Origin of the sequence: Amycolatopsis sp. CB00013 (assembly GCF_001905755.1) — a bacterium.
Lineage (GTDB): Bacteria > Actinomycetota > Actinomycetes > Mycobacteriales > Pseudonocardiaceae > Amycolatopsis > Amycolatopsis japonica.
This window is the reverse complement of sequence record NZ_LIWC01000005.1, coordinates 227,841-343,183: the sequence shown is the minus strand read 5'-3', so window position 1 is coordinate 343,183 and position 115,343 is coordinate 227,841. Positions and strand designations below refer to the sequence as shown.

At 68.1% G+C, this 115,343-nt stretch carries 99 protein-coding genes, 1 tRNA gene and 1 pseudogene (2 of these 101 cut by a window edge); 60 read left to right on the top strand and 41 right to left on the bottom strand.

Annotated elements, in window-relative coordinates; all coding sequences use genetic code 11:
• Together AMK34_RS31800 and AMK34_RS31795 are read right to left on the bottom strand one after the other, a co-directional pair.
• On the bottom strand, positions 1-2,754 hold the 5' portion of the coding sequence (locus tag AMK34_RS31800) for an AfsR/SARP family transcriptional regulator (protein WP_073847808.1). It extends 234 nt beyond the left edge of the window; only the first 2,754 of its 2,988 coding nucleotides appear in the window; it begins with the start codon at positions 2,752-2,754; its stop codon lies beyond the left edge, outside the window.
• A 64-nt stretch (positions 2,755-2,818) separates the two neighbouring features.
• A complete protein-coding gene (locus AMK34_RS31795) occupies positions 2,819-3,259 on the bottom strand; it encodes a hypothetical protein (RefSeq protein WP_073847807.1) in 441 nt (146 codons plus the stop codon).
• 146 nt (positions 3,260-3,405) lie between these two features.
• Here AMK34_RS31795 and AMK34_RS31790 point away from each other — a divergent pair, with 146 nt between their 5' ends.
• Positions 3,406-4,173 carry a class I SAM-dependent methyltransferase gene (locus AMK34_RS31790; RefSeq protein WP_073847806.1) on the top strand — a complete coding sequence of 256 codons (768 nt, stop codon included), beginning with the start codon at positions 3,406-3,408 and terminating at the stop codon, positions 4,171-4,173.
• A 318-nt stretch (positions 4,174-4,491) separates the two neighbouring features.
• Positions 4,492-4,698 carry a heavy-metal-associated domain-containing protein gene (locus AMK34_RS31785; protein WP_073847805.1) on the top strand — a complete coding sequence of 69 codons (207 nt, stop codon included), beginning with the start codon at positions 4,492-4,494 and terminating at the stop codon, positions 4,696-4,698.
• Positions 4,699-4,882: 184 nt separating this feature from the next.
• Here AMK34_RS31785 and AMK34_RS31780 read toward each other — a convergent pair whose 3' ends face one another.
• Positions 4,883-5,164: a metal-sensitive transcriptional regulator gene (locus AMK34_RS31780; protein ID WP_143202676.1), complete on the bottom strand. Its 282-nt coding sequence runs from the start codon at positions 5,162-5,164 to the stop codon at positions 4,883-4,885.
• Between the two features lie 162 nt (positions 5,165-5,326).
• Between AMK34_RS31780 and AMK34_RS31775 the strand changes: the two genes are divergently transcribed.
• From AMK34_RS31775 to AMK34_RS31760, 4 genes are read left to right on the top strand one after another with little or no spacing between them, the layout of a single operon-like run.
• Positions 5,327-5,608: a metal-sensitive transcriptional regulator gene (locus AMK34_RS31775; RefSeq protein ID WP_037346488.1), complete on the top strand. Its 282-nt coding sequence runs from the start codon at positions 5,327-5,329 to the stop codon at positions 5,606-5,608.
• 31 nt (positions 5,609-5,639) lie between these two features.
• Positions 5,640-5,846 carry a heavy-metal-associated domain-containing protein gene (locus AMK34_RS31770; protein ID WP_037346490.1) on the top strand — a complete coding sequence of 69 codons (207 nt, stop codon included), beginning with the start codon at positions 5,640-5,642 and terminating at the stop codon, positions 5,844-5,846.
• Between the two features lie 51 nt (positions 5,847-5,897).
• A complete protein-coding gene (locus AMK34_RS31765) occupies positions 5,898-6,866 on the top strand; it encodes a hypothetical protein (RefSeq protein WP_073847804.1) in 969 nt (322 codons plus the stop codon).
• 26 nt (positions 6,867-6,892) lie between these two features.
• Positions 6,893-9,154 carry a heavy metal translocating P-type ATPase gene (locus AMK34_RS31760; RefSeq protein WP_073848008.1) on the top strand — a complete coding sequence of 754 codons (2,262 nt, stop codon included), beginning with the start codon at positions 6,893-6,895 and terminating at the stop codon, positions 9,152-9,154.
• A 139-nt stretch (positions 9,155-9,293) separates the two neighbouring features.
• Here AMK34_RS31760 and AMK34_RS31755 read toward each other — a convergent pair whose 3' ends face one another.
• On the bottom strand, positions 9,294-9,821 hold the full coding sequence (locus AMK34_RS31755) for a DUF4396 domain-containing protein (protein ID WP_038518116.1): 528 nt from the start codon (positions 9,819-9,821) through the stop codon (positions 9,294-9,296).
• Positions 9,811-10,368, bottom strand: a complete 558-nt coding sequence (locus AMK34_RS31750; RefSeq protein WP_073847803.1) for a carboxymuconolactone decarboxylase family protein — start codon at positions 10,366-10,368, stop codon at positions 9,811-9,813. The genes AMK34_RS31755 and AMK34_RS31750 overlap by 11 nt, the downstream gene beginning before the upstream one ends.
• A gap of 215 nt (positions 10,369-10,583) precedes the next feature.
• Here AMK34_RS31750 and AMK34_RS31745 point away from each other — a divergent pair, with 215 nt between their 5' ends.
• The gene (locus AMK34_RS31745; RefSeq protein ID WP_073847802.1) at positions 10,584-12,008 is read left to right on the top strand and encodes an MFS transporter; all 1,425 of its coding nucleotides are present in this window, start codon (positions 10,584-10,586) and stop codon (positions 12,006-12,008) included.
• 60 nt (positions 12,009-12,068) lie between these two features.
• On the opposite strand, the gene AMK34_RS31740 is transcribed toward AMK34_RS31745, so the two are convergent.
• From AMK34_RS31740 to AMK34_RS31725, 4 genes are all read right to left on the bottom strand, one after another.
• Positions 12,069-12,437, bottom strand: coding sequence for a YciI family protein (locus AMK34_RS31740; protein ID WP_038524230.1), 369 nt, complete (start codon positions 12,435-12,437; stop codon positions 12,069-12,071).
• Between the two features lie 61 nt (positions 12,438-12,498).
• A complete protein-coding gene (locus tag AMK34_RS31735) occupies positions 12,499-15,237 on the bottom strand; it encodes an ATP-binding protein (RefSeq protein ID WP_073847801.1) in 2,739 nt (912 codons plus the stop codon).
• A gap of 22 nt (positions 15,238-15,259) precedes the next feature.
• Positions 15,260-17,413: a putative bifunctional diguanylate cyclase/phosphodiesterase gene (locus AMK34_RS31730; protein WP_073847800.1), complete on the bottom strand. Its 2,154-nt coding sequence runs from the start codon at positions 17,411-17,413 to the stop codon at positions 15,260-15,262.
• 4 nt (positions 17,414-17,417) lie between these two features.
• The gene (locus AMK34_RS31725) at positions 17,418-18,233 is read right to left on the bottom strand and encodes an SAM-dependent methyltransferase (protein ID WP_073848007.1); all 816 of its coding nucleotides are present in this window, start codon (positions 18,231-18,233) and stop codon (positions 17,418-17,420) included.
• Between the two features lie 167 nt (positions 18,234-18,400).
• On the opposite strand from AMK34_RS31725, the gene AMK34_RS31720 reads away from it, so the two are divergent.
• The 4 genes from AMK34_RS31720 (at position 18,401) to AMK34_RS31705 (ending at position 24,355) form a co-directional block, all read left to right on the top strand.
• Positions 18,401-19,714, top strand: a complete 1,314-nt coding sequence (locus AMK34_RS31720; protein ID WP_073847799.1) for a cytochrome P450 — start codon at positions 18,401-18,403, stop codon at positions 19,712-19,714.
• Positions 19,715-19,734: 20 nt separating this feature from the next.
• Positions 19,735-20,784 (top strand): alpha/beta hydrolase, encoded by a 1,050-nt coding sequence (locus tag AMK34_RS31715; RefSeq protein WP_073847798.1) that lies wholly within the window; start codon positions 19,735-19,737, stop codon positions 20,782-20,784.
• A 171-nt stretch (positions 20,785-20,955) separates the two neighbouring features.
• Positions 20,956-23,352 carry an ABC transporter permease subunit gene (locus AMK34_RS43980; RefSeq protein WP_073847797.1) on the top strand — a complete coding sequence of 799 codons (2,397 nt, stop codon included), beginning with the start codon at positions 20,956-20,958 and terminating at the stop codon, positions 23,350-23,352.
• Between the two features lie 28 nt (positions 23,353-23,380).
• The gene (locus AMK34_RS31705) at positions 23,381-24,355 is read left to right on the top strand and encodes a glycine betaine ABC transporter substrate-binding protein (RefSeq protein WP_073847796.1); all 975 of its coding nucleotides are present in this window, start codon (positions 23,381-23,383) and stop codon (positions 24,353-24,355) included.
• A 17-nt stretch (positions 24,356-24,372) separates the two neighbouring features.
• On the opposite strand, the gene AMK34_RS31700 is transcribed toward AMK34_RS31705, so the two are convergent.
• A complete protein-coding gene (locus AMK34_RS31700) occupies positions 24,373-25,623 on the bottom strand; it encodes a hypothetical protein (protein ID WP_073847795.1) in 1,251 nt (416 codons plus the stop codon).
• Positions 25,620-26,204, bottom strand: a complete 585-nt coding sequence (locus AMK34_RS31695; RefSeq protein WP_073847794.1) for an RNA polymerase sigma factor — start codon at positions 26,202-26,204, stop codon at positions 25,620-25,622. The genes AMK34_RS31700 and AMK34_RS31695 overlap by 4 nt, the downstream gene beginning before the upstream one ends.
• 76 nt (positions 26,205-26,280) lie before the next feature.
• Between AMK34_RS31695 and AMK34_RS31690 the strand changes: the two genes are divergently transcribed.
• The 3 genes from AMK34_RS31690 to AMK34_RS43975 all read left to right on the top strand — a co-directional run bounded on the left by AMK34_RS31690 (position 26,281) and on the right by AMK34_RS43975 (position 29,737).
• Entirely contained in the window at positions 26,281-27,732 is a 1,452-nt protein-coding gene (locus AMK34_RS31690; RefSeq protein ID WP_241832906.1) for a hypothetical protein, read from the top strand.
• A gap of 159 nt (positions 27,733-27,891) precedes the next feature.
• Complete coding sequence (locus AMK34_RS31685) at positions 27,892-29,016, top strand: hypothetical protein (protein ID WP_143202675.1); 1,125 nt, start codon at positions 27,892-27,894, stop codon at positions 29,014-29,016.
• A gap of 316 nt (positions 29,017-29,332) precedes the next feature.
• A complete protein-coding gene (locus tag AMK34_RS43975) occupies positions 29,333-29,737 on the top strand; it encodes a helix-turn-helix domain-containing protein (RefSeq protein ID WP_073847791.1) in 405 nt (134 codons plus the stop codon).
• A gap of 24 nt (positions 29,738-29,761) precedes the next feature.
• Here the strand turns inward: AMK34_RS43975 and AMK34_RS31675 are convergent, their stop codons facing one another.
• The 3 genes from AMK34_RS31675 to AMK34_RS31665 all read right to left on the bottom strand — a co-directional run bounded on the left by AMK34_RS31675 (position 29,762) and on the right by AMK34_RS31665 (position 35,600).
• A complete protein-coding gene (locus tag AMK34_RS31675) occupies positions 29,762-31,717 on the bottom strand; it encodes a hypothetical protein (RefSeq protein WP_143202674.1) in 1,956 nt (651 codons plus the stop codon).
• Positions 31,718-32,169: 452 nt separating this feature from the next.
• On the bottom strand, positions 32,170-33,699 hold the full coding sequence (locus tag AMK34_RS31670) for a UvrD-helicase domain-containing protein (RefSeq protein WP_073847789.1): 1,530 nt from the start codon (positions 33,697-33,699) through the stop codon (positions 32,170-32,172).
• Entirely contained in the window at positions 33,696-35,600 is a 1,905-nt protein-coding gene (locus tag AMK34_RS31665; protein ID WP_083650060.1) for an ATP-dependent nuclease, read from the bottom strand. Before AMK34_RS31665 ends, AMK34_RS31670 begins: the two co-directional genes overlap by 4 nt.
• A 37-nt stretch (positions 35,601-35,637) precedes the next feature.
• Here AMK34_RS31665 and AMK34_RS42365 point away from each other — a divergent pair, with 37 nt between their 5' ends.
• Positions 35,638-35,934, top strand: coding sequence for a site-specific integrase (locus AMK34_RS42365; RefSeq protein ID WP_083650059.1), 297 nt, complete (start codon positions 35,638-35,640; stop codon positions 35,932-35,934).
• A 747-nt stretch (positions 35,935-36,681) separates the two neighbouring features.
• On the opposite strand, the gene AMK34_RS31650 is transcribed toward AMK34_RS42365, so the two are convergent.
• A complete protein-coding gene (locus tag AMK34_RS31650; protein WP_083650058.1) occupies positions 36,682-37,881 on the bottom strand; it encodes an amidase domain-containing protein in 1,200 nt (399 codons plus the stop codon).
• A 964-nt stretch (positions 37,882-38,845) separates the two neighbouring features.
• Between AMK34_RS31650 and AMK34_RS31645 the strand changes: the two genes are divergently transcribed.
• From AMK34_RS31645 to AMK34_RS31615, 8 genes and pseudogenes are all read left to right on the top strand, one after another.
• Entirely contained in the window at positions 38,846-39,409 is a 564-nt protein-coding gene (locus AMK34_RS31645; RefSeq protein ID WP_143202672.1) for a hypothetical protein, read from the top strand.
• Complete coding sequence (locus tag AMK34_RS31640) at positions 39,406-40,974, top strand: hypothetical protein (RefSeq protein ID WP_143202671.1); 1,569 nt, start codon at positions 39,406-39,408, stop codon at positions 40,972-40,974. Before AMK34_RS31645 ends, AMK34_RS31640 begins: the two co-directional genes overlap by 4 nt.
• Positions 40,971-41,921 carry a polyprenyl synthetase family protein gene (locus AMK34_RS31635; protein WP_073847783.1) on the top strand — a complete coding sequence of 317 codons (951 nt, stop codon included), beginning with the start codon at positions 40,971-40,973 and terminating at the stop codon, positions 41,919-41,921. Before AMK34_RS31640 ends, AMK34_RS31635 begins: the two co-directional genes overlap by 4 nt.
• A pseudogene (locus AMK34_RS43615) lies at positions 41,906-41,962 on the top strand (hypothetical protein); the annotation flags it as partial. The gene AMK34_RS31635 and the pseudogene AMK34_RS43615, both read left to right, overlap by 16 nt.
• A gap of 21 nt (positions 41,963-41,983) precedes the next feature.
• On the top strand, positions 41,984-43,786 hold the full coding sequence (locus tag AMK34_RS31630) for a hypothetical protein (RefSeq protein ID WP_241832922.1): 1,803 nt from the start codon (positions 41,984-41,986) through the stop codon (positions 43,784-43,786).
• A gap of 26 nt (positions 43,787-43,812) precedes the next feature.
• On the top strand, positions 43,813-44,709 hold the full coding sequence (locus tag AMK34_RS31625; protein ID WP_158073310.1) for a glycoside hydrolase family 6 protein: 897 nt from the start codon (positions 43,813-43,815) through the stop codon (positions 44,707-44,709).
• A 28-nt stretch (positions 44,710-44,737) separates the two neighbouring features.
• Positions 44,738-45,802: an FG-GAP repeat domain-containing protein gene (locus tag AMK34_RS31620; protein ID WP_143202669.1), complete on the top strand. Its 1,065-nt coding sequence runs from the start codon at positions 44,738-44,740 to the stop codon at positions 45,800-45,802.
• A gap of 538 nt (positions 45,803-46,340) precedes the next feature.
• A complete protein-coding gene (locus tag AMK34_RS31615; RefSeq protein ID WP_083650055.1) occupies positions 46,341-47,567 on the top strand; it encodes a tyrosine-type recombinase/integrase in 1,227 nt (408 codons plus the stop codon).
• Between the two features lie 253 nt (positions 47,568-47,820).
• Here the strand turns inward: AMK34_RS31615 and AMK34_RS31610 are convergent.
• A tRNA-Ala gene (locus tag AMK34_RS31610) sits at positions 47,821-47,893 on the bottom strand.
• Between the two features lie 268 nt (positions 47,894-48,161).
• Here AMK34_RS31610 and AMK34_RS31605 point away from each other — a divergent pair.
• Together AMK34_RS31605 and AMK34_RS31600 are read left to right on the top strand one after the other, a co-directional pair.
• Complete coding sequence (locus AMK34_RS31605; protein ID WP_073847778.1) at positions 48,162-50,315, top strand: RICIN domain-containing protein; 2,154 nt, start codon at positions 48,162-48,164, stop codon at positions 50,313-50,315.
• A gap of 102 nt (positions 50,316-50,417) precedes the next feature.
• Positions 50,418-50,972, top strand: coding sequence for an HdeD family acid-resistance protein (locus tag AMK34_RS31600; protein WP_038518076.1), 555 nt, complete (start codon positions 50,418-50,420; stop codon positions 50,970-50,972).
• Here the strand turns inward: AMK34_RS31600 and AMK34_RS31595 are convergent.
• Positions 50,959-51,429, bottom strand: coding sequence for a hypothetical protein (locus AMK34_RS31595; RefSeq protein ID WP_241832905.1), 471 nt, complete (start codon positions 51,427-51,429; stop codon positions 50,959-50,961). The two genes, AMK34_RS31600 and AMK34_RS31595, sit on opposite strands and share 14 nt — an antisense overlap.
• A gap of 128 nt (positions 51,430-51,557) precedes the next feature.
• Here AMK34_RS31595 and AMK34_RS31590 point away from each other — a divergent pair, with 128 nt between their 5' ends.
• The 7 genes from AMK34_RS31590 (at position 51,558) to AMK34_RS31560 (ending at position 60,441) form a co-directional block, all read left to right on the top strand.
• Positions 51,558-53,213: an FAD-dependent oxidoreductase gene (locus AMK34_RS31590; RefSeq protein ID WP_016331961.1), complete on the top strand. Its 1,656-nt coding sequence runs from the start codon at positions 51,558-51,560 to the stop codon at positions 53,211-53,213.
• The gene (locus AMK34_RS31585; RefSeq protein WP_073847777.1) at positions 53,210-54,631 is read left to right on the top strand and encodes an ATP-binding protein; all 1,422 of its coding nucleotides are present in this window, start codon (positions 53,210-53,212) and stop codon (positions 54,629-54,631) included. Before AMK34_RS31590 ends, AMK34_RS31585 begins: the two co-directional genes overlap by 4 nt.
• A gap of 139 nt (positions 54,632-54,770) precedes the next feature.
• The gene (locus AMK34_RS31580) at positions 54,771-55,859 is read left to right on the top strand and encodes a hypothetical protein (RefSeq protein WP_073847776.1); all 1,089 of its coding nucleotides are present in this window, start codon (positions 54,771-54,773) and stop codon (positions 55,857-55,859) included.
• Positions 55,859-57,013 carry a toxic anion resistance protein gene (locus AMK34_RS31575; RefSeq protein ID WP_073847775.1) on the top strand — a complete coding sequence of 385 codons (1,155 nt, stop codon included), beginning with the start codon at positions 55,859-55,861 and terminating at the stop codon, positions 57,011-57,013. The genes AMK34_RS31580 and AMK34_RS31575 overlap by 1 nt, the downstream gene beginning before the upstream one ends.
• The gene (locus AMK34_RS31570; RefSeq protein ID WP_073847774.1) at positions 57,010-58,632 is read left to right on the top strand and encodes a VWA domain-containing protein; all 1,623 of its coding nucleotides are present in this window, start codon (positions 57,010-57,012) and stop codon (positions 58,630-58,632) included. The genes AMK34_RS31575 and AMK34_RS31570 overlap by 4 nt, the downstream gene beginning before the upstream one ends.
• A complete protein-coding gene (locus tag AMK34_RS31565) occupies positions 58,629-59,204 on the top strand; it encodes a hypothetical protein (RefSeq protein ID WP_073847773.1) in 576 nt (191 codons plus the stop codon). Before AMK34_RS31570 ends, AMK34_RS31565 begins: the two co-directional genes overlap by 4 nt.
• A 130-nt stretch (positions 59,205-59,334) precedes the next feature.
• The gene (locus AMK34_RS31560) at positions 59,335-60,441 is read left to right on the top strand and encodes a peptidase inhibitor family I36 protein (RefSeq protein WP_073847772.1); all 1,107 of its coding nucleotides are present in this window, start codon (positions 59,335-59,337) and stop codon (positions 60,439-60,441) included.
• Positions 60,442-60,483: 42 nt separating this feature from the next.
• Here AMK34_RS31560 and AMK34_RS31555 read toward each other — a convergent pair whose 3' ends face one another.
• Together AMK34_RS31555 and AMK34_RS31550 are read right to left on the bottom strand one after the other, a co-directional pair.
• On the bottom strand, positions 60,484-61,278 hold the full coding sequence (locus AMK34_RS31555) for an LmeA family phospholipid-binding protein (RefSeq protein ID WP_038518057.1): 795 nt from the start codon (positions 61,276-61,278) through the stop codon (positions 60,484-60,486).
• Positions 61,279-61,323: 45 nt separating this feature from the next.
• Positions 61,324-61,578 carry a hypothetical protein gene (locus tag AMK34_RS31550; RefSeq protein ID WP_016331969.1) on the bottom strand — a complete coding sequence of 85 codons (255 nt, stop codon included), beginning with the start codon at positions 61,576-61,578 and terminating at the stop codon, positions 61,324-61,326.
• Between the two features lie 175 nt (positions 61,579-61,753).
• Here AMK34_RS31550 and AMK34_RS31545 point away from each other — a divergent pair, with 175 nt between their 5' ends.
• Positions 61,754-62,452, top strand: a complete 699-nt coding sequence (locus AMK34_RS31545) for a class I SAM-dependent methyltransferase (RefSeq protein WP_073847771.1) — start codon at positions 61,754-61,756, stop codon at positions 62,450-62,452.
• Here AMK34_RS31545 and AMK34_RS31540 read toward each other — a convergent pair.
• Positions 62,439-63,047: a hypothetical protein gene (locus AMK34_RS31540; protein WP_073847770.1), complete on the bottom strand. Its 609-nt coding sequence runs from the start codon at positions 63,045-63,047 to the stop codon at positions 62,439-62,441. The two genes, AMK34_RS31545 and AMK34_RS31540, sit on opposite strands and share 14 nt — an antisense overlap.
• A gap of 35 nt (positions 63,048-63,082) precedes the next feature.
• Positions 63,083-64,489, bottom strand: coding sequence for a M20/M25/M40 family metallo-hydrolase (locus tag AMK34_RS31535; RefSeq protein ID WP_073847769.1), 1,407 nt, complete (start codon positions 64,487-64,489; stop codon positions 63,083-63,085).
• 110 nt (positions 64,490-64,599) lie between these two features.
• Between AMK34_RS31535 and AMK34_RS31530 the strand changes: the two genes are divergently transcribed.
• Entirely contained in the window at positions 64,600-65,745 is a 1,146-nt protein-coding gene (locus AMK34_RS31530) for a HEAT repeat domain-containing protein (protein WP_143202668.1), read from the top strand.
• Here AMK34_RS31530 and AMK34_RS31525 read toward each other — a convergent pair.
• Complete coding sequence (locus AMK34_RS31525; protein ID WP_073848005.1) at positions 65,736-66,917, bottom strand: HNH endonuclease signature motif containing protein; 1,182 nt, start codon at positions 66,915-66,917, stop codon at positions 65,736-65,738. The two genes, AMK34_RS31530 and AMK34_RS31525, sit on opposite strands and share 10 nt — an antisense overlap.
• A 136-nt stretch (positions 66,918-67,053) precedes the next feature.
• On the opposite strand from AMK34_RS31525, the gene AMK34_RS31520 reads away from it, so the two are divergent.
• Complete coding sequence (locus AMK34_RS31520; protein WP_073847767.1) at positions 67,054-67,500, top strand: hypothetical protein; 447 nt, start codon at positions 67,054-67,056, stop codon at positions 67,498-67,500.
• 19 nt (positions 67,501-67,519) lie between these two features.
• Here the strand turns inward: AMK34_RS31520 and AMK34_RS31515 are convergent, their stop codons facing one another.
• Positions 67,520-67,936, bottom strand: a complete 417-nt coding sequence (locus tag AMK34_RS31515) for a DUF6228 family protein (protein WP_073847766.1) — start codon at positions 67,934-67,936, stop codon at positions 67,520-67,522.
• Positions 67,937-68,312: 376 nt separating this feature from the next.
• On the opposite strand from AMK34_RS31515, the gene AMK34_RS31510 reads away from it, so the two are divergent.
• The 3 genes from AMK34_RS31510 to AMK34_RS31500 all read left to right on the top strand — a co-directional run bounded on the left by AMK34_RS31510 (position 68,313) and on the right by AMK34_RS31500 (position 70,711).
• The gene (locus tag AMK34_RS31510) at positions 68,313-69,128 is read left to right on the top strand and encodes an alpha/beta fold hydrolase (protein WP_198941788.1); all 816 of its coding nucleotides are present in this window, start codon (positions 68,313-68,315) and stop codon (positions 69,126-69,128) included.
• A gap of 127 nt (positions 69,129-69,255) precedes the next feature.
• Positions 69,256-69,828, top strand: coding sequence for an RNA polymerase sigma factor (locus AMK34_RS31505; RefSeq protein ID WP_038518035.1), 573 nt, complete (start codon positions 69,256-69,258; stop codon positions 69,826-69,828).
• On the top strand, positions 69,821-70,711 hold the full coding sequence (locus AMK34_RS31500) for a CU044_5270 family protein (protein WP_073847764.1): 891 nt from the start codon (positions 69,821-69,823) through the stop codon (positions 70,709-70,711). The genes AMK34_RS31505 and AMK34_RS31500 overlap by 8 nt, the downstream gene beginning before the upstream one ends.
• 32 nt (positions 70,712-70,743) lie before the next feature.
• Here the strand turns inward: AMK34_RS31500 and AMK34_RS31495 are convergent, their stop codons facing one another.
• From AMK34_RS31495 to AMK34_RS31485, 3 genes are all read right to left on the bottom strand, one after another.
• A complete protein-coding gene (locus AMK34_RS31495; RefSeq protein ID WP_073847763.1) occupies positions 70,744-71,142 on the bottom strand; it encodes a hypothetical protein in 399 nt (132 codons plus the stop codon).
• A complete protein-coding gene (locus AMK34_RS31490) occupies positions 71,142-71,879 on the bottom strand; it encodes a hypothetical protein (RefSeq protein WP_073847762.1) in 738 nt (245 codons plus the stop codon). Before AMK34_RS31490 ends, AMK34_RS31495 begins: the two co-directional genes overlap by 1 nt.
• A gap of 114 nt (positions 71,880-71,993) precedes the next feature.
• Positions 71,994-72,470 carry a hypothetical protein gene (locus AMK34_RS31485; protein WP_143202667.1) on the bottom strand — a complete coding sequence of 159 codons (477 nt, stop codon included), beginning with the start codon at positions 72,468-72,470 and terminating at the stop codon, positions 71,994-71,996.
• A 134-nt stretch (positions 72,471-72,604) separates the two neighbouring features.
• Between AMK34_RS31485 and AMK34_RS31480 the strand changes: the two genes are divergently transcribed.
• A complete protein-coding gene (locus AMK34_RS31480; protein ID WP_073847760.1) occupies positions 72,605-73,840 on the top strand; it encodes an OmpA family protein in 1,236 nt (411 codons plus the stop codon).
• A 13-nt stretch (positions 73,841-73,853) separates the two neighbouring features.
• On the opposite strand, the gene AMK34_RS31475 is transcribed toward AMK34_RS31480, so the two are convergent.
• Positions 73,854-74,318 carry a VOC family protein gene (locus AMK34_RS31475; RefSeq protein ID WP_073847759.1) on the bottom strand — a complete coding sequence of 155 codons (465 nt, stop codon included), beginning with the start codon at positions 74,316-74,318 and terminating at the stop codon, positions 73,854-73,856.
• Positions 74,319-74,367: 49 nt separating this feature from the next.
• Here AMK34_RS31475 and AMK34_RS31470 point away from each other — a divergent pair, with 49 nt between their 5' ends.
• Entirely contained in the window at positions 74,368-75,384 is a 1,017-nt protein-coding gene (locus AMK34_RS31470; RefSeq protein ID WP_073847758.1) for an NAD-dependent epimerase/dehydratase family protein, read from the top strand.
• A gap of 20 nt (positions 75,385-75,404) precedes the next feature.
• Here AMK34_RS31470 and AMK34_RS31465 read toward each other — a convergent pair whose 3' ends face one another.
• Positions 75,405-77,756 (bottom strand): helix-turn-helix transcriptional regulator, encoded by a 2,352-nt coding sequence (locus tag AMK34_RS31465; protein WP_073847757.1) that lies wholly within the window; start codon positions 77,754-77,756, stop codon positions 75,405-75,407.
• Complete coding sequence (locus AMK34_RS31460) at positions 77,753-78,898, bottom strand: molecular chaperone DnaK (protein ID WP_073847756.1); 1,146 nt, start codon at positions 78,896-78,898, stop codon at positions 77,753-77,755. The genes AMK34_RS31465 and AMK34_RS31460 overlap by 4 nt, the downstream gene beginning before the upstream one ends.
• 295 nt (positions 78,899-79,193) lie before the next feature.
• Between AMK34_RS31460 and AMK34_RS31455 the strand changes: the two genes are divergently transcribed.
• The 5 genes from AMK34_RS31455 (at position 79,194) to AMK34_RS31435 (ending at position 85,562) form a co-directional block, all read left to right on the top strand.
• Positions 79,194-80,300, top strand: coding sequence for an IniB N-terminal domain-containing protein (locus AMK34_RS31455; RefSeq protein WP_073847755.1), 1,107 nt, complete (start codon positions 79,194-79,196; stop codon positions 80,298-80,300).
• 120 nt (positions 80,301-80,420) lie between these two features.
• Positions 80,421-82,187: a dynamin family protein gene (locus AMK34_RS31450; protein WP_073847754.1), complete on the top strand. Its 1,767-nt coding sequence runs from the start codon at positions 80,421-80,423 to the stop codon at positions 82,185-82,187.
• Positions 82,184-83,389 carry a GTPase gene (locus AMK34_RS31445; RefSeq protein WP_073847753.1) on the top strand — a complete coding sequence of 402 codons (1,206 nt, stop codon included), beginning with the start codon at positions 82,184-82,186 and terminating at the stop codon, positions 83,387-83,389. The genes AMK34_RS31450 and AMK34_RS31445 overlap by 4 nt, the downstream gene beginning before the upstream one ends.
• 68 nt (positions 83,390-83,457) lie before the next feature.
• A complete protein-coding gene (locus AMK34_RS31440) occupies positions 83,458-85,023 on the top strand; it encodes a long-chain-fatty-acid--CoA ligase (RefSeq protein WP_073847752.1) in 1,566 nt (521 codons plus the stop codon).
• On the top strand, positions 85,023-85,562 hold the full coding sequence (locus tag AMK34_RS31435; protein ID WP_073847751.1) for a TetR/AcrR family transcriptional regulator: 540 nt from the start codon (positions 85,023-85,025) through the stop codon (positions 85,560-85,562). The genes AMK34_RS31440 and AMK34_RS31435 overlap by 1 nt, the downstream gene beginning before the upstream one ends.
• Here AMK34_RS31435 and AMK34_RS31430 read toward each other — a convergent pair.
• On the bottom strand, positions 85,559-85,960 hold the full coding sequence (locus tag AMK34_RS31430) for a PPOX class F420-dependent oxidoreductase (RefSeq protein ID WP_073847750.1): 402 nt from the start codon (positions 85,958-85,960) through the stop codon (positions 85,559-85,561). The two genes, AMK34_RS31435 and AMK34_RS31430, sit on opposite strands and share 4 nt — an antisense overlap.
• Before the next feature lie 141 nt (positions 85,961-86,101).
• Between AMK34_RS31430 and AMK34_RS31425 the strand changes: the two genes are divergently transcribed.
• From AMK34_RS31425 to AMK34_RS31405, 5 genes are all read left to right on the top strand, one after another.
• On the top strand, positions 86,102-87,319 hold the full coding sequence (locus tag AMK34_RS31425) for a glycosyl hydrolase family 8 (protein ID WP_073848004.1): 1,218 nt from the start codon (positions 86,102-86,104) through the stop codon (positions 87,317-87,319).
• Between the two features lie 172 nt (positions 87,320-87,491).
• Positions 87,492-88,460 carry an ABC transporter substrate-binding protein gene (locus tag AMK34_RS31420; RefSeq protein WP_073847749.1) on the top strand — a complete coding sequence of 323 codons (969 nt, stop codon included), beginning with the start codon at positions 87,492-87,494 and terminating at the stop codon, positions 88,458-88,460.
• The gene (locus AMK34_RS31415; RefSeq protein WP_037346554.1) at positions 88,447-89,346 is read left to right on the top strand and encodes an amino acid ABC transporter permease; all 900 of its coding nucleotides are present in this window, start codon (positions 88,447-88,449) and stop codon (positions 89,344-89,346) included. Before AMK34_RS31420 ends, AMK34_RS31415 begins: the two co-directional genes overlap by 14 nt.
• Positions 89,339-90,106, top strand: coding sequence for an amino acid ABC transporter ATP-binding protein (locus AMK34_RS31410; RefSeq protein WP_037346556.1), 768 nt, complete (start codon positions 89,339-89,341; stop codon positions 90,104-90,106). The genes AMK34_RS31415 and AMK34_RS31410 overlap by 8 nt, the downstream gene beginning before the upstream one ends.
• Complete coding sequence (locus tag AMK34_RS31405) at positions 90,103-91,830, top strand: aminotransferase class V-fold PLP-dependent enzyme (protein WP_073847748.1); 1,728 nt, start codon at positions 90,103-90,105, stop codon at positions 91,828-91,830. The genes AMK34_RS31410 and AMK34_RS31405 overlap by 4 nt, the downstream gene beginning before the upstream one ends.
• A gap of 71 nt (positions 91,831-91,901) precedes the next feature.
• On the opposite strand, the gene AMK34_RS31400 is transcribed toward AMK34_RS31405, so the two are convergent.
• A complete protein-coding gene (locus tag AMK34_RS31400; RefSeq protein WP_073847747.1) occupies positions 91,902-93,074 on the bottom strand; it encodes a macrolide family glycosyltransferase in 1,173 nt (390 codons plus the stop codon).
• A 230-nt stretch (positions 93,075-93,304) separates the two neighbouring features.
• On the opposite strand from AMK34_RS31400, the gene AMK34_RS31395 reads away from it, so the two are divergent.
• The 6 genes from AMK34_RS31395 to AMK34_RS31370 all read left to right on the top strand — a co-directional run bounded on the left by AMK34_RS31395 (position 93,305) and on the right by AMK34_RS31370 (position 99,242).
• A complete protein-coding gene (locus AMK34_RS31395) occupies positions 93,305-94,873 on the top strand; it encodes an alpha/beta hydrolase (RefSeq protein ID WP_143202666.1) in 1,569 nt (522 codons plus the stop codon).
• Between the two features lie 465 nt (positions 94,874-95,338).
• Positions 95,339-96,241 (top strand): ABC transporter ATP-binding protein, encoded by a 903-nt coding sequence (locus AMK34_RS31390; RefSeq protein WP_073847746.1) that lies wholly within the window; start codon positions 95,339-95,341, stop codon positions 96,239-96,241.
• Positions 96,238-96,969 carry an ABC transporter permease gene (locus AMK34_RS31385; protein ID WP_073847745.1) on the top strand — a complete coding sequence of 244 codons (732 nt, stop codon included), beginning with the start codon at positions 96,238-96,240 and terminating at the stop codon, positions 96,967-96,969. Before AMK34_RS31390 ends, AMK34_RS31385 begins: the two co-directional genes overlap by 4 nt.
• Positions 96,970-96,989: 20 nt before the next feature.
• Positions 96,990-97,619, top strand: coding sequence for a hypothetical protein (locus AMK34_RS31380; protein WP_083650053.1), 630 nt, complete (start codon positions 96,990-96,992; stop codon positions 97,617-97,619).
• Positions 97,616-97,939, top strand: a complete 324-nt coding sequence (locus tag AMK34_RS31375) for a transcriptional regulator (RefSeq protein ID WP_016332004.1) — start codon at positions 97,616-97,618, stop codon at positions 97,937-97,939. Before AMK34_RS31380 ends, AMK34_RS31375 begins: the two co-directional genes overlap by 4 nt.
• Positions 97,926-99,242 (top strand): DNA polymerase IV, encoded by a 1,317-nt coding sequence (locus tag AMK34_RS31370; protein WP_073847744.1) that lies wholly within the window; start codon positions 97,926-97,928, stop codon positions 99,240-99,242. Before AMK34_RS31375 ends, AMK34_RS31370 begins: the two co-directional genes overlap by 14 nt.
• Here AMK34_RS31370 and AMK34_RS31365 read toward each other — a convergent pair whose 3' ends face one another.
• The 4 genes from AMK34_RS31365 to AMK34_RS31350 are packed head-to-tail and all read right to left on the bottom strand — an operon-like array spanning position 99,243 to position 103,424.
• Complete coding sequence (locus tag AMK34_RS31365; protein WP_073847743.1) at positions 99,243-99,905, bottom strand: FadR/GntR family transcriptional regulator; 663 nt, start codon at positions 99,903-99,905, stop codon at positions 99,243-99,245.
• Entirely contained in the window at positions 99,902-100,900 is a 999-nt protein-coding gene (locus tag AMK34_RS31360; RefSeq protein ID WP_073847742.1) for an ABC transporter permease, read from the bottom strand. Before AMK34_RS31360 ends, AMK34_RS31365 begins: the two co-directional genes overlap by 4 nt.
• Positions 100,897-102,429, bottom strand: coding sequence for a sugar ABC transporter ATP-binding protein (locus tag AMK34_RS31355; RefSeq protein WP_073847741.1), 1,533 nt, complete (start codon positions 102,427-102,429; stop codon positions 100,897-100,899). Before AMK34_RS31355 ends, AMK34_RS31360 begins: the two co-directional genes overlap by 4 nt.
• A gap of 20 nt (positions 102,430-102,449) precedes the next feature.
• On the bottom strand, positions 102,450-103,424 hold the full coding sequence (locus AMK34_RS31350; RefSeq protein WP_073847740.1) for a substrate-binding domain-containing protein: 975 nt from the start codon (positions 103,422-103,424) through the stop codon (positions 102,450-102,452).
• 295 nt (positions 103,425-103,719) lie between these two features.
• On the opposite strand from AMK34_RS31350, the gene AMK34_RS31345 reads away from it, so the two are divergent.
• On the top strand, positions 103,720-104,847 hold the full coding sequence (locus tag AMK34_RS31345; protein WP_038517978.1) for a CapA family protein: 1,128 nt from the start codon (positions 103,720-103,722) through the stop codon (positions 104,845-104,847).
• A 57-nt stretch (positions 104,848-104,904) separates the two neighbouring features.
• On the opposite strand, the gene AMK34_RS31340 is transcribed toward AMK34_RS31345, so the two are convergent.
• On the bottom strand, positions 104,905-105,930 hold the full coding sequence (locus AMK34_RS31340; protein WP_038517975.1) for a family 2 encapsulin nanocompartment cargo protein polyprenyl transferase: 1,026 nt from the start codon (positions 105,928-105,930) through the stop codon (positions 104,905-104,907).
• Between the two features lie 454 nt (positions 105,931-106,384).
• On the opposite strand from AMK34_RS31340, the gene AMK34_RS31335 reads away from it, so the two are divergent.
• Together AMK34_RS31335 and AMK34_RS31330 are read left to right on the top strand one after the other, a co-directional pair.
• Positions 106,385-107,149, top strand: a complete 765-nt coding sequence (locus AMK34_RS31335; protein ID WP_038517973.1) for a bestrophin-like domain — start codon at positions 106,385-106,387, stop codon at positions 107,147-107,149.
• 4 nt (positions 107,150-107,153) lie between these two features.
• Complete coding sequence (locus AMK34_RS31330; protein WP_073847739.1) at positions 107,154-108,422, top strand: DUF6923 family protein; 1,269 nt, start codon at positions 107,154-107,156, stop codon at positions 108,420-108,422.
• 1 nt (position 108,423) lies between these two features.
• On the opposite strand, the gene AMK34_RS31325 is transcribed toward AMK34_RS31330, so the two are convergent.
• Complete coding sequence (locus AMK34_RS31325; protein ID WP_038517967.1) at positions 108,424-109,446, bottom strand: autoinducer 2 ABC transporter substrate-binding protein; 1,023 nt, start codon at positions 109,444-109,446, stop codon at positions 108,424-108,426.
• A 253-nt stretch (positions 109,447-109,699) separates the two neighbouring features.
• Here AMK34_RS31325 and AMK34_RS31320 point away from each other — a divergent pair, with 253 nt between their 5' ends.
• A complete protein-coding gene (locus tag AMK34_RS31320; protein WP_198941802.1) occupies positions 109,700-110,128 on the top strand; it encodes a DUF4396 domain-containing protein in 429 nt (142 codons plus the stop codon).
• A gap of 309 nt (positions 110,129-110,437) precedes the next feature.
• Here the strand turns inward: AMK34_RS31320 and AMK34_RS31315 are convergent, their stop codons facing one another.
• The 4 genes from AMK34_RS31315 to AMK34_RS31300 form a co-directional block, all read right to left on the bottom strand.
• The gene (locus AMK34_RS31315) at positions 110,438-111,658 is read right to left on the bottom strand and encodes a glycoside hydrolase family 88 protein (protein WP_073848002.1); all 1,221 of its coding nucleotides are present in this window, start codon (positions 111,656-111,658) and stop codon (positions 110,438-110,440) included.
• A 93-nt stretch (positions 111,659-111,751) separates the two neighbouring features.
• On the bottom strand, positions 111,752-113,137 hold the full coding sequence (locus AMK34_RS31310; RefSeq protein ID WP_073847737.1) for an FAD-binding oxidoreductase: 1,386 nt from the start codon (positions 113,135-113,137) through the stop codon (positions 111,752-111,754).
• Positions 113,138-113,280: 143 nt separating this feature from the next.
• Entirely contained in the window at positions 113,281-114,504 is a 1,224-nt protein-coding gene (locus AMK34_RS31305; protein WP_073847736.1) for a hypothetical protein, read from the bottom strand.
• Positions 114,505-114,639: 135 nt separating this feature from the next.
• On the bottom strand, positions 114,640-115,343 hold the 3' end of the coding sequence (locus AMK34_RS31300) for a BTAD domain-containing putative transcriptional regulator (protein WP_143202665.1). Its footprint extends 2,248 nt past the window's final position; only the last 704 of its 2,952 coding nucleotides appear in the window; the start codon falls outside the window, past its right edge — the gene reads right to left on this strand; the stop codon is at positions 114,640-114,642.

Below are 115,343 nucleotides of genomic sequence, written 5' to 3'. Positions count from 1 at the left end.
TCCCGCGGCCGCGTGGGTGGCGCCGAGCGCGTTGAGGGCCTCGGTGATCAGTTCCGTGTCACCGATGGCACGAGCGAGTGTCGTCGCTTCCTCATGGTGGCGCAAGGCCTGTTCGCCGTCGCCCTGGCGCCGGTGCACCACTCCCAGAACCCTCAGGCAGTCGGCTTCCTGAGTGCGAAAACCAGCGGCCCTGGCGAGGGCCAAACCGCGCTGAGCGTGGTCGAAGGCATCGTCGTCGTGTCCGCTGTGGAGATACACCTTGGCCAGGAGGTTGACCGCGTTGCATTCGATGTGCTCATCGTGATTTTCCTGGCACAGGGCGAAAGCCACGTCGAGGTGTTGCTTGGCTTCTTCGGGAAGGCCGAGGCTCAGCAGGTTCTGCGAATGGTTGATCCTGACCGCGCAGTGCAGATACCAGCTTTCGTCCGGGTCGGTCAGCGAGAGTGCTCGCTCGAATCTGCGATGGGCCTCCTCCAGCTCACCCTTCTTCCCGTACACACAGCCGAGAAAGCTCAGCGTCGCGGCCTCGAACCCCTCGTCCCCGGTGCGCTGGAACGCGGCCATCGCCCACTCGAGATGGTCGATCGCTTCGCGGTCCCGGCCCCTGCGGGACATCGTGACACCGAGCGCGCGTCGCGCTTTCGCTTCCGCGCGTTCGTCTTCCAGCTCGCGGGCGGCGTCGACCGTACGAGTGTGCAGGGAATCGGCATCGTCGTAGAAGCCGCCGGTGTCAAGGTAACGCCACACGGTCTCCGACAGGTGGATCACCGACGCCGGTCCGCCGTGCCCGCAGACCTCCAGCAGGTTGGCCCGCTCGGCGTCGAGCCAGCGCCACGCGTGGTCGTAGGTCGAGAACGCCGGTGCTTCCCCGTGGGGTGCGGGCGCTTTCGGCCTCGGGGCGTAATCGTCTCGCGCGATGACGTCCATCGCGGCCGAGGCCGTGAACAGGTAGTGGTCGAGCAGCCTGCTCGACGCCGCTTGGCGTTCGTCCGCGCTGTCGGTGGATTCGGCGAGTTCGGCGGCGTACGCCCGCAGCAGGTCGTGGGAACGGTAGCGGCCGTCGGGGGACTGATCGACGAGATGGGCCCGCCGTAGCACGTCCAACGCGCGGCGCGTCTCCCGCGGCCCGGTACCGGCGAGGGCCGCCGCCGCGTGGTCGTCCGTGTCGTGTCCGGGGTGCAGGCCGAGCAGCCGGAACATCCTGGCCGCCACCGCGTCCAGTTTCCGGTACGACCACGAGAACACGGCGCGCACGGCGGTCTGCGGATCACCGTCGACGTCCAGCAGATCGAGAGCGTCCTGCTGACGGGAAAGCTCGTCGACGAATTCACCGAGGCCGCGCGCGGGCCGTGACCGGATCAGCTCGGCGGCGATCCGCAGGGCCAGGGGCAGCCGGGCGCACCGTTCCACCAGCGCGGCGGCGGCTTCGGGTTCGGCGTCCACCCGGTCGGTGAGCAGTTCGCGGAGCAGGACGCGGGCGTCCTCGCCCGGCAGCCGATCGAGATCGAGCCGGTGGGCGCCCTCGCGCGCGACGAGGCCGGCCAGCGCGTCGCGGCTGGTCGCCACCACGAAACAGGACGGGCTACCGGGCAACAAGGGGCGCACCTGCTCGACCGTGCGGGCGTTGTCCAGCACGATCAACATCCGGCGCCGGGCGACGAGGGTGCGGAACCGCGCGGCGCGCTCGGCGAGGTCCTGCGGAATCGCCGCACCGTCCAAATCCAGCGCGCGCAGGAAGCCCGCCAGCGCGTCTTCCGGCGAGACCGGCTGGTCGGGGCCGTAGCCACGCAGATCGACGTACAGCTGGCCGTCGGGGAACCGGTCCCGCACCCGGTGTGCCCAGCGCACGGCCAGCGCCGTCTTGCCCACTCCGGCGGTTCCGGCGACAGCCGAGACCACCGCGGTCTCCCCGGTGGCGAGGAGGCCGTCGAGCTCCGCGAGTTCGGCGTCCCTGCCCACGAAACCGCGCACATCCACCGGCAGCTGAGCGGGAACGCTCGCGAGCGGGGCCTTCTCGTCCGGCCCCAGCGACTCTCCCGCGAGGATGCGCTGGTGCAGTTCACGTAACTCCGGCCCCGGGTCCACGCCGAGTTCTTCGACGAGCGTGTCCCGTGCCGTGCGATACGCCTGCAACGCTTCGGCCTGCTGCCCGGCGCGGTAGAGGGCGGTCATGAGCAGGCCGTGCAGCCGCTCGCGAACCGGATACCGGCGCACCAGCTCCGTCAGTTCGCCGATGATCGCCGCGTTCAGCCCGCAGGCGAGTTCGGCCTGGTAGAGCGTCTCCAGCGCGACCGACCTGAGCTCGGCGAGCCGCTGCGCCCAGTCGGCGAGCAGCGGGACGTCCACGTCGCGGAACGGGTCGCCCTGCCACAGGCCCAGCGCCCCGCGCAGGACGTCGACCGTCCTTTGCGGATCCTCGTCCGCGACTTCGCGCGCTTCCTCGAACAGCGAGGCGAACCGCTCCGAGTCCAGCTCACCCGGCAGCACCCGCAGCCGATAGCCCGCCTCGCCGAACGACAGCCGCTCCGGCTCCGCGAGCAGCCCCCGGAGCCGATGAACATGCAGTTGCAGCCTCTGCGCGTGCCGAGGGTCTCGCCGGTCGCCCCACAACGCGCCGGTCAGCACGTCCACCGGCACCGGCTGGTTCGCCCGCGCGAGCAGCACCCCGAGCAGGACGCCCTGCAGCCTTCCCGCCGGCGCCTCGTCCCGCCCGTCGCGTCGGACCCGCAGGGGACCCAGCACCTGAAACTCCACCGCACCCTCCCCGCAGGCCGATCACCGTCACCAGTGTGGCGCACGGGGGCGGGCGAGGGCGGACCTACCCGTCGCGCCAGTGCCGCAGGGTTCCCATTTTGTATTCGCGGATACCGTCCCAGGCGAAGAAGATCACCGTTTTGAATCCGACGTATCCTTCGGGCCAATCGAAGTCGCACACCTTGGTGGTTCCACCGCCCGAATGGTTGTAACACGTCCAAAGCCGCGGGGTTCCGTTGACGGTCATCTGCACCCGGGCCATGACCGGATTCCCGTCGGCACAGTGGTCTCGCACCGTGACGCGGTCCCCGTTCAGCGTGACCCACGCGTCACCCACGGATTTGCGTTCATTCCAGCAGTTCATCGAGGTGGCCATGCTGACAGGTCCGACGTCGATGCTGTCGGCGCCCGCCGCCGCGGCACTGGCGTTCGTGGCGAGAACCTGCGACAAAAGAATCAGCGCTGTCGCCGCGACCGGCGTGACAAGGCGCGAAAAACGGGCCATGGTGTTCCCTTCGAATTCGGAAATCGCTTGCCCGACGGTAGATCGCGCCCGGCACTGGGCACAGGGGTCATTCGAACCACCGTTCGTGACCGCGGGATGCGGGCCCGCTACGGTTACCGTGCGGGGCCGACCTTCCAGGGGGACGAATGAGCGAGACGTTGGACGAGACCGTCGCGGGCATCATGGCCGGGGTCAGCACGACGATCGCCGAAGACGACAGCATGTTCGCGGGCAACAACACCGAGCACTACATGAGCGTGTCCAGGGACGCCTTGCGTGCGGTGCTCGCCGCATTGCAGGTCACGGGGCGGCCGGTACCGAAGCGGGTCTTGGACTTCGGGTGTGGTTACGGCCGGGTGATGCGTTCGCTGCGGGCCGCTTTCCCGGCGGCGGAGCTGATCGGGTGCGACATGGACCAGGCGGCGCTGGCCGGTTGCGCGGAGGCGTTCGGCGCGCGGGCGGTGATCGGCGCCCCTGATGTCGACGACATCGAGCAGGTGACCGATGTGGACCTGCTGTGGTGCGGTTCGGTGCTGACTCATCTCGATGCCCCGAACTGGGGTCCGCTGCTGCGCTACTTCTCGCGCGCGCTGGCTCCCGGCGGCGTCGCGGTGGTCACCACGCACGGCCGCCGGGTGGCGATGCGCGCCGAGGCGGGCAAGGACTACGGGCTGGACGCTCGTGCCACCGACCGCGTGCTCGCCGCGTACAAGGCGTGCGGGTTCGGCTACAACGACTACGCGGGCAACGACGGTTACGGCATCTCGCTCAGCTCGCCCGGCTGGGCGGTGCAGCGCGCCCTGGAGGCTCCCGGCCTGCGTCTCGCCGGGTACGACGAGGCGGCGTGGGATCGCCATCAGGACGTGATGGTGCTGGTGAAGGACGCCGACGAGCTCCTGAAGTCCGACCTGTAAACCCCTGCCCCGTATCAGCTGTCCGTGAAGGCCTCCTTGAGGGACGCCCGTTTTGCTTGCCCGCTGGTGTGGGTCGAGCTTGAGGGGTTCGGGACGTCGAACGTCCTGGCTCCTCCACGCTTGGATTCGTTGATGAAGGATTTGGGACAGTGAACGTCCCAATTCCTTCATCGACAACGCTCGCACCGGTCTGGAACGAAGCGATTCCTGCCCGCGCACGGGTCAGACGCAGATCAACGAATCACGGACTTTGCCGCGTCCGCACCCTGTGCGATACCCTACGGGGGTAAAGTAACTCGAACCGAAGGGTGAAGGCGGATGGACACCACCGTGTACACGGTCAAGGGCATGACCTGCTCGGGCTGTATGAACAAGGTGACGACGGCGGTGAACGGTCTGGCCGGGGTCAGCGACGTGGACGCGGACATCGCGACCGGTGAAGTGACCGTCGTGAGCGAGGGGCCGGTCGACGCGCAGCTGGTGCGATCCGCGGTCGAAGAGGCGGGCTACGAGGTGGTCGGCTGAAGGCGATGGCCGACAACGGAGCCGAACCGGCTGTCGCCATAAGGTCGTGGACAACGGGCCGTATCAAGTGAAGAAGTCGTTCTGCGACGGAGCCCATGTCCGGACCGGGTTCACGGCGACCAGGGCGGAATGAGAAGCGGGCGGGTGACGTGAGGTCACCCGCCCGCTCTTTTGTGCCGAAGGGTCAGGAGCGCACCAGGCGCGCGATCGCTTCGGAGGCTTCCCGGATCTTCCTGTCCGCCTCGGGGCCACCCTTCGCGGCGGCTTCGACGACGCAGCCCGCCATGTGCCGCTCGAGGAATTCGAGCGAGAACGATTGCAAGGCGCGGGTTGCCGCGGAGACCTGCGTGAGGACGTCGATGCAGTACTTGTCCTCCTCGACCATCTTCTGCAGCCCCCGGATCTGCCCCTCGACGCGTCGCAGGCGTTTGAGCTGGCGCTCCTTGTCGTCGCCGTGATCGGCCACGCTCACTCCTCGAGTCGGGATTCGCGGACGTCCCAATCATGCCCGCCCGGGGGTGGTGCGTCGAAGGCGGCTGCCGTGCGAGCGGGTGGTGACATACGCCACCGGGGTATGCGTATTGCCCTACCCCCCTAGGGTATGTAGAGTCCTCCTCGGGAGGTCGAGATGCACGGATACACGCAAGGCAAGGACGAATACCTGACCCGGCTACGGCGGATCGAAGGACAGATCCGGGGCCTGCAGCGAATGGTCGAAGAGGACAAGTACTGCATCGACATCCTCACGCAGGTGTCCGCGGCCACGAAGGCGTTGCAGTCGGTGTCGCTCGGGTTGATGGACGAGCACCTCAGGCACTGCGTGTCCGACGCCATCGCCAAGGGCGGCGACGAGGCCGACGAGAAGATCAAAGAGGCGACCGATGTCATCGCCCGCCTCGTGCGTTCCTGAAGCACCGCAACGAATCCGGAGGAGAACAGAAATGAGCGAGACCACCTACACCGTCACCGGCATGACCTGCGACCACTGCGTCCGTTCCGTCACCGAAGAGGTCGGCAAGATCGACGGCGTCACCGGCGTCCGCGTGGATCTGCCCACCGGCGCGGTGACCGTGACCGGCTCCCGGGAGCCCGCTGTCGCGGATGTGCGCGCCGCCGTCGAAGAAGCCGGATACGAGCTGACCGCCTGAGCCGCGGTTCGCTCCCGATCGCGGGCCACGGCCCGCACTAAGGACTTCACGATGAACACAGTTGCGAAGCTCTCCGCCTACGGTGTGGCGCTTGCCCTGGTCGCCGGTGGCGCCTGGGCCGCAGGCACCGCTGTCGGTCCTTTCGCCGGCGCGGCCGGCCTTCCCGGCGGCGAGGACGCCGGGCATGGGGACGCTCACAGCGGCACCGTCGCGGAGGCGGCGCCGACCGACGAGCCCGGCGGGCTCGCGTCGTCCAGGGGCGGCTACACCCTCACGCCCACCACCACGACGCTCACGCCGGGGACGAACCAGCCCTTCTCCTTCAGGATTCTCGGCCCCGACGGCGCACCGGTCACCGCGTACGACGTCGAACACGAAAAGCGGATGCACCTGATCGTCGTCCGTCGCGACACGGCGGGATTCCAGCACGTGCATCCCGAACTCGCGCCCGACGGCGTGTGGAGTGTCCCGCTGGCCCTGCCCGAGGCAGGCAGCTACCGCGTCTTCGCGGACTTCAAGCCGACGGGCGGCTCGGCCTCGACACTCGGTGTCGACGTCGCTGCCGCGGGTGAGTTCAAACCCGTCGAGCACCAGCCCTCACGTGTCGCGAACGTCGATGGCTACCAGGTCCGCCTGGACGGCGAGCTGGCGCCGGGCAAAGCGTCGAAGGTGACCTTGACGGTGACCAAGGACGGCCGTGACGTGACCGACCTGCAGCCGTATCTGGGCGCCTACGGGCATTTGGTGGCGTTGCGCGGTGGCGATCTCGCCTACCTGCACGTCCACCCGGACGGCGAGCCCGGAGACGGCCGCACGAAACCCGGCCCCACGGTGACCTTCTTCGCCGAAGTCCCCTCGGCCGGGACCTACCGGCTGTTCCTGGACTTCCAGCACCAGGGCAAGGTCCGCACCGCCGAATTCACCGTCGCCACCGCGGGCACACCCGCCCCGGCCGCTTCGGCGCCCCAGAACCAGACCCCACCCCCGGCGGCCGGCGACGGCCACGGCGGACACGGCTGAGGCCGAGCCGGAAAGGAGTGACCACGATGACTTCCGATCTGGACCAGGCCACCACGGCCGAGGTCGAACTCGCGATCACCGGGATGACCTGCGCGTCGTGCGCGATGCGCATCGAGAAGAAGCTGAACAAGCTGGACGGCGTCACCGCCACGGTCAACTACGCCACGGAGAAGGCGAAAGTCACCTACAGCGGGGACATCGAACCCCAGCGGCTGATCGAGCAGGTGGAGGCGGCCGGTTACGCGGCCGCCCTGCCCGCTCCGCCGAAGCAGGAGCAGCCGGACGGGCCCGCCGAGGAGGCCGACCCGATCGCGCCGTTGCGGCAGCGGCTGATCGGTTCCGCGGTGCTGTCGGTGCCGGTGATCCTGCTGGCGATGGTGCCGGCGTTCCAGTTCATCTACTGGCAGTGGATCTCGCTGACGCTGGCCGCGCCGGTGCTGGTGTGGGCGGCGTGGCCGTTCCACAAGGCTGCGTGGGCGAATCTGCGCCACGGCGCGGCCACCATGGACACCCTGATCTCGATGGGCACGCTCGCCGCGTTCCTGTGGTCGCTGTACGCGTTGCTGTTCGGCAGCGCGGGGACGCCGGGGATGACGCACGCCTTCGAGCTGACCGTCGAGCGGATGGCCGGGGACGGCAACATCTATCTCGAGGTCGCCGCCGGGGTGATGACGTTCATCCTCGCCGGACGGTACTTCGAGGCGCGGTCCAAGCGCCGGGCCGGTGCCGCGCTGCGCGCGTTGCTGGAGCTGGGCGCGAAGGACGTCGCCGTGCTCCGTGACGGCAAGGAAGAGCGGATCCCGGTCGACCGGCTCGTCGTCGGGGACCGGTTCGTGGTCCGGCCGGGGGAGAAGATCGCCACCGACGGCGTGATCGCCGAAGGCAGCTCCGCCGTCGACGCGAGCATGCTGACCGGTGAGAGCGTCCCCGTCGAGGTCGGGCCCGGCGACGCCGTGGTCGGCGCGACGGTCAACGCGGGCGGGCGGCTCGTCGTCCGTGCGACACGGGTCGGCGCGGACACGCAGCTGGCGCAGATGGCGAAACTGGTGGAGGACGCGCAGACCGGCAAGGCGCAGGTCCAGCGGCTGGCCGACCGGGTTTCGGGTGTGTTCGTGCCGATCGTGATCGCGCTCGCCGTCGGCACGCTGATGTTCTGGCTCGGGGCCGGTGGTTCGGTCGCGGCGGCGTTCACCGCGGCGGTGGCCGTGCTGATCATCGCCTGCCCGTGCGCGCTGGGGCTGGCGACGCCGACGGCGCTGCTGGTGGGCACCGGACGGGGCGCACAGCTCGGGATCCTGATCAAGGGCCCGGAAGTGCTGGAGTCCACACGCTCGGTCGACACGGTCGTGCTCGACAAGACCGGCACCGTGACCACCGGACAGATGTCGCTGGTGGCGGTCCACGTCGCCGAAGGTGTCGACGAGGAGACGACGCTGCGCTTGGCCGGTGCGCTGGAGAACGCTTCGGAGCACCCGATCGCGCAGGCCATCGCCCGTGCGGCGCGGGAGCGGGTGGGCGAGCTGCCCGCCGTCGAGGAGTTCACCAACGTCGAAGGCCTTGGCGTGCAAGGGATCGTCGACGGAAAGGCGGTGCTGGCCGGACGCAGCGCGCTGCTGGAGGAGTGGGCGCACCACCTGCCGCCGGACCTCGCGGAGAAGAAGGCGTCCGAGGAGAAGGACGGCCGCACCGCGATCGCCGTCGGCTGGGACGGGAAGGCTCGCGCCGTCCTCGTCGTCGCCGACACGGTGAAGCCGACCTCCGCCGAAGCCATCACGCAGCTGCGGGCGCTCGGTCTGACCCCGGTCCTGCTCACCGGGGACAACGAGGCCGTGGCCCGTGCGGTGGCCGCGGAGGTCGGGATCACCGAGGTGATCGCGGAGGTCCTGCCCAAGGACAAGGTCGACGTGGTCAAACGGCTGCAGGGCGAGGGCAAGGTGGTCGCGATGGTGGGCGACGGCGTCAACGACGCGGCCGCGCTGGCGCAGGCCGACCTCGGCCTGGCCATGGGCACCGGCACGGACGTCGCCATCGAGGCGTCGGATCTCACCCTCGTCCGCGGTGATCTGCGGGCGGCGGTGGACGCGATCCGGCTCTCGCGGCGGACGCTGCGCACCATCAAGGGCAACCTGTTCTGGGCCTTCGCCTACAACGTCGCGGCGCTGCCACTGGCCGCGGCGGGGCTGCTCAACCCGATGATCGCCGGCGCCGCGATGGCGTTCAGCTCGGTCTTCGTGGTGACGAACAGCCTGCGGCTCAAGGGATTCCGCAGCACGGCGAGCCTCCGCTGACGTTGCGAAAGCCACTTTCGCAACCTTCAACGTTGCGAAAGTGGCTTTCGCAACCGGCTCACCGTCGATCAGAACGTTGTGACGACAAAGGACCGCCCCCGGTGCGGAAGCACCAGGGGCGGCCTTTGTCCATCGTGAATCAGTGGTGGTAAGCGTGCACGACCGCGTGTCCGGCGCCGCGGCCGATGAGCCACTTGTTGACCGGCGTGGTGAGCAAGAAGGCGACGAACAGGGCGAAGGCGAGCGCGCCCCAGAACAGCCCGCTGGCGAGACCGGCCTCCATCGCGCCGGGGACGACGAGCATCACGCCGTTGTCGATGATCTCCATGACGATGATCGAGACGGTGTCGGCGGCGAGCGCGACCTTGAGGGCCTGCTTGAAGCCGACGCCCGCGCGCAGGACGCCGCGCATCGTCAGGGCATAGCCGAAGACGAACGCCAGCGCGACGGCGAGCACGATGGTGGCGAGGTTGCCCCAGCCCAGCGCGGTGCCGATCACCATGCCGAGCACTTCGCCGATGGCGCAGCCGGTGAGGCAGTGCAGGGTGGCCGACGCCGCCATACCCCAGGAGACCTTGCCCGGCCGGTGGTCTTCATGGCCCGCATGTCCACTGTGGTCACCGTGGTGCTGGTGCTCGTGGTGCGAGTGGTCGTGCTCAGCCGACATGATCGTGTTTCTCCTTTGTGGACTGCTCGGCAGGCGCGGGTTCGAGTCCTGCGACGAGATTGAACGAACCGGTGAGCAGGTTGAGGGACACCAGCCCCACCGTGTCGGCGATGTGCCGGTCGCTCCAGCCGTGTCGCCGCAATTCGGCGACGTCCTCGTCGCCGATCGACGACGGTTCGGCGAGGACTCGCACGGCATACGCGATCAGCGCGGCCTCGCGCCGATCGGTGGAGGTGCCCTGGCGGGCCAGCGCGATGTCGTTGTCGCCGAGCCCGGCGGCTCGTGCGGCCTGGGTGTGCGCCTGCAGGCACAGTGCGCAACCGATCCACTCCTGCAGGGCGAGTGAGATCTTCTCGCCGAGCGCCCGGGGAAGCTTGGCCCGCTTCATGGCGCGCGAGAAGTCGAGGTAGCCCTGAAGAAGGGCGGGGGAGTTGGCCATCGCGGAGACCATCGGGCCCACCGAGCCACGCCGTTCGATGATGTCGCCGAGCAATGCGGCGGACTTCGACGGCGCGTCGGCCGGATCGAGCGACTTGAGACGCTGCACGGCTCCTCCTCGTCTGTCGGTCGCCGGAACCTTATACCTGTAAGGGGTAACTGTCGACCTACTTGCTGCCGCGCAACGGTTTGCCACCAAGAAGCGGCTGTGACCACCGCTACATTAATACCCCCTAGGGGTACTTGTGCGACGACGTCGATCGGGTCTACCTTCAACTCCGCAATACCCCCTAGGGGTAACTGGATCCTGAAAGGACGGTCGTCATGGCGGAGACAACCCCGGACTCACGACGGTGGTGGGCGCTGGGACTCATCGCGTTGGCCCAGTTCATGGTCATCATGGACACCTCGATCATCGGCGTCGCCCTCCCGGCGATGCAGCAGGACCTCGGGTTCTCCCCGGGTGACCTGTCGTGGGTGTTCAACGCCTACGTCATCGCGCTCGCCGGGCTGCTTCTGCTCGGCGGACGTCTCTCGGACCTGTTCGGCGCGCGGAGGATGTTCACCGCCGGCTGGGTCGTCACCCTCGGCGGTTCCGTGGTCGCCGCGGTCGCGGGCACCGCCTGGGTCGAACTGCTCGGCCGGGTGCTGCAAGGCGCCGGAGCGGCACTGATCGCGCCGTCCGCGCTGACCCTGCTGATGATGCTGTTCGGCGCGCGTCCTCGCGAACTGACCAAGGCACTCGCGCTCTACGGCGCGGCGGCTCCCGCCGGCGGCACCGCGGGGGTGTTCCTCGGCGGCGTGATCACCGAATGGTTGTCGTGGCCGTGGATCTTCTGGCTCTATGTCCCGATCTCACTGGTCGCGATCGTGGCGACCGGCAAGCTGATGCCGTCCGCCCCGGCCCGGCGTGGCTCGGTCGACATCGCCGGCGCCATCGCGGCGACCGCGGGCCTCGGCCTGACCGTGTTCGGCGTCGTCCGCGCACCGGAAGCGGGCTGGGCCTCGGCGGGCACGTGGGGTGCGCTGGCCGGCGGTATCGCCCTGCTCGCGGTGTTCGTCGCGATCCAGCGGAAGCGCGAAGTCCCGTTGGTGCGGCTGGGGATCTTCCGGACGCCGAACCTCGGCGGCGCGAACCTGGCGCAGTTCCTGCTCGGCGCGGCGTGGATCCCGATGTGGTACTTCCTCAACCTGTACCTGCAGCAGGTACTGGGCTACGGCGCGTTCGCCAGCGGTGCGGCGCTGCTGCCGATGACGGTGCTGATCGTCGTGCTGATGGTCGCGGTCGCGCCGAAGCTGATCGGCCGGTTCGGGCCGAAGAAGATGATCATCGGTGGGCTGTGGGCGCTCGCCGCGGGACTGGTGTGGCTTTCGCTGGTCAGCCCGACGGGGAACTTCGTGGTCGACGTCCTGCCCGCGTCGCTGGTCGCGGCCCTGGGTCAGGCGCTGGCGTTCATCCCGTCACTCGGCACCGCGATCTCCAGCGCGAAACCGGAGGAAGGCGGCCTCGCGTCCGGGATCGTGAACACCTCGTACCAGATCGGGTCGGCGCTCGGCCTGGCCGCGATGACCGCGGTCGCCGTGTCGGCCGGTGCGGGACGGGTCGGCGACCCGGTCGCGCTGACCGGCGGCTACTCGGCCGCGTTCCTCGGCGCCGCCGGGATCGCGATCGCCGGTGGCTTCCTGGCCATGGCGACGCTGCGCGCTCCCAGTGAGGTCGGCGGAGGTGAACCGGCGGTCCGGCGATGACCGGCTGTATCCCCGTGTGGAGGGCGAGACCGATCCCCGGTCCGCCCTCCACACGGCGTTTCAGGCAGGGGGCTCCTCCTGGAGCGCACGGACCTCGACCCGGCTGCGCAACGCACGCGAGGCCTGCTTGGTCCATTCGATCGCGACGTCGTCGTTTTCGGCCTCGATGATCCAAAACCCGCCCAGGTATTCCTTAGCCTCGACGAACGGGCCCGGGGTCAGCACAGGGCTGTCGCCGGAATAGTCCACCGTGGTCGCGGTCGACGGCGGCTGCAGACCACCGGCGGTCACGAACGCGCCCGCCTCCTCGAGGGCGGTGTTGAACGCGCCGACCTCGGCCATGATCTTTTGCAGCTCGGCGGGGTCCATGTCCGCCATCGTCGGCTCTTCGGCGGCGTCGTGGGGGAGGCTCAGGAAGTACTTCGTCATGGTCGTCTCCTCGTCGTCGGTGCTGTGCCGCAAAGCTATGCGGGAGCCCCCGGTCGGCGAATCAGTCATCGTGACCGGTATCCGGCGACCGGACGATGCCTGCCAGCTCGGCACGACCGGTCACACCGAGCTTCGGATACGCCTTGTAGAGGTGGTGGCCGACGGTCCGCGGGCTGAGGAAGAGCTGCGCGGCGATCTCCTTGTTCGTGTGACCGGTGGCGGCCAGCCGGACGACCTGAAGCTCCTGCGGGGTCAACAGGGTGAGCGGGCCGCTGCGCCGGGGCTCGTCGCCTCGCTCGCCGAAAGCGGCCAGCTCGCCGCGAGCGCGCTCGGCCCAGAGCTCGGCGCCGAGGTCCTCGAACGCGGACACCGCCGCCGCGAGATGGGCGCGGGCCTCGGTCCGGCGGCGCTGACGACGCAACCACTCGCCGTAGACCAGCTCGGTGCGGGCGTGCTCGTACGGACCGCCGTGCCGCTCCTGGATCCGCAGCGCCTCGGCGTACAGCGCGTCGGCGTCTTCGGCGAGGAGGGCCTGGCAACGCAACGCGAGTCCGGCGGCGACCGGGCGGTCGACGTGTTCGGCCCAGCGCCGGAAGGCCGCCAACGGTTCGCGGGCGCGATCCGGCTCGCCACTGCGCACGGCGGCCTCCACCAGATCCGGCACCGCGCGCATCAGGAGATCGCGGCTCGCGGGTCCCTGGAACACCTTCTCGAGCCGGTCGGCCGCTTCCTTGAACCGCCGGGCGGAAAGGTCGAGCATGCCGAGACCCCAGTCCGCGATCTCGGCGTTGACCCGATGCCGGGCCCGGGCTCGCGGGAGCACTTCCTCGGCGAGCGCCCGGCAGCGCGGCTCGTCGCCCGAGACGGCGTGCAACCACACCTCGATCGACCGGTGCGCCAGGCGCTCGGTCGTGTTCCCGAGTTCGGCGGCCACGGACGCGCCTTCCGCCACACACGCGCGGGCGTCCGCGAACTCCCCGCGGAACAGCCGCGCGACGGCGAGCACGTTCAGGGTGTACGGGACCCAGCCCAACGCCCCGGTGGCCCGCACCTCGGCCAGCATGTCCTCGGTCCCGGCGACGACGCCGTCGTCGTCCGCGATCATGAGCCCGCCGAACCCGGCCGTGACGCGATGCATCAGGTCGTTCCCGCCGCCACCCGTGGTGGTGTACAGGTCGCGCATCGGACCGACGGCCGCTTCCGGGCGTCCGGCGAAGAGCTCCGCCCAGCCGAAAAGGGCGGTGACGACGGGTGCCCAGTGCTCCGGCGGGGTGAACCCGCGCATCAGCTCCGTCGCACGTCGCAGCAGGTCGTGCGCCGCTCCGTGCCGGGCGGCGTGCACGGCCTCGAAGAAGTTGAGCGCGGCGCGCTCCGGATCGGTGTCGCGCACCAGCTCCGCGGCTCCGATCGCCAGTTCCGCGTCGGCACGCGGGGAGGTGCGTTCGTACTCCACGGCGCCACGCGTGTAGATGGCGTCGGCCCGGATGCCGGGCTCAGTGGTGAGTGAGAGAGCTTCGGCCGCCAGGCGGGCGGCGCGGTCGGCCTTGCCCGCGTCGAACGCGGCCTGGCTGGCGCGGGCGATACGCCGGGCCTTCAGTTCGCGGTCGGCGCTGAGCCGGCCCGCACGGTCGTAGGCGACGGACACCGCCATCGCGCCGCCTCGGTGCCAGGCCCGCTCCGCCGCGCGTTCGAGTTCGGCGGCCACCGTCTCGTCGGGGCTCGTGGTGGCGGCGGCGAGATGCCACGCGCGGCGGTCCGCGTCGGCCTCCAGCGCGTCGGCGTACGCGCGATGTACCTCGATCCGCCGGTGCAGCGGCGCGTCCTGGTAGGCGGCCGCCCGGACCAGCGGGTGGCGGAACGTGATCCGGCTGTCGATCCGGAGCAGCCGGTCGCGTTCGGCGGGCGCCAGGTCGCCGGGGACGCCACCGAGCGCTTCGATCACCCGCAGGATCGTCGCGAGCGGCGCCGCCGTGTCCGCCGCCGCTGCCAACAGCGCGCGTTGGGTGGGTTCGGGAAGCTCGACGATCTGGCGGCGGAACGCCTCCTGAACGCGGCGGGTCACCGGCAACGGGCCGACCTGCTCGGCCGGATCGGGCTCGTCGACGTCGCGTGCGGCGAGCCGCGACGACCCGAGTTCGATGATCGCCAGTGGATTGCCGCCGGACTCCGCGAGGACCCGTGCCCGCACCGGTTCGACGAGGTCCGGCGCGTGGTCGTCCAGCAGCCGGGCGGCATCGGGCGTCGCGAGGCCCGACAGATCCACGACCTCGATGCCGGCCATCTCGAACGGCGCCGACGTCTCGCGCACCGCGAACAGCATCGCGATCCGGTCGGCCACGAAACGCCGGGCCGCGAACAACAGCGCCTCCACGGAACCCTGGTCGAGCCATTGCAGGTCGTCGACCACGCACAGCAGCGGGGCTTCCTCGGCCAGATCGGCGAGCAACGACAGGGTGCCGGCGGAGATCAGGAACCGGTTGGCCTCGTCTCCTTCGGCCAGGCCGAAAGCACACCGCAGTGCCGTGGCTTGAGGAGCGGGCAGGGCGTCCAACCGAGCCAAATGCGGGAACAGGAGTTGGTGCAGACCGCCATACGCCAGCTCGGAATCGGACTCGACCCCCGCCCCGCGGACCACGCGCACGCCCTCGGCTTCGGCGATCGACACCGCGTGGTCGACAAGGACCGATTTCCCGATGCCCGCCGCGCCCCGCAACGCCAGTACACCGCTCCGTCCGTCGCGCGCGTTCGCCAGCAGACCGTGCACCCGCGCCAGCTCGACGTCTCTTCCCACCAGCGACATGCGGTCACCCTAAAGGGGTTCGTCAATCGAGCTCGCCGAAGATGCCCGCCAGCTCGTCCGGACGGCACGCCTCGCCGTAGTGATCACCCACCGCCAGCTCGGCCCCGGCGGCCAGCCAGAATCGGGCCTGGTCGGCGGTGGTCAGACCGTCCACGATCACGTCCGCGCCCGCCCGGTGCGCCAGCTCCGGCAGGTCCCGCAGCAGGCCGGCCACCGGCGAGTCCGGCGCGGTCCCGTCCAGCAGCCCGCAATCCAGCCGCACGCCGTGCACCGGCAGCTCGGCCACCAGGGCCAGCGCGCCGTCGCCCAGCCCGCGGACGCTGATCACCGGCCGCACCCCGAGGTCGGCCAGTGCTCCCAGGTTGTCCCTCGTCTCGCCGAGGTCGGCGGCCAGGGCCAGCATGGGCAGCTCGACCAGCAGCCGCTCGGCCGGGAACCGCGTCGCCTCCAGCACGCCGACCAGCCGGGTGAGCAGGTCGGAGTCGGCGGCCTGGTGCGGGCTCAGACCGACCAGTAACCGCAGGTCGCGGTCCAGCCGCTGCCGCCACCAGCCCACCTGACGGCATCCGGTGCCCAGCAGCCATTCGCCCAGCGGCAGCATCAGCCCGGTGGTCTCGGCCAAGCGGCGGCACTGCTGATCGGACAGCGGGCCCACCCCCGGCGGATCCCAGCTGAGCTGCACTTCCACCCCGTGCACCGCGCCGTCGGCCAGCCGCACCAGCGGCCGGTACCGCGCCTCCACGTCCCCGTGTTCGAAAGCGCCCGGCATGATCGCGGCCAGCGCGTCGGTCTCGCGATCCCGCCGGTTCTGCTCGGGGTGGAACAACTCCCACTGCCCGTGCCCGTTGGCCTTCGCCCGGCGCAATGCCTGATGGGACTCGCGCAGCAGATCGGCGGCCTCGCGGTCCTGGGCGGGCCGGTTGACGACGCCGACACTGACCGAAAGCGCCAGCCCGTGCCCGTCCACGTAAGCAGGTTCGGTCAGTGCTTGACGCAGCTCGTGCACCAAGCGCACCGGGTCCGGCGTGCCCGGCCCGTTCTCCACCAGCACCGCGAACTCCGCGCCGTCGAAGCGGGCGAGGAGGGCTTTTTCCCTGGCCATCACGGACTTCAGCCGTTTCGCCACGGCGATCAGCAGCTGTTCGGCCGCGCGCTCGCCGAGGCCGTTGCGCACCACCGCGAAGGAGTCCAGCTCCAGCAGGAGGAGCGTCACGCCCAGCTCGGGATCGGCCCCGCCCAGCAGGTTCTCCATCCGCGTGCTGAAGCACTGCCGGTTGGGCAGGCCGGTGAGCACGTCGTGCAGTGCCTGCTTGCTGAGTTCGTTCTGCAGCAACGAAAGTTCGGTGCCGTCCTCGACGACGGTGACGAAATGGCTGGGCTCGTCACCGGCTCCGCGCAGCAGCGACGCGGTCAACGACACCGACACCGGCTCGCCGTCGCGGTGCAGCAGCCGTTGCGACTGCTTGATCCGCTCGGCCTCGCCCGTCAGCAGCGAGCGGTAATCCTCCCGCAGGACCAGCCTGTAGTCGGGGTGCACCAGTTCGAACAGGTCGCATCCGGTCAGCTCGTCGGGGGCGTGCCCGAGCATCACGCCCGCCGCGGCGTTCACGGTGACCAGCGTGCCGTCCAAGTCGGTGACCAGGATGCCGCTGGCGGAGGAGGTGGCGACCTCGTCGAACCGCGCCTGCGCGGTCCGCAGCTCGTATTTGGCGTCCCGTACCGCTTTGAGCATGGACAGCTTCAGGCTTTCCTGTTGTGCCAAGGTGGCGTTCTGCGCGGCCACCACCACACTCGCGGCCAGTGCGCCGAGCACACCCACCACGCGTTCGGCGAATTCCTCGGCGCGCTGGAACTCCGGCAGCGCGAGCAGCCCCTTGCCCAGGACGCCCATGGTGACGGTGATCGCCTGCCCGCTCGCGCAGTTCAGCTCGGCCAGCCGCGCGCCCGCGGCCTCCAGCGAACCGGTACTGCCCGGCGAATGCTCTTGCCCGCTCTCGTACACCTCGGCGCACAAGGCGTCCAGCAGCGCGGCCAGCTCGGCCTCGAAACTGGCGTGCACCAGCGGCACGTAACCGATCCCGCCGAGCAGGTAGGCCCACTTGCGCGCGAGAAGAGCGCGCTCGCGGCGCACGTTCTCGGACGGCTCCTGGAACGGCAGACTGCCGGGGTCGGTCATGGGTTCAGGACTTCCGTGCCACGCCCGCGTAGAGCAGCTCGTTCCAAATCGGGTCCTCGGCTATGTCGGTGGGCCCGGCCGGCCGCCAGCTTCCACAGCCCACCAGGCCTGGCTCGACCAGTGCCAGATCCCCGAGCAGGCCGAGGACCTGGTCATGGGAACGGGCCAGCGGTACCTCGCCGCGCCGCTCGGCCATCTGGTTGGTCACCGCGGTGAACAGCTCGTGGTGCACGTCGGACGTGACGTGGGTGAAGGCGAGCAGGCTGCCCGGGGCGAGGGGTTCCTGGTACGCGCGCACCAGCCCGGCCGGGTCGTCCTCGTCCGGGATCCAGTGCAGCAGCAGCATGCACAGCAGGCCGACCGGCTCGGAGAAGTCGATCAGCCGCCGTACCTCCGAGCTGCCCAGCACCCGCCCCACGTCCCGCACATCCGCGTGCAGGACCGCGGTGCGGTCGTCGCCCGCCAGCATCAGCTCGCCGTGCGCGACCGCCACTGCTTCCTTGTCGACGTAGACCACCCGGGCGTCGGGGACCTCCCGCTGGGCGATCTCGTGCACGTTGCCCACGGTGGGGATACCCGCGCCCAGGTCGAGGAATTGCCGGATGCCCTGCGCGACCATGAAACGCACCGCGCGTCCGAGGAAGGCCCGGTTGAGCCGCACCGATTGCCGGACCCACGGCAGGGTCCGCTCGAGATGGTCCGCCGTAGTGCGATCTTTTTCAAAATTGTGGTTTCCGCCGAGCCAATAGTCATAGATCCGGGCGACGTTCGGTGTGGCTGTATCGACTCCGGCCGGGACCCAGTCCCGTGTACCCGCCATCGCGCACCTCAATCGGTTCGGGAGACGGAACAGCATACCCACTCCAGGGAAATCGGCTTAATCCGTCTTTCGTGGCCGGGATACACCCGATCGGGCGCTGCCGTCGCGGCCGAGGGGCCCGTACCGTGGCGGCCTTCCGGATTTTCCGTCAATGCCAAGGAGTTCCCGTGTCCGTCCGGGTGGCACCCGGCCGGTGGCCCTTGCTGGGACACACACTCGCACTGGTCCGCCGTCCCGTCCGATTCACCGCCGGACTGCGGGAACACGGTGACGTGGTCAAGGTGTCGTTGGGGCCATTGCAAACGTATTTCCTCACGAATCCGGAATTAATTCACCGAGTACTGGTGACGAACGGATCGAGCTTCGGCACCGGGATCATGTTCCGCGAATTCCGTCCGTACGTGGGCAACGGCTTGGCCTTGTCCGACGGGCCTTTCCACCGACGGCAACGCAAGCTGATGTTGCCCGCCTTCGACCGGAAGCACCTGCGCCGCTACGCCGAGATCTGGGTCCGGGCGACCATCGCGCTGACCGAGTCCTGGCGGCCGGGCGAGGTACGGCGGATCGACGCGGACATGCAGGCGCTGGCCATGACCAACGTCGGCGAGACGCTGTTCGGCACTGAGCTGGGGGAGGCGGCGATCCGCGAGGCCCGTCGCTCGATCCCGCTGGTCATCCAGCTGGGTATGTACCGGGTGCTTTCCCCTGGCCTCGTGGAGAAACTGCCGCTTCCGTTCAACCGCCGCTTCGACGAGGCCATCACGCGGATGAAGGCCGTGGTGCACGAGCTGATGGCGGGCCGCGACGCCGACACCGATCACGGTGACCTGCTCTCCACGCTGCTGCTGGCCCGGGACGCCGAGACCGGGGAGCGGATGACCCGGGAGCAGGTGCACGACGAAGTGATGACCCTGCTCACCGCGGGCACCGAGACCACCGCGCTGATCCTGGCGTGGGCCTGCCACGAGCTGGGACGTCACCCCGGCGTCGCGGACCGGCTGCGGGCGGAGGTGGATCAGGTACTGGGCGGGCGCCCGGCGACCTTCGACGACCTGCCCGCGCTGGCCTACACCGGGCAGGTGGTCAGCGAGGTGCTGAGGATGTACTCGCTGTGGATCCTGATGCGCCGGACCGAGCAGGAGATCGACCTCGGCCCGGTGCGGCTGCGGCCCGGCGACGAAGTGATGTTCAGCCCGCTCGCCCTGCACACCGATCCCCGGTATTGGGACCACCCCGCCGTCTTCGATCCGGACCGCTGGTCCACCGACCGGGTGCGGTCGTTGCCGCCGGGCGTGTTCATCCCGTTCGGCAACGGGATCCGGCACTGCGTCGGCCGCCTGTTCGCCAGGGCCGAAGTGGTCATCGGCTTGGCCACGATCTTCGCCCGATGGCGCCTCGAACCCACCGGCCCGGTCCGGGTGCGCTACACGACCATCGCCTACCCGCGCGGCATGCCGATGACGGTGCGCCCGCGGGATTAGGCCCTGCAAAGGAGAATTCCGTGCGTTTTCGCTTGCGTCGCCTCGCCGCCGCGGTGGCCCTGCTGTGCGCGGGTGCGGTGCTCGTCCCCGTGCCGGCGTCCGCCGTCGAGGCGGCCTGCCAGGACTTGAACATCCCCGTTTCGCTGGTGGATGTGCCGCTGCTGGGACTCAAGGATCAGACCATGTACGGCAGGCTGTGCGTCCCGCCGGGCGGCAGCCGCACCCTTCAGGTGCTGGTGCCGGGTGGTACGTACAACTCGACCTATTACGACCCGCCCGGCCTGTCGGAGAGCCGATCGTTCCGCAAGCCGGTGAACGACGCCGGGTACGCGACCTTGGCGGTGGACCGGGTCGGCTCGGGGCGCAGCTCGAAACCGCTGAGCGGACTGCTGACCGCGAGCGCGCAGGCCAACGCGGTGCACCACGCCATCCAAGCGATGCGGACGGGCAAGCTGGGACCCAGGTTCGACAAGATCGTCCTCGTCGGGCACTCGCTGGGATCGGCCGCCACGATCATCGAGGCGGCCACCTTCCAGGACGTGGACGGCGTGGTGATCACCGGGTTCACCCACCGGATCGCCCCGCTGACGGTGGTGCCCACGGTGGCCGCGCTGAGCCCGGCGGCGCTGGACGAAAAGATGTCCAAGGTCGCCGGACCGGACCCGGGCTACCTGACCACGATGACGGGTACGCGGTACACCGCTTTCCACAATCCCGGGCTGTTCGACCAACAGGTCATCGACGTGGACGAGGCGACCAAGGACCTGATCGCGCCCGGCGAGATGGTGGACGCCGTCCTGATCGGTCTGGTGCTGCCGTACAGCAGGCGGATCAACGTCCCGGTGCTGGTCGCCATGGGGGAGAAGGACAGCGTGTTCTGCGGCCCGCTGGCCAGCGACTGCTCCGGCGCGGAAGGCCTGCGGCAAGGCGAGGCCGGGTACTACTCGCCCGAGGCGAGGCTGCGCACGTTCGTGCTGCCGGGCTACGGGCACTCGATCAACCTCGCGCCCAACGCGCCGCTGCTGCACGACGCGGTGACCGGCTGGATGAACGAGATGGTCGGCCGGTAGCGCGGTCCGTTCGGACCGAATCTTTACGTCGAGCTGTGGACAGGAGTGCCGCGGACATGTTGGGCTGAGACCGGGCCGAACCTGACGTGGTCGGCTTTTTTCTGACCTGCGACGTCGAGGAGCGGCGCCCTGAGCCTGTCGGAGTACCTCCGGGAGAACTGGATCGACGTCGTGAACGACGCGATCCTGCACGTGGATCTCACTCTGGCGGCGATGGCGCTGGCCGTGCTGATCGGGATGACGATCGGCCTGCTCACCTACCGGCGGCGGTGGCTCGGCGCGATGGCGACCACGACGACGGCGGCGTTCCTGACCATTCCGTCGATCGCGCTGCTGGGCATCCTGATCGGCCCGTTCGGGCTGGGGCTGACGAATGTCCTGTGCGCGCTGGTGCTCTACGCGCTTCTGCCGATCACGCGCAACACGATCGTCGGGCTCCGCGGCGTCGATCCGGCCGTGGTGGACGCGGCACGCGGGATGGGATTCGGCCGCGCGCGGCTGCTGTTCCGCGTGCGCCTGCCGCTCGCCTGGCCGGTGATCCTTTCCGGTATCCGGGTCTCCACGCAGATCACGATCGGGATCGCGGCCATCGGCGCGTACGTCAAAGGTCCCGGCCTCGGCAACGAGATCTTCGACGGGCTCGGCCGGTTCGGTTCGGTCAACTCGCTGAACCAGGTCCTCACCGGAACGCTCGGGATCATGGTGCTGGCGTTGCTGTTCGACCTGGCCTTCGTGCTGGTCGGGAAGCTGACCACACGACGACGTCCCCGTGTCCGCGGAACGGCGGCCCCGGTGACTTCGGGGGCGGCGGCCGGAATGGGCGGCGAGACGATCGAGCTGCGGGGCGTCGGCAAGCACTACCCCGGACGAGCGGTACCGGCGGTCGAAAACCTGACGATGCGCATCCCCGCGGGCGAAATCGTCGTGCTGACCGGCCCGTCGGGATGCGGCAAGACGACGACCATGCGGATGATCAACCGGCTCGTCGAGCCCACCTCGGGCGCCGTCACGATCGGCGGCACCGACGTGTCGGCGCTCGACGTCGACGAACACCGGCGCAACACCGGCTACGTCATCCAGCAGATCGGGCTCTTCCCGCACCTGCGCGTGGACGCCAACATCGGCGTCGTGCCGCGGATGCTCGGCTGGACCCGGCGACGCGTCGCCGACCGCGTGCGCGAGTTGCTCGACGTCGTCGGCCTGACCCGCGAGCACGGTATCCGTTACCCGCGTGAGCTTTCCGGCGGTCAGCAACAGCGCGTCGGGGTGGCGCGGGCGATGGCCGCGGATCCGCCGGTCCTGTTGATGGACGAGCCGTTCGGCTCCACCGACCCGATCACGCGCGCCCGGCTGCAGGACGAATTCCTTCGCCTGCAAAGGGAAGTGCGCAAGACGATCGTGTTCGTCACGCACGATTTCGACGAGGCGCTGAAGGTCGGCGACCGGATCGCCGTGCTGCGGCCGCGGTCGGTGATCGCTCAATACGACACGCCCCAGGCGATCCTCGCCGCGCCGGCGGACGACTACGTCGCGAGTTTCGCCGGCTCGAAACGGAACCTGAAGCGGCTCGCGCTGATCCGGGTGGCCGAGCTGGACCTCCGGCAGCCAGAAGGGCCGGACGGCTTGCCCTCGGTCCGGCCCGACGCCACCTTGCGGGACGTGCTCGACGTGATGGTGCGGACCGGCAGCACCGCCGTCGTGATCACCGAAGGCGACACCGCGCGGCCGCTGGGGGTGTGCGACGTGTCCATTCTGGTCGCGGCGCTGCGGTCCACCGACATGGCACCCGCGGTCCCGGATGTGGAGGAGGCGCCTCGGCCGGACACCACGGTGCCCGCGCGGCCTCGTCGACGTCGGCTCGGGCTGCTGATACGCCCGGTTCTGCTGACGCTCGCGTTGCTGGTGCTCTACATGATCGTGCGCGCGCATCCGATCGACTCGATCGAACAGCGTTTCCTCAACGCCGGCGCGATCTTCACCGAACTGGGCGAGCACTTGCGGCTCACCCTGATCTCGACGGCGTGCACCATCGCCATCGCCCTCCCGCTCGGCGTCCTGCTCACCCGCGCCGGTGCCCGCTGGGCGCGGCCCATCGGGCTGGGGCTGGGCAACCTCGGCCAGGCGATCCCGTCGATCGGGCTCGTCGTGCTGCTCGCGCTCTGGATGGGCACGGGCACCGCGACCGCGGTGACGGCGCTCGTCGTCTACGCGACTTTGCCGGTGCTGCGCAACACGATCGTCGGGCTCGACGGCGTCGACCCGACCCTCGTCGACGCCGCGCGGGGGATGGGCATGGGCAAGACGGCCATCCTGTGGCGGATCGAACTGCCGCTGGCCGTCCCGGTGATTCTCGCCGGGATCCGGACCGCGCTGGTGCTCACCGTCGCGAGCGCGACACTGGCGACGTTCATCGACGGCGGCGGTCTCGGCGGCGGGCTCGTCGCCGGGATCGGGCTGGACCGGCCGATCTTGAGCCTGACCTTCGGCATCATCGTCGCCGCTTTGGCGCTTTTCGCCGACTGGCTGGGGCTGGTCGCCGAGGAGGTCCTGCGTCCGCGCGGAATGTAGCTCGACCGACTTCAAGGAGGACTCACCCATGCGGATGCTCCGGCGCACGACCGCCGCCGTACTCGCGCTCGTCGCGTCAGCGTCGCTCGCGGCGGGCTGCACCATCGGCAAGGACGAGACCGGTGCCCCAGTGGGCGCGGGATCCATCAAGAAGATCGACGCGCTGAACGGCGCCCAGATCCGCGTCAGTTCCAAGGAGTTCGACGAACAACTGCTCCTCGGCCAGATCGCCATCGTCGCCTTGCAGGCGGCCGGGGCGAGCCCGGAGGACAAGACCAACATCACCGGTTCGAGCAACGTCCGCCAGGCGCTCACCAGCGGCGCGGTCGACCTGTACTGGGAATACACCGGCACCGCCTGGATCAGCTACCTCAACCAGACCAAGCCGATCAGCGACCCGCAGGCGCAATACGACGCGGTCAAACAGGCCGACGCCGCCAACGGCGTCACCTGGTGGGCACGCTCGCCTGCCAACGACACCTACGCCCTCGCCGGAAACCCGGCGACACTGGCGCGGACCGGCGTGAAGACACTGTCCGACTACGCGGCCCTGGTGAAACGGGACCCGGCCGCGGCCTCGACCTGTATGGGCCCGGAGTTCAAGAGCCGGGACGACGGGTTCCCCGGCCTGGCGAAGGCCTACGGGTTCAGCCTGCCCGACGCGCAGGTGCACCTGCTCAACGACGCCGTCGTTTACCCGAGCATCGGCAAGGGAGACCCGTGCGGCTTCGGCTCGGTCGCCTCCACCGACGGGCGCGTGGCCGCACAGCAGCTGACCGTGCTCGAAGACGACAAGCACTTCTTCCCGACGTACAACCCGGCCATCACGATCGCCACTCCGCTCGCCCGGAAATACCCGCAGCTGGAGCAGGTCTTCACCCCGATCGCCGCGAAGCTCGACACCGCGACGCTCACGGATTTGAACAAGAAGGTCAGTGTCGATGGGCAGAAGGCGGCTACGGTCGCCCGCGACTGGCTCAAGTCGGCGGGCTTCATCAGCTGAGCTGTTTGCGTGGTCGGCTACAGAGTCCCTTCGAATACGACCGTGCCGTTGGCATCGCGCGCTTGAAGGCGGACCCCTTGTGGGAACGGATCGTTCACCTCTTTCGGGACGAAGACCACGAAGGTCCCGTCGACCACATCGGTTGTCGAGGCGTGTCCGGCGCCGAAGTCGACGGTCACCGTCACCGCGGTCGACGGCAGCAGTGTCCCGGCGTACGGCGTCCGGGCATTGCCCCGGTCCCCGCCGTCTTCCACCCCGCCCAGGGGCTGCATCGGGATCGTCCGGGGCTGCGCCGGGGGAAGCTCGAAATGGTCTTGGTAGACACGCATCTTCATCCGGCCGGGACGCCGCGGGTCCGGAACGGTCGTGCACGCCAGGCTCCGGTCGCCCAACCGGCCGAGAACGACCTGATAGCCGTCCTCGGCCAGCAGCGCGCCCGGCCGGTAGCCCGCCGCGTCGGAGACGGCGTCCACCGCGCCGGACAGGCATTCGCCCAGCGCACGTCCCGTGGGTGAGGTCCGGTCGGCCGGGGCGATCGGGCGATCGACGGCCGAAAGCAGTGGCGCCGGAGCCGGCGGCAGGATCGTGGTCGTCGCTCCGACGGCTTCGTAGACGGACAGTCGCGTCTTCGCGGGGGCGGTCCAGGTGAACGAGGCGAACTGATGTGTCAGGGGCGAGGCTTCCACGGTGTCCCCGCCACCGGAATCCTCGGCCTGGAATGCGAGACCCGCACCCGGCCAGGCCGGATCGAGGACCCCGCCGATAAGTCCGGTCGAGCTCTGCAAGAGCAGTCCGGTGCGGGTGCCGGGCGCGTAGGCGGGGACGGCGTTCGGGTCGGACAAGGTCACGGTGGTCAGCGTCGTCTCGCAGAACATCGGCTTGCCCGCGGCCGTCGCGGCGACGACCGAAACGCCCAGCATGACATCCGTGAAGTGGGGAACCCATTCCTCGCGCGGGGCCACCCGGTCCGTCTTGCCCGCCGCCCGCACCGCGGCCCAGCAGCGGTCGAGCGACGACGTCGCCAGCCCGACGTCCAGGTTGAGCCCGCCGGTGGCCGGTGCCGGGCCGGGATCCGTGCCCGGCTGGCGAAGTGACTGAGCCACGGCGGCGACACCGGACGCGACGAGGACGACCGCCGCCGCGGCGGCGTACCAGACTCGTGCCGTCCGCCGCGGCTTCGCGATCCCTTCGCGGACGGCCGAGCGCATCCGGGCGCGGACGTCGTCCGGCATCGCCTGACGAGGCGGGTACACCGGTTCGCCGTTCATTTCTCCTCCAGCAACGTACGAAGCCGGGCTCGTCCCCGGGAAAGATGGGCGCGGACGGTGACCTCGGCGATGCCCAGCAACTCGGCGGCGTCCGCGATGCTCACTTCGGCGGCCAGACAGAGTTCGACGACCTCACGCTGCGATTTCGGCAGCGACCGGACGGCTTCGGCGACGTGCCCCAGCCGGCGCTGGCCGTCGACCTTCTCGGCCACCGAATCGGCGTGGTCGGATACAGGGGGTTGGGCGGGGATCTTCCCGAGCAGCCTCAGCCGGCGACGAGCACCGCGGTGCTCGTCACGGGCGACGTTGGCCGCGACCGTGTAGAGCCACGGCAGGGCGCTGTCCCGCACCAGGGTCACCTCTGCCCGCCGCCGCCAGGCGATGAGGAACGTCGTGGACGCCAGGTCTTCGGCGCTGCTCCACGAACCGGTCAGACGGTACGTGTAGTTCCACAGAGCCTCGGCGTGCCGCTCGAACAGCTCACCGAACGCCCCCTCGTCGCCGCCGGCCGCGCGGGCCCACAGTTCCCGGTCACCGGTCTGCTCCACCGGTACCCCCACCCCGATCGCAAGACTGCTCACACCCTGGTTGTGGCCGGGACCGGCCGAACGTTGCGCGCAACTTTCCGGGTCGGAGAAGCCATGTCAAGGCATGATCATGGAACAGGTCCGGACGACGGACAACCAGGCGAAGTCCTGGTGGATGCCCCTGTCCGTAGCGGTGCTCTCGGCGGTGGTGTTCCTGCTCGCCCGGCCGCATTTGATCGACGACACGTTCATCACGCTGGCGTATGCACGCAATGTCGCCTTCCACGGCCACTGGGGTCTGCTCGCCGACACGACGTCGAACACCGCGACGTCGCCGGCGAACGTGCTCATCCTGGCGGCCCTGACCGTTCTCGTCCGCGACGCCGTCTTCGCCGCCGGACTGCTGTTCGTGCTTTGCCAGGTCCTTCTCGCCCTCGGGCTGCGCAGGCTCGGCGCGGCGTGCGCGCTGCCGCCCCGGTTCCCCGCCCTTACGCTCTGCGCGCTGACCGCGAACCCGCTTCTTCTCTCATCGATCGGGCTCGAGGTCACTCTCGGCGCGGCGGTCCTGGGCTGGCTAACCTTGTTCGCCGTCGAAAAGAACTCCTTCGCCTTCGGGCTGACAGCCGGCCTGCTCGCCCTGGTCCGGCTGGACCTGATCGTGTTCGCGGTTGTGCTCTTCGTCGTCCTTCGTCCCGGCACCGGACGCGCGCTGCTCGGCGCCGGCCTGATCGCGCTGCCGTGGTTCGGCTTCAGCTGGGTCGTGCTCGGCGCGGCGGTACCGGACACGGTCGTGATCAAGACTCTCCAGGGCACGCAACATGCTTGGGGCGCTTGGAACTTCGGCAACGGTCCGCTGTTCTACGCGCGGAGTTCGCCGGTGATGGCCGCCCTGGCGTTCCTGCCCGCGGCCCTCGCCGTCCTCGCCGTGGTGACGTCGGCCGTCCGGCGGCGCGGGATCACCGCCGGGCTGCGGCCGTTCGTGGTGCTCGCCCTCGGCGGCCTGATTTACCACGTCGGCTACGTGCTGCTGGCGGTTCCGCCCTACCACTGGTACTACGGCCCCGGCCTCACCGCGGCGACCGTTTTCGTCTGTGCCGTAGCGGTTTCCCACCGGATAACGGCGTGCGGGGTGCTCGCTCTGGCTGTCGCCGGTCTGATCGCGTACGCGGCCGCCGGACTCCCCCGCACGTACGCGCCGCTCACGTCGAACTACACGTCGAGCGCGCAATACGCACGTATCGGAGCGGAAGTGGGTACGCTCGCCGGAGGCCGGGTCGTCGGAAGCGCGGGCGAAATCGGCGTCCTCGCCTACAGTTGCGACTGCCCGGTCGTCGACGTCTTCTCCGACCGTGGCCTGCTGCCGGCCGCGATCGAGGCGCGCGGCGAGGAGAACCGCTGGATTCGGGCGCTACTCCGCGTGAACTACGCCTTCTTCGACTTCGACGTCCGGCCTCGCCGTCCCGACCTCGTGCTGCGCCGGCTAGCGACCCCTCCGCCGAACGCTCTCGCGCACTGGACGCTCGACGCGCCGACTCTCGGAAAGCAGGAGCTGTACCTGGTGCCGAACGAGGAATGTATCTGACGGGATTTTCTGCCCTCACGACTGCCCTTTCGGACAGTGCGCGGCTGTGCGCCCTGCGGTTGCGTTGGGCGAATGCGCGCGAAACTAGACCGAATAGCCCGATTCGACTGCTCCGCACAGCCCGGTGCGCCAAGACCGCCGCACCACAATCTGCTGGCCTTGCAGCGAGCGGCAGGAAACCGCGCGGTCAATGCCGCCGTCCAGCGGCAGGTGACGTTCAAGTCGGGCGGGCAGCAGAAGCGCGCGATAGACGTACGTGCCGAAGACCTGCAAACCGCGTTCGCGGCGCGTGAGTTCCTGCACCCGGAGATCCCGCGACGGTGGGGAGAGCCCAGCGCGGTGCGACTCACTGCGCTGCGCGGCGCCCTGGCCGCGCTTGACGAGTCGGTGCACGACCACGGGCTCATTGATCTGGACGAAGAAGCAGAGGTCACCGCGCTCTGCCGGGCGTTGATCGCCATCGCTGGATCCGGTGAAAAGCCGGTGTCCGGGCTCCGCTACCCCAGGATGAACGCCGAGGTCATCACCCGCAAGACCCGCGCCGGGATCGAACTCACCCTGACGAAGTGGCACGACTATGCCAAAAAGTGGGTGGATGACGCGAGCGAAGAACACAGCGAGTGGACCGCCGCACGGAACAAGCTGGGAAACCAGTACTACGAGGACACCGCCCACGAAGATTTCCGCAAGCAGTACAAGGCCTTCATGACCACCTACGAGCACATGGACGGTGTCATCCGGGAGTGCTCGGTGCTGCTGGTAGGCCTGAAGCACGCGAGCAAGGAGGACCTTCGCAGGTTCCGCGCGGTGTACAAAGCGGAAGCACTCCAGGCGGTCGTCGAGTGGGAAGACGAGACCGCCGGTCACATCGAGAACATCGTATCCAATCCGCACAACCTGACGCCGGCGAACGAGCATCACCGCGTGCCCGGTGCCGCAGCCGCGGTACTCGCCCTCACTGTCCTGCGGAACCGGGCCCACCACGGGGGGTCGGGCCAGGACATCACCCTCATCACGCTCAACAACAAAGTCAAAGCGATCTACGACCGGTACTACTTCCGCGTGCGAACCGAGGAAAACAGGATCTACGAACGACCGAAACGTGGAGAGCGCAAACGGAAAGATGACGGCAGACTCAAGCCGGCCAAGACGCCATGGCACAAGGAAGACAGCATGGTGCTGACACCGACGATGGCGGATCGACTGTTGGGCGACGTCCAGCCAAACGAATGGCTGACCACGCCGACCGACCTCGACCGCGACCACGTGACAACAGAGAGCTGAGCACGCCACTTCGGATCTGAGTGGTTCTGAACGGTAACTGAAGTTCGCCGTGTCAATTCTTAAAGTGACGCGCAACGAAAAAACCGCCCTACCTTGGCGAATCTGCCAGGTGGGCGGTGTTTCGTGTTGTGGAGCTAAGGGGACTCGAACCCCTGACCCCCTCACTGCCAGTCAGGTTCGATCAAGGTGCTGACCTGCGGTTATCGAGAACCCGCTGGTCGGATGGTGCAGTTGTGGGCTGATCGCTGCAGTTAGGCTTTCGTTGGGTTCGCTTGTAGCCGACGTTCCGCTCCGGAATTGCTCCAGGAAAAATAGTGTGAGGGTTGGTGGCTGGCGTGACCGCAGCGGTAGAGGCGTCGGTTTCCTCGACCATTTCGGCGACACCAAAGTCGCGGCCGCGCAATTGTATTTGCACCTGAATGCATTCCGCTACCGCCTGCGACGTATCCGCGTGGTCAGCGGTTCGACCCGCGCGACACGCAGGCGCGTGTCCAGGCGGAGCTGCATCCGCGCCTGTGTGACCTGGACATGCATGACAAGCCGAGGCATTCACATTCTCCGAGAGCCCTCAAGAGGCTGTCATACCGCGGACATTCTGCTGATACACCTGCTGTCGCATCCTGCGATTTCGTCCTGGAGAATCTGGTGGCCTACGCGCGAGTACGTGGACGGAACGGGCTATCGGCGTGACGGGAATGCGACCTCCCGGCGAATGGGATGATACCTTCCGGCTGTTGGGAACGCCTCAGTCGTTCTCTGTCGCACTCGCGAGGTGGACTTGGACTCTGGCGTGTTGGAATCGGTAACTCATTCCCACCGTGCGCAGGATGCCCTGTTCGCGGGCCTTCTCGAGCTCTTCCTCGATGTCTGACGGTAGGCCGTGGCGGGCCAGACTGAGACGCCGTATCATCCACCGGCTCCAGGCTGTACCGGGGATTTGGTCGAAGACGACCGTCGACACGATAAGTGTCAGCGCCGCATTTTGCGGGAAAGTACTCAGTTGATGCTGAAGCGCCAGGAAGACGGCGGTACCGAGGAGTGGCGCTGGGAAGTGGGCGAGAAGAGCCCAGCCGTCCCAGCGGATCGCCGACAACGGATGCGGCGTTTCGCCTTCCGCTACGGGTTCAGTGAGGCTCCCCCATGCCATCGCTCCCACAACGGCGCTGATGAGGGCGAAGCCTGCGATGCCGACGAGGAGGGTCGCCACGTTGGTTTGCGGTGTGAGTGTTGAGCTCGTGCTCATGACTGCGAACACCGTCATGAATGCTGCGGAGACAGCTGCGACACCCAGTGTTCGCCTGGGGCGGGTTCGGAACCGGAACGGCGTAGCTGATTGAGTCTTACCTCGGGTAGCGAGCCGAACGAGCAGAAAGCAGATCATCAGGCCAGCCCACAACATGATCTCGAACAGAATTTCGATCAACGTGCCACTTGACTCGAGTCGCACGAACAGGGCCATCAACGCCAGGTAGCAGGTAAACACCAGGAAGGACAGCGCAAGACGGCGGAGTTTGGACCAAGTTGCCGGAATGAGAGGGCCACATAAGTCCAACTGGCGAACTTCCCGCCGGTCGAGGTAGCGCGCCAGAGGCGTCAACCAGGCGAAGGCTCCATCGTGAGGGTACACGCGGTCGAGCAGATGGCGTTCCAAGTTGTCGGCGTCGTCGAGTTCCAGGAGCTCGCTCGGGTTCGAGTCAATGCGGGTGTAGGCAACTCTGGCCAGGTTGCTCATCAGCGGTGTGGACAGCACGGCACGTAGAGATCCCGATATGCGCAATCGAGCCGCCACCGGCGCCCACCTCCGGTCCGCGTCTGCCCGGCCGGCGGTGAGATGGCTGACAATCTCCGAGACGGGCATGGGGAGCATGCGCACTACCAGAGCTCTGGCCACGGTTAGACCTGTGGCACGAACAGCTGTCTCGTACTCGGCGGTCTGACTGGTGAGTATGAATGGGCGGGTCCACTCGTGCATGGACTCGATCACCTGCATCATCAGATGATCAGGTAGCTCGTCGAGGCCGTCCAATATCGGGACTATCGCCTCGCGTTCGACTAGGCGGGAGGCTGCGGCGTGGGCATGTCTCATCGGCAAGGCCGCGGGGCGTGCAGCGGTGAGGCAAGCCGTGAGCCAGTCGTTCAGGGAGTAGCGCTCTGGGTCCCATCCGGCCATGTCGACCAGGAGGGACGCTTCGCCTTCGCGCACGATCTGTTGGGCGAGCAGAATCGCGGCTGAGGTCTTGCCTGATCCGGCCGCACCGGTGATTACGACTTGACGCGCGGGCAGGGCACCTACGATGTCTGCGAGTGTCATCACATCTCCATGCAGGCGCAGAGCCGTGCGCCGAACGCCGGGTAGGCGCCCAAGCACAACGTCGGGGCTCGCAGTGAAGGGGCCGTCGACAGATCGCCAAGGAACTCGAAGCGGCTCCGGGAATACCAGACCGCGGGTCGCCACTTCCTGCCGGAGCCGCTCACGCGTCCCGGCAGACAGCTCGCCGCAGGCGGCCTCCAACGCTTCGTCAACCAGACCGAAGCGTCTCGGTTCCAGCCAGGTGATGCACAGAGCAGCGAGCCCGACCAAGCAGCTGATCACGCTGGCGACCTGGTCACCGGTCTCGAGCACGCCAAACGCCAGTACACCGCCCAGTGTGACTGCCACCATTGCCATGAAGACCCACGGCCACCGATGCCCAAAACTCACGACTGCCCTCCCCGACAGTGCGAACAACTGGTTACACGAGACCGTGCAGTGTAGCGACAGCAATCACCCCAATTTCCTTAATCATCGGACGGCAGGGGCGACGATGACTCCTGCGCGGTCGAAACTCAAGGACCTGGACGGTTTTCCTCAGGTGGTGAACCGCCTAAGCAATATCCGCAGAAGCGCCCGATCGAGTTCGCTTCCGGGTGACTGGTCAGCCTGAGCCGGTCAGTGACTGCGGAACCGGGTAAGACACGACAACGGCCGCCATCCGACCGGGTGGGCGCCATTGATGGCTTGCATGGGATCGGTCCCCGTTGGTCTTAGGGCATGGGAGCCTCAATACGGTTCTCCCCTCAGATCTGGGGCCTCAGAGGCAGCGAGGGTTCAAGTTATGGCGAACACCAACCGGAGTACGTCAAAGGGCTACGTGCGCCGATCGCGGCCAGCCGCTACTCCGCAGTCTCGGTAGCTATCAGCACGGTGCACATCCGGGCACGGGTGCAGGCGACGTACAGCTTGCGGTCGGTGTCCTGCTCGTGGGTAAGTCCGCCTTGGAGCCGAGCTTGTTCGAGCCTCGACAGCACTACGCCTACGGCGTCCCACTCGCCGCCCTTGGCCTGATGGGTGGTCAAGCCGGGGATCAGCCGAGCGCGTTGTTCTAGGCGAGCCGCGATGAGCTTCAGGCGAATGGTGTGCGCAGCGTGTGCCCGTCGCAGTCGGCGTGGCGAGAAGGACGCGGTGATCTCTGCCAACTTGGCGTAAGCGGCTCTGACGGGATCCTTCTCCGAGCCCACGAGCGTCTCGACGACTTGGTGGAGTTCGTTGTTCAGCTGTTCGGCGGCGTCCGGGGCATTGATGGACAGCGTCATCAACGCGTCGGCGAGGTAGGTGGCGTTCTCGCCGAGCGCGGATCGCGTGACATGGTTGAGCAGGAGAGTCGCGGCTGCTTCCTCGATTCCTCCCTTGAAGGAGTGGAAGGCGAGGGGGAGGATGCCGTCACTGGCTTGCCAGAGCGGTTTCCACTCTGTCGCGAGGGCCACGTCGACTTTGCCTTCAAGCGCATCCGATGCCGTCAAGTCGAGCGTGACGCCATGACCCTCCCTGAGATTCGCAGCGAGCTTTCGTTGCATCGGGCCGCGCCAGCGGAACGACTCGGTAAGCGCCAGCGTTGTGATGCCGGTCCGAGCCAGCAGCGCGGGAATCGCATCGGGGCGGGCGCCCCGGAACATGTAGAGCGCCTGCCACGGATCGCCAACGAGCGTGACGGACAGTCCGGCTTGAGTGGCTAGCTCGATGATGGCGATGTCGAGATCATTGGCGTCGAAAACCTCGTCGACGATCAGTGCTTTTGCGCTTACCTTCAGGCGGTCACGGGAGTGCGCTGCCATGGTTTCGTTCTTCAAGGCGTTCTCAAGCGCGTCCCGGACATCCTGATGAGTGCAGATGCCCTCAGCGAGATGCTTGCCGATCTCTGTCAGCGGTACGCGCGCGCCACCTTCGAGATTCACTTTGACGAACTTCACGTCCGCAGCGTCGACATACACCTTGTAGGTTTTTTTGGTCCACTTCGTTTGCGCCAGCGCGCTCCAGCTGTCGATGACCGTGAGTTCGGTGTGCCCATTGGGCCATCGGAGGAGGCCAGCGCGAAGAAGGTCGTGCATGAGGTCGCACATGATCGTGTCGAGAGTGACGATTCGGTGCGGCCACGTCAGGGCGGCTGGGCCCCAGATACGTCTCACTCGCTGCTTCAGAGTCCACGTGGCTGCTCTGGTGAAACTCACGGCGATGATCGCGCGGTGGTCGGTTCTAGACTCTGGAGCGAAACGGAGAGCTCCGAAGCGTTGAGCCGCAACGGTTGTCTTGCCAGTGCCGGGACCCGCGTCGATGAACAACCGCCGTTCCAGGCTGCCGCTCGCGGCAGCCTGCTCATTCGTCAGGTTCTTGGGGCGGGTGTCGCTGGGCGACGCGATCGACGTCATGTCGGCTCGTTCGCAGGGCTTTCCGCAGGTTTCGCCTGGGCCGTGGGCCTATCCGTCGCGTAGAGGAATTCGAAGATCTCGGTGAAGTGGGTCGGCACCGCCGCGGTCAGAGACCCTGAGTGTCGCTGGTCCGACAGGCGTCCAGCCAGAGCGAGTGCGAACTCTCCCTTGCGTGATGCGGCAGGGCCGGCAGGCGTTGCGTCCCTTGTCTTGGTCTTCTTGCGGGCGCTGCGAAAGAGCAGATGCACGGCGGCGACATCGAGCGGTTTCGGGCGGTCGATCTCGAGATCCTCAAGTGCGGCAGCGATCAAGGCCTCGTTGCCGGTGGTGATGGACGGCTCCAGCGTGGGATGACTGTGCACAACTTTGACGACGTCTGGGTCGTGAGCCTGAGTTGTCAGCCAGCTTGGGACGGTTGGCGACTCTTCGAGCGGCTTGTCGCTATCGCGCAACACCGCTAGCCGACTGCATAGTTCGTGCCCGCGAGTGGCCAAAAGACGTACTGCCCACGAACCGACTTTCGTGCCCATGGGAACGATGCTCAAAGCGTCGATGAACGACTGTTTGTCGACATCCGCACCAGACCACACCCACCCGAACTCGCGGACGAGGGCGGCGTCAGTTACCCCTTCGACGAGCAGCAGTCGTTCGGCGAACAGCGCAGCCGACCGGCTCGCGTCGAGGTGCAGTCTCGTTTTCCGCATGACCTCCGCGCGGTCTGAGATGTCAAGTTCGGCGATGCCCCGGCTCACTCGGCGGCCGTCCTGCAGGCGACGCATTACGACGATGTCCTCGGGAGAACACGAGGTGATGATGTCAGTAGCGTGGCTGGAGAGGATGATCTGCAGCTCAGGACGCTCGCGCGCGATTCGCTGGAGATACCGGGCGAGGGAGTGCTGAAGCTGCGGATGTAGGTGGGCTTCCGGTTCTTCGATCAGAACAGTGACATGCAGCGGACGTGAGGGGAAGAACGAGTCTTCCTCACTGTCGCGCTCCGCGCGCGCCTGCAGCAGCCTTGCTTCCGCGTCTGCGGGATCGACTGACTCCTCCTCGGAGGTATCTCCCTCAGCGGGGGGCGCGAACACCAGTTGTTGATCTGGAATGGCCGCCAACGTGACTGCGATGTGCAGCAGGTTGACGTACCCCAGCCCGGAAACTTCGAGTGGCCTTGCGTGCTGACGCCCTTCGAGAACGGCGAGCATCAGCTCCAAGACCCTGGCGAGGTAGGTGTCATCGATGACCTGGCCGCGGACGTAAGGCCAGTTGCGGGAGACGCCCGCCGACAACGACTGGAGGTGTGCCGCGATCCGCTCCTCTACCGCCCCGATGAGGCTGTCTGCGGCGAGTTGTTCGAGAAGCGCTGAGGCGCGAACGCGTAGCCCGGCCAAGTTGCGTCCGTGACCGGCGTTCTGGTGCTGCGCTCGAAGCAGCTCGACCAGGACACGTGCTTCCCGGCGAGCTAGCTCGTCGACAGGGTTTCGCCATGCCAGCAGATAGACCAGACGGATCGAGTCCATCGCGTCGTGAGGGGCCAGCGTTCTGGTGGCCACTCTCCCGAGGTCGCGGCTCAACTCGCGTGTCCAGACTGCGGCTGTCGTACCAGGTGCTGTGATGCCAGCCTGAGCTTGAATGGCCTGACCCAGCATTCCTTCATCCTGCTCAGTGCGTGAGAAGGAGTACTCGACTTCTACCGAGCGTTCGCCCTCGCCCAGAACGGCCGCGGTTGGCGCGGGCAATCTGGGAAATACCTTGGTGTGTGCAAGCTGCAGTGCCTCGGCGACAGTGGTTTTGCCGGTGCTGTTGGCTCCGATCAGCACTGCGAAACGGCCAGGCAGACGGACTTCGAGATCGTGTTCTGCGCTTGCGCGCAGTCCTCGGATCATGAGCTTGCTCAGGTGCACCTTTGGACGTCGAGCCGGAACGATCTGTTGTTACACCGTGCCATCGCTATGGAGTGGTGTCGACGGTTGCCTCGCTAGCGGCCTGAGCGGTACCGCGACCGGCGGCTGGCACCTGCACGACCTACGCCACTTCCGCCTTACCCACGCCGGAGAAGACGGCGCCACCGAAGCCGATCTGATGAACCTCTCCGGTTACGAAGACCGCCGCACCCTCCAGCGATATTTGAAGCCCAGCAAGGAAGGAACCCACCGCAGGCTCGACGACCTCGACAACCGACGCGGCACCCGGACAGCTAGCGCCGACGACCTCGCCACGCGCATGGCCAGGACCTGACCGCCGCCGTCACGGCACCCGGCGGGGTTCGTCGCTGTCGAACGACGGCGAGCGGAACTAAGGGCCGCCCACTAGGTCATATGTCAGGTAGCAGTCCTTGGAAGCCTCGACGACGACTCCCGTCACGGTCCCTCCCTGTGGGAGGGCGCCAACGGTGAAAACCGGGTGCGAGGGTCCGAACATGGTGAAGACGTCATCGACCTTCACCATCCCCGTACCGCCGTTGCCTTCCTCCAGACCCAGTCCAGCACGAGGCGTGCAGTACGGCCTTGTTCGCTGTTCAGGGGTCTTCTCGTCTTCGCACCATTGCGCGCCAGCGCACGTCATGTGGCTGCGGTAGTCCCTGCCGTTGTACTTGACTTGGTACGGGAGGCCTTTCTCTCCCGGTAGTGCGTAGCCGAAGTGGTTCGCCGCCTTGGGGGTGAACGCGGCACCACATAATGCACCGAGAACGACCAGCACAGCGATTGACAGGATCACTACACGCCGGGGAACTCGGCGTCGGCGGCTCGTGGACCGGCCATCGACGCTTTTATCGTCGTGGTGCGGCGTGGGCACAGGTTCCCTGCCTGGCATGGTGGCCCCTTTCGGCATGGCGAAGTACTCCTCACCACGGTAGCGGCGGCATCAACTCGGCACGCCCCGCCTCGCGATGACGATGCGAGCGGCGAGTGCTGCCTAGCCGGGTTGGCCCCTCATTGCTGCGAGGGGCCAACCTGTCGTGTGTTACTTAGCCGCTGTTCGGCGCTATCCCGGAAGTCCCCGAGTATCGGTGAAGTACCAATTGGCACCTTGGCCGAGCTTGTCGGACACGACGTTAAGCGGGACGTTGTCCTGGTCGGTGCTGTGGTAGGTGACCTTGATCCTCGACCAGTCGTTGATGTTGCCAGCGGGGTTTTCGGTGATGATCATGGTGTGGTCGAGGTGGGCGTCGGGCACCCCGCCCCATGCCCAGTCCACGAAGATCAGGTCAGCGATCAGGGGAGTTTCGCCGGCATAGTGGCGTAGGCGCTTGCTGTGTAGGTAGCCGAAGAAAAAGAACTCGTGGGCGATGGCCCAGGTCCTGCTGTGAGAAACAACGTTGTACTGAAACCACTTATCGTCGCCGTCCGGCCCGGGGCGACCGACGTCGGGCCAGCCGCCGGCGCGCATGACCTGGGAGGCGAAGTTGGTGCAGTCGTTGCCGAAGCGCTCGTAGGCAGGGTTGTAGCTGAGGGCGAACGTGCGGGCGTAGCGGACCGCGGCCTGGCGGTCGATCGGCACACCCCCGTTGATGCTGGCAGGCGGAGCGCTGCTGTAGGGCTGGGCTCCGGGAGAGTTCGGCTTGACGTCCTTGGGGATCGAGGTTTCACGGGCCAGATCGCGCGGTGTGGCCGGCTGCAGCTTGACCGGATTCACGTAGGGGACGGGGTCGAGCGCGTCGGCCGGGACGTCTAGGGCGTCAGAGGCCAGGACCCAGCCGGCTCCGTGCCGCTGGAAATCGAGCACGTGCGGTACCTGGTAGTGGGTCGCGTCCGCCGAGTCCGGCGTATCACGTTTCGCGAACACCAGCCGGGTCTGCTCCTGCACCGAGACCCGGGCGGTGTCGCCGGTGACCGTCACCGTCGGGGACACCAAATCGACCTGGGCATTGCGGTACTGGGCGTAGGTACCGACGGTCCTGGCCCGCAGGCGATCCAGCGCGGGGATCTCCGTGGCCAGCCGGGCGGAGAAGGGACTGGTCGCCGCCACCGAAGTCAGCGCAGAGGAGGCCAGAGCAGCCGGCCGGGAATCGGTGACCCGACTGGCCCGGTCCTGCAAATACTGCTGGGTCAGCGCCAGCAGGTTCCCGGAGTCGTCGGCGGGCGCGGCCTGCGCGACCGCGGTCAGACAGAGCGGCGCTACCACCGCCGCCGTCGCGGTCAGTACCGCGACCCGGGGTCTGCTTCTTTTCCTGAAAAAGTGCACAAAGACCTCCCAGTGGAAATGCGAATTCCGTTAAATTGTGTGTCGCAAACTCAGCTCGGCGTGGCGGCGGAACTGAGCTACTGTCGATTCCGTTAAATCGACAGAACTTAAGAGCCCCTCGTTAGGTGGGGTTGAAAATGAGTGATATAGCTAGGCGGCCGGGAGCAGGTGTTCCGCTGTGCGGGAAGGTCGCGATCGAGCGGGGCGCACGCAGCCGGAACGGCACACGGCCATCAGGACCGCAGCCCCCGTCGACGCACGGCCTGCTCATGGGCTTTCTCTGCGGCCGCTCGCTGCAGAGAGGTGACGTCGAAGTTGAGTAAGTCAACCTGGAGTCCAGACGGTTCGGTCCGGCCTCGTCGGCCCAGGTGGATCTCCGCGATGCAATCCGCCAACGCGGCGGTAAACAATAAGTCCAGCAATGTCTATTCGTGAAAACTTGCGCGCAGTCCCCTCGCTTCCCTCCCAAACCTTATCGGCGATATTTCATCAAAGTCAAGTGTGTTCCGTTGCTTAGCGATGAATAGCCCGCCTGGCGGAGTCGGCGTGACCATATGCCTTATGGGATCGTATAAAACCACCTCTTAACGCCCCGTAGCGGTCACCGGCCACGAAGAGGTCTGAGCCTGGACCACGACGGCCTGCTCGCCGTCGCGGCCGAACTGCAGCTCACGCGCCTGGATCGGCTGAGCAACACCGAACTCCGATGTCGGGCGTAGCTGCGAACATCATCGCCCTGACGGCTCCAACAGCGTGCATGGCAAACGGAGACTCCCCGACTTTCGACTACGTGCTGGTCCGGCGATCAGCCGCCGGGGTCAGACTGGGTGATCACCCAGTCGGCGGGTCCCATCTCCGTACTCAAGTAGTTAGCGTGTTGAAAGGATTTCGCATCCGCCCAGGGGGGAACTGGGGAGTGTGCGCTCGGCGCATCGGAGGCGACGACGAAGTCCGAGGAGGAAGCATGGCGGACTGTCCCGTTGATTTTTTGTCTCCTGATGTCCGTTGGTCGTCTGACCGGCTCCCGCGGCGAACGGTGCTCGCAGGGACGGTCGCGGCCGCGGCGCTGGCAACGGTCGGTGCTCCGGTTGCGGCGGCGGTGCCCATGTCGGGTGATTCCGATGAAGATCTGCTGTTGCGTATCGCAGGCGCGATCGCTGTGATGCCGGTGCCCTTTCCAGGCTTCGACGAACGTGGACCCGCGATCGAGCGAGCCACGAGGAATCGGCTGCGGCTTGTGCTCGCCCGGATGAATCACGCCGATCGAGGCACGCTTTTCGACGGGCTCGATCGCGTCCGTCGGGTGATGTCGGTCCGGGACGACGATGAGATGGTCGTGCGGGCACTGGGCCGCGCGGCCACCGGTGCCGATTCAATCGCCGCTATCACGATAGTGGTTTCGACCGGTATTGCCACGATCTCTTCCCGTTTCGAACCGGGACAGCGGCCAGCGGCGGAGCTCTGGCTGGACTATGCCCGCAGGTTCGCGGCGCTGCCGTCGGCCGTGAAGGAGAGTGGCTTGAGATGACCTTCTCCAGGCAGACTCACAACCGGTTGCAGCAGGGGCGGGACGATCTGATCCGCGGGTTCTCGCAGCGCCGAGGTTTCAATGGTGCCGGTGTGGCGTACCGTGTTCGGGGTGGGGAGACCACTGACGAACCAGTTGTCGTCGCTTTTGTGACGAAGAAACGTTCGCCTGCGCTCCTGTTGCAAGAAGATCTGCTGCCGCGGCAGGTCAACGTCGATGGCGCGAATTACGGTGTCGACGTGGTCGAGGCTGGACCTTTCATGTTGGGTGGCACGACGACGTTCGACCCGAGTGTGGAAGCGACGATAACCGGCAAGTACAGGCCACTGCGCCAGGGTAGTCAGATCAGCAACATCGGTACGGCGGGTTATGGCACGCTTGGTGCGATCGTTCTAGATCTCAGGGACAACTGGCCGTGCATCCTGTCGAACAACCATGTGCTCGTGCAGAACAACTCGAGCACTTCGATCGGACAAGCCATCACCCAGCCTTTCACGGGTGATCCAACCGACATAATCGCGCACGTCACCCGATTCGTACCGTTCACCTTTGGCGTGACCCGGCCGAACATCACCGATGTCGGACTCGCGAGGCTGACCGATGCCGAGGGGGCGCAGGTCACCGACGCGGTCGCGGAAGATCTGATGGATCCATACGACATCGAGCATCCGTGTGTGGGGATCTTCTTCGCCGCGGATCCGACGAACTTCTACAGCGTCACGGCCAAGATCGACAATACGTTGTCCGAGATCGGGGCAGAGCTTCTCACCGAGGAAGCGATCTATCCGCCAGGCCCGCAGGATCTCAACGCGGCGGTCGAGAAAGTCGGGGCGAGAACCGGCTATGCGTCGTCTCGAATCCATGCCATCAACATGAAGTTCCCGGTCTTCATGGAAATCAACGGGGGTCTGCGCATTGCGTGGTTCACCGATCTCATCGGAGTTCCCCGATTCGGTTGGCCGGGTGACTCTGGTTCGACCGTCCGGCTCGGCGGCGACGGCAACACCCAGCTACCAATCGACGTGTCGTTGAGCAAGTGCGAAGCGACCAGTGCGGTCGCGTCGATGTACGACCTCCCGCTGGAGAACGACATCCCACTGGCGGACCGGATCCGCGACCAGTTCATGGCCTCGAGCACAACCGGTAACTTCCTGACCCAGCTGTTCTACCTGAACAACGGCGTGATCCTGGACCGAACGCAAGGCATTGAAGCGACACCGAGTGAGAAGGCCGGTGCCGCGAGTATGTACAACAAGTACCGGAACTTCATCGATTCGGCCCTGGCCAACCCAGACCAGCAGGGCCTGGTGGTGACCCGCGAGAACGTCGATGACGCCGCGATGGGGCTCGCGTCCCTGCAGGCAAGGATGACCACCGAGGAGAAGAACGCTACGAACGACATCTTCACGTCGCTGGTCCGCCAGACCGAGGGCATGAACCACCAGCAGCTGGTCGCGTTCATGAACCGGACGGACGTCTTCAACAAGGTCTGGGACACCACCGCGGCAGTACCCACGATCCGGGCGCTCGGATCCCTCTACGGGGCCGAGCATCGGCCACGGTGACGGCATTGTCCGGTACTTTCCCGCTGGAGCAGTTCCAGGCGTCTGTTCAAACGCGGCTCCTGCAACTCGCCGACGACCTGCCTCAGAGCTTGAGACCGGCTGTCCTGCCGTTCCTTCGGCGGCCAGGCAAGAGGCTAAGAGCCGCGCTGGTCGCCGCGGCAGCACAGGGCGGGGAAGCACGGCTCTCGGAATTGGTGCGGGTCGGCGCGATCGTCGAACTGCTCCACCTCGCGTCCCTGATCCATGACGACGTGGTGGACCGCGCCGCGACCAGACGAGGTTTGCCCAGCGCACACGAGCAGGTCGGATCCGACCTCGCCCTGCTGGCAGGCACCGCGTGTGTGGCACTGGTCGGGCAAGAGGCAGCGGACCTCGGGCCGAGGACGGCGGCAGCGGTCAGCAGGAGTACCGCCACCATCGCACTGGGGCAGATGATGGACGTAGAGCGTGCGTACGACACCGAGCTCACCGCCGATGGCTACCTCACCATGGTGATCAAGAAAACCAGCGAACTGTTCGTGCTCAGCTGTGTTCTCGGAGCTGGAAGCGCCGGGCGCGACGGCTCCTTCACCGCCGCTGTGGCGGCGTTCGCCACGGACATCGGAGTGTGCTTCCAAATCCAGGACGACTGCAAGGACTTCCTGCCAGAGGGCTCCGGGAAGCCATCCGGCACGGATCACAAGCTGGGGCTCTACGGTCTACCGACATTGCACGCGCTCGCCGTTCGGCCTGCCGAATTGGGGCCGCTTCTGCTCGCGGTGGAGATCAACGAGCAAGTCCTTGAACGGATACGGGACGTGATCATCGCGTCTGGAGGCTTGGACCACGCGATCGGAGAGGCACGTCGATATCGGGAACTGGCGGTCCAGGCACTCGTTCCCTACGCGCACGAGGCCGCCTACGCGGCGCTGATGGGGGTGACTGACGCGGTATGGACGTTCTCGTGAGAGGGGCGGGGCCGGCGGGATGCACTGCCGCGAGGCATCTCGCCGAGGCTGGGCTCAAAGTCGTGCTGGTCGACCGCCGACGACCGGCCGACGATCACCATGTGCTGATCGAGCGGACCGTCGCGCCGGTCTCCACCACAGCCGTCGCGCGGCTGACCCTGTCGTTCGGCGATGAGCCACCGCGACACTTCGACGATCCGGGAATCATGATCACGTCGTACCACTCGTTGGTCACAGCACTACGGGAATCGGCCGTCGCCGCAGGAGCAGACGTGACTCCTCACGCGCCCGATGACGTCATCCCCGGAGTAGTGCTCGACGCAAGCGGCGCACAGGCTGATTCGGCGGGACCAGGACGAGGCTGGGCGATTACGGCAAACTGGGGCAAGTGCGCCGTCGACGGCGAGGCCCTGACGTACCTGACCCAGCCCGACGCCGGGAATCCGCGCGCGGTTCCGGTTGTCGTCCGTGTTGTTCCGATCTCCGGTGTCACCGGGCTCGCGACGGTGACGGTGACGACCCTGTCATCCCGGCCTTTCGACCAGGACCGGCTTTCGGCGGTCATCCGAGCCGCTGACCCGCGTATGGCACGGGCAGTGGCGGTGAGCCCATTCACGATCTATCCGGTCAACGCCGGATTCTCGCCGGAGAGCACCGCCTCAGGTAACACGCTCCTGCTCGGCGAGGCGGCAGGTCTGACCAATCCCTTCACTGGAGACGGAATCTCCAACGCGATCCGTAGCGCGGAGATAGCCGCGCAAGCGGTCAAGGAACATCCGGACGACCCCACACGGATAGCCGACTCCTACCGAGCAGGCCTGCGATCGGCTTTCGTCGGCTACTTCCAGTCCTCCCGGCACGCGATCCGGCATTACCACCTTTCCTGGAGGGTGCTGTCGAGCTCAGCGACGTCGGATCACCCATTTTTCCGACAGAGTCACCGTGCTGCCCTGCTCGGTGGCTCGATCGCACACGAGAGCCTCAGGGCGGCGCGAAGCGCGACGGATCCCGTACGGCTTCATCTGGCGCCGTTCACCTTGGCCTGCAACGAGGTCGTCGTCCGCAGGATCAGCGCGGAATGGCCGTTACTCGCAACGCACACCCTTAGTGGACGTGCTGGAGTTCACCGAGGTATCCGGCCGTCCGCGTTGCTCGCGGGCGCGTTGATGTCGGCTGGCGCTGATCCTGAGCTGCGGCATGCATCGGTGGCGGCTGCGATCGAACTGGCCCTGCTGGGGGCTCTGGCGCACAGCGTTCCCGCATCCGAGGCTGGCTCCCCAGGTCGCGGGGTCGATTGGCGTTACGCCTCGTCAGTGATCGCGGCCGACTACCTGCTCGCAGCCGCGACCGACGTCTTGACGGCGGCGAGACCGGATCTGGCAGGTGCGTTCGCCGCATGGCTGGTCTCGTTGGTCACCCTGCGTGCGGAACACGCTGTGGAGTCCTTGTTCGAGAGCTTCTTCGAGTTCCCAGCGCGGATCGGCGCTCACCTCGCAGACGCTGATGACGCCACTGTCAGCGCAATGCGCGAGTTCGGACGCGCCTGCGGGCGGCTCTTTCTCCTCGCCGAGGACCGAGCGTTCCTGACCGGACGCGGAAGCAGGCTGGATACGAATCTCGCGGGCGCGCTGGCCGCTGGGCTGACCGGTCTGCCGGTCCGTTCGGGTCTGCGGACCGAGCAAGAGATCCACTATCGTCGGCATACGCTGATCGATGAGCTCGAGACCGCTGTGACGAGGCAGCTCCGCGCGGCCGACGAGATGCTCGCCGGAGTCTCCGCTGCCCGGTGCCAGCGAGTGCTGGAGTACTTCGCGCGGGCGTTGGCTGAACCGGGGATCGCACTAGATGAGGAGGAGATCCGGTGAAGCGTCTAGCGCCTCTGCTGTTGGCCGTGCTGCTGCTCGGCGGATGCGTCGGTCTGCCGGGTCGTACCGACCCACCGCCGGAGTTCCGACTGCTCGCCGGCAACCACCAACTGGCACGCGACCCGGAGAGCCCGGCCGCGGTGTGGACGCACGCGAACGTCGGCAGCAAGATAGCCGCCTTCGGCCCGATCGAACGGACCATCGCCTACACGCCCGTCGCCCACCGGTTCACCGCTGACGAGGCGGACCTCACTGGACACGTCCATGAGTACGTGGCTCACGCCGCGAAGCAGAACTGGATGCCGATGCTCATCGCGGCCTTCACCGCACCAGGGACTTGTCCGACGGTGACCGCGCCCACGTTCGATGGTCTCGCCAAGGGGCTGGGAACCAACAAGGCGATAGTCGTTCTGGAGCCACGTTTGCTGGGCGGTGCTTGCACGGACAGCGAACTGGTCACCCGGTACCTGACAGGCGCGGTGGACCGGCTCCGCGCGGACGCGCCCAACGCCTTCGTGTTCCTCGACGCTTCCGTCGGCGGGAGGTCGGATGAACAGGCGGCACGTTTGGTTGCCGCTGGGGTGGCACGAGCGGCTGGGGTCACCGTCAACGTGGGCGGCTACACGGGCATCGGCGAGCTGGAACCGGCAACTCGGAAGCTCTTTGACGCCCTGTCGGCCGCTACTGGCCGCACCGACTACTTCTTGCTTGCGGACAGCTCGCGCAACGGAGCCGCCGTCGGCGGCAGTTGCAATCCGATCGGCGCCAAGATCGGCACCGCGTCCATGTTCTCCGACCAACCCGGTGCGCTCCAGCAAGCCTGGTTGACCGTTCCTGGGCTCTCCGACGGCCCTTGCGGAGCCGCACCCACCTCCCGTACCGGCGAATTCGTCCCGGATCTGGCCCTCCAGATGACCGGGTAGTCATCCACGACACAAAGCAGGGGGAGCGATGAAAAACGCAATGGCAAGACCGACTCTGGCCGGCGTTCTGGTTGCGGGGCTACTGTGCTCCGCGCTGACGACACCAGCCAGTGCCGCGCAGGCGGCGCCGGAAACAATCACCACCCCGGCCCTCGGCGCAGCTTTGACCACGATGCTGAAGCAGGGCACGGTTCCGTCGACAGAGAGCCGCAAGGACCGCGCGAGCGTCGCGGCGTCGGCCAACGATCTCACCGGTGACGGTATCGACGATGTCATCGCACGTGACCGAGCCACTACTCGACTCGACATCTTCGCAGGAAGCGGAAGCCTCAACGGCACCGCGACCCTCTCCGGTCCCAGCCAGGTCCGGGCATCGACACCCAACCGGGCATGGTTCGGACAGGGTGACCTCAACGGTGACGGCCGCAACGACGTCGCGAGTATCGACAGTTTCGGTGTCATGTACGCCGCGTACAACCAGGGCACCGTCGCAGGGGTGCCGCAGCTCAGCACCGACACGTCAGTCCTGGCGGGCTTCACACCGAGTTCCCCGATCTGCCTGACCGACTTCGTCGGCAGCGACCCGAACAACCCACTCGAACCGGACGGACGCGCGGACATCATCATCAAGAACGCGAGCACGAAAGCCATCGACCTCTACGTCAACGACGGGATGGTCAACGGCAAACCCGCCTATAGCTACCGTGGCCAGCTTCTCACCGCCGCCGACTACGTCACCGGCATCCACCTTGCCGACCTGACCAGCGACTACTTCAAAGACATACTCGTCACCATGACCGACGGCTCCCTCTGGATGCTCGATCTCTTCGCCGATGTCGACTCCAGCGGCAAACCCGTCGCGAAGTGGTTCAAAGTCGTCGGATCCGGAATGAACACCGCCGACCACATCCTGTTCCCGGACTTCAACCGCGACGACTACCCCGACTTCGCGGCCCGGCTGACGGCGTCCGGCGAGCTCCGCGGCGTCCTGCACTCAGGCGCGTGGAACCCGGCCGCTCCGGACAAGGTGTTCAATCCCGCCACCGGTCAACTGGTCAAATCAGGTTGGTCGAACTACGACTGGGTCTTCTGACACCCCTGCGAGGTACGGACCGTGGGCGGGCACAGCCAGGAATACGAGCCCGCTCACGGTTACCTCCGTCGGCTACGGAGCGGAGAGACAGCTGCACGCCGTCTCCGATTGGGCTCCGTTGCCGAAGTAGAGCCCGACACAGCCCGGTACGGCCTGACACTCGGATGGGATCTGAGGCCTGCGTTGACCTGCGCAGATGGTCAAAATTGACCGTTCTCGACATCGGCTGGCACGATGGCGGAGCGGACTTGTAATCCGAGGGTATCTGCAGCTCATCGACGTGGACGGGAGCGCTGTGGGTTCCCGAGCGGAGTTATCCGGCCGGGTAAATAGAGTACCGGCCTGGCCGCACGCCATCATGGGCTCGAACCCGGAATCCGCTTTAGCGGACGTCTCAGCGCCGGGCGAAGCAGATAAGAGTGGCGTTGCGTTCCTTGCCTTCATCGCGTTTGCACTGGTAGTAGCCGAGTTGCGAACTGTCAGACGGTGGCGCATACCGGGTCTGTCCACTTTCGACGCTGGCGTCCGGGAGGTCAGTATGGCTTGGACAGAGAAGATCGGCCCGCGCTCGTGGCGTGTTCGCTATCCCACGGCTGATGGCAGGATAGGGTCGTGTTCTGGTTTCGGTACCAAGAAGTTGGCTGATGACTATGCCAATCAGATTGAGGCCGATCAGCGGCGTGGTATCTGGTTGGATCCGCAGGCGGCGAAGACCAACGTGTCCGCCTGGGTGGCCTTGTGGACCGAGACTCTCGACGTGGAGGTCCGCACTGAGGAGAACTATCGCGGCCGGATCCGTAACCAGATCGAGCCGCGGTGGGGGAGTACCGCGGTCGGCGATATCACCGCCTTGGCGGTGACGTTGTGGGTCAAGGAGTTGCGGCGCCGTTACGCCCGGTCGACGGTGGCCGGCATTGTCACGGTGTTCTCGATGATGCTTGACGACGCTGTCGATGAGCGGCTCATCGCCGTCAATCCTGTGCGTAGAAGGGCGCGACGTGGTCGGCGCCGCGAGCGGTCGCCCGTTCCCGCGGAACGGATCTGGGCCACGCCCGAGCAAGTCGTCCGGATCTCCGACAACGCGGAGTTGCTCGGCGGCCGCTGTTACGGGCTGTTGGTGGTGACCGCGGGCTGGACCGGGGCACGCTGGGGCGAACTGACCGGTCTGCGCCGCGTCAACACGCACCTCGACGACGGCTGCATCGTCATCGATCCGGACACCGGCTGCTTGCATGAAGGCAACCATCGGCTCTGGCTCGGACCGCCGAAGACTCCAGCGTCGGCACGCACCATCACGCTGCCACCGTTCCTGATCGATCTGTTGCGGGATCACCTGGACGGTCACGATAGCGACTTCATGTTCGCCAGTCCGCGTCGCTGCTGGTTGCGCCGCAGTGACTTCGATCGACGGGTCTTCCGCCCCGCGGTTGACGGAAACCTTCACCGTCCCGACGCCGCTGTGCCGATCGAACCGGCCCGGCCGGGCCTGACGTTCCACGGACTCCGGCACAGCCACAAGACATGGATGATCGCCGACGGTATCCCCGAGATCGCCCAAGCCCGACGGCTCGGGCACCGTCTCGACAACCGCATCGTCGAGACCTATAGCCACGTCGCCCCTGAAGTCGAGCGACGCTTGCTCCGCTGTCTCGAGCGGCGCTGGCAGAAAGCGCGCACGGTTGTGGGTCGACCGAACGCGCCACAGCCGGCCGGATCTACGGGAACGTTGGTTGACCCCCACCGCGCCACGGTGGTGGGAAAATAAGGGTGAGAGCCTGCAGCAGCTGAGAGTTCTCCTGCCTCGCTTCGCCGCGAGCCCTATGGACCCTCGCCCTGGCGCCTGTTGCTGATCATCAAGCAGGCGGAGCAGCAAGATCGATCCTCCAGAAATCCTCCAGCAGAGGCTCCTGAATCGATCCGCCGTGGATCTTCAGCTGATCACCGAAGATCCGCCGTCGAACGAGAAAACCCTCCCTGACCTGCGGAAGTTCCGCTGATTCGGGAGGGTTTTCGTACTGTGGAGCTAAGGGGACTCGAACCCCTGACCCCCTCACTGCCAGTGAGGTGCGCTACCAGCTGCGCCATAGCCCCGGAGCGGATTTGTACTCCGCATCTCGTGTGTCCATACATTACACCGCCCGCGGAGGCCGTTCACGCGGGGGTCACTCTATGCGCCCACGGGTCGGGCAAACGTCGATGACCTGCATCTTTGTGACTTATTTTTAGACGTGTATTGACTCCGCATGTGACCGCCGTTACGTTTCGGGCATCGTGACGCCGAGGTCCCCGCCCGCTACGCCGCGTCTCCACTGGGCTCCGCCTCAGCTCGCCCTGCCCGAATGACGCGGAGGAGACCCTGATGAGGGCCAGAGCAGCCCTGATAGCCCTGTTTTCCCTGGTCGGAGCACTGTTGGTGGTGGCTCCGGCAGCGCAGGCGGCCATCGTCCCCGACACCTGGTACACCGTGTCGACCACCGGCGGGAAATGCGTGGACGCGCGCGCCGCCGGGACGGCGAACGGGACGGTCGTCCAGCAGTACGCCTGCAACCAGACCTTTTCCCAGCAATGGCAGTTCCAGCCCACCTCGGGCGGCTACTACCGGGTCAACACGCGCAACGCCCCGGCGCAGGTGTGGGACGTCGCCGACGTGTCGACGGCCGACGGTGGGCTGATCCACCTGTGGGCCTACGGCGGCGGGAACAACCAGCAGTGGCAGCCCGTCGAGGAATCGGACGGGACGTATCACTTCGTGAGCCGCAACAGCGGCAGGTGCCTGGACATCCCGGGTCTCTCGACCCAGGACAGTACCCAGCTCCAGCAGTACGCCTGCAACGGCACCGGCGCCCAGTCCTTCCGGCTCACCCCGGTCTCCGGTACCGCGAATCCCGACCTCGGACCGAACGTACTCGTCTTCGATCCGGGGATGTCGCAGTCGGCGATCCAGTCCCAGGTGAACAGCGTGTTCTCGCAGCAGGAGACCAGCCAGTTCGGCTCGAACCGGAAGGCGTTGCTGTTCAAGCCGGGCTCGTACAACGTCGATGTGAACGTCGGGTTCTACACGCAGGTGCTGGGGCTCGGCCTCTCTCCCGACAACGTGACGATCAACGGCGCGGTGCACGCGGAGGCCGACTGGTTCCAGGGCAACGCGACGCAGAACTTCTGGCGTGGCGCGGAAAACCTGTCCGTCAACCCCAACGGCGGCACCGATCGGTGGGCCGTTTCGCAGGCCGCGCCGTACCGCCGCATGCATGTCCGCGGCAACCTGCAGCTCGACGACGGCGGCTGGTCCAGCGGCGGCTGGATGTCCGACGTGAAGGTCGACGGCCAGGTGCGGTCCGGCTCGCAGCAGCAGTGGATCTCACGCAACTCGCAGTTCGGGAGCTGGAGCGGCTCCAACTGGAACATGGTCTTCGCCGGCGTCGGCGGCGCACCGACGACCAGTTTCCCCAATCCGCCGTACACCACGGTGAACACGACACCGGTCGTGCGGGAGAAGCCGTTCCTCTACGTCGACGCCGCGGGTGCGTACCAGGTCTTCGTGCCTTCCAAGCGCACCAACGCCTCCGGCATCACGTGGGGCGCCGGCCAGCCGGGGTCCTCGCTGCCGATCAGCCGGTTCTTCATCGCGAAGCCCGGCACGACGGCGTCGCAGATCAACGCGGCCCTCGCGGAAGGCAAGGACCTCCTGATCACACCGGGCGTCTACCACCTCAACGAGACGCTGCGCGTCACCCGGCCGGACACCATCGTGCTGGGACTCGGCCTGGCGACGTTGATCCCGGACAACGGCATCACGGCGATGACGGTGGCCGACGTCGACGGCGTCAAGATCGCCGGCGTGCTGATCGACGCGGGCACCACGAACTCGAACACGCTGATGGAGGTCGGCCCGGCGAACTCCGCGCAGGACCACGCGGCCAACCCGACTTCGCTGCACGACGTGTTCTTCCGCATCGGCGGGGCGGGCGTCGGCAAGGCCACGAACAGCCTGGTGGTCAACAGCGACGACGTCATCGGCGACCACCTCTGGATCTGGCGCGCCGACCACGGCAGCGGGGTCGGGTGGAACACCAACACCGCCGACACGGGCCTGATCGTCAACGGTGACGACGTCACGATGTACGGCCTGTTCGTCGAGCATTACCAGAAGTACCAGACGATCTGGAACGGCGAACGCGGCCGGACGTACTTCTACCAGAACGAAATGCCTTACGACCCACCGAATCAGGCCGCCTGGATGAACGGCTCGACGCGGGGTTACGCGGCCTACAAGGTGGCGGATTCGGTGACGAACCACGAGGCCTACGGGCTGGGCAGCTACTGCTTCTTCAACGTGAATCCGAGTGTGGTGGCGGATCGCGCGATCGAGGTGCCGAACAACGCGAACGTCCGGTTCCGCAGCATGGTCGCCGTCTCCCTCGGCGGGAACGGGACCATCGCCCGGGTGATCAACGACCGCGGTGGACCGGCCGATTCGGGATCGAACGTGGCCAATCTGGTCGCTTATCCCTGATGACACCGGTGCGCGCCGTGATGGCGGTCGCGGCGCGCACCGGCCTCACCCCAACGGGTGGCGTGCCGCGCGCTCCCGCGCGGGCGCTCCGATACTCGGCACATGCCTCTCGTCGGTCTCACCGTCGTCGAACCCCGCCTGGCCTGGCCGCTCGCCGCCGTGCGCGGGGTTTTCGCCATCCTGTTCGGCATTCTCGCGTTGATCTGGCCGGGAACGACCGTGCTGGCCCTCGCGATCCTCTACGGCATTTACGCCATCTTCGACGGCATCGGCGGCATCATGCAGGCCTTCCGGCCGGGCGACGCCGCTCATCGCGCCGCCTACGGTGTCCTCGGCGCGTTCGGGATCATCGCCGGTGTCCTCGTCCTGATCTGGCCGGGGATCACGGTGCTGGTGCTGGCCCTCCTGGTCGGTTTCTGGGCGATCTTCACCGGCATCGTCGAGATCGTCGCGGCGATCCGGCTGCGCAAGCAGATCGAGGGCGAGGCGTTCCTCATCGCGGCGGGCGCGCTGTCCCTGATCGCGGGCATCGTGATCGTGTTCAACCCGATCGCCGGCGCGTACGGGATCGCCCTCCTGGTCGGGATCTACGCCCTGCTGTACGGCGTGATGCTGCTCGTCCTGGCCTTCCGGCTGCGGAAACTCACCCAAGCCTGAAGGCCCGCCGCGAGTGGACCCGGGCTCCGGCGCGGCGCAGATTCGACAGGCTCGGCGAGCCTTCCACCGCGGTCGCGACGGCGAATCGATGACCCTCGCGAGCGGCCGTCGCCAGGCCGTGGAGGAGCAGCCGAGCCTGCGCGCCCTTGCCGCGGTGGGCCCGTGGCGTGGCCGAGCCGCCGAGCAGGACGCCGGGTCCGTGCGCACTCAGGGCCGCGGCGGAGATCGGGACCCCGTCTTCGAGCAGCAGCGACCGGCGGATCCGCGGGTCGGCGTGCTCGGCGGCCATGAACGCCGTCACCGTGTCTCCGCTTTCGTATCCGTCGAGCAGGACGCGGAGGAAGACCTCGACGTCGGGAGAGTCGTCGACGTCCGATTCCGACTCCGCCAAGGTGAGCGGAAGTGTCGCGATCGGACGGACACCGGCGGGTACGAGACCGGTATCGCGGGGGATCAAGCCCTCCGGGAGCACGAGCGTTGCCGGGAAGCCCTGCGGCGGTGGCCGCCTCGCACGCGACGGCGGTACGGGCGTGAATCACTTTTTCGGCTTCGGTCGGCATGGGTCGAACGTAATAGGCTGATCCGGTGAGCCAGCCGATCCTGTTGACCGTCGACGACGATCCCGCCGTGTCCCGCTCGGTCGCCCGTGACCTGCGCCGAAGGTACGGAAAGGACTACCGGATCATCCGGGCCGATTCCGGCGCCGACGCCCTCGACGCGTTGCGCGAGATCAAGCTGCGCGGCGACGCCGTGGCCGCGATCCTCGCCGACTACCGGATGCCGCAGATGGACGGCATCGTCTTCCTCGAGAAGGCGATGGACCTGTTCCCGAACGCGCGCCGCGCGCTGCTGACCGCGTACGCCGACACCGACGCGGCGATCCAGGCGATCAACGTCGTCGACGTCGACCATTACCTGCTCAAGCCGTGGGACCCGCCGGAGGAGAAGCTCTATCCGGTCGTCGACGCGCTGGTGGAGACGTGGCGCGCGGTGGGGGAGCGGCCGGTCGACGAGATCAAGCTCATCGGCCACCGGTACTCCTCGCCGTCGTTCCACCTGCGCGACTTCCTGGCGCGTAACGCCGTGCCGTACCGCTGGTACTCCGTCGACGACGACGAGGGCCGCCGGATCCTCGAGGCGGCGGACGCGGCGCCGCACGACATCCCGGTGCTGGTCACCCCGGGTGGCACGGTGCTGCGCCAGCCGTCCGGTCCGGAACTCGCCGACGCCGTCGGCCTCTCCACCCGGCCCACCCAGGACTTCTACGACCTGATCGTGATCGGCGGCGGGCCCGCCGGGCTCGGAGCGGCCGTGTACGGCGCGTCGGAGGGCCTGCGGACCGTCATCGTCGAGCGCAAGGCGACCGGCGGGCAGGCGGGCACCAGCTCCCGCATCGAGAACTACCTCGGCTTCCCGGACGGCGTCTCGGGCGCGCAGCTCACCGACCGCGCGCGGCGGCAGGCGCTCAAGTTCGGCGCCGAAGTGCTCACCGCCCGCGACGTCGTGGGCCTGGAGGCACGCGGTTCCGCGCGCGTGGTCATGTTCGGCGACGGGACCGAGATCTCCGCGCATTCCGTGGTGCTGGCCAGCGGCGTCACCTACCGGGCGCTGGAGGCCCCCGGCGTCGCCGAGCTCGCCGGCCGCGGCGTGTACTACGGCTCGGCCGCGACCGAAGCGCCCGAGTGCAAGGGCGAGCACGTCTACATCGTCGGCGGCGCGAACTCGGCGGGGCAGGCGGCCGTGTTCTTCTCCAAACACGCCGCCGACGTCACCATCCTCGTCCGCGGCCAGTCGCTCGAAGCGTCGATGTCGCACTACCTGATCGAGCAGATCGCCGGGATCGAGAACATCCACGTCCGCACCCGGACCACCGTGGTCGAGGCGCACGGCGACGATCACCTCGAACGGCTGACCCTGTGCGAGAACGGCGGCGCGACCGAGACGGTGCCCACCGGACACCTGTTCATCTTCATCGGCGCCGCCCCGCGCACCGACTGGCTCGGCACCGAGATCCAGCGGGACGACCACGGTTTCGTCCGCACCGGGCCCGATCTGCTCACCGACGGCGGCCCGCCGCCGGGCTGGCCGCTGGACCGCGACCCGCACTACCTGGAGTCGTCCATTCCGGGCGTCTTCGTGGCGGGTGACGTCCGGGCGGCGTCGGTGAAGCGCGTCGCGTCGGCCGTCGGCGAAGGCGCCATGGCGGTCACCCTGGTCCACCGTTATCTGGAGGAGCAATGAGCGTTCTGCCCAGGGAAGAACTGCGCGGGCTCTTCCTCTTCGAGCACCTCAGCGAGGAGCAGCTCGACTGGATCGACGAGCACGCCGTGCTGGAGCAGTACACCGGCGGCACCACGGTCATGCACGAGGGTGAACCGGCCACCTGCTTCTATCTCCTGCTGTCGGGCGCGCTGCGGATGACACGGCTCGTCGGCGGCACCGAGGTCGAGACGATCCGGTCCGACCAGCGCGGCGCGTACTGCGGCGCGACGCAGTTCTTCGTGCACCAGGAGACCGAACACACCTACGGCGCTTCGGTGCACGCGGTCAGCGACCTCACCTTCCTGACCCTGCCCGCGGCCGAGTTCGCCACCGAGTTCCGCCGCTGGTTCCCGATGGCGACGCATCTGCTGGAGGGCATGTACCTCGGCTGGCGCAACAGCGACACCGTCATCGGTTCGCGACGGCGGCTGCTGGCGCTCGGCGAACTGTCCGCCGGGCTGACCCACGAGCTCAACAATCCGGCGGCCGCCGCCGTCCGCGCGACGGCGTCGCTGCGGGAGCGGGTCGCCGGGATGCGGCACAAGCTCGCGATGCTGGCGAAGAAGAACGTCGACCCGACGCTGCTGGAGCAGCTGCTCGACATCCAGGAACAACTGGTCAAACAGGTCGCGTCGGCGCCGAAGCTGACCGCGATGCAGCAGGCCGACCGCGAGGACGAGATCGGCGACTGGTTCGACGACCACGGTATCGACCAGGGCTGGGATCTCGCCGACATCTACGTCCGTGCCGGGCTGACGGTGCCGGATCTCGACCGGCTGCTCGACGCGGTCGGCGAGACCTTCCTCGACGGCGCAGTCCGCTGGCTCGCGTACGCGCTCGAGACCGAGATGCTGATGGGCGAGATCGAGGATTCGACCACCCGGATCTCGGTGCTGGTCGGCAAGGCCAAGCAGTACTCGCAGATGGACCGCGCCCCGCACCAGTGGATCGACGTCCACGAAGGCCTCGACTCGACCCTCGTGATGCTGGCGGGCAAGATCGCGCCGGGGATCCGCGTGGTGAAGGAGTACGACCACACGATCCCGAGGATCCCGGCGTACGCGGGCGAGCTGAACCAGGTGTGGACGAACGTCATCGACAACGCGCTCGGCGCCATGGGAACCGAGGGCACGCTGACCCTGCGGACGTCCAGGGTGGACGATCACGTGCACGTCGAGATCGGCGACACCGGGCCCGGTATCCCGGCGGAGGTGCGGCAGCGGATCTTCGAGCCGTTCTTCACCACGAAACCGGTGGGGCAGGGGACCGGCCTCGGCCTGGACATCTCCTGGCGCATCGTCGTCGAACGGCATCAGGGCGATCTGCGGGTCGATTCGGCGCCGGGTGACACGCGGTTCACCGTGTGCCTGCCGGTCTCGGAGCAGTCCGTGATCTGATTTTCCTTATCCCCCAAGGTTTCGCCAGAAACTACCGACGGCTTCCGTTCATCGATCGTTCACTTCGAAATGGCTCGCCCGCGCGTCAAAAGAGTCGTACGGGCTGAAAGATCGAGCCTGTGAACGAGGGGGTTGGCCGGTGAAACGCCGTCTGTCGATCGGTCTGGCCGTGGTGCTGCTGCTGGCCGTGGCCGCGGTGATCGTCTGGGGCCGGGACGGTGACGAGAACACCGCGCAGGGCACGGATCTGACCACGGTGCGAGGGGTCATCGGTTCGGAGAAGCTCGCCTTCTTCTCCGACAAACGGGTGGCGGACGCGTTCGCGAAGCACGGGCTGAAGGTCGAGGTCGACAGCGCGGGCTCGCGGCAGATCGCGAGCATGGACCTCGGGAAGTACGAGTTCGCGTTCCCGTCCTCTTCGCCCGCCGCGCAGCGGATCCAGCGCGATCACCAGGTGACCGGCGTGCACACGCCGTTCCAGTCGCCGATGGCGGTCGCGACCTTCGAGCCGATCGTGAACCTCCTGAGCGCCAACGGGATCGTGCGCAAGGGCGCAGGTGAGTATCAGGTGCTCGACATCGCGAAGTACCTGGAAGCCGCCCAGAAGGGCACGCGCTGGGACCAGCTTCCCGGCAACACCGCGTTCCCCGCTCGCAAGAACGTGCTGGTCACGACCACGGACCCGCGCGAATCGAACTCGGCGGCGATGTACCTGTCGATCGTTTCCTTCGTCGCCAACGGGAACAACGTCGTCAGCACGCCGGAGGCCGAGGCGAAGGTGCTGCCCGCGGTGTCGAAGCTGTTCATCGACCAGGGATACACGCAGAACAGCACCGAAGGCCCGTTCGAGGACTACCTCGCGGCGGGGATGGGCAAGACCCCGATGGCGCTGATCTACGAGTCGCAGTTCGTCGACCGGCTGGTGCGCGCCGACGGGTCGATCCGGCCGGACATGCGGCTGCTCTACACCGCGCCGACGGTGTACTCCAAGCACACGCTCGTGCCGCTGAAACCGAACGGCGACCAGGTCGGCAGGCTGCTCGCGACCGACCCGGAGCTGGGGAAACTCGCCGCGACGTTCGGTTTCCGTACCGGGGATCCGCGGTTGTTCGCCGACGTCGTCGCCGCGGCCAAGGCGCCGGTGCCCTCGGACCTGGTGGACGCAGTCGAGCCGCCGTCGTACGAAACGCTGGAGCGTCTGCTCGACGCGGTGAAGAAGCAGTACTGATGGACGATTTCACGCTCACTCCACCCGAACCGGTGGAGGCGATCCCGGCCGAGCGGGCGGCCGGCCTGGTCACTCTCGCGCCGGAAGTCCACGCCGAAGTCACGAAGCGCGCGGAGGGGTTCGCCCGGCGTCTCGAAGCACTCGACGTCCGGTCGCCCGACTTCACACGCGTCCTGGACGAACTGCTCGCGGTCGGCGAGTCCGACATGCGCGCGGCGGCGACCGTCGCCGGTGCGCTGCTGGACCGGTCGACGCGGGCGCTCACGGAAATCGGGTCGCCACAACACCAGGCGACGGTGAGCCTGGCCGGGCTCCGGCGGGCCGTGGCGGAGATCGATCCGGCGAAACTGCCGATCACCGGCCGCAAGCTGATGGGGCTGATCCCGGTCGCGGGCAGCGTGAAGAAGGCTCTGGACCGCTATCGCGCGGCGAACGAGCCGGTGAACGCGCTCGTACTGGACCTGCGGGCGCGACAAGACCATCTGCGACGGGACAACGCCGCGCTCAAGGGTGAACGAGAACGTCTGTGGGCGACGCTCGGCAAGCTGTCGGAAGCGGCGGCGTTCGCCGAAGCCGTCGACACGGCCGTCGACCGTCAAGCCGGGATCTTCGACTTCACCGACCCTGCGCGGGCCAAGGCCTTGCGGGCTGACGCGGTGCATCCGATCCGGCAGCGGCACCAGGATCTGCTGACCCAGCTCGCCGTCAGTGCGCAGGGCTATCTCGCGCTGGATCTGGTGCGGCGCAACAACGACGAGCTGATCCGCGGGATCGAGCGGGCGGTGTCGACCACGGTCGCGGCGCTGCGGGTCGCGCTGGTGGTGAACGGGGCGCTCGCCGGGCAACGCGACGTCCTCGACGAGATCCAGGCCGTGCAAGCCACGACCGACGGGTTGATCAGGGCCAACGCGGAAATGCTGGAACTGCGCAGCGCCGAGATCCAGCGCGCGGGCAGCGATCCGGCGGTGGCGGTGGCGACGATCCGCGAGTCGTTCGAGCGGATCTACCGGAGCATCGACGCGATCGACGAGTTCAAGGCGGGGGCCGTCTCGACGATGGCGGCGACCGTGGAGGCGCTGTCCGGGGAGATCCGGCGGGCCGAAGACCATCTGCGCCGGTCTCACGAGACGGCGGCGGCCGAGGGGGCATCGTGAAACGCTGGGCTGTGCTCACGGTGGCGGCGATCTGCGCGCTGTCACTGGTTTCCTGCGATTCGAGCGAAGGCGGGACGGGGCTGGGGGAGGCCGAGGCAGGCACCCTGCGGGTGCTCGCGGGCAGCGAATTGGCCGATCTGCAGCCGCTGCTGGAACAGGAGGCGGCGGCGACCGGCGTCAAGGTCAAGTTCCAGTTCACCGGGACGTTGGAAGGCACCGAGTCGCTGGCGAACGGCAAGGTGGACGGTCAGTACGACGCCGTCTGGTTCTCGTCGAACCGCTATCCGGCGGCGGTTCCGGAGGCCGCCAAACGGTTGGGCGAGCAGGTGAAGATCATGAGCTCGCCGGTGGTGCTCGGCCTGTCCGCGTCGGCGGCGCAACGGCTTGGCTGGACCGGACGGCCGGTGGGCTGGGGCGAGGTCGCCGAACAGGCCGGGAAGAAGGCCTTCACCTACGGCATGACCGACCCGTCCGCATCGAACTCCGGGTTCTCGGCGCTCGTCGGGGTGGCGTCGGCGCTCGCGGGGGCGGGCAACGCGATCGATGCCCAACAGATCGCTTCCGTCACGCCGAAACTGACGGAGTTCTTCAGCGCGCAGGCGATGTCCGCGGGCTCGTCGGGCTGGCTTTCCGAGGCCTACCAACGACGGGCGAGCGGCCAGGATCCCGGCAAGAAGGTCGACGGCCTGATCAACTACGAGTCCGTCCTGCTGTCGATGAACGCGAGCGGGAAACTCCCCGAACCGCTGACGCTGGTGTATCCCTCCGACGGTGTCGTCACCGCCGACTATCCGCTGACTTTGTTGCAGAGCGCGAATTCCGACGCGCGGGACGCTCACCGCAAGCTCGCCGAACGGCTGCGGACGCCGGACACCCAGCGCAAGATCATGGAGACCACGCAACGCCGTCCGGTCGTGCCGGGAGTCCAGCTGGGGCAGCAGTTCGCGCGAAAGGATCTCGTCGAGCTACCGTTCCCCGCGACGCAGCAAGCGGTCGACGCGTTGCTGGGCGCCTACTTCGACAAGATCCGGCGGCCGTCGCGGACGCTGTACGTGCTCGACACCTCCGGTTCCATGTCGGGCGACCGGATCGAGTCGCTGCGCGCCGCACTGATCGGGCTGACCGGCGCCGACGGTTCCCTGACCGGGCGGTACCGCCGGTTCCGCAGCCGTGAGGAGGTCACGATGCTGCCGTTCGACACCGTGCCAGGCAGTCCGGAGACGTTCACGGTCCCGGAAGGCGATCCACAACCCGCGTTGGACAAGATCAAGCGTTTCGCCGAAGGCCTCGACGCGAACGGTGGCACGGCGATCTACGACAGCCTTCAGCGCGCGTACGACATCATGGGACCTTTGGTCGCGCGGGACCCCGATCGCTTCAACTCGATCGTGCTGATGACCGACGGGCAGAACGCGAACGGCGCCAAGTTCTCGGACTTCCAGCTGAGGTTCCCGTCGTTGCCGGAGGCGATGCGACAGATCCCGGTGTTCACCGTGATCTTCGGCGAAGGCGACTCCGCCGAACTCGGCGAGGTCGCGAAACGCACCGGTGGCAACGTGTTCGACGCGCGAGGCGACGTGCTGCCCAAGGTGTTCCAGGAAATCCGCGGATACCAGTGATCGGGTACCTCGGCTCCACGAAGAACCTCGCCGGTTGTGTCGGCGGGCTGATCGGGCTGGCCCTGTACCTGACCGGCGTCGTCGGCGGGTTGTGGCCGCTGGTCGTCGCGGGGCTGTACGCGGTGTTCGCCCTGCTCGCGCCGCCCGAGAGGGTCCGGCTCGTCTCGGTGGACGCCGTCGCCGAGGCCGGACAGCTGCGGGCGGACCTCGAATCGCTGGTGGGCAAAGTGACCGAACGGGCGCAGCGGATGCCCGAGTCCTCTGTGGACGGTGTGCGGCGGATCGCCGAGGTGCTCGAAGATCTCCTTTCGCGGCCGGAGCGGTGGGCGGCGAACCCGGACGTCCAGCACGCCGTCACCCGGTTGGCGCGAACGGATCTGCCGCTTTCGGTGGAGACCTACCTGAATCTGCCCTGGTGGTTCGCGGCCAAACGGCCGGCCGACGAACTCCTCGCGCAGCTGGAACTGCTGGAGACCGAAGCGCACCGGATAGCGGAACGCTTCTACGCCGGCGACGTCCATCAGCAGGCCGATCACACGCGCTATCTGCGCGAGCGCGGCGAATCGGCCTAGGGTCCCGTTCAGTGGTAAGCGAAAAACAGTCTGCCGGTCGTTCTGCATGGGCAAGCCGGTTTCCCCGTGGTGGACTCGTGACGCCGATCCGATCATGGTCGGTATTCCGTCTTCCCCAGGGAGTTCAGACGTGCACAAGTACAGACTCGGGGCGGCCTTCCTGGCCGCTGTGGCGATGTGTCTCGCCGTCGTCGTCCCGGCGAACGCCGCGGAACGTGACGAGCACTGCGTCGCCGACACGATCACCGGAGCTTTCCGGTGCTTCGACAGCGTGGGCGAGTCCCTCGCCGCGGCGTCGGCGGGCGAGGTCGGCGCGTCCGCGACAGTGATCAGCGTGCTCTACGAACACGCGAACTTCGGCGGCGCGAGTGTCGCCGTCACCGGATCGCCGTGCGTCGAGGGGACGAACCAGACCATCGGCTTCCTCGGCTCGATGAACGACAAGGTCTCCTCGTTCAAGACCTTCTACAACTGCTACATCACGATGTACGAGCACGCCGAATACCAGGGCGCCACCCAGGAGTGGTACGCCAATGACAGCGCCAACTACGGGTCGAACATGAACGACCTCGGCAGCTCCGTCGTGTACTCGCGTGGGCCGTCCCGCGCCGAATTGCTCAAGGACTGCGGCCGCGCCACCAAGACCTGCAACGCCCACGTCGACCAGCGCGGCCAGGACTTCTACGGCGAGTGGAACCGGGTGGACACGGTCTTCAACTGCAGTGCCAACAAGATCACCCAGGTGATCGGCAAGCGGGACACCCGCAGCGGGAAGAACACGGTGTCGAACGAGCTCAGCGTGAGCGCGGGCTTCGAGTTCCTCGTCCAGTGGACGGTGGCCTACAAGCGCACGTGGGGCCAGGAGTGGGGCTGGGAGACCAGCGAGAACGTCGAGACCCGGATCGAGGTGAATCCGGGCTACTGGGCGGGTCTGGACCGCTCTCCGGTGATGCGCGTGGGCTACGGCTCGTACGACATGTGGTACGACAAGCGCCGATGGGGTCACCACCAGTGGTACGTCTGGAACTTCAGCGGTGAGGGCCCCGCGCCCGGTGTCGTGGGCCAGACCAGGACTGTCGGCAAGAAGATGACGTCGGCCGAGAAGAAGAAGGCGTGCGGCACGAAGACCGGTCTCGTGCGGTCGTCCGCCCTCGCGGAGGCGGATACCGCCGCCGCGTCCGTCGCGAAGCCCGCCGCGCCCGCGCTGCGTGTCGCGCAGGGCGCGTTGCACAGCTGATCCGATGATGGCCCTCGTCACCGTGGCGAGGGCCATCGCCGGTCACCGTCCGCCGAGCCTCGGCAGGGTCAACGTGGTCACGGCCGTCGTCACCCAGCCCAGCAGGTCGCCGAGCGGGATGGTGGACAGCTTCTCCGGCCATTCCTCGGCCAGCGCGTGCAGGACCAGGTGACCGTCGTGCGCCTCGACCGCGGTGAGCCGGATCCCTTGCGGGAGTTCGGGCAGCGGCAGCACGATCGGCTTCAGCCGGGCCGGCGGGCCGAACCGGCGGCGTCCGATGTGGACGGACATCGGCCGGAGGACGACGGCGTCGTGCTCCACAGTGGACTCCAGGGCGAGATGTCCCCAGCGGGGCCGCTTTTCCCAGCGGATGTGGAAATGCCCGTCGTCGCCGGGGGTCACGATGATGCCCGGCCGGACCTCGGCCACGCGCGCCTGGAGGACTTCCGGCGATACCCGGATCGCCATCTTCACCTGTTCGGGGATGGCGGCAGGGGAGGGGAGTGAGCGAAGGCGCACGTTCGACGCCAGGACGGTGATGCGTTCGAGCGGGGTTTCCGGCCAGTCGACGTCCTCGACGACGATGCGGACGTCGCCGACCCGGCCGGTGGCGGCCAGGCTGAGGCTGTCGGTCCGGTAGTCGAGGTCGGTCAGGGTGAGGCCGACGTCGTGCCCGTCCACCTTGGCCGTCAGTCTGCGCCCGACCAGCTGCTCGGTCACGGTCTTCAGGATCGCGGCCGGGGTCACGGGCACGTTCGGCAACAGCGCCCGCCCGGCGGCGGCCAGGCCGAACAGCTCGGGAAGCGGGTTCAGGTCGAACCATCTGCCGTCGCTCATCCGTCCAGTGTCGCCGAACGGGACGCCGATCGCCGCCGCAGGGGGTCAGCGGGCCGCGAAACGGGCGATGACGCCCGCCAGGATCACCCAGAACGCCGCGGCCAGACCGTAGTCGAGGATGACCGCGAGATTCGGGTCACTCACCGGGAAGAGACCCGGCCAGAACAACGCCAGCGGCCTGGCCAGCGCCTGGATGAAGATGAAGAAACCGTTGCCCGCGTTGGCACCCGCGAGCACCATCACCATGTACAGCAGCTCGATGAAAGCGAACAGCGCGCCGATGCCGGTGATGACGCGCACGGCGGTGTTGCTCCTACTGGTGGTTCGCCATCTGGACATGACGGAAAAGTTCCCGCACTCCGGCGTGACAAACGCGTCAAGGGCCAAGTTGCGCCGATCGGCCGTACCTCGCTTACTACCCGGAGACGGACCGTGACGCACTGGTTGATTGATGGTATCGATTATCATTGCCGATATGACGACTGGGGACTGGAGTGACGGCTGGGATCGCCTCATGGCGCGGTATCAGCCAGGACGTGAGCAGGCGATCGAGCGGATGATCGACCTGATCGCGGCGCGCTGCGACGGGCGGGCGCCGAGGGTGCTGGACGTGGGTGGCGGTACGGGCACTCTCTGTTCCCGTCTGCTTGCGCGTTTCCCGGAGGCGGAGGTCACGCTGGTCGATCTCGACCCGGTGATGCTGGCGATCGCCTGCGCGTCGCTGCCGTCTTCGGTGGAGGTGGTCCGGGCCGATCTGCGTGATCCGGGCTGGGCCGCCTTGTTGCCGTACGGCGGCTACGACGCCGTTCTGGCGATCATGGCGTTGCACTACCTGCCACCGGACCGCCTGACGGCGTTGTACGCCGAACTCGCCGGGCTGGTGCGGGCGGGCGGTTTCGTGGCGAATGTGGACGACATGCCGGAAGGGGAAGCCGTGGCGTCCGCGAGCGATGACGGCTCTTGGGGCGCCTGGTGGGCTCAGGTCGCGGCGGATCCCGTGCTGGGACCGGCCGTGGTGGAACGGGCTCGGCTGTTCGGCGATTCGTCCTCGGCGGAATGGCATCCGCCCGCCGAGTGGCATCTGCGGGCTTTGAAGGCCGGGCTGGTCGACGAGGCCGCCGTGGCGTGGCGGAACGGCGACCAGGCGGCTGTGGTGGCCTTTAGACCTCGCTGAGAGGTGGATCGTCGAGCGGGGTGCCTCGCCATTGCCACCCGGCGCGCGATGGCCGTCCCCGTAGCTCCGTCCGGTCCGTCGCCCACAGCAACGCCGTCCAGGGATCGACGCCGGTGACGTCGACATCCGGGAACATCCGGGCGAGCACTCGCGAGCAGACGTCGCGCGGCGGATCGAGGGTGACTTCGAGTCCCCTGGCCATGTCCTCGCCGTGGACCAGGACTTCGACGCAGCCCATCCCGGCGAAACCTTCGAGGTCGGCGTGGCCGCTCGGGTGGTACGCGCGGACGTCCGGGGCCACCGTGCGGAGCGTGGCACCCAGGATGCCGCCGGCGACCGTGACGAACTCCAGCATCTCCGATGGAGTCGCGGCCTGGTCGGCGACGGATTCAAAGCAGACGAAACGCGGTGTCGACGGCCGCGCGATCAGCAGGCCCGCATAGGAGATCAGGCAGTCGCCGAGGTGTTCGGCCGTGCGCCAGGCGTTCAGGTCGCCGGTGCCCGACGCCGCCGACCAGTCACGGCCCGACGCCTGGCGTAGTTCACCGACCACACTCGTGATCGCGGCGTCGAGGTCGCCGGGGGTGACTGTCATCGTGGCATCAGCTCAGCGACCTCAACTCAGCGACCTCAACTCAACGGTGTCGGAAACGCGACCGGACCGCGGTGGCCGTTCTTCCCGACCGCGCGGACACCGAAGAACACGTTGTCCTTCGACAGATCCACTTTAGCCTCGGTCGTGTCGCCGACCCTGACGACGTGCGTCCAGTCGGGCGCCGTCGTCTCCCGCCAGACGACCTCGTAGCCGGCGAGGTCCGGGTCCGTTCCGCGCCGCCACACCAGATCCGTCTCGTTCGTCAGCCGGTTCGTCCGGATCCGGACGTCTTCGGGGGTACCGGGCGCGGTCGCCAGCGACCACATCGTCGCGGCGTTCACCCGCGCGACCCTGGCGATGAACGCGAAGTCGCAGAACTCGGGCAGATCGCCGAACCGCTTGCCGTTCTCCACCCGGACGTCCTGGTGCTGATGGGCGTAGTCCTCGTGCGGTTCGGTGAACCGCGCGGCGGGATACCCCTGCTCCAGGAACGGGATGTGGTCGCCGCCGCGGAGGTAGCGGTCGCGCCGGTGGATCACCCGTACGGTCATGCCGGTCGCTTCGTTGTCCGCGACCGAGCGTACGAACCGCGCCAGCTGACGGGAGGGCGAATCGTTCTCCCCGCCGACCGCGCGCCGGATGTCGGCCTGTGCCGGGGTTTCCGACGTCGGCACGCCCTCGGCGAACAACCGGATCGTCCGCGGGTCCCGCGTTCCGTCGTCCGCCCGGCTCGAACCGACGATGTCGTTGGTGAACATCGCTTGCACGTTCGTTCCGGCCGTCTTGAACAGCGTGGCCATGTGCCGTGCGCCGAACAGGCCCTGTTCCTCACCGGCGACCGCGGCGAACACGATGGTCGCGGTCGGACGGCGAGTGGCGAGCACCCGGGCGAGCTCCATCGCGACGGCCACTCCGGAGGCGTCGTCGTCGGCGCCCGGCGCGTCCTTCGTCGCGTCGAGTGGATCCGAACACCGCGAGTCGTAGTGACCGGACACGACGTAGACCCGTTCCGGGGTGGTGGAGCCGCGCAAGGTGGCGACGACGTTGGTGATGGTGGTCGCGACCGGGATCCGCGGTGGAGCGGGCTGCTGGAGGTACGACTGTGCCTCGACCGTCATCCGGCCGCCCGATCGCTCCGCGGATTTCGTCATCTCCGCGAGGATCCAGTCGCGGGCGGCGCCGATTCCCCGGACAGGGTCGGTCTGCGAGGACAACGTGTGGCGGGTTCCGAAGGCCGCGAGTCTGCGTACGGTGGCTTCGATGCGGTGTTCGTCTATCTCCCGGAGGATCGCTCGGAGTTCCGCGTCCGGTCGTTGCGGGGTGAGGCGTTCGCCGGATTCTTCGGCGCGGGCGCTCGGTGCGAGAGTTGCGGATGACAGGGCGGCCGCCGAGAGTGCGGCCGACGTGGACAGGAAAACTCGTCTGGACCTTTCCTCAGCCATTCTCTTGTTCCTACGCGTTCCGTGATCGGACGTCTACCCGCGAAAAGGATGAGCGCGGTGGGTGGTGGATCGGGGAAGATCGCCGAGTGATCTTCGGAAGAAGCAAGACCGTGGCCGAGGCACTCCAGGAAACCTTGGAGAGCAGGGGACAGCGCGTCGGCGTACTCATCGATGCGCTCATGCGCGTCGACGGTTCCGGCGACGCCTCCGAAATCAAGGCCGCCTTCGAGACGATCACCGAGACACCGGCGCTCGTCGCGACTCTCGATGTGTACTGCCGGTCTCAGCGGGCCTTGGCCGACGTCGGTCTTCGACTCACGGGGCGTGGGGCCGGGCCGTTGACGACGGCGATCGCCGCTTCACACGGCAACGGTCGAGTCCGCGAGGTGGCGGTCACGAAGATGCTGGCGAGCCCGCGCCCGGAGATGCTTCCGTTCCTGCTGGTACGCATGACGGATTGGGCGTCTCCGGTCCGCGACGCCGCCCGCATGGGTGTCGTCCGGCTGTTGCACGACAAGCCATCGACGTACCTCCGGCCCGCCGCCGAAACGATGCTTCACCTGCGGCGCCGTCGTCGCGGGGGCTTCGGCGTCCAGCAGTTGTACGCGGCTGCTCACGACGCCCCCGTGGCGGTGCTCGAGCAGCTGATGTGCTCGGCGACCTCCGCTGTGCCGAGGTTCGCGTTCGAGGTCAGAACCCGGCGTGGCGATCTCAAACTCGACGAGATGGTTCGGCTTGCCCAGACGAATTCCGACAAGGGTCTTCGCGCCCGAGCCGGTGAGGCCGCCGCCCGCGAGGCCGTGTGGACCGGTCGCGTGGACGTCCTGCGCAAGCTGGCCGCCTGCCGGCACGGCGAGGTACGGATCAGCGCGCTGACCGGACTCGCTCGCCTCGGCCACTGGAACGAAATCGCCGGTCTGCTGGACGACCGTTCCTCGCTGATCCGTGCGCTCGCGCGGGATGCTGCCCGGCGTACGGGCATCGACGCCGTCGACTGGTACCGGTCGGCCGTTTCCGCTGCGAACCCGTCTTTGGGCACCATCGCGGGACTTGCCGAGGCGGGGCGGCAAGAGGACGGGCAGCTGCTGCATCCGTTGCTGAGCCACCCTGCGGCCAGAGTGCGAGCTCAAGCCGTTGGGGCCCTTCGGATTCTGAACGCCGTTCCGGTCGATTCGGTGAGGCCGATGGTCGAGGATCCTTCCCGTCGGGTTGTCAGGGCGGTCTTGAAGGCTTTGGGGACACCGGCTCAGGTCTGAGTTTCATCGTCCTCGGGACCTGTGCGTGGTTCGTGGAACGGCTCTGGCGCTGACTCGTAGGTATGGCCGCTCGGCGTGGTGATGATCATGCCGCCGTCGCCGGTGGGTACGGCCGACCACCCGGGTTCCTCTTTGAGCAGGTTGTGGTTCTTGCAGTGGATATGGCAGTTGTGGTGATTGGTCTTTCCGTTGCGAGCCCGCGCGATGATGTGGTCGATCTCGGAGGCCTCGGCCGGAAGGTGGCAGCCTGGTTGGGTGCACTCGCGATCCCTCGCCTTGATCAAGCGGGCCAAGGACGCCGGTGACCGATACTTGTCGCCGCCCGCCTCGAGCAGTTGGCCCGTGGCGGAGTCGGTGATCAGCCGAGACCAGGTGGACCCGGGGTCGGAGGCGATTTCGCGGACCAGCCAGTCGGGGATGGGTCCGTACCCGGCCAGTGTCGCGGGATCGTCGCGCGCGCCGACGAGTGTCAAGAAGTCGACATAGACATGGATGTGGGCTCGCGGCTTGCCCCGGCCGTTCTCGGCCAGCAGTCGTTCGGCGAAGATGTCGGCGCGATGCTGGTCGAGCGTCCGGGATTTGTCCTTGTTCCGCCGGGAGCGCGCGGCACGGCTCATCGAGGCGTAGATGGAACTGGCGACTTCCGTGGGAAGGTGGCCGGAGAGTGTGGACATGGTCTCGTCGTCGTGTTCCAGCGAGATATGCCGCAACGCGCGTTTCTTGGCCGCTCGTTCGCGGTAGCCGTCGGGATCGAATTTCTGCACGGCATGTCTCACCGAACCCCGGATCGCTCCGGGATCACGGTCGGCGAGACGTTTGGTCAGCCAGGCGTCGACCTGTGCCGCGACTTCGTCCGACACCTCTCTGGTCAGCTGCATGACCTTGGAAGCCTTGTACAGGTCGATATCGCCACGCTCCAACGCCGCCAGCGTGTTCGGCAGGCGGGCGACGAGGGCGCAGGAAGTCTCGACGAGCAGGAAAGCGTGATTGCGGGTGACCGAGAAGCGCAAGGCGACCTCCTCGGTCACGGATCTTCGTGATCCGCCGCGAGCGGCGAAATCGGCTAACGCTCGTACCTGACGTCCCTGCGTCCGCCGAAGCGAAAGCTCTTCGTCGAACGCGGCGTCAAGAAAGCGAGCGGCTTTCGGGTTATAAGCGAGAGTTGTGGTCATGCCCATGATCATACTCGAACTGACGTTCGAATGGCGGCGAGGGCGTGATCGAATTTACGCGGAGAGTGAACGGGCCAGTCATGGCTCTTCGTTCAGGCTGGGACACGAGCGTCGCCGCGGCTGATTGAATGGGAGGGTGAGCGACTACCCGAGGCTGCTGGAAGACCGAGAAGTGTCGGTGGCGCGTGCCGGTGAAGGGCGACGAGCGCGGCTGCGGGGCTGGCTGGACGGTTACGACGGGCCAAGGCCGCTCTATCGGATCGAGCTGTTCCTCGATGGTGACCGGTTTACGGCCACCGCCGAGGACATGTTCGAGTCGCTCGTCCGGCTGCGTCGTCAGCTGGAACCCGGGGGCTGGGCGATCGCCGTTCAAGGCGCCCGCCGCGACACCTACCCGAGCGGCATGTGCAGGGACATGGGCGGCGGTATGCGGATCTACGTGATGCGTACCGGCGAAAAGACCTCGGAAGCGGACCTCGTCGATACGCTGGCCGATGCGGATCTCGACCAGATCGTGAGTGTCGCGGAACAGGAGGCCCGGCACGCCGAATGGTGGGAAGCGGCCACGGGCCGCCGGCTCTGAGCGCACGTGAAGGGAACCGTCATGAGCCGGTCGCCAGCGCCTTGACCTCTTGGGCGATCTGCGACAGTTGCTCACCGGGCTCGATCGTCAAGTCACCGGTCGCGGTCCAGCCGTCGTTTCCCCAGTCGGGTTGAAACCTCTGGATGGTGACCCGTAGCTGCACGTGGCCGTACTGGTGGGACGCGTCGATTTTCAGGTCCCTTTCGAGGGACTCCCAGGTTCGGACTCCGTCCCATCCACGCCAGTCGTTCACATGCTGCTGGAAGAACTCCGCGAGATCGGCGAACCCGGTCGCATAGTGGTGCACGACCTGAACTGACGCGGACAAGCCCTGGAGTCGCAGCTCGGCCAGCAAGTACTGTGGCGCACCGTCGTCGGAGCCATCAGCCGTCAGCCGCAGAAAGTCATGGTCGGAGCCAATCCGTGCCTGGATCATGGTCGCAGCATGGCGTTTCGGGCGCGGAGACGGCAACCGGAATTCCCGTATAGCGCAATAAGGCGTGCCGTCATACCGATAGGTTGTAGTCGTGCCGGGCGCTGTCGATTTGGTCAGGTTCTTTCCGACCCGATCCGTGTTCGGAAACGCCACGTCTTCCGGCCCTGGATCAGGTTCTCCTTCAACGCTGGAGCGTGAACACCCGAACGTAAGAAGCCCCATGGTGAATGGCTCGGAAAGGGAGTACAACCGTCTCGTGGCGAATACGCATGACTCACCTCGCGGATCCGGCGAGCCGGACCCGCCGGAGCCGTCAGATCTGCCGCGGCTCCCCGGCGTGAGCCATGCGTTCCTGACGCTCTCTACCGGTCTTCGGATGCACGTCGCCGAGGCCGGCCGACCAGAAGCCCCGACGGTCCTGCTCTTGCACGGCTTCCCGCAGCATTGGTGGGAGTGGCGCAAGGTCATCCTTCCGCTCGCCGAGCACTACCGGGTGATCGCGCCGGACCTGCGCGGCGCGGGCTGGACGGACGCCCCGGCTCAGGGGTACTCCGTGAAGGAAGTCCTCGCCGACGTGCTCGCGTTGCTGGACCGGCTCGGCCGGCGCCGGGTCGGCCTCGTCGCGCATGACTTCAGTGCCTTCGTCGGGTTCCGGCTCTGCTTCGACCACCCGGAACGGATCGCGGCTTTCCTGTGCCTCGGCCCGCACCCCTACCTGCGTTTCAAGCCGTACATGCTGGCCGGTATCCCGCAGTTGTGGTTCCAGCCGGTTGTCGCCACGCCACGCCTGGGGCCGTGGGCCCTGGCCACCGACCGGCTCGCCCGCCACCTGCTGCGCGGTGGGTTTGCCACGGCCGAGTCGATCACCGACGAAGATCTGGCTGTCTTCACCACGCGCCTGCACGAACCGCGGCATCCCGAGGCCGGCTCGGCGCTGTATCGAAACCTCATCCTCCCCGAGATGGGGCGCTTCTCCTCGGGCGTCTACCGCAAGCGGCGGCTCACGGTCCCGACCGTGGCGCTCGTGGGCGGCGCCGATCGAGGGGTCCGGCCAGGGATGCTCGACGTCCACGGTGACCGGGCGGACGACCTGGCCGGCCATGTCGTCGACGGCGCGGGTCATTACCTCGCGGACGATCGGCCCGATGTCGTCACGGCTCATGCGCTGGAACTGTTCGGGCGTGTCCTCTGACCAACGCCGGCGCGCCTCTGCGACGGCGGCACGTGACAGTTCAGTGGGAAGAAGAAACCGGCCGGCGGCGAAGTGATGGTGAAAGCCTACTGCCGACGGGAAGGACCCACATGTCAGAGGCGGACTTATGACAGCGGGGACGGGCCAGCAGGTGACCGACGCCGACCTGGCCGCCCGGTTGCCGCAGGACCCGGAACTGTTCACCGAAGTGCATGATCGCTACTTCGCGGCCATCTATCGGTATGCGGCCGGTCGTCTGGACGCGCAGACCGCGGAGGACATCGCCGCGGAGACGTTCCTCGTCGCGTTCGACCGGCGCGGCACGTTCGACGCCGAACGCGGTGAGGTGCGGGTCTGGCTGTTCGGCATCGCCACGAATCTGGTGGCCAGGCATCGCCGCCGGGAGGCTCGCCACTATCGGGCGCTGGCGCGGGCGAGCGTCGCGCCAGTGGCCGAGGGACACGAGAGCAGGGTGGTCGCGTCGGTGGCCGCCCGGCGGCTGCTTCCTCAACTCGCGAAGGCGCTGTCCCGGCTGTCCGCCGGGGAACGCGACGTGCTCCTGCTCGTGGCGCTCGGCCAGCTCGGGTACGAGGAAGTGGCCGCGGCGCTCGGCATTTCTTCCGGCACGGTCGGTTCCCGGCTCAGCCGCGCACGCAAGAAGCTCAACTCCATCCTCACTCCGGAGGCACTCGATGAATGACCTGCAGACATTGCGCGCCGCGCTGGCCGTGGAGGAGCCGTACCAGGACGTGGTCGACCGCAGCCGTCACCGGCTCCAGAACCGGATCCGCGGCGGCCGGGTCTCCCGGCGGCGGACCGGCCGGCTGATCGCGGGGGCCGGGCTCACTGTGGCCGCTGCCGCTGCCGCTGTGGCGATCGCGGTCATGCCCGCCGCGCCGGTCGACGGTCCCGCGGCGGTGCGAACGATCAGTGGTCAGGAGGTCCTGCTCGTGGCCGCCACCGCCGCTGAGCGATCCCCCGAGGGATCTGGCAGCTACTGGCACGTGAAGGTGACTGTGGCGCACGGCGTTGCCGCTTCGAGTGAGTACGAGTACTGGATCAAGCCGGACGGTCAGTCGTGGATGCGGGGAGCGAAGACAGGTGGCAGGGTCACGCCGCTGAAGGCGCATTCAGCCAGCCCGTTCTCGCTGGTCGCGGTCGATCTGACCCTCGAGCAGTTGCGTACCCTGCCGACGGCCCCGGATGCATTGAAGGCTTGGATCGCCGAGGCCCTGGAACGTAGCGACGCCAGGACGAGCGCGGGCGAGTTCACCGCGAGCGATCGGGAACAGGCAGGCTTCCAGTCGTTGATCTCACTGGTGTCCACACTGCCGGCCACGCCGGAGGTCCGGGCCACGGCCTTCCGCGCGATCGCCGGCTATCCAGGTGTCGAGAACCTCGGCACGGTACCGGGCGGGCTTGGCCTGTCGCTGCCCAACGGCGAGCGGCTCGTCGTCGATCCGGCGACCGGGCGGGTGAACAGGACGTCGGTGTTCGTCACCATGGACGGGGCGGTGGCCAAGGTGGCCGACCCCGCCGGCGCCACGATCAACGCCGAGTGGACCGACACTCTGCCCGCGTAGCAGATCAGTGGTGTTTCAGAGGTCGCTGAGCTTCACTCGGTGGTGCTGCGGTCCCAGAGCGCGTAGAACGTGGAACGGGAAACAGACGTGAGACCGGGGTCGAGTGCTTGATCGGTAAGCCCGCCGGCGTCGTCCTCGATGTTCTGCCACCAGTAGCAGCGAGCATTCCCGGACGAATCCAGCTCGATTTGCTTGACGGCCACTGTCTCGTGCTCGACCACGATCGCTTCCCACAGCCAGCGAGCGCCTTCGTCGACCAGGCCTTCATGGTCCACGTACTCGTAGTACTGGCGAGGCCCAGCGCCCTCCTCCAACGCCCGGTACCTCGCGACGCTTGCCCGGAAGGCGGCTTCGGTCTCTTGCGGCCAGTGCCGTTGGGCTGCCAGACGCCGGTAGTGCGCCTCAACGTCCGGCGGAAAGTCGGTCACCATCAGAGTGCGCCGGCGGGTGAGTCGGAAGGCGCGGGATCCAGCTGTGTATTAGGCCATGACTGTGGTGCGGGGCCGAACGCGCGTCTGGCGGCTCGGACCGCCAGGGAGGCGACGGCGGCGTTGGCACCGCCGCCGATCACCGCGCCGATACCGAATGGAGCCACCCGGCCGAGCACGATGATGCCTTGCTTGGTGCCGTACTTGGTGATGAAGTTCTTGCCCAGGACCTTGTTGATCTGGCGGAGCGTCGCCGTCGGCACCTTGCTGACGAGTTGGCGGGCCCAGTGCTGGCCGGTGCGCTCGGCGGCCTTGCCGACAATGGTCGTGGAACCTGGCTGTCCGAGCAGAATCCCCATGACCAGTGTCCGACGACGTTCGATCTCGTCCAGCTGAACGCCGTGGACCTCGGCGACCGAAAGCACGAACAGTGTGCTCAGTTCGAGCGAAGAGAAGGCCTCGCCCGCCGACAACGCCAGTGCGACCCCGGTACCGACGGCGGGTGCGGCCGCGGTGGCCCCGACCGCGGCTCCAGTGCCCGCCAAGGCACTGACGTACATCCGTTCCAGCGCGCGCACGACCTCCGCGGGCGTCGCATCCGGGTTGCGCTGACGGGCCCGGGCGATGTTCTTGCGCACCAGTGGTGTCTGCAAGCCGATGGCCTTGTCCAGCAGATCGAGGATCGGCTGTCCCGGCCCGCTCGCCGCCGGGACCGGTCGTTCAAGGGCATCAGAGGCCACAGCGAGCTCCTTCGCGTCGTCAAGTTGCCGCCGAGTCTCGCACCTGCGCGGCCAGAAGCGTCGAGTTGTCGAAGTGGCGCTCTCTCCGCCAACGGCCTGTGCAAATCGGCGACCCTACTTGACCACGTGGAAGGCAGGGTGTGCGTACCACGCCGCCATCGCCGGTGCGTCGAGGTAGACGTAGTCCTCGACACGGATGCAGCGGCCGTTGCGCTCGAAGTGTTCAAGCAGGCTTGCGGAAGGGCGAGTCTCGAATTCGACGAACACCCAGCCCTCGGTCTTCTCTGCGATTCGCTGTGCCAGTCTGCCCAGCACGGGCCGGCCGGCGACATCGCTGACGAAGACGTGTAGCCCGACGTCGCAGCGCATCGTCCTGCCTGCTGCCTGCTCGACGATTTCGATCTCCGAGGGATCGGTTTCGTGGTCAGGCCGATCGAGGGAGTAACGGTAGGGAAGGCCATCGGCCGAGTGCCAAAGCCGCGGATCATCGGCGTTGCGGGTCATCCCCACGACGCCGAACTCCGCCACCACGATCGGTTCGACACGTTCGGAAAGGTATGGAGTCAAGACGCTGAGCGCGGTTCCGGCCACGGACACCAGTAAACGGCACCCCGACCGCGTTGCCCGAATGGCCCGTACTCGCGCACGGATGGCTGCCCCCAGAGGTACCGACGCAGCCACCAGACGGCTGTCACCATGGGTTGACCAGACGAGAGGCCTGCCTCATGTCGTTGAGAACCTCCCGATCGCTCACCGATTCCGGCGCCGAGCCCCTGACCACCCGGGTGCCTGCACAGCGAGCACACCTGCCCGCGCTCCCCGGGATCGCGTCGCTCCTGCACCTGCAGCGCACGGCGGGCAACGCGGCGGTGGCCGGCAGCGTAGCGGCGCAACGGTGCGGTTCAGTCCCGGCCGACGAGTGCCCGTGCCAGGCCGAGGACGCGTCCCCGCCGGTGGCGCAGCGCCAGGTAACCGTCCAGCGCGCCCAGGCCGCGCCTGTGGTGCAACGGACGACGGTCGGCCCCATCCTCGACGAATACTTCTCGCCGCTGTCGTCTCCGCGGGTGTGGGTCATGGAGGAGAGCGACCCTTACACCGTGCTCGTCCGCGGGTGGCAGCCGGTGATCGACGGCGAGGCGTGGCTCCTGAACCACCTCGAGCAGAACGCGGCGGAGTGGGACACCAGGCACCGCACGACGCCGAGTTGGAGCCCCGGCATGACGGGCCACGACCCCGCCGCGGCGTCGAACTCTGTACCCCATCCGCCGGGTACGGACCCGACGACGTGCCGCAACGCGTTCATCCCGTACGTCGCCGGGGAGGTCGGGCGCGGCCTGGCGGGTCCCGTGGGGCCGCTCCTCCCGCGGATCGAGACATGGGAGCTGCACACTTGCGCGATCGGGTCGTTCGTCCTGCGCGCGACGGTCGACGCGATCGACCAGACCGCCGGGACCGCGACGGTGAACATCTGGATGCAGAACGAGATGAGCCGGTCGTCGTTCGGGAGGTTCGCCAGCCGGGCCGTGGTGAGTGGTCAGGCGACCCAGTACATGTGGTGGCATTGGCGCGTGAAGCATCGGTGGGTGCCCGCGCCTCCACCACCCCCGCCACCGGCACCCGCACCGCCGCTCGTGCTGACCGGTGACCTGCTGTTCGACTTCAATTCGGCGACCGTGCGGCCCGAGGCCCGATCAGTGTTGGTCGCCGCGTTGCCGGCGCTGCGAGCGAGGCCTTCGACGAACATCGTGGGGCACACGGACTCCCGAGGGACCGACGAGTACAACCAGAGGCTCTCGGAACGACGGGCGCAGGCCGTGGTGGCTGTGCTCCTCGCGGAGGACGGGTCGCTCGCAGGTCGGCTGCACGCGTCCGGGCGCGGCGAGTCGGAACCGGTCGACACCAACCGCACTCCGGCGGGCCGTCGGCGCAACCGGAGGGTCGAGCTCGACTCGGCGCCGTGATCCCCGGTCGCGCTCAGGGGGTGGCAGCTGAGTCGTCGAAATCGAGCGGCGGCATCGTCGCCACATCCTGGGCCCAGGTGTCGCGAAATCCCGGCTGCACCGCGAGATCGACCAGTTCGATCCGCGCTCCGATGCTGTCGAGCCGGTGGTAGGTGAAGGAGCGACCGTAGGGGCAGGAGTCGAACTCGATCGGCGCGCCTCGATCCGCCAGACGTTGTTTGTCCGTCACGACGTCCTTGGACCAGTAGCCGATGTGGTCGAAGCGGGACCCGTCGGTCGCGTCCCACGGACTTCCGGCGGGACCATGGATCACCTCGAAGAACGGGGGCCCGCCGGTCGAGAACACGATGTCGTAGTCCCAGTCCCCGAGGGTGCCCGCACGGACCGGGCTCCAGGTCACGCCGAGGGTGCGGGTGAGGTCTTCGGTCGCCTGTCGGATATCTCGGACGACGAAGCACAAGTGGTAGAAGGCGTTCACCCGTCCTGTCTATCAACCCTAGGCGGACGAAGGGCGTTATCGTTGATCGATGTCGCACGCGGTCGTTCTCGGTGGGACCGGGCTGATCGGTCGCGCCGCGGCACGGCGGTTACTGGCCCGCGGCTGGGAGGTGACCGTTGCCGGCCGGGACTCCTCGCGTATGCCCGAGGACATCGCGGTCGCAGGTGGCCGGTTCGTCGCCGGGGACCGCGGCGAACCCGGCAGTCTCGCGGCCGCGCTCGGCGCGGGAGCGGATCTGGTGGTCGACTGCCTGTGCTTCACCGCCGCACACGCCCGTGATCTGCTGCCGCTGCTGGACGTTGTGGGGTCCACGGTGATGATCTCCAGCAAGGCCGTGTACGTCGACGCGGCGGGCAACCACGTGAACTCGGCCGCCGCGCCGGTTTTCGACGGGCCGATCCACGAGTCGCAGCCCACCATGAGCCCACGCGAGGACATCGACTACCGCACTCGTGACGGCTACGGCGCCAACAAGGTCGCGGCGGAACATGCCCTGCTCGACAGCGGATACCCGGTCACCGTTCTGCGGCCGTCCAAAGTCCATGGAGAGGGCGCGGCCAAGCCCGGCGAATGGGTGTTCGTCAAACGCGTGGCCGACCGACGCGAAGTCCTTCTCCTGTCCCGAGGTGGCCGTGGCGTCGACCAGCCGAGTGCGGCCGAAAACATTGCCGCGCTGATCGAAACCGCCGCGGGAAACCCGGGCAGGCGTGTCCTCAATGCCGCGGACCCGGACGCGCCCGACGCCCTGGGCATCTCGAGAATCGTCGCGAACCACCTCGGCCATCGGTGGGAGGAAGTGCTCCTCGACGACCATGCCCCAGCCGGACTCGGCCGGCACCCCTGGGATCGCCTGCCGGGTATCCGGCTGGACATGTCCGCGGCCGGGCGACTGGGCTACCTGCCGGTCGGCGACTATGTCACCACCGTGACCGCCGAGCTGGATTGGCTGGGCTCCACCGATCGGCTCCCGGCAGGCTTCGACCACGACTATTTCGCGCCGATGTTCGACTACGCCGCGGAGGACGCCTACCTCGCGGAGCGGTAGCCAGGCCCCGAATCCATTACTCAACCCTCGCCCGCCGCAAGCAACTCCCGCAGCATCGCCAGCAGTTCCCGCCGGTCCCCGGCCCCGAGTTTCCCCCGGATCCGTGCCATGTGGTGTTCCACGGTCTTCCCCGAGATGAACAGTTCGCTCCCGGCCTGCTTGTACGTCAGCCCGCCGACGACGAGACGGGCGACTTCCAGTTCCCGTTCGCTCAAGGCGTTCAGCCCGGTGGCCGCGACGGGTTCCGGTGCCCGGCCTTGGAACTGCCGGGCCGCTTCGAGCAGCTGGACCATCGCCTTCCGGTCGGAGGTCCGGATCGCCGCCTGCCCGGCCAGCCGGGAGGCGTCCCAGCAGAGCCCGAGTTCGTGCAGTTCCGACGCGGACGCGGTGATCGATTCCGGATCGAAGCTGCCGGTCAAGACCGCGAGCCAGCCGGTCGCGGCGGCGGCGAGGGCCGCGGGATAACGGCCACAGGGCGCGAAATCGTTCAACGCGGCCAGATGTTCCTCCGCCGACGTGTGGTCCTCGACGGTGATGGCGGCGTGCAGTTCGTGCCAGCGCAGAGTGGCTGTCCACAGCGGAGGGTTGCCGAGCGCGTCGAGCACGGCGTGTGCCCGCTCCAGCTGCCCGGCCAGTTTGGCGCTCGCGCCGCCCCGTGCGGCCGCGATCGCGAGTTCTCCCAGCGGCAGCAGCGAATACAGGTCCGGCTGCTGGCGCATCGAAGCCTGATACGCCCGGTCCCAAGAACGTTGCAGGCCGGGAAGATCGCTCGCCCGCCGCGCCAGGCCCAACTGCAGTGTGGCGGCGAAGAGTTCGTCACGCGCTTCGAGGCCGTCCGGCGGCATCAGGGCTTCGGCGGCGGTTTTGAGGTCGCCCGCGGTCATCGCCACCCAGCCGAGCAACAGCCGGTGCCGCTTCGCGAGCAGATCGCCGCCGATCCGGCCGTTCGCCGCACGGCTCAACACCGACTCGGCCAGCGCGAGTTCGCCGGAATGCAGGCCCACCAACGCCGCCAGGGCCGCCGGGCTGTCCGGCAGCGGCGCGGGCGCGCCCGCCGATTCCAGCATCGAAGCCGCGCCCAGCAAGGCTGACAGGGTTTCGGCACCGCAGCCCGACACCGAATCGGTGATCGCCCGCGCCATCCGCGAGGCGGCACCGGCGAACAACGTCGGGACTTCGGGAGTTTCCAGCACACCCCGGGCGGCTTCGAGTTTTCCGGTGCCCAGCAACGCGATCGCGGCGAACGCCTTCGACGCGGCCCGCCCGGACCATTGGTACAGCTCCGCGCTGTGCGCCAGTTCACCGCGATGCGCCAGCACGGTCGCGGCCACTTCGGCGCCCGCGGCCCTGGCGTCCGTATCCGACGTGCTGCCGAGCATGCCGTCACCGAGCCGCAGTGCGGTGTCGAGGTCTCCGGCCAGCGCCGCGGCGTGCGCCCAGCCGACGGTGAGCGCCGCGCCGCGCCCACCGGCCTCGGACGCGGCCTCGTAGAACCGCGCCGCGAGTTTCGTGTCGTCGGGCATCGCCTCGCGGGCGGCCACTTCGAAGGCCGCCGCCGCGCTCGCGCCCGAACTTCCCGTTCCCAGCAACGACTTGGCGAGGTCCAGCACCGGAAGCCCGTCCCGTAACTGGAGTTCCACCAGCCGCTGCAGCACCGTCAGCCGCCGCCCCGGCGAACCCCAGGTCCGGATGGCTTCGGCCGCGATCGGCAGCAGGACGTCGTCCTCGCCGAGGAGACCGGTCGCCCTGGCACTGTCGAAGACCTCAGGGAGACCTTCGCGATCGCGGTTCAGAAGCGCGGCGAGAAGATCGAGATTCCGGCCCGCGCCCGCTTCCGCCGCGATCAGGTAGCGGTGCACGTCGTCGTCCAGTTGCTCCAGTTCGCCGCGGAAGTCCGCGAGCCGCCCGGTGACCGCGCGCACCACGAGTCCAGGCACACCACCGGTTCTGAGGTGGACTTCGGCCGCGGTGGCCGCGTCGCCGCCGGACTGCTCGACGAGCTTCCGGACGTCGTCGAGGCCGAAAGCGCCCAAGGACACCGATCTGCCGAAGGAATCGGCGAGCGTGCGCAACGCCTTCGTGCGCGCCGCCGTCCGGAAGGCCAGGACCACGGGTGCGGTCGTTTCCTCCGTCCGTGCCTTGATCTTCGCGAGCTCGTCGTCGTCGAGCTGGTCGGCGTCGTCGATCAGCAGTGCCTCGACACCGGCGTCGGCGTAGCGACGTCCGAGCAGGCCGAGCAGATGGGTCTTGCCGTGCCCGCCGGGGGCGACGACGGCGACCCGCACCGGGACTTCCGGGGCGGTGGTCACCTCGTCGAGCAGGCGCCGGGCACCCGGATGGATGATGCCGGGCTGGTCGAGCAGTGCGTTCAACAGCGACCTTCGGGGGACAGGGTGGCACCGGGGGTGGGCGGCGCGCACGAGCTCGAAGTGGTGGGAGGGGCTTCGGGACCCTTGTCGGCGGTGGCTTCTCGAGTGGTCAGGGTGAGCAGCAGGGTGGTCGCGGCCAGCACCACGACCGCGGCTCCGGCGACGAGGGGCTTGCGCCGGCTGAGCAGTTTCGCCGCCCCGGTGCGTTCTGGCAAGGGGAACGGGGTGATGTCCACCGGCGGCCGTTCGGGCCGCTCGGTGAGCTCTTCGGGGGTGTCGACCCGGGGGAGCAGGGTGGTTTCGACGGTCGCGACGGCGTGCGATCCCGCGCCGCCGGGTTGAGGAAGGTCACGTCGCGCGGCGATGTTGGCCGCGCCGGTCGCCACCGTCAGCACCGGGTCGCTCGACGCGAAGACGGGGCACGGTGTCCGGCCGGGAACCGGCGGTGCCTCGCCGCAGAGAACGATGCCCGCCAGCGCCTGGGGCGGGACCCCGGCGCCGTGCGCGAGTTCGAAGACCTTGCCGACGGCCTCGGCGGGGTCGACACCTTCCAGCGTTTTGATGGGTTGCCAGCCGTTGACGGCGGTGGCGGCGGCGATCGTGACGACCGCGCCGTCCGGGCCGAATTCGCAGACACCGGCGGTGACATCGCCGTGTGGGGCGAGGTACGCGTGCAGTGCGGCGACGGGCGCCGCCACCAGCGCGGCTCGGGGAAAGCCGGCCTCGGCCAGCGCCCGGCGCAGCAGGTCGCGACGGAACGAACCCCAGCCGACGGGATGCGTGAGCACGATGTGGTGCGGTTTCTCACCGAAGCGTTCGGCCGCTTGATCCACCGCCGCGTCGACGAGGACCGCGCTGAGGGATTCGGCGGGGAACCGCTCGCCACCGACGATCACGGGAACGTCGTCGCCGACCCGTTCGTGGAACCCGGTGAGCAGGCGGGCGGGCGCGGATCGACCGGCTTCGACCGCGGCGTCCCCGGTGAGCAGGTAGCCGTCGTCGTCGAGGAACACCGCCGACGCCGCCGCCGGGCCGCGCGCGCCGAGCCACGACGGCTCGGGCACGCTCCAGCCGTCGCCGGAGTTCACGCAGGTGGCGGCGGTGGTGCGGGTCGAGGCGATATCGATGCCGAGGACGTAGGGCAACGAGCATCCTCCTTCGCTTGACCAGCCCCTAAGGACCAAATAGGGCCACTCACCTGAATGGCTTGACCCATCCGGGTGAGGGTTGGCATTAAACCCAACCGAGTGCGTCTCGGTTAAGCCCCTAACGCCCTAACGATGTCATACCGATCCCCTATTGGCTGAGTGAGCGACGACCAGGAGTGATCCCCGATGTGCCCATGGGTACCGGCTCACTAGCTTCGGTGACCTGCGCTCAGCCGTGCCCTCCGGCCGCTGGGCGCGCCCCACCGACCTAGACCCCCAGGAGAGTCCTTTCATGGGTTCCGTCCAGACCCTGCACGACTTCACGCTGAACCTGCTGAACGACACCGCGGCCCGCGCGGCGTTCGCCAACGACCCGCAGCAGGTGCTGGCCGACGCCGGCCTCGGTGACATCAACGCCGCCGACGTGCACGAGGTCGTCCCGCTGGTGCTCGACTTCGTCCCGGTCGGCACCGCCACCGACCTCACCGGAACCACCGCCGCCACCGCCGACAACCTGGCCGGCTTCGGCGGCGTCACGAACGCCGTCAACGGCACCGACGGCGAGTGCGCCGACGGCGTCCAGGGCGCGATCGACCAGCTCACCGCGCTGACCGCCGGTCTGCCGGTCGCGGTCCCCGGTGCCGACGCCCTGCCGGGCCTGCCCGAGGCCGGTCTCCCGGCCGTGCCGGGTCTGCCGGAGCTCGGCGGCCTGCCGGAGCTGGGCGACCTGCCCGCCGTCCCGGCCGTGCCCGCCGTGGGCGACCTGCCGGTCGACGTCCCGGGCCTGTCCGCCGTCCCGGCCGTCTCCGACGTGACCGACGTGTCGAACGCCGCCGCCGGCGTGACCGCCCTCGCGCAGAACACGGTCGGCAGCTTCGGCCTGACCGACGACCTTTCGCGTGGCCTCGACGCCGCTTCCGTCGGCCAGGCCGGCGACCTCGCCACCGGCGCCGTCGACACCGCGACCGACCTGGCCCACGGCGTCCCGGCCGTGGACACCGCCGGTCTGCCCGCCGTCGACTCGGTCCCGGCCGTCGGCGACCTGGCCGGCGACCTGCCGCGCGCCGACGGTGTCGCGGGCGACGCCCCGAACTTCCTCTCCGAGGTCGGCGACCTGACCAGCACCATCGGTCACGTCGACGTCGCGGACGTCACCACCAAGGTGCACGACGTCGCGAACAACTACGGCAACGGTGACATCGCCAACAGCGTCGGCCACCACGCCGGCGACGTGACCGGCAACGTGGCCAACGAGGTCGGCAACGTCGCGGGCGTCACCGAGGTCCACGACACGGTTTCCGAGGTCGGCAACGACATCGGCCACACCATCGGCAACATCGGCGACGTCAACATCGGCACCGGCGACATCGGTTCGGGCAACGACATCCACATCGGCTGATCCGAACATTCTTCATATCTGTGCCAGGGCCCCGCGACCGCCGCAGGTCGCGGGGCCCGCACGGCATGTTGGCCCATGCCACATTGATTCCGCGCTTGGTTAAGGGAACACTGCATCCCCGTGACAGCCCCCGCCTGGCTCGACGTGCTCAACGAGACCTTGGACGCCTGTGCCGCCCACGGTCGCGCCGACCTGGCCGAACGGCTCCGGCGCAGACGTGACCAACGGGCGCCGGGCACCCGGATCGCGGTGGTCGGTTTTCCCAAGCAGGGCAAGGGATACCTGCTCAACGCACTGCTGAACGCGCCGGTCTGCGCGGTCGGGGACGCGAGCACGCCCGCCGTTCCCACGGAGATCGGGTACGCCGCCGACCCCGCCGCCATCCTGGTCGGGCACGCGCGGGAGAACGTGCCGGTCGGCGACCTCGCCAAGGAACTCGAGGTCCGGCCGCCCGGTTCGCTGCGCCGGGTCGAAGTCGGTCTGCCGCGCGAACTCCTCGGCACGGGCCTGGTGCTCGTGGACACCCCGGCGATCGGGGATCCCCGGTCCCCGCGCACGGCGGCCACGCTCGACGTCCTCGCCGACGCGCACGCGGTGATCCTCGTCTCCGACGCGACACAGGAACTCCAGCCCGCCGAACTCGCGCTGGCGAGGCACATCCGGACCTGGTGCCCCGCTTTGGTGCTGGCACTGACCAAGATCGACGTGAGCCCCGACTGGCGCGAACTCGCCGCCCGCAATCGCGCCGCATTGTCGGAGACCGGTGTCGTCGCCGACGTCTTCCCCGTGTCCGCGACGGTGCGGCAAGCCGCCGCGAAGGCCGGTGACGCGGCCCTCAACGGGCGGTCCGGCTTCCCGGAACTCCTGAACTGGGTGGGAGAACAGGCGGCACGCCCGATCGAACGCACCCGCGCGCTCGCCGCCGCGGTGAGTGTGCGCGCGGCGGCGGTCGAACTGGTCGAGACCTTGCAGACCCGGCTGAACGCCGTCTCGCAGGACAACGGCGTCGACCAGGTCACCCTGCTGCACCAGGCACAACGGCGCACCGAGGAACTGCGGCGGCAGAACGTCCGCTGGCAGAACATGTTGTCCGACGAGATCACCGACCTGATCTCCGACGCCGAATACGACCTGCGCGAGCGGACCCGGGTGATCGTGCGGCATGTCGACCGCACCTTCGACGAAGGCGACCCGGTACAGATCTGGCCGGATTTCCAGACCTGGCTGGAAGAGAACCTCGCCGAGGCCGTCGAGACGAACTACAACTGGGTGTCCGACCGGTCGGAGTGGATCGCGCAAGCGGTCGCGTCGACCTTCGGGCCGCATTACGGCCACGCCCCGGAACTGCCGCTGACCGGGTCCGGAGTGGACTCGATCCCCGAGGTCGGCACGCCCAAGATCGAGCGGTTCAAGATCGGGCAGAAACTCTTCACCGGCTTGCGCGGTTCCTACGGCGGCGTGCTGATGTTCGGTCTGGTCACCAGTCTCGCCGGGCTGCCGTTGATCAACCCGGTGTCGCTCGGCGCCGGTGTCGCGTTCGCCACCAAGAGCGTGCGCGACGAAGGCGGGATGCGGTTGCAGCGCCGCCAGGCGTTGGCGAAGGCCGCCGCGCAGCGGCACGTCGACGACGTGTTCATCCGGTTCAGCAAGGAGATCAAGGACGAGGTCCGTCAGGTGCAACGGCGCCTGCGCGACCATTTCGCCGCGCTGTCCGACCAGCTTTCGGAAGAGCTGACGCGGCAACGGGAACTGATCATCGCGGGCTCCGCCGAACGGGACCGGCGTACTCAGCGGGTCAAGAAGGAGATCGACCGGCTGGCCGCCCTGCACCGGAAGGCGGGGGCACTCGGCACCGGCGCCGCGCCGCGCCGGGAGCTGTCGGCGTGACCACTCTGGACGTCCGGGAACTGCTGAACGAGGCCGCCGCGCATTACCGGGACTGCCCGCACGCCGTGGCGATGCTGCGGGAATGCCTGGAGCGGCTGGACGAACCGCTGCGCGTCGGTTTCATCGGCACGCCGGGGACCGGGAAGTCCACTTTGGTCTCCGCGCTGGCGGAATGGCCGACGCGGGCCTTGCGCGAGATCGATCTGTTCGATACTCCGGCTTTCGCCGAACACGTCGACGCGACGGTGCGTTTGGTGCGCCATCTCGAACCCGACGAACTCGCCGGAACGCGGTCGGTGGGCGGTTCGGCGTTCGCGCGGCAGACCGCGGTGAACTCGGTTCTGGTGCTCGGCAGGGCGGACGAGATCGGCGCGGGCCGGATCGACGCCTTGCTCACCGCGAAACAGCTGGCGCGCCGGGCCTGGCGCGAGGACCCGGATTGCGCGGGATTCCAAGGAGTCATCGCGGTCGCCGGTCAGCTGGGTTACGCGGGACGGGCGTTGCGGGACGACGAATTCGAGGTGCTGCGCGCGCTGGCGTCGATCTCCCGGCCGGAGCTGGAGCGGTATCTGCTGTCCGTGGATTCCTTTGTGGACGATCCGTTCCCGGTGCGGGTCTCGCCGGAGTCGCGGAAACATCTGGTGTCGCGGTTCGGGCTCTACGGGGTCCGGCTGGCGATCACCCTGATCCGCACCGGCTGCGACAGCAGGCTCAAACTTTCGGCGGAACTCGTGCACCGAAGCGGTCTCGGCGACCTGAGGGACACGCTCGCCGGATGTTTCGTCGCGAGGGCCGAAGCGTTGAAGGCGCGCACGGCGGTGTTGCGGTTGGAAGGCCTTCTCGCCGCGGAACCTCTCCCGCACGGTGACCGGCTGGCCGCCCGCGTGGAACGCTTCGCCGCGGCCGCGCACGACTTCCGGGAACTGCGGCTCATCGCGGGCATCCGCGGTGGCCGCACGGCGTTGTCCGGCGAGGACGCCGAGGAGGCCGTCCGGCTGCTCGGCGCGCAGGGACTCGCGCCCACCGAACGGCTCGGTCTCGAACCCGACGCGGATCCGGCCGAGATCCACGCGGGTGCCGAAAGCGCCCTGGTCCGCTGGCGGCACGAGGCGGAACGCGCCGACGCCGCGCACGCCGAACGCGCCGCCGCCCGGGTGATCGTGCGCTCGGTCGAGGGACTGCTCAGCCTGTTCGTGGCTTGACGCCTGCCGGTCACCGAGTCACCATAGAGCACTCTATGGCGGCTCTGACCAGGCGAAAGGGGTCCGGCATGCCCGACGACGCGCGTCCGGATGTGCGGCTTCTCGGTGAACTTTTCGCGCACCGGGCGAAGGCGATCCCCGAGCGGGAGGCCCTCTCGTTCCAGGGGCGGCGCCTCACCTGGGCCGAACTCGACGACCGGGCGAGGCGCGTCACCGGCGCGCTCGCGGCCGCCGGAATCGGCAGAGGCGACCGGGTCGCCTTCGTCGACAAGAACACGCCCGCCTGCCTGGAGGTGACTTTCGGCGCGTCCTCGCTCGGGGCTGCGAACGCGGTCGTCAACTGGCGTCTCGCCCCGGAGGAACTGGCGTACGTCCTCGGTGACAGTGGCGCACGGATCATCTTCGCCGGGCCGGAACTGCTGCCCGCCGTCGAGGCGCTGCGCGATCGGCTGCCGTCGGTCGAGCGCGTCATCGTCGTCGGGGGAGAAGACGACCAGTACGAGGACTTCCTGGCCGAGGCGACGCCCGCCGAGGTCTCACCCGAGGTCGACGAACACGACGGCGCGCTGATCATCTACACCAGTGGTACCACCGGTTTTCCCAAGGGCGCCGTCCTGACGCACCGGAACCTGCTGGCGCACAGCCGCAACGCCGGTGCCGCGTTCCCGATGGGCGACGGCGACCGCAACCTGGTCGCGATGCCGCTGTTCCACGTCGGCGGGAGTTGTTACGCGATCATCGGTTTCCACTACGGGCAGCCGACGACGATGACACGTGAGCCCGACGGCAAGTCGCTGCTGGGCGCGCTCGCTGAAGGGGTCACGCACGCGTTCCTGGTGCCCGCCGTGGTCGCCGGCATCATGCAGGCGGGGGAGCAGGCCGTCGCCGCGTTCGCGCGGTTGAAGTACCTGGGCTACGGCGCTTCACCGATGCCGCTCCCGTTGCTGCGCAAGGCGCTCGCGGCCTGGCCGGACACGCGGTTCGTGCAGGTCTACGGCATGACCGAGCTGTCCGGGGTGGTGACGACGCTCGATCCGGACGCGCATCGCGACCCCGCCCGGCCGGAGCGGCTGGCGTCGGCGGGCACGGTGCTCCCCGCGGTGGGGATGCGCGTCGTCGACCCGGCGACGCTCGAAGACGCCGAGCCGGGGACCCCCGGCGAGCTGTGGTTCCGCACCGATCAGGCGATGGCGGGCTATCTGGGCAAACCGGAGGCGACCGCCGAGACGATCGTCGACGGCTGGGTCCGCAGCGGCGACGTCGGCAGGGTCGACGACGGAGGTTTCGTCTTCATCGAGGACCGCGTGAAGGACATGATCATCACCGGTGGCGAGAACGTCTACTCGCCCGAGGTGGAGCGGGTCATCGCCGAACATCCCGCGGTCGGCGAGGTCGCCGTGATCGGGGTTCCCGACGATCGCTGGGGTGAGCAGGTCAAGGCCGTCGTCGCCCCGGCTCCGGGAGAGCGCGTCGACGCCGACGAACTCGTCGAGTACTGCCGGGAACGCCTGGCGCATTACAAATGCCCGCGCACGGTCGAGCTCGTGGAGGCGTTGCCGCGCAACGCGACCGGCAAGATCCTCAAACGCACCCTGCGACGCCCGTACTGGGAGGGGCGGGAGCGCGCGGTCTGATGCCGTCGACGGTCAGCCGCGAGCAGTACTTCGACGCGGCACTGGAGATCCTCGCCGAGTCCGGGTTCGCCGGGCTCAACGTCGGCGCGCTCGGCAGACGCCTCGGCGTCACCAGCGGATCGTTCTACCACCATTTCGGCGGCTGGCCCGGATTCGTCGGCGCTCTGCTCGACTTCTGGGCGCAGCGGCAGGTGCGGATCCTGCGGAAACTGGACTTCGGTTCCGGCGGTCCCGAGGCGGATTTCGCCGCGCTGATGAGCCTGACGCGCGGACTCCGCCATCGCGCCGAGGCGGCCATCCGCGCTTGGGCGGCGAACGACGAAACCGTTCGTGTGGCACAGAAACGTGTCGACGACGCCCGGGTCAAGACGGTTGGGAGGGTGGTGGCCGAGCTGATTCCCGACCGGCGTCGCGCGGAGGTCGTGACCTCACTCGGGCTGGCGATGCTGGTGGGCTATCAGCAGGTGGCCTCGGCGGGCGGATTCACCGACCTCGGCGAGATCCTGGACGAATACACCCGCCTCGTCCTCGCCGGTTAGGCGTTGCTGAGCACCCGCGTCACGGTGATCTCGATGACCACCCGTTCCGGGTTCGGCTTGGGCTGCCGATAGCGCGCGGCGTAGCGATTCTCGGCGTCGTGCACGGACTCCGGGTCTTCGCGCAGGACCGCGCGTCCCTCCAAAGTGGACCACCGGGGCCCGTCGATCTGGCAGGCGGCGACCGGAATGCCGTTTTCGCCCGCTTCCTTGACCAGGCGCGCCTTCTTGGACGAGCGGAACGTGATCACCCGGGCGATCCCGGCCTCGAAGTCCACCGTGACGCCGACCGCGACGACGTGCGGGGTGCCGTCCGGGCGGACGGTGGTCAGGGTGGCGAGATGCCGTTCGGTCCAGAATTCCCGGAAGGCTTCGCCGCGTTCGCTCAGGTCGATCTTCATGGTGTCAACGCTAGGCCACTGTTCACGTAGGCGTCATTTGAGGTAATAGTAAGGAAACTTTCTTAACTCTCTTGTTTTTGCCCGATCCGGATGTCACTCTCGGAACGCGCCGCCGCCACCAACGACGTTTCCGGAGGAGCCATGAGAAAGACCGTTCGGACAGTGCTGGCCGCGGCCGCGCTGACCGCCGGGCTGGTCGCCACGACCGCCCCCGCCGCCGCGGCGACCACTCAGGGGACGCCTTACCTGCCGGGCGTCATGCGTCCGTCGGCGAGCCAGTCGGCGCAGGACGCGGCGCTGGCCAAGTACTACGACTTCTGGAAGAAGAACTTCCTGACCACCAAGTGCGGCACGGGCACCTACGCGGTCAAGGCGCCGGACGCCGACCACGCCTTCGTCGCCGAGGGGCAGGGCTACGGCATGACCATCGCGGCCATGATGGGCGCCAAGGACCCGCAGGCGCGCACGGTCTTCGACGGCATCCTCAAGTTCGTGAAGGCGCACCCGTCCGTCATCGACAAGGACCTGCACGCCGCCGAACAGGACCCGAACTGCAAGAGCGTCAACGGCGGAGACTCGGCGACCGACGGCGACCTCGAGATCGCCTACGGCCTGCTCATCGCCGACAAGGTCTGGGGAAGCGGGGGCTCGGTCAACTACAAGGCCGAGGCGCTGCGGATCATCAAGGCGATCAAGCGCAGCGAGGTCAACCCCGACACCAAGTTCATGCGGCTGGCGGACTGGGCCGACAGCGGCAAGTACATCAACGGCTCGCGCTCCTCGGACTGGATGCCGGGGCACCTTCGCGCGTTCGAGAAGGCCACTGGGGACTCGTTCTGGGGTCAGGTCCGGACCCGGCAGGAGAAGGCGGTCACGCAGCTGCAGCAGCAGTACGCGCCGAAGACCGGCCTCATCCCGGACTTCGTGGTCAACACCAACTCCACGCCGAAGCCCGCGCCGTCGGACTACATGGAGGACCACCCGCAGCACTTCAGCTGGAACGCCTGCCGTGACCCGTGGCGCCTCGGCGTCGACGGCATCACCGTGTCGGGCAGCCCGGCGCAGGGTCAGGTGCGGAAGATGAACACCTGGATCCAGCAGGCCACCGGCGGCGACCCCGCCAAGATCAACCAGGGTTACACGCTGTCGGGCTCCAAGATCTCGGGCGAGTCCGGCGAGCACCCCTGCTTCACCGCGTCGTTCGCCATCGCGGCGATGAACGACCCGGGCAGCCAGGCCTGGCTGGACAAGCTGTGGACCCGCGTCACGTCCTGGTCGCCGCAGGCCGACGACTACTACGGCACCGGCATCACCGTGCAGGTCCTGATCATCCTCTCAGGGAACTACATCGCGGTCTGATCCCGCGGCGACAGTCGCTCGCTGAAGTGTCATGAAAGGGTCGTTCAGGACATTTTTTGTCCTGAACGACCCTTTCATGACATCCGACAGGACAAGATTTCAACACGCAGTTGACCTCTTCAACACCCAGTTGTAGCGTCGGCGACCACCCGAAGCCCCGTGGAGGTCCGTCATGCCGTCGACGCCGCTCACCCTGAACCGAACCTGGCGCTTGGCCGTGCTCACCGGCCTGGCCGCGCTCGTCACCGCGGCCTGCGGAGGCGGGCCCGACGGCGCCGGCGGCCAGGAACCCGCGGCCTCCGGCGCGCCCGCCGCGATCCCGGACACGACCGCGCTGATCGAGTCCGTCCAGAAGGACGCCGCCGTCGCCGGCACCCTGCCCGCGAAGTACGCGCAGGCCGGGATGCTGCACCTGGCCTCGAACCTGCAGTCCGCGCCGAACAACTTCTACGCCGCCGACGGCAAGACCCCGATCGGCTACGAGGTCGACCTCGCCAAGGCCATCGGCAAGAAGCTGGGCGTCACCGTGCACCACCAGGACATGGCCTTCGGTTCGCTGATCACGAGCCTCCAGTCCGGCCGCGTCGACCTCACGATGGCCGCGATGAACGACACGAAGACCCGTCAGGCGCAGATCGATTTCGTCGATTACTTCTCGTCCGGCATCACGATCATGGTCCGCAAGGGCAACCCCGACCAGATCTCCGGCCCGGACACGTTGTGCGGCAAGAACGTCGCGGTGGTGCAGGGGACGAGCCACCAGAAGTTCGCCGAAGAACAGAACGGCAAATGCGCTCAGGCCGGCAAACCCGCGCTGACCGTCACCGCGACCGATTCCGACACGCAGAACCAGAACCAGCTCCGCACCGGCCGGGTCGCCGCCATCCTCAACGACCTGCCCAGTGCGGTCTACATCTCGCGGACCGCGGGTGAGGGCAAGTTCTTCGAGGTCGTCCCCGGCGAGCCGATCAACGGCGGGCCGTACGGGATCGGCGTCAACAAGGAGAACAAGCCGCTCGCGGAGTCGATCCAGAAGGCACTGCAGTCGCTGATCGCCGACGGCGGCTACGGCAAGATCCTCCAGGCATGGGGCGTCGAGCAGGGCGCGCTCAAGGAGGCGAAGCTCAATGGCGGAAGTTGAGCCATTGCCGATCGTCCGGCGTAAACACTGGGGCCGGTGGGTCAGCGCCGCGATCATCCTGGCGCTGCTGATCCTGCTCGGGATCGCGCTCGGCAACGCGCAGATCCAGTGGGATTCGGTCCCCGAGTTCCTGTGGTATCGCGTGATGGCGGTCGGTCTGCTCAACACCGTGCTGCTCGCGGTGATCGCGCAGGCATCGGCGATCGTCATCGGGATCGTGATCGCGTTGATGCGCCGGTCGGCGAATCCGGTGGCGCGCTGGTTCGCGGCGGGCTACATCTGGCTGTTCCGCGGGCTTCCGGTGCTGTTGCAGATCTTGATCTGGTACAACCTGGCGCTGGTCTTCGAGTTCATCTCGATCCCGCTGCCGTTCGGCGGCCACCTGCTGCACGAGCAGACCAACGTGCTGATCACCGCGTTCACCGCCGCGCTGCTCGGCTTGGCGCTCAACGAAAGCGCGTACATGGCCGAGATCGTCCGCGCCGGGCTGAACAGTGTAGACAGTGGACAGACCGAGGCGGCGAAGTCGATCGGGATGTCACCGGGCGCGACACTGCGCCGCGTGGTGCTGCCGCAGGCGATGCGGGTGATCATCCCGCCGACCGGCAACGACTTCATCAACATGCTCAAAGGCACGTCGATGGCGTCGGTGATCGGCGTGACCGAACTGATCCACGCCGCCAACAACATCTCGTCCAACAACCTGCTGGTGATGGAGACCCTGCTGGCCGCCGCCGTCTGGTACATGGTCGTGGTGACCGTCGCCGGGGTGGGGCAGCACTACCTGGAGCGCGCCTTCGACTCCGAAGACCGGTCGCGGAGCGCGTTCTCCCGCGCCGCCAAGGCCCTGCGCACCGCGCCACTGGTGAGGAGTGAACGTGTCTGAGCCGCTGCTCAAGGCCGTCGGCGTCCGCAAGAGCTACGGCCACACCGAGGTGCTGGGCGGCATCGACCTCGAAGTCCACAAAGGACAGGTCGTCTGCCTGCTCGGCCCGTCCGGCGCGGGGAAGAGCACCTTCCTGCGCTGTGTCAACCATCTGGAGACGATCGACGCCGGGCAGGTCTGGGTCGACGGTGAGCCGATCGGGTTCCGGCTGCGCGACGGCAAACTGTACGAGCTGAAGGAACGCGAGGTCGCCCGGCAGCGGCGCGACATCGGCATGGTGTTCCAGCGCTTCAACCTGTTCGGGCACCGGACGGCGCTGCAGAACGTCGTCGAGGGGCCGGTCCGCGTGCTCGGCGTCCCCCTGGAGGAAGCCCGGGAACAGGCGCTCGACCTGCTCGACCGGGTCGGCCTCGCGCACCGCGCCGACGCGTACCCGGCGCAGCTTTCGGGCGGGCAGCAGCAGCGGGTCGCGATCGCCCGGTCGCTCGCGATGAAACCGAAGCTGATGCTGTTCGACGAGCCGACGTCGGCGCTCGACCCGGAACTCGTGGGCGAGGTGCTGGCGGTGATGGGTACGTTGGCCGCGGAGGGGATGACGATGGTCGTGGTGACGCACGAGATGGGGTTCGCGGCCGAGGCCGCGGACGAGGTGGTGTTCATGGCCGACGGCACGGTCGTCGAGACCGGTCCGCCGGGGGAGCTCCTGAGCTCCCCGAAACACGAGCGGACCAAGCAGTTCCTGGCCAGGGTCCTCGCATGACGCGGATCTCGCCGCGGTACCTGCTGCAGTTCGGCGAGCCCGCCGGGTACCTCGATTTCGCCCGGTTCGGTCCGCCGTCGCACGCCGTGCTCGACACGACGGCGAGCCTGCTCGACGCCTCGACCAAGGCCGGTCAGTCCACTGTGGACGACCTGATGCGGCAGGAGACCAGGGCCAAGGCCGCCGCCGCGCGGCTTTCCGGCAGCGACACCGACCACACGGTGCTGTTGCCGCACACCAGTCTCGGCTTGTTCCAGGCGGCGTTCAACGCGCCGGGCGGCGAGGCGCTGGTGTCGGTGGCGGAGTTCCCGGCCAACACCTACCCGTGGGCCCGCGCGGAACAGGCGGGACGGCTGACCGTGCGGCGGCTGCCGTTGGGCAACGTCACCGCGGACGCGGTCAAGGCGGCGCTGACCCCGGAGACGTCGCTGGTGAGCGTGAGCGCGGTCGACTTCCGCACCGGGTACCGCGCCGATCTGGCGGCCATCCGCGAGGTGGTGGGGGACCGGCTCCTCGTGGTCGACGGGATCCAGGGCTTCGGCGTGACCGAAGCGCCGTGGGAGGTCGCGGACGTACTCGTCGTCGGCGGGCAGAAATGGCTGCGGGCGGGCTGGGGCACCGGTTTCGCCGTGCTGTCCGATCGGGCGCTGGAGCGGATGGAGCCGATCCTCTCCGGCTGGACCGGCGCCCGCGACCCCGGCCTGTTCGACGACGAGATCCATCCGGCCGACGACACCGCGGCCGCGTGGTCGATCTCGAACCTGAGCCCGATCACCTCGGGCGCGTTCGCGGCCGCGCTGGAACTGGTCGAGGAAGCGGGCGTAGGTGCCATCGCCGGGCGGATCGCCGAACGGATCGGCGAACTCGAAGACGTCGTGAAATCCGTTGGTGGCGAGGTGGTTTCGGCCGTCGAGCGACGGGCCGGGATCCTCGCTTTCACACTGCCGGGGCACGCGGCCGAACAGGTGGGTTCCGCGCTGGCGAACGCCGGGATCGCGGCGACCGTGCGGCCGGAACACGTCCGGCTGTCGCCGCACGCGTCCACTCCGGCGAGTGCGGCGGAACAGGTGCGTTCGGCGTTGGAACGGCTGAAGAAGCCGGCTCGTGTCTTCGAGGCGCCCGTTGTCGCGTCCGCGGCCTCCGGCGACCTGCTCACCGCGCTCGTCCCGGCGGTGCACGCACTCGCGGCGATGCTGGGGCCGGGCAACGAAGTCCTGCTGCACGATCTGAGCAGGCTGCCGGACTCGATCGTCGCCATCGCGGGCGATCTCACCGGCCGGACGGTCGGCGGGCCGATGACGGATCTGCTGCTGGGGCTCGTCCGCCGGGGTACGACGCAGGATCTGACGAACTACGAGACCCACGGCCCCGACGGGCGCGCGATCCGCTCGTCGACGTTGTTCCTGCGGGACGCCGACGGGGTCGCGATCGGCTGCTTGTGCGTCAACCGGCTGTCCGACGGCGCGCCGAAGGCCAACGGGCACGAACCCGAGACGTTCCCGCCGGACGTCGACAGCCTGCAACGGTTCCTGGTCGGGCGCGCGGTGGCGAAGGCGGGAATCCCGGTGGACCTGATGAAGAAACGGCACAAGGCGGCCGTGGTGCGGGAACTGGACGAGGCGGGGTTCTTCCTCATCAAGGACTCGGTGGACCACCTCGCCGGGGAACTCGACGTCACGCGGTACACCATCTACAACTACCTGAACGAGATCCGGGGCACCTGACGCGCGTGCCATGAAAGGTCCTTTCCTTGCAAAATTTGCAAGGAAAGGACCTTTCATGGCGTTCCTGAGGGCTACGGGAGGAACGACTCCACGGCATCGGCGGCCCGCTCGATCCCGCCGTTCCCGCGGGTCTCGGCCCGCACCTCGGCCAGCCGCGCGGCCACCGAGGGCGAACCCGCCACCCGCTCGACGGCGGCACGCAGCGTCGAGGCAGTCACTTCGTCGGCCGGAAGCTGTTCACCGACACCGAGTTCGGCCAGTTTCGCCGCGTTGCCGAAACCGTCGGTCGCCAGCGGGATCGCGACGGTCGGCACGCCGTACCAGAGCGATTCCGTGCTGCCGCCCATACCGGCGTGCGTGATGAACGCCGACGCGGCCTCCAGCACCGCGAGTTGCGGCACGAACGACCGCACTTCGATGTGCTCCGGCAGCGGGCCGAGCGCGGCCGGATCGGTCTGGCCGATCGAGATGACCACGTGCCAGTCCGAGTCGCGGAACCCGTCGACGCACGCGCGGAACAGGTCGAGCTGGTCGGTGAACGCCGTGCCGAGCGACATCAGGAGGACCTTCCGGCCGCTCGGCGGCGGGGTCCAGCTCCGGTCGGCCAGGCGTTCCGGGTCCAGTGCCGGGCCGACGAAGCGGACCGACGACGGCACCCGTTCGACGTTGGGCTGCATCGCCCTCGGCAGCAGCGCGAGCACCTGCTCCGGATGGGAGATCCAGTCCCAGGCGTCGGCCTCGATGCCGTTCTCGTTCAGCCAGCGGGTGAAAGTGGCGAAATAGTCCTTTCCGGACGGTGAGGTCCGGATCGCGGTGACGATCTCACCCATGTCCTCCTCGTAGCCTTCCCAGGCGACATACGTCGGGGAAAGCTGCACCGCCGGAACGCCGTACCGCCTCGCCAGCAGCGGCGCCGGAAGCCCGCCGATGTCGTACAGCACCAGGTCCGGGCGGTTCTCGTCGTAGAAGTCGGTGAGTACCGGCATCGCCTGGATGCCTTCGTCGAGGAAGACCCGCATCTGCGACGCCGGATCCTCCGGCCACGCCGACTGATCGCCGAGCGGGAGGATCGAGGGGTGCGAGACGACCTCGGCCCCGGTCGGCGCGATCAACCCGGTGAGCGGCTCGCCCACGGCGTAGCTGACCCGATGCCCGCGAGCGACGAGCTCACGGATGATCGCCAACGAGGGATAGATGTGACTCGGCGCGGTGGAGCCGATCATGGCGATGTGCTGGTTCTGCATGTGTCCTGTCCGGATCCGTGAAGTGGGGTCAGAGGGCGCGAACGCGGATGCGGCGGATCATGATCGACAGCCTAGCGAGGCCCCCGAGGCGTCCCAACCGATTAACCGGTTGCCCGGTTTGCCGCGATCGGGACCCGCCGTTGGTAGGGACCTTCGCCGGAAGGCTTCCGCAGGTCATGGACGTGGATAGGGTTTCGGGGCTTTCACCTTTGGAGGGAAAGGGAGAAACCTTGAGACGTGTTCTCATCACCGCGCTGACCGCGGCCACGCTCGCCTCGGTCGCGGTGACCGCGCCCGCCGGCGCGGCGGAGGCGGCGCAGCCCGTCGAGACGATCACCTGGGGAGCGTGCACCGATCCGACGTTGATCAACGCCGGTGCCGAATGCGGTTACCTGTCCGTTCCACTGGACTATTCGAGGCCGCGCGGCGAGAAGATCTCGCTCGCGCTCAGCCGCGTCAAGCACAAGACGCCCGAGGCGCAGTACCAGGGCGTCATGCTCACGAACCCCGGCGGTCCCGGCGGCTCCGGGCTGCTGCTCGCCACCCGCGGCACCCGCGTGCCGAACCACGCGGGCGACGCCTACGACTGGGTCGGCTTCGACCCGCGCGGCGTCGGCTCCAGCAAACCCGCGCTTTCGTGCATCCCGGACTACATGGACTACAACCGGCCGAACTACGTGCCGACGACGCGGCAGCTGGAGAAGACCTGGCTGCAGCGTTCGAAGTCCTACGCCGACGCGTGCGCGGAGAAGAACAGCCGCGCGCTGCTGGAGAACATCAAGACGACCGACACGGTCAAGGACATGGACAGTATCCGCAAGGCGCTCCGCGTGGAGCAGCTGAACTTCTACGGGTACTCCTACGGCACTTACCTCGGCCAGGTCTACGGGACGCTGTTCCCGCAGCACGTCCGCCGGATGGTCCTCGATTCCACTGTGGACCCCCGCAACGTCTGGTACCAGGCGAACCTCAACCAGGACGTGGCCTTCGACGTCAACCTGAACATCTGGTTCGGCTGGGTCGCGCAGCACGACGACGTCTACCACCTCGGCAAGACGCAGGCCGCGGTGAAGCAGGTCTTCAACGAGCAGTTGAAGAAGGCGGCCGCCGTTCCGGCCGGTGGTTTCATCGGGCCGGACGAACTCCTCGACGTCTTCCAGCAGGCGTCGTACTACCAGCTGCGCTGGACGCTGCTCGGTGACGCGCTCGCGAAGTTCGTCAACAAGGGCGACTGGCAGACGATGAAGGGCCTGTTCGAGGCCTTCGGCGGACGTGGCGACGACAACGGGTACGCCGTCTACCTCGCCGTCCAGTGCACGGACGTGAAGTGGCCGCCGAGCTGGCAGCAGTGGAAGCGCGACAACTGGCGCACGTACGAGAAGGCGCCGTACTTCACGTGGCAGAACGCCTGGTTCAACGCGCCCTGCCTGTACTGGCCCGCGAAGCCTGCCAAGCCGGTGAAGGTCGACGGCTCGAAGGTGCCGAGTGTGCTGATGATCGGCGAGACGCTCGACGCGGCGACGCCGTACGAGGGCAGCCTCGAGGTGCGCAGCCGGTTCCCCGGTGCTCGCCTGATCGGTGAGCCGGGCGGCACGAGCCACGCCATCACGCCGCGCGGAAACGCTTGCGTCGACAACCGGATCGCCGACTACCTGGCGACAGGGGCTCTGCCCGACCGGAAGCCGGGGCGCACCGCCGATGTCGAGTGCGCGCCGTTGCCGCTCCCGGTGCCGCCTCCGGCACCCGCTTCGGCCACGGCTTCGGTCCCTGACGCGGCCACCTCCCGGGTGCCCGCCTAACCCCAGTCCGTGAAGGCCTCCTTGAGGGACCCAGAGTCCCTCAAGGAGGCCTTCATTTGTGTACTTACGTCCGACCTGCGTGGGAGCGAGAGTCCGGTTGTCGTCGAGGGATGACGATGAAGGAATTGGGACGTTAAGTGTCCCGATTCCTTCATCGTCGCGGTGGCCGTCCTGGTCTTGAACCCTTGATCGTGCCGGTCGCGCCCCGGGGTGGACGACCGAGTGGGGAAGATCCTGGACGTTGGACGGCCGGAATCTTCCCCACTCGCCCAAGACGACAGCCGGCATGAGTTCACTGCCCCGTCTCCCTTGCCAACGGGGTCGACCCCAGCCACACCAGCGGGTCAGCAAATACGGGTCCCTCAAGGAGGCCTTCACGGACTTCTGGGGTTTTCAGGGCAGGGGACTTTGTGTTACAAAGTGCGAGTGAGCTTTGTGGTTCAGAGTGCTCGAAGGGGGAGAGTCATGGCGGACGCGTTCAGCCTCGAAGGGCTGATCAAGCGCTTCGGTGACGTCCTGGCCGTCGAAGACGTCAGTATGCGGGTCGCGCCAGGGGAGGTGGTGGCGCTGCTCGGGCCGAACGGCGCGGGCAAATCGACCACCATCGACATGCTGCTGGGGCTGAGCAGGCCGGACGACGGCCGGGTCCGGGTCGCCGGGCTCAGCGCGGCCGAGGCGATGGACCGGGGGATGGTCGGCGCGATGGCGCAGAACGGGACGCTCCTGCGGGACGCCACGGTCGCCGAACTCGTCGGCCTGTTCGCGTCGTTGCACCGGAATCCGCTGCCGGTCCGCGAGGTGCTCAAGCGGGCGGGTGTCACCGAGTACGCGAACCGCCGCTGCGGCAAGCTTTCCGGCGGCGAGCAGCAGCGGGTCCGGTTCGCGCTCGCGCTGGTCGGCGATCCGGATCTGCTGGTGCTCGACGAACCCACCGCGGCCATGGACGTCGACGGGCGGCGCCGGTTCTGGGCGTCGATGCGCGAGTACACCGAGACGGGCCGCACGGTCCTCTTCGCGACGCATTACCTCGCCGAGGCCGAGGATTACGCGGACCGCGTCGTGCTCATGCGGCACGGCCGGGTCGTCGCGGACGGTCCCGTCGGCGAGGTGCGGGCCGCGGTCGCCGGGCGGGTGCTGCGCGCCGTCGTCCCGGATGCCACCCAAACCGCGCTCGCCGCGCTGCCCGGGGTCTCGCGCGCCGTGCTGCGCGCCGGCCACGCGGAACTGAACTGTGCCGACTCCGACGCCGCCATCCGCGGCCTGCTGCGCGAGTTCCCGCTCGCCGCGAACATCGAAATCACCGCTGTGGGACTGGAAGAAGCCTTCATCGCGCTGACCGCCGATGAAGCTGAAGGAGCTTTGAGATGAACCCGGCCTACCTCGCGCTGGAGATCAAGCGCATCGTCCGCAGCCCGCAGTTCGCGTTGTTCACCATCGGCATGCCGTTGGCGATGTTCCTGTTGTTCGGTGGGATCTTCGGTGCCCAGGAGATCGCTCCGGGTATCTCGACCGCGACGGTGACCATGGTGAACATGGCCGCGTACGGCGCCATGACCGCCGCGCTGTTCACCGGCACCCGCGTCGCCACCGAGCGCACCGACGGCTGGCAGCGCACCCTGCGGCTGACACCGTTGCGGGCGCCCGGCTACCTGATGGTCAAGGTGGCGGCCGGACTGTTCGTCGCCTTGCCCGTCCTGCTGGTGATCTTCGCGGCCGGGATGATCCGCGGCATCCGGCTCGAAACCGGCCAGTGGTTCACGATCTTCGGCACGCTGTGGCTCGGGACGCTGCCTTTCGCCGTACTGGGCCTGATGATCGGCCTGTTCGGCAAGGGCGACACCGTCCAGGCCGTGACCGGCGCGCTGATGCTGCCGCTGGGCATGTTCGGCGGGTTGTGGATCCCGCTGCAGGTGCTGCCCGGCTGGATGAACACCGCCGGGCATCTCATGCCGACGTACTGGCTCGGCGAGATCGGCCGCGCGCCGGTGCTCGGCGGCTCGGGCACGGTGACCGCCGTCGGAGTGCTCGCGGCGTGGCTGGTGGTACCCGCGCTCGTGGTGATGGCGAGGTTCCGGCTCGACACGGCGAGACTGTGAACCCGTGTTAGTTTTCCCAAGTGGTGGAGGATGAACGGGACGGCGACGAGCGGCCGATGACGCCCGAGGAGTCGCTCGCGCTCATCGCCACGCAGTCGGAGCGGACCCGGCGCGAGATCGGGCCGAATCCGGCCGTGCTGCTCGCCGTCTGGGGTCTGGTGTGGCTGTTCGGTTTCGGGCTGATCTACGTCTCCGCCCCGCCGACGGCGTTGCTGCCGCTGTGGGTCGCCGCCGTGATCACCGTCGTCGGTTTCGCCGGGGCCATGACGTACTCGGCGATCTACGGCATCCGCGCGGGCCGCGGCGTCCACGGCCCGTCCCGGCTCGTCGGGGCGATGTACGGGTGGAGCTGGATGATCGCGTTCGGCGGGCTGACGGTGGTGAACACCGCCCTGATCCGGCTCGGCCTCGACGCCGACCTGGTCCCGTTGCTGTGGTCCGGGACCTCGCTCATGCTGACCGGCCTGATGTACCTCGCCGGCGGCATGCTGTGGCAGAGCAAACTGCAGTACGGCCTCGGCGTGTGGATCATCGCGTGCGGCGCGGCGAGCGTGCTGGCCGGGGGACCGTACAACTTCCTCGTGCTGAGCGTCGCGGGCGGCGGTGGCTTCCTGGTGGCGTCCCTGGTCTTCCTGGTGCGGGCGCGATGAGCGAAGACGGGCTGCCCCAGCTGGATCCGGTGATCCACGCGCAGGCGCGGCTGCGGGTCACCGTGGCCCTGTCGAGCCTGGGGCCGGGGGACAGCATCACCTTCCCGCGGTTGCAGCAACTGCTGGACATGACGCCGGGCAACCTGTCGACGCATCTGCGCAAACTCGAGGACGCCGGCTACGTCGGGATCACCAAGGCCTTCGAACATCGCACGCCGGTGACGCTGGTCGAGCTGACCACGCGTGGCCGGGCCGCGTTCGAGGAATACACGAAGGCCCTGCACCGTCTTCTCGAGGTACCGGGCGATGGGCGGGCATGACCGGTGGGTCATCCACCTCGACATGGACGCGTTCTACGCCTCCTGTGAACAGCTGACCCGGCCGACCCTGGCTCAGCGTCCGGTCCTGGTCGGCGGCGCGGGTCCGCGCGGAGTGGTCGCCGGGGCGAGTTACCAGGCGCGCGAACACGGGATCAAATCGGCGATGCCGATGTCGCAGGCGCGGAGGCTGTTGCCGCCCAACGGGGTCATCCTGCCGCCGCGGTTCAAACTGTACGAATTGCTGAGCACCCGGGTGTTCGACCTCGTCGCCACGTACGCGCCCGTGCTGGAACGGATCTCCCTCGACGAGGCCTTCGCGGAACCGCCGTCACTGGCCGGGGTGTCGTCGGAGGACGTGCGGGCGTTCGGTGCGCGCCTGCGGGAGCACATCCGGTCCGACATCGGCCTGGTCGCGTCGATCGGGGCGGCGTCGGGGAAACAGGTCGCGAAGGTCGCTTCGGATCTGGCGAAACCGGACGGGCTGCTCGTCGTCGACCAGGGCACCGAACGCGATTTCCTCGCGCCGCTGCCGACCAGGGTGCTGTGGGGGATCGGCCCGGTGGCGGAGGGGAAACTGCGCGCGATCGGCGTCCGGACGCTGGGGCAGCTGACCGCGCTCTCCGACGCCGACGCGGTGTCCACTTTGGGCAGTGTGGTCGGGCGGGACCTGCGGCGGCTGGCGACCGGCGTCGACGACCGGCCGGTGTCCGACCGCGCGGAGCTCAAGCAGGTCAGCGCGGAGACGACGTTCGACCGGGACCTGATCGACCTGCCGAGCCTGCGGCGCGAGGTCCGCGACCTCGCCGTGCACGCGCACCGGCGGCTCGTCAACGCCGGCCGGGTCGCGCGGACGGTGGTGGTGAAACTGCGGCACACCGATTTCAGCACGGTGACGCGTTCGGAGACGATGGCCTCGCCCACCGACGAATTCGACCAGCTCGCCGCGATGGCGGAACGACTGCTGATCGACCCGACCGAATTCGGCGGGGTGCGGCTGGCCGGTGTCGCGTTGTCCGGGCTTTCGGTGCCGCATCAGGATCCGCTGTTCACGCTCTCCGTTCCGGCGCCGGACGTGCCGGTGGTCGAACGGGCGCCCGCGCCGGTGGCCGTGGTCTCGTCGAGCTGGCGGCCCGGCGACGACGTCGTGCACGACGAGTTCGGCACCGGCTGGGTGCAGGGCGCCGGGCACGGCCGGGTGACCGTCCGGTTCGAGACGCGATCCAGCGGGCCGGGGGTCGCGCGGACCTTCACCCAGGAGGATCCGGCGCTGCGCCGGGGAGAACCCGGCGACTGCCTGGCCTGATCACGCGAGATCGGCGTTCAAGCACGCGAGATCGCCGGGCGTGACGATGTCCAGTAAGTGCCGCGAAGCCGATTCCGCCCCATCGGCGTCCTTCCCGAGCACCGCCGCCAGGACGAGCGAATGCGCGGCCAGCACGTCGTCGCCGGGAACCTCGTCCAGGGCCGCGACGACCGGCACGTGCAAGCGCGCGATCAGGGGATTGCCGGACGCGCGAAGCAGGGCCGCGTGGAAGGCGCCGTCGGCCTTCCGGAAGGTCCGGACGTCGGCGGCGTCCTCCAGCAATCCGTACGCCGCGACGAGGACCGCGAGTTCGTCCGGGCGGCGATGCCACGCGGCCATCCTCGCGGCCTGCGGTTCGATCGCCCACCGCAGTTCCCGCAGTTCCGCCAGCTGCCGGGCGCGCTCGGGCCCCTCGACCCGCCAGGCGATGACGTCCGGATCGATCGCGTCCCAGTGCTCCGGCGGCCGCGTCCAGGTGCCGACCCGCGGCCGCGCCACGACCATGCCCTTGGACTCCAGCACCCGCAACGCTTCCCGCACCATCGTGCGCGACGCGGAGAACCGGCGCCCGAGGTCTTCGGGGACGATCGGCCGCCCCGCCCCGAAGGCACCGGAAACGATCAGCCTGCCCAGCTCGTCGACGATCCGGGCATGCCGGGTCATACCGGCAGACCGACCCGGCGTTCCCCGCCGCGGACCTGCTGGAGCACGACGGCGACGACGAGCAGGGTCCCGGTGGCCATGTTCTGCCAGAACGGGTTGACGCCGAGGCCGGACATCCCGTTGTTGAGCACGCCCAGGATGATCACCGCCAGCACCGTGCTGACGATGGATCCCTTGCCGCCCTTGAGCATCGTGCCGCCGAGCGCGGCGCCGGTGACGGCGAGCAGTTCGAGCCCTTCGGAACCGGACGTCGGCTGCCCGGAGCCGGTACGCGCGGTGATCAGCAGTCCCGCGATCGCCGCGACGACACCGACGAGGGCGTAGACACCGATGATGTAGCGGTTGATGTTGATCCCGGCCAGGCGCGCGGCGGTGTCGTTGCCGCCGATGGCGTAGATGTTGCGGCCGATGTCGGTGTAGCGCAACAGGAAGTGCAGCACCGCCGCGACGAGCAGGAACACCCACACGAGTGTCGGCAGCCCCGCGATCGAACCCTTGGCGAGGAAGATGAACAGGTCGTCGGCGCCGGTGTAGCCCTGCGCCTTGCCGTCCGAGATCACCTGCGCGATGCCCTTGTACGTCGCCAGCATCGCCAGCGTCGCGACCACCGGGTTCACCCGGCCGAAGATGATGATCATGCCGTTGACCAGGCCGCACACCACGCCGACGCCGATCGCGGCGAGCGTGCCGACCGCGGAACTCCCGGTCGAGGTGAACACCATCGCCGACACCACCGACGCGAGCCCGGCCATCGAGCCGACCGAGATGTCCAGCGCGCCGAGGATGATCACCAGCGTCTGCACCAGCGACAGCAGGCCCATGATGGTGATCGCGCTGCCGATCAGCAGCAGATTGTTGGTGCGCAGGAAGTTCTCGTTCAGCGAGCTCATCAGGATCACGAGCGCGATCAGGGTGAGCAGCAGGCTCGAGTTCTGCACGCCGATCGCGGTCACCGTCCGGCGGAACGGGGACACCTGGTGGGCGATGGTGGTCACGAGGCGATCTCCTCGGTGTCTTCGGTGGCGGGGATGGCCAGGGTCAGCACGGCTTCTTCGGTCGCGTCGTCACGGTCGAGCGCACCGGCGACCCGGCCCGCGCGCAGGACGACGATCCGGTCGGCGAGGCTCAGCACCTCGGGCAGATCCGACGAGATCACCAGCAGCGCGATGCCTTCGGCGGCGAGCCCGTCGATGATCCGGTAGATCTCGGCCTTCGCGCCGACGTCGACACCGCGGGTGGGTTCGTCGAGGATCAGCAGTTTCGGGCGCCGCGCGAGCCAGCGCGCGAGCACCGTCTTCTGCTGGTTGCCGCCGGAGAGCTTGCGGACCTCCTGCTCCATCGACGGTGTCCGCACGCGCAGTTCGCGCACGTATTCGGCGACGAGTTCGCGTTCCTTGGCCCGCCGCACCACGCGGAACCGGCGCAGGCGGTCCAGTACGGCGATGGACACGTTGTCCCGCACCGATCGCTGCATCAGCAACGCGTCGGTCTTGCGTTCCTCCGGCGCGAACCCGATCCCCGCCTTGACCGCGTCGCCCGGAGTGCGGGCACGCAACGGTTTCCCGTCGAGTTCGACGGTTCCCGAGCGCACCGGCAGGTCGCCGACGATCGCGTGCGCGAGTTCCGAACGCCCGGCGCCGACCAATCCGGCGAGGCAGACGACCTCACCCGCGCGGACCTCCAGGGAGATGTCCGCGACGTCGTCGGTGGTGACCCGGTCGAGCCGCAGCACCACACGGCCGGTCTCCTGCGTGGCTCGTCGCTCCAAAGTGGACAGGTCGCGGCCGATCATCATGCGCACCAAACGGTTCTCGTCGGTGGAGGCAGCGTCCTCGACACCGATCAGGCTGCCGTCGCGCAGTACGGCGACCCGGTCGGCGAGCTGGAAGATCTCCTTCATCCGGTGGGAGACGTAGACGACCGCGACGCCGTTGTCGCGCAACCGCCGGATCAGCGCGAACAACGCGTCGACCTCGTGCTCGGACAGCGACGACGTCGGCTCGTCGAACGCGATCACCTTCGACGGTGACGTCGCGGTGAGCACGCGCAGGATCTCGACCAGCTGCCGTTGCGCGGGCGACAGCCTGTTCCCGAGCGTCTCCGGCCGCAGCACCCCTTCGAATCCGTACTCCCGCAACGCCTCGTGCGTCATCCGGTGCAGGGTCCGGCGGTTGACCAGCCGTCCCCGTGCGGGTAGTTCGCCGACGAAGACGTTCTCCGCCACCGAAACGTGCGGGATGATCTCCGGCTCCTGGTAGATCACCCGGATCCCGGCGGCCATCGCGGTCCGCGGGCTGTCGAACGTCACCGGGGCGCCGTCGATCAGCAGCTGCCCGTCGTCGGGACCGTGGTCGCCGGAGAGCACCCGGAGCAGGGTGGACTTGCCGGCGCCGTTCTCGCCCATCAGCGCGAGGACCTCGCCGGGCCGGAAGTCCAGGGTGACGCCGTCGAGCGCGGTCACCCCGGAGAACCGTTTGCCGATTCCTTCGGCGGTCAGCACCGCCGCGGGTTCGGATGTGGCCATGGAACCGCCTCCACGCGGGATCAGATGCAGTTGACGCCGGCCTGCTTGTAGTTGTCCTTGGTGACGATCTGGGTCTTCGCGATCGTCTCCGGGGGAAGCTCCTTGGAGCTCTTCACCTTGTCCACGAGCAGCTGGATCGCCGTGCGGCCGACCTCGGCGCCGGAGATGAACAGCGCCGACTTGTTCCCGGTGTCCTTGCCCGCGGCCCAGTCCTTGCAGGTCAGGTAGGCGCCGAGGCCGACGCCGATGATGTCGGCCGCGGGGACGCCGGAGTTCGCGAGCGCGGTGACGGCACCGGTCTCGTTCTCGTCGTTGCAGCCCCAGACCACCCAATGCTTGACGCCCGGATTCGAGCCGATCACCGCGCCGGTGCGGTTCTGGGCGTCGACCGGGGTGTTGTCGGTGCCGACCTCGATCACCGGCACCTGTGCGCCGGCGTCCTTGTCGAAGGCGGCTTTGGCGGCGGTGACGCGGTCGGAGCAGACCGTCAGATCCTGTTTGTAGGCGCTGATGATCTTGGTGTCCGCGGCGGCCCAGCCCGCCGCCTTGAACAGCTTCGCGGCCTCCTTGCCGACCGAATCGCCCATCTGCGAGCCGTTGAAGCCCACGAACGGCGACTTCGTCCCGGCGCCGTCCTTGATCACGTCGTCGGAGGCGATGATCGGGATGCCCGCGCTCTTCGCCTTGTCGAGCACCTGCGGGCCGATGGCCTGGTCCGGGACGACGATCGCGATGCCGTTGGCGCCCTGGGCGACCGCGGCGTCGAGTTCGGTGATCGCCTTGTTGGCGTCCTGCCCGAGGTTGACGACCTTGAGTTCGACGCCGAGTTCCTTCGCCTTCTCCTGCGCTCCCTGCGCCTGCTCGACGAAGTACTGCTGATCACCCTGTTTCTGCAGGTAGAACAGGGTGATCTTGCCGCTCGCGGGAGCCTGCTGCTGGGGTGCGGCGGTCTCTTTTCCGGAGGAGCAGCCGGTCAGCACGACACCGGCAATCAAACAAGAACCAACAATGCGCCAGGGCAGGGACCTGTGCGAAGCTGTGGACATCGGATGCTCCCAAGACGAAGCGGAAGAGTGTGACTTGTATTACTAAACACTCTTCCGGGTGACGTCAAGGCGCGATCCGGTCACGACGACCGGCTCTGATCCGACTAATCGCCGGTCAGGAACGCGATCGATCCTGTGGAACTTGTCCGAAGTCTGTCCGATCGTTCTTGTTGACTTCGGTTGAGTGTCGCGCCTACAGGGCGTAAGGCAGGATGGAGGGACCGTCACCCGATCGAGGGAATCGATGTTCAGCTCCCGCGTCCGCCAGACCACCGCCCTCCTCGGCGCCGCCGTCCTGCTCGCCGCGTGCAGCGGCACCCCTGAGCACCAGCCGCCGCCCGCCGCGTCCGAAGCGCCGCAGTCGAGCCAGGCGCCGGACGGGTCCTTCACCGTGGTCGCCACCGGCGACGTGCTGATCCACCCCGCGCTGACCGAGCAGGCGAAGGAGGACGGCGGCGGCAAGATCGATTACCGGCCGCTGCTGGCCGGGATCAAGCCACTGATCTCCGGGGCTGACCTCGGCATCTGTCACCTCGAAACGCCGCTCGCGCCGAAAGGCGGGCCGTACAGCGGCTACCCGTCGTTCAGCGCGCCGCCGGAAATCGTCGACGCGCTCAAGGACACCGGGTACGACAACTGCTCGACCGCGTCGAACCACACGATCGACCAGGGCGTGGACGGCGCGACCCGCACGCTCGACAAGCTCGACGAGGCGGGGATCAAGCACACCGGTTCGGCACGTTCGGCCGAAGAGGCGAAGAAGCCACTGATCGTCGACGTCAACGGCGTCAAGGTCGCCCAGATCTCCTTCGCCTACGGGTTCAACGGGATCAAGGTGCCCGCGGGCAAACCCTGGCTGGTCAACCAGATCGACGCCGAAGACGTGATCGCCCAGGCCAAGGCCGCGCGGAAGGCGGGCGCCCAGGTCGTCCTCGCGAGCCTGCACTGGGGCACCGAATACCAGCACGATCCGACCGCCGAACAGCGCACGCTGGCGAAGAAACTCCTCGGCGACGACTCGATCGACCTGATCATCGGCCACCACGCGCACGTCGTGCAGCCCTTCGAGCAGATCAACGGCAAGTGGGTCGCCTACGGCCTCGGCAACAGCGTCGCCCGGCATTCGGAACCGAAGGGCTCGACCGAACAGGGCGCCGCGGCGCGGTTCCGGTTCGTGCGCGACGGAGACCGCTGGAAGGTCGACAAGGCCGAATACGTTCCGACGCTGGTCCAGCTCGGCCCGCCGATCCGGCTGCTCGACCTGACCGCGGGGCAGGCCGGGAACGCCGGCGCGGAAGCGCTCAAGGCGACCGACGAGGTCGTCCTCAGCCGTGGCGCCGCGGACAAGGGCTTGACCCGGCCCGGTCGCTGACCTGAGGGGACAGGGGTGGGCTCTTCCCCGCCCACCCCTGCCTTACCGCGCCCGACTTCAATACCGTCGCCGCACCACCAGTTTCGCGAGGGCCGCGAGCTCGGCGCCTGGGCGGGGCACCGGGTTCGCGACGGCGAGATGGTGCAGCGCGCCGGTCAGGAGCGCGTCGGCCTGCTCCTGGCTCCACGTCCGGCCGCCCGCCCGTTCCACCAGCTCCGCCGCGTGGGGCAACTCCGCGGCGTCGAGGTTTTCCTTGCGGTACAAGGCATCCAGCTCTCGCCCGGCGTCCGTCCCCGAGTGGAGCGCGGCCACCACCGGCAGGGACTTCTTCCGGTTGGAGAGATCCGAGTGGACCGGTTTCCCGGTCACCGCCGGATCGCCCCAGATCCCGAGGAGATCGTCGATGTGCTGGAACGCCAGCCCGAGTGCCCTCCCGTACTCGGTCAGCCGGTCGACCTGATCCTGCCTCCCTTCTCCGGCCAGCGCTCCGAGCGTGCACGACGCCCCGAGCAACGCGCCGGTCTTCCCCTCGGCCATGCGAACGCATTCGGCGGTGTCGACGTCACCGCGTTCCTCGAACTTCAGATCGGCGCTCTGCCCTTCCAGCAGGTCGATCACGGCGGTGCTGAGCACCCGCAGCGCGGTCTGCCCGAACGGCGCCAGCACCTCGAAGGCCCGGCACAGCAAGGCGTCCCCGGCGAGGATCGCCGCACCGGTGCCGAAAACGGTCCAGGCGGTCGGGCGGTGCCGCCGCGTGGTGTCGGAGTCCATCACGTCGTCGTGCAGCAGGGAGAAGTTGTGCACCATCTCCACCGCGACGCCCACCGGGACGGCGATCTCGGCGTCCCCGCCGACCGCCTGTGCCGACAACAGCGCCAGTGCGGGCCGCAGCGCCTTCCCGCTGTCCGAAGTGGACGGACGGCCGTGTTCGTCCCACCAGCCGAAGTGGTAACCGGCGATGAGCCGCATCGACTCGGGCAATCCGTCGACGGCTTCACGCAAGGCCGGGTCGAGAAGATTCCGGCTCCAGGTCAGTACCTCACCGGCGGGCCGGGCGCCGGTATGGGTCTCGATGGTCGTCAACGGACTCCCTTTCAGTCGACCCGGTGAACCGCGGTTTTTCACAATTCGCGGATACCCATTCGAGTGGGTGGGCGCAAAGTCAACATAGCAAGGCGTAATGCCCGGTCAAACAGCTCGATCGGGTCTACGGAGAGGTTCACCTGTTTGTCGGATTGGGCCGGACGCGCGTTCTCCGGCGGCCGATCGGGTGCCGTCACTGCGCGAAATGCCCGTATGCGACCAGGTCGGTGACGTCTCGTGGTGGCCGCTCACTCGGTCGTGAAGCGGGGTTCTCCGACCGGTGACAGGCCTTTCCGGCGCGTGTCGGAAATTGTTTCGAGTCGTGGGAAATTGGGCCGAGCCGGTGATGATCGACTTGTCTCCGTCCGCCGCTGGTATGAATTGATTCAACCGGTCTTTTCCGTTCGTCGAAGGGTGAACTAGTTTCAGCAGTCTCCAGCCTGGAAGGACTCGAATGGGTATTTACCTGACCGGCATCGCCTGGGTCGTCGGCGCGGCGGCCCTCGCGGGACTCGTCGGCTACCTCGTCCGCAGGTTCGGCTGGGACGAAGGACGGCCCGACAACAACGACGCCGCCGGCCAGGTGTTCACCATCGTCGGCGGGCTGCACGCCGTCCTGGTCGCCTTCATCCTGATCTCCCTCTTCGATTCCGCGAGCGCGGCGCGCGAGGGCTCCTACCACGAGGCGGACAGTCTGGTCGCCGCCGTCTGGGCCGCCGATTCGCTGGGGACCGAGGTCAAGGACGAGGTGCGGAAGCTGAGCACCGAGTACATCAGCACGGTCGAGCAGAAGGAATGGCCGCTGATGGCCGGAGGGCAGACGACCCTCCCGGACGCCGGCTGGACGCAGCTCGACCGGTTGCGCAAGGCCGTGGACAAGGCCCCGACGGACGACGACTGGCTGCGCGAGCGCAAGACCGAGGCGAACACGCAGCTCTGGCAGGTCTACGAGGCGCGGCAGGAGCGGCTCAACGCGGTCGTGGGCGGCCGGGTCGGCGGTGTCGTGTGGTTCGCGCTCATTCTCGGCAGCCTCATCTCGGCACTGCTGCCCAACCTGTTCGGCGGTACCCGGCTGGCCGCGCACCTGGTGATCGTGTCCACCCTGGCCGGCACGGTCACGTTGCTGCTGTTCGCGATCTACCAGCTGCAGAACCCGTTCGGCGGTGGGGTGCGGATCCCGCCGGACGCGTTCACCGCCGCGCTGGCGAGGATCTCTTGAGCCGGTGAGCACTGTGGACGGGGTGACCCGGGCGGCGGCGACGGTGGCCGTCGCCGGGCTGGTGGGGGCGTCGGCGCTCCTGGCGCCGATGGCCGCGCGGGCCGCCGAGTCCTGCTTGGTGGTGCAGGCGGAGACCGGGTCGTACGGGAAGTCGAAGCTGCGCTGGCTCGATGTCGGCTCGGGCACGACGTCGCGGGTGACCGAGCCGGGCTACCGGCTCAACGCACTCGGCTACTCCGCGACGCGCGATCTGGTCTTCGGTGTCGCCGAAGGACTCAGCCGGGGCGCGCACGCGGTGACGATCGACCGGGCGGGGAAGACCCGGGATCTCGGCCCGATCACCCGTGCCGGCAACCGGCTGCCGCTGTGGAGCCCCGTCGCGGGAGTGACCGCGGGCGCGATCGGCGGGGATTCCTGGTACCTGCTCAGGAACGGCACACTGTACACAGTGGACTTGACGCCGGGGGAGCGGTACCTGCGCGTGATCAAAACGGTGTTCCTGCGGCCGATCACGCTCGCCCACGACGTCAACGATTTCGCGTACCACAACGGATTGCTGTACGGAGTTTCCACCACCTGGCGCGGAAAAGGCGCCGTGATCACCATCGATCCGGAGACCGGAAAGGTCCGTGAAGCCGAAGACGCGCGTTTCCCGCCAGCCGACGTCTACGGCTCGGTGGTGCTCGGCCGCGACGGTGCGCTGTACGCCACGGCGAACCGGATCGGCGGGCGCAGCGTGCTCTACCGGCTGGAGCGGAGCGGGCAGGTGACCGTGGTGCTTTCGGGGCCGCCGCTGGCGGGTTCGGACGCCGCGGGCTGTCTCACCGCGCCGGAACCGGAGCCGCCCAAGCCTGAGCCGCCCAAGCCTGAGCCGCCCAAGCCTGAGCCGCCCAAGCCTGAGCCGCCGAAGCCTGAGCCGCCCAAGCCGACGCCCACGCCTTCCCCTACTTCTACGCCGCCGTCGCCCAGTCCGTCTCCGTCTCCTTCTTCGTCTCCTTCGCCGAGCCCGAGTCCGTCGCAGACGCCCTCATCGTCTCCGTCTCCCTCGCCGTCGTCGAGCCCGGCGCCCACTTCCGCTCCCCAGGCGATGCCGCAGCCGCCCGTTTCCCCGCCGAGGCCGTCTCGTTCGGCGGCGCCCAGGGAACGGAAGGAGGTGGCGGCGGAGGTCGATGCGCACGCCCGCACGAAGGAGAAACGGCGGTGGGGTTTGACCGCGCTGGTCCTGATCCTCGGTGGCGGCGCGGCGGCCGGTGCCGTCCGGCGGGCGCGGTGAGTCAGTACTTGAATTGGTCCACGTTCTCGCGCGTGATCAGGAGCGGGTCGCCCAGCAGGAGGGTCTTCTTGTCTTCCTCGTACTTGATCGCGGGGAGTTCGAGGTTGACCTTGTTCGACGGGCCGGGCAGTTTGCCCTCGGCGATCTGCTTGCCCGCCCAGGCGGTGAGGTAGCCGAGCGATTCGACGTTCCACAGCACCGAGAGCGACGCGGAACCGTCCAGCAGATACGGCTTGATCGCCTGCGGGGTCCCGACGCCGACGGTGAAGACGCGGCCGATCTTCTGCTGCGAGCGGACCGCTTCGGCGACGCCGGGCGCGGACGTCGTGCATTCGCCGACCAGGCCGGTGAGGTCCGGGTACTTGGTCATCAGCTGTTTGGCCAGCGCGGTGGCGTTGTCCTTGTCCTCACCGGCGTAGACCGTCTCGACGAGCTGGGCATGGGGGTACTGGGTAGCGGTATAGGCACGCTGAACGGCGATCCACGCGTTGAGGTTCTCGGCGGTCTCGCCACAGGAGACGATCGCGTACTTGCCCGCGTTGCCCATCTTCTTCATCAGCGCGTCGGTGAGCGCCTTGCCGATGCCCTCTGGCGTCGCCTGATTGACGAAGAGCTCGCGATCGGTGCCCGGCGCGTCGGTGTCCGAAGTGATCACGTGGACGCCCTTGGCCCGCGCGTCGGTGATCGCGGGCGCGATCGCCCTGGGATCGTTCGGCGCGATCGCGATGACGTCCACCTGCTGGTCGACGAGGCCGCGCACGATCGAGACCTGCGCCGCGGGGTCGACCGTGACCGGACCGGTCGAGGTCCATTCGACACCGAGCTGCTTGGCCGCGGCCTGCCCGCCGGTGTTCATCGCCTCGAAGTACGGGATGCCGGCGACCTTGGGCACGAACGCGATCCGGATCGGCCTGGCCGCCATTCCCGCCGGCTCTTCGCCGTCGCAGCCGGCCAGCCCGAACACCATGCCCAAAACGAGCACAGTGGCAACGACGAGCGTCTTCGTCGGCCCTCGCATCTCCACCCCATAGTCACGGAACCATCTGAACCAGCCGATCGGTCTACGCGCGGTGGAGACCTCCGGCGAAACTAGGGTCTCCGGTTACCCCGGTCAACCGGATGAGCGCAAAGGGTTACGGAAGTGAGTTCATCGACCTGGGACGATTACCCAGTCGGCCTCCGGGGGTGACGGTGAGCGACGGCTCACCGCGCGCTTGATACGGGAGGGGGGTATGGTCTCTCGCATGGACGACGCAAGGCATGGAGCAAGCTGGTCGATGGCGGTGTCGGCGACCCTGCACTGCCTCACCGGCTGTGCGATCGGTGAGGTCCTCGGCATGGTCATCGGTACCGCGCTCGACCTCGGCAACCTGGCGACGGTCATCCTCTCGGTGGTGCTCGCCTTCGTCTTCGGTTACGCGCTGACCATGCGCGGCGTGCTGAAGTCGGGGCTGCCGTTCGGCGCCGCGCTCAAGGTGGCGCTGGCCGCCGACACCGTGTCGATCGCGGTCATGGAGATCGTCGACAACGCGGTCATGCTGGTGGTGCCGGGCGCCATGGAGGCCGGGCTCGGGACCCTGCTGTTCTGGGGCGCGCTGGTGTTCTCGCTGGCGGTGGCGTTCGTGCTGACGGTGCCGGTGAACAAGTGGATGATCGGGCGCGGCCTGGGGCACGCGAAGGTCCACGCGCACCACGGTGGTCACTGAGCTCTCCAGGAGCAATGCGTCCGATTTGGGTACTTTGGGTAGTATTGTCTGGGGGGGTCGTGAGTGGCGAGTGTCGTTAGAACGACCCGAAACACTCACGACCACCCGCGCCGACCCCTCACCTGCCTTCGCGACGCTTCCGCCCCCTGTGGACTGTAAGACCTGAGGTGAAGGGGACCTTCCGCTCATGCGACGCGGGGAAAGTCCCCTTCACCTCACCCATCCCCGCCGGTCACGCGCGGCCGCGCCGGAACGCGTTGCGAAAGTGGCTTTCGCAACACCACGCCGCAGCCGGAAAGCCCGCCCGGCTCAGACGCTCGAAAGATCGACGGCCCGGTCGATCTCCCGCGGCATCAGCACCCGCAGAATGCCCTCCAGCAGGTAGTAGTCGCCGTACGGCAACGAAACCTCGACACCGTCCTCGGCCCGCCGGTTGCGCGTGCCCCGCGCCATGATCGCCTCGGCCTGCGTGGATTTCGCGGTCAGGCACGTGTCGCACAGCGCGGTGAGGATCCGGATCGCCGCTTCGCGGTATTGCGGCCGGTTCGCCACCTTCGCGAGGTCGAGCAGCCCGCACGCCATCACGGCACCGGCGGAGGAGTCCTTGATGTCGTACGGCGCCTGCGGTGCGAGGTAGTCCCACACCGGCACGTTGTCCGGAGTCAGCGCGCGCAATGCGAAGTCGGCCAGGCGTTGCGCGGTCCGCAGGAACAGCGGATCCCCGGAGCGCCGGTACATCGTGGTGAACCCGTAGATGCCCCAGGCCTGGCCGCGCGACCAGCACGACGTCGGGCTGTAGCCCTGCACGGTGTTCGGCCCGATCTCGGCGCCGGTGTCCGGGTCGAAATCGAAGACGTGCGGGGTCGAACCGTCCGGGCGCACGAAGACCCGTTCGGTGGTCTTCGCGTGCGAGATGGCGATGTCGAGGTACTTCCGGTCTCCGGTCTGCTTGCTCGCGAAGGTCAGCAGGTCCAGGTTCATCATCGTGTCGACGATGACGCGGCCCGCGTTGCCCGGGGTGCCGAGCGCGCCCCACGCCCGGATGTACTTCCCCTTTTCGTTGTAGCGCTGGATGAGCGACGCGGCGGCGTTGAGCGCGCCGGCGCGCCACTTCTCGTCGCCGGTGAGCCGCCAGCCGGTCACCCACGACGGGTAGAAGAGGAATCCGAGGTCGTGATCCCGCGTCTCGTACTGGCGCGGCGCGAGCTTTTCCGCCGACGCCATGGCGAGCGTGCGGAATCGCGGATCACCGCTGTAGATCGAAGCGAGCCACAAAGTTCCCGGCCAGAATCCGCCGATCCAGCCGCCGTTCTGCGAATAGGTCCATTTCTCGAATCGGGTGATCTCCGGAAAGGCCGTGACCCCGGGGGCGACGGCCCGCAGCTTGGTCACCGCGTAATCGGCCGTTCGGCGGAAAGTCCTTAGCCCGTCGGCTTCTTCCCCTGCCGCACTGGCGGCCGGGGTGATCGTCGTCGCCGCGACGGCGGCACCGGCAGCGGTGGTCAAGAGGGTTCGCCGGGAAACGTTCACAATGTCCGCCATTCGTCAGTGGGAACGCGTCACGGGAGTTTCGCACGACGATTACGGACTTGTGAAGACCATTCATGGTTGTGAATAACCGCTTCACTCAGCGGGACGGATGTTCGCGTTGTGGTGGAACACGTTGTCCGGGTCGTACACCGCCTTGATGGCGGCCAGCCTCGCGTACTTCTCCGCGCCGAACGCCGTGCGCACGCGGTCTTCGTCGTATTCGTTCATGAAGTTCAGATAACCGCCGTAGTTGTTGGAATGCGGCAGGAGTTCCTCCCACAACGACCGCACCCAAGCCCGGTCGGCGGCCAGGAGTTCCGGCGTCGGCGCGGTCGCCGCGAGGCCGATGACGAATCCCGGCGTCCGCGGCCCGCCGAACGCGGTCGCGTCGTCGGGCACCGTCGAGAACGTGTCCTGCAACGGCACGATCGGCATCACGGTCGTCGGCGACGCCTTGTCCGGCAAGCGCGAGGCGATCACGTCGATGACCTTTTCGGACAATGACGAGACATAGAGCGATTTCTCGTAGGCGAGGATGCCCCGGGGCGCGGTCGGGTCGAGCAGTTTCTGCAGCTCCGCGTACGGCATCGGCGTGACGAGTTCGAACGCCGCGGGCAGCCCGCTCCGGATCCGCTCGACCAGCCGCTCGTGCCGCTCGGGGCCGTCGAAGCCGGCGACGACCAGCGCGAGCCCCGGCGCGAAGTGGTGCTCCGGCGGGACGAACGGCGCGGGCGGCGCGGTGATCCCGACGAGCATGGAACCGGTACCCGGCGGCAGCGTCGCGATCACGTCCTTCGCGAACCGCATCGCGTCGGGCGCGTCCGCCAGTGCCCAGAAGAACAGCCCGACCTCGGCGAGACCGACCCGGTGCAGCCGGAACTCGAATTCCGTGACCACGCCGAAATTCCCGCCACCGCCGCGCAAGGCCCAGAACAGATCCGGATGCTCTGCTTCGGACGCCCGCAGGATCCGGCCGTCGGCCGTGACGACCTCCGCCGAAAGCAGATTGTCGATCGTGAGCCCGTGTTTCGCGGTCAGCCAGCCGAAGCCGCCCCCGAGCGTGAGACCGCCGACGCCGGTGTCGCTCACCGTGCCGCCGACCGTCGCGAGCCCGTACCGTTGCGTCGTTTCGTCGACGTCGGCCCAGACGGCGCCGCCCCCGGCCCGCGCGGTGCGGGCGTCGGGATCGACGGTGATCCGGCTCAGCCCGCCGAGGTCGATCACCAGACCGTCGTCGGCCACGGCGGAACCGCTGAAACTGTGCCCGCCACCGCGAACGGTGATCTCAAGGCCCTTCTCGCGGCCGAAGGCCAGCGCGGTGACGACGTCTTCGCGGGTGGCGCATTCGGCGACCACCGCCGGACGCCGGTCGATGTCGCCGTTCCACACGGCGCGGGCGGTGTCGTAGCCCGGATCGGCGGCGGTGACCACCGTGCCGGAGAGCTTTTCACGCAACGTGGTCGTTTCGGGCGGATTCATGGGGACCCCCTCAGGTCGTGGCTACCGCAAGTCTCGATGGCGGACGCCGCGGCCCAAGGTCCTCACGAGCGGGAGAAAGGGCGGACGAAAGGGCGAAGGCCCGGCGTTATGGGGTACGCCGGGCCTTCGCGATCAGGAGTGCGTCAGCACTTGGGTGCCACCGGCAGGTCCGATCCGGTCTGCAGGTAGGTGTCGGAGATGTAGTGTCCCGGCCCGATCCGGTCCCAGATGTTGCTGGTGCCGAACTTGCCGGTGACGGTCTCGCCCTCGACGTAGCATTCGATGTTGACCTTCGCGTAGTTCGCCGCGAGGCCCTTGATCGCCGCCGAGGTGCTCGCCGAAGCGCGGACGTTCATCGGGTCGCCCGCGGTGCTGACGACGCCGGTCGGACCGGAGCCGGTCCACAGGTAGGAGACGTTGACCCAGCCGTTGTCCGTCATCTTCAGGCCGTCCCAGAAGGTGCCGTCGGCGAGGTCGATACCCGCCGGGTTGGCCACCTTGCGGCCGAACTCGTCCTTGCCGCCGTTGTAGCCGTCCTGGTACGCGGCCTGCGCCTCGGGCTTGCCCTGCGGCAGGTTCTTCCACATCTGGCGGGTGGCCGACGGGTTCCAGTAGTCGTCCTTGGTGTTCCACGGGCCGACGTCCCACACCGGCGCGTATTCGCAGCGGCTGTTGTCGGTGCGGCAGATGCGGACGGTGTAGTTGCCGGTGTTCTTGGGCGCCAGGCCGCGGCCCGAGGGGAGGGCGACGAAGTGGTCGCGGGACTTGATCACGTGCCCGTTGGCGGTGGTGCCGCCGACGAGGCCTTCGCGGGTGCCGTAGACCTTGTACGTCAGCGGGGCCGCGGCCGCGCCGATCGCGTTCACCTGCGGGCCGAGATCACCCTGGAGGGTGACGTCGCTGACCTTCGCGGTCACGCCGTCGTTCACCGTGCGCAGTCCGATGCGGACCTGGACCGTGGAGACCGAAGCGGACAGCTGGGCGGCGCCGCCGTCGGTGGGCGTCCACTCGGTCCAGTCCTGGGAGTTGAGCTTGCCGCGGACGTCGACCTCGACCTCGGTGCCCTTCGGCGCGTCGGCGGTCACCTGGGCGGTGACGCGGTTGACCGGCTTCCCGAGCTTCTGCTCGGCCAGCAGCAGGTAGCCCTGGCTGCCGATGGAGTCGGGTTTTCTGTGCCAGGCGGCGTTTTCCAGGCTGAGCACGCCGCCGTCGCTGCGGACGTTGACGTCGTCGCCGTCCACAGTGGACAGGTCGGCGCGCCAGCTTCCTTCGGGCGCGGCGTTCGCGGGGCTGGCGGCGAGCGCGGTGACCGCCCCCACGGCCAGCACGGCCGCCATCACCCGGCGGGCCTTCACGGTCCGGACCATTCCGGTCTCCCTTCGAGCACTCTCGGTTGCTACGAAGGGAGCTTCGCCGGGGGCTGTACACGATCGATACAAACGCGAGTCGGCACCTGAACGCGGTGCGTGAACACCGCGATCAGGTGCCGAAAGGCGAAGCGGTCAGGCGCTCGCGGAGTCGTTGTAGGACGCTTCGGCCGACTCCTGAAGACGCGAAGCGAGCGCGGATTCCTGCGGCCGTGCGGAGAGTTCCCGCCACAACGCCAGCGCGCGTTCCGAATAGGTCCGAGACCGCTCGGGCTGGCTCAGCGCCTCGTGCAGTTCACCAAGCAACTGCGACACCTCGGCCTCGGACCGGCGGTCCCCGTTGCGCCGGTGCACGCTCAGCGAATTGACCAGCAGCAGTTGCGCGTGCGCAAGATCGCCGCTGTGCAGGTACAGCTCGCCGAGATTCTGGTTCGCGTAGCCGACGCAGTGGTCGTCGCCGAGTTCGTTGAAGAGGGCGATGGCGCGGTCGACCCACTCCCGCGCGCCCGCGAGGTCGCCCTGGTGCTGACGCAGCATCGCGAGCCGCTTCAACGCGTGCGCCTCCCGATGCCGGTCCCCGATCCGGGCGGACTGTTCGAGGGCCTCGGTGAACCAGCGTTCCGCTTCGGCGAACCGGCGCCGCGCGAGCCACACCGCGCCGATCGCGATCCGCGCGAGGGCCTCGCCATGCGGGTCGCCCGCCGCCGAGAACTGGTCGAGCGCCGCGTGACAGTGCTCCAGCGCGACGGTGTCCTCGCCCTTGATCCGCAGCACCGTGCCGAGCCCGGCCAGCGCGATCGCCGCGCCCTGCGCGTCGCCGACCTTGTCGAACAGCAGCT

Excerpts from the sequence above, each read along its gene's own strand:
- AMK34_RS31795 (WP_073847807.1), bottom strand. The coding sequence starts at position 3,259 with ATGGCCCGTTTTTCGCGCCTTGTCACGCCGGTCGCGGCGACAGCGCTG.
- AMK34_RS31790 (WP_073847806.1), top strand. The coding sequence starts at position 3,406 with ATGAGCGAGACGTTGGACGAGACCGTCGCGGGCATCATGGCCGGGGTC.
- AMK34_RS31785 (WP_073847805.1), top strand. The coding sequence starts at position 4,492 with ATGGACACCACCGTGTACACGGTCAAGGGCATGACCTGCTCGGGCTGT.
- AMK34_RS31775 (WP_037346488.1), top strand. The coding sequence starts at position 5,327 with ATGCACGGATACACGCAAGGCAAGGACGAATACCTGACCCGGCTACGG.
- AMK34_RS31770 (WP_037346490.1), top strand. The coding sequence starts at position 5,640 with ATGAGCGAGACCACCTACACCGTCACCGGCATGACCTGCGACCACTGC.
- AMK34_RS31765 (WP_073847804.1), top strand. The coding sequence starts at position 5,898 with ATGAACACAGTTGCGAAGCTCTCCGCCTACGGTGTGGCGCTTGCCCTG.
- AMK34_RS31760 (WP_073848008.1), top strand. The coding sequence starts at position 6,893 with ATGACTTCCGATCTGGACCAGGCCACCACGGCCGAGGTCGAACTCGCG.
- AMK34_RS31755 (WP_038518116.1), bottom strand. The coding sequence starts at position 9,821 with ATGTCGGCTGAGCACGACCACTCGCACCACGAGCACCAGCACCACGGT.
- AMK34_RS31745 (WP_073847802.1), top strand. The coding sequence starts at position 10,584 with ATGGCGGAGACAACCCCGGACTCACGACGGTGGTGGGCGCTGGGACTC.
- AMK34_RS31740 (WP_038524230.1), bottom strand. The coding sequence starts at position 12,437 with ATGACGAAGTACTTCCTGAGCCTCCCCCACGACGCCGCCGAAGAGCCG.
- AMK34_RS31735 (WP_073847801.1), bottom strand. The coding sequence starts at position 15,237 with ATGTCGCTGGTGGGAAGAGACGTCGAGCTGGCGCGGGTGCACGGTCTG.
- AMK34_RS31730 (WP_073847800.1), bottom strand. The coding sequence starts at position 17,413 with ATGACCGACCCCGGCAGTCTGCCGTTCCAGGAGCCGTCCGAGAACGTG.
- AMK34_RS31725 (WP_073848007.1), bottom strand. The coding sequence starts at position 18,233 with ATGGCGGGTACACGGGACTGGGTCCCGGCCGGAGTCGATACAGCCACA.
- AMK34_RS31705 (WP_073847796.1), top strand. The coding sequence starts at position 23,381 with ATGCGGATGCTCCGGCGCACGACCGCCGCCGTACTCGCGCTCGTCGCG.
- AMK34_RS31700 (WP_073847795.1), bottom strand. The coding sequence starts at position 25,623 with ATGAACGGCGAACCGGTGTACCCGCCTCGTCAGGCGATGCCGGACGAC.
- AMK34_RS31690 (WP_241832906.1), top strand. The coding sequence starts at position 26,281 with ATGGAACAGGTCCGGACGACGGACAACCAGGCGAAGTCCTGGTGGATG.
- AMK34_RS31670 (WP_073847789.1), bottom strand. The coding sequence starts at position 33,699 with ATGACGTCGATCGCGTCGCCCAGCGACACCCGCCCCAAGAACCTGACG.
- AMK34_RS31645 (WP_143202672.1), top strand. The coding sequence starts at position 38,846 with ATGGCGGACTGTCCCGTTGATTTTTTGTCTCCTGATGTCCGTTGGTCG.
- AMK34_RS31640 (WP_143202671.1), top strand. The coding sequence starts at position 39,406 with ATGACCTTCTCCAGGCAGACTCACAACCGGTTGCAGCAGGGGCGGGAC.
- AMK34_RS31620 (WP_143202669.1), top strand. The coding sequence starts at position 44,738 with ATGAAAAACGCAATGGCAAGACCGACTCTGGCCGGCGTTCTGGTTGCG.
- AMK34_RS31615 (WP_083650055.1), top strand. The coding sequence starts at position 46,341 with ATGGCTTGGACAGAGAAGATCGGCCCGCGCTCGTGGCGTGTTCGCTAT.
- AMK34_RS31605 (WP_073847778.1), top strand. The coding sequence starts at position 48,162 with ATGAGGGCCAGAGCAGCCCTGATAGCCCTGTTTTCCCTGGTCGGAGCA.
- AMK34_RS31600 (WP_038518076.1), top strand. The coding sequence starts at position 50,418 with ATGCCTCTCGTCGGTCTCACCGTCGTCGAACCCCGCCTGGCCTGGCCG.
- AMK34_RS31585 (WP_073847777.1), top strand. The coding sequence starts at position 53,210 with ATGAGCGTTCTGCCCAGGGAAGAACTGCGCGGGCTCTTCCTCTTCGAG.
- AMK34_RS31575 (WP_073847775.1), top strand. The coding sequence starts at position 55,859 with ATGGACGATTTCACGCTCACTCCACCCGAACCGGTGGAGGCGATCCCG.
- AMK34_RS31555 (WP_038518057.1), bottom strand. The coding sequence starts at position 61,278 with ATGAGCGACGGCAGATGGTTCGACCTGAACCCGCTTCCCGAGCTGTTC.
- AMK34_RS31545 (WP_073847771.1), top strand. The coding sequence starts at position 61,754 with ATGACGACTGGGGACTGGAGTGACGGCTGGGATCGCCTCATGGCGCGG.
- AMK34_RS31540 (WP_073847770.1), bottom strand. The coding sequence starts at position 63,047 with ATGACAGTCACCCCCGGCGACCTCGACGCCGCGATCACGAGTGTGGTC.
- AMK34_RS31535 (WP_073847769.1), bottom strand. The coding sequence starts at position 64,489 with ATGGCTGAGGAAAGGTCCAGACGAGTTTTCCTGTCCACGTCGGCCGCA.
- AMK34_RS31525 (WP_073848005.1), bottom strand. The coding sequence starts at position 66,917 with ATGACCACAACTCTCGCTTATAACCCGAAAGCCGCTCGCTTTCTTGAC.
- AMK34_RS31515 (WP_073847766.1), bottom strand. The coding sequence starts at position 67,936 with ATGATCCAGGCACGGATTGGCTCCGACCATGACTTTCTGCGGCTGACG.
- AMK34_RS31510 (WP_198941788.1), top strand. The coding sequence starts at position 68,313 with ATGCACGTCGCCGAGGCCGGCCGACCAGAAGCCCCGACGGTCCTGCTC.
- AMK34_RS31505 (WP_038518035.1), top strand. The coding sequence starts at position 69,256 with ATGACAGCGGGGACGGGCCAGCAGGTGACCGACGCCGACCTGGCCGCC.
- AMK34_RS31500 (WP_073847764.1), top strand. The coding sequence starts at position 69,821 with ATGAATGACCTGCAGACATTGCGCGCCGCGCTGGCCGTGGAGGAGCCG.
- AMK34_RS31495 (WP_073847763.1), bottom strand. The coding sequence starts at position 71,142 with ATGGTGACCGACTTTCCGCCGGACGTTGAGGCGCACTACCGGCGTCTG.
- AMK34_RS31480 (WP_073847760.1), top strand. The coding sequence starts at position 72,605 with ATGTCGTTGAGAACCTCCCGATCGCTCACCGATTCCGGCGCCGAGCCC.
- AMK34_RS31470 (WP_073847758.1), top strand. The coding sequence starts at position 74,368 with ATGTCGCACGCGGTCGTTCTCGGTGGGACCGGGCTGATCGGTCGCGCC.
- AMK34_RS31455 (WP_073847755.1), top strand. The coding sequence starts at position 79,194 with ATGGGTTCCGTCCAGACCCTGCACGACTTCACGCTGAACCTGCTGAAC.
- AMK34_RS31440 (WP_073847752.1), top strand. The coding sequence starts at position 83,458 with ATGCCCGACGACGCGCGTCCGGATGTGCGGCTTCTCGGTGAACTTTTC.
- AMK34_RS31435 (WP_073847751.1), top strand. The coding sequence starts at position 85,023 with ATGCCGTCGACGGTCAGCCGCGAGCAGTACTTCGACGCGGCACTGGAG.
- AMK34_RS31430 (WP_073847750.1), bottom strand. The coding sequence starts at position 85,960 with ATGAAGATCGACCTGAGCGAACGCGGCGAAGCCTTCCGGGAATTCTGG.
- AMK34_RS31425 (WP_073848004.1), top strand. The coding sequence starts at position 86,102 with ATGAGAAAGACCGTTCGGACAGTGCTGGCCGCGGCCGCGCTGACCGCC.
- AMK34_RS31420 (WP_073847749.1), top strand. The coding sequence starts at position 87,492 with ATGCCGTCGACGCCGCTCACCCTGAACCGAACCTGGCGCTTGGCCGTG.
- AMK34_RS31415 (WP_037346554.1), top strand. The coding sequence starts at position 88,447 with ATGGCGGAAGTTGAGCCATTGCCGATCGTCCGGCGTAAACACTGGGGC.
- AMK34_RS31405 (WP_073847748.1), top strand. The coding sequence starts at position 90,103 with ATGACGCGGATCTCGCCGCGGTACCTGCTGCAGTTCGGCGAGCCCGCC.
- AMK34_RS31400 (WP_073847747.1), bottom strand. The coding sequence starts at position 93,074 with ATGCAGAACCAGCACATCGCCATGATCGGCTCCACCGCGCCGAGTCAC.
- AMK34_RS31390 (WP_073847746.1), top strand. The coding sequence starts at position 95,339 with ATGGCGGACGCGTTCAGCCTCGAAGGGCTGATCAAGCGCTTCGGTGAC.
- AMK34_RS31385 (WP_073847745.1), top strand. The coding sequence starts at position 96,238 with ATGAACCCGGCCTACCTCGCGCTGGAGATCAAGCGCATCGTCCGCAGC.
- AMK34_RS31375 (WP_016332004.1), top strand. The coding sequence starts at position 97,616 with ATGAGCGAAGACGGGCTGCCCCAGCTGGATCCGGTGATCCACGCGCAG.
- AMK34_RS31370 (WP_073847744.1), top strand. The coding sequence starts at position 97,926 with ATGGGCGGGCATGACCGGTGGGTCATCCACCTCGACATGGACGCGTTC.
- AMK34_RS31365 (WP_073847743.1), bottom strand. The coding sequence starts at position 99,905 with ATGACCCGGCATGCCCGGATCGTCGACGAGCTGGGCAGGCTGATCGTT.
- AMK34_RS31355 (WP_073847741.1), bottom strand. The coding sequence starts at position 102,429 with ATGGCCACATCCGAACCCGCGGCGGTGCTGACCGCCGAAGGAATCGGC.
- AMK34_RS31345 (WP_038517978.1), top strand. The coding sequence starts at position 103,720 with ATGTTCAGCTCCCGCGTCCGCCAGACCACCGCCCTCCTCGGCGCCGCC.
- AMK34_RS31335 (WP_038517973.1), top strand. The coding sequence starts at position 106,385 with ATGGGTATTTACCTGACCGGCATCGCCTGGGTCGTCGGCGCGGCGGCC.
- AMK34_RS31320 (WP_198941802.1), top strand. The coding sequence starts at position 109,700 with ATGGCGGTGTCGGCGACCCTGCACTGCCTCACCGGCTGTGCGATCGGT.
- AMK34_RS31310 (WP_073847737.1), bottom strand. The coding sequence starts at position 113,137 with ATGAATCCGCCCGAAACGACCACGTTGCGTGAAAAGCTCTCCGGCACG.
- AMK34_RS31305 (WP_073847736.1), bottom strand. The coding sequence starts at position 114,504 with ATGGTCCGGACCGTGAAGGCCCGCCGGGTGATGGCGGCCGTGCTGGCC.